Below are 115343 nucleotides of genomic sequence, written 5' to 3'. Positions count from 1 at the left end.
AACATCTGATTAAAACTAGATATTGTTGTGATAATAATATAGAATAAAAAGAGTTATGAGTGAAATAAATAATTAATAATTATTGAAATAGGATATATTAAGGAGATAAAAATGGAAAAAAAGTTATTAAGTCAAAGACACCCAATACTCTATTTTCTTGCTGTTTGGTATAGACGTATAAAAAGGTACAAGCATTGGTATTTTAGTTCAACTAAATTTACTAAAGTTAGAGATTCTAATAAACTACCATATAGGGTTAAAAAGCATCAATCTGTTTTAATCAGAAAATTAGGTGATAGCGATGTACAATTACAACTTAATAAGATTGAAAATTTAAAGATAGCAATAAAGAAGATAGATGGTAGTATCATTAGACCAGGAGAAGTTTTTTCGTTTTGTAAAACAGTAGGACTTCCAACCAAAGCCAAAGGATATCTCCCAGGAATGGAACTTTGTTTTGGTGAAGCAAGGCCGGGAATTGGAGGAGGCCTTTGCCAAATTGCAAATCTTTTAAATTGGCTTACAATACATAGTCCTCTTACAGTAATAGAGCGTCATCATCATAGTTTTGACCCATTTCCAGATGACGGAAGAGTTCTTCCTTTTGGTAGTGGTGCAACTATATTTTATAATTATGGAGATTTTCAAATTAAAAATGACACAAATTATACTTTTCAAATAAATCTTTGGATAACTGAAAAATGTTTAGAAGGTGAGCTTAGAATAGATAAAAATCTTGATTTTGCTTATCACGTTTTTGAAAAGAATCATAAATTTCTTAAAAAAGAGGATAAATTTTATAGAGAGAATGAAATATGGAGAAATAAGATTGCTAAGTTTGAAGGCGGGAAGATTTTAGATACAGAACTTGTTACTAAAAACTTCGCTTTAGTAAAATATATTCCTACAGAATATGAAGAAGTTGCAATTGATAAATAAATTAAAAAAGGAGAAAATATGAATTATTTAGCGCATATATATCTTGCTGAGGATAATAAAGAAAATATGTTAGGAAATTTTCTTGGAGATTTTGTGAATAAATCTTTGGAAAATAAATTTGATGATTCAATAAAGCGTGGGATTTTTATGCATAGGAAACTTGATACTTTTACAGATTCACATGAAGACTTTATAAGGAGTAGAAGTAGAATTTCAAGTGTTAATAGGAGACTTGCTGGTGTATTAATAGATATATTTTATGATCACTATTTAGCTAAAAATTGGAATGAGTATTCTTCCATATCATTAGAAGAATATGCTGATAATTTTTATAGAATATTTAAAGAGTATCCTTACTTTTTGCCCGAAAAATTAACTAAAAGAATGCCTTTTATTATAGAAGAAAATTGGCTTCTTTCATATAGAGAGTTAAGTGGTATTGAAAGAACAGTTGATAGAATTTCTAAAATAGTTTCAAATACAAGGCATCCTTTAGTAAATCCTATGGATGAACTTATTAATAATTATGAAAGTTTTGAAGATGATTTTAAATGCTTTTTCCCTCATGTAATTAAATATGCAAATGAGCTTAAAATTGTACTTTAGGGAGAATAACTTAGCTTAAACATGAAATTAAGGACGGTTTTATATTGGAATGGAGTATATTAATGATGTGAGGTGATATATTATGAGTAAAGAAGTTATGATATTAGTAGTGGAAGATGATAATGATATAAACAACATGGTATCTAGTTTAGTGAAGAAAAATGGCTATGATGTTGTACAAGCTTATTCAGGAACTGAAGCTTTATTATATATCCAGAATAAAGAATTTGATTTAGTGTTACTTGATTTAATGTTGCCTGGAATGAATGGAGAAGAATTATTGCAACATATAAGAAAAACAAAAGAGATGCCTATTATCGTGATTTCAGCTAAGATTGATAAAAATGATAAAGTAAACCTACTTAATTTAGGTGCTGATGATTACATTACTAAGCCTTTTGATATTGATGAGCTATCAGCTAGGATTAATTCAAATATTAGAAGATATACTCGATTTAATAATCATAATGAGGAACAAGAAAATTTAACTTTTAAAGATATTATTTTAAATAAAGATACAAAAGTTGTTCAAGTTAATAACAAAGAAATATCTTTTACAGCAAGAGAGTATAAAATATTAGAACTGCTTTTAAGTAATCCTAAGAAGATTTTTTCAAAAGCGAACTTATTTGAAAGTGTTTGGGGAGATGAGTATTTAAGTGATGAGAATACAATAAATGTTCATATAAGTAATTTGAGAAATAAGCTTCAACATGCTAATCCAGAGGAAGAGTATATTGAAACTATATGGGGAATGGGATATAAATTAAAATCATAAGAGCGTATAAACTTAAGGTTTTCTTAATGAATTCTTTAAGTTTTTTTTTATTTTTAATTATAGGATAATCTTGTCAGATAAATCAATTGAATTTAAAAGGAGATTATTGTATGAATGAAGTTTTAAGAATAAAAGATGTTACCAAAACTTATGGAAAGCAAACAGTACTTAATAAGGTTAATTTATCCTTAGAAGAAGGTGAGATTATGGGTCTTGTAGGTCCTAATGGGGCAGGAAAGACTACACTTATGAAAATTATAACAACCCTTGTGAGAAAGTATGATGGAGAAGTTTATATAAATAATGAAAATATAAAAGAGAAAAGAAATCATATTACTAAGCAAATAGGCTGTGTTATAGAAACACCTGGATTTTATCCAGATTTAACTGGATATGAGAATTTGCAATTTTTTGCTGAGATTTCAGGATTAAAGGATAAAGATGAAATTAATGAGATAGTTAAAGCTTTAGGAATTGAAGATTATGTAGGCAAAAAAGTTAAAAAATATTCTCTAGGAATGAAGCAAAGACTTGGAATTGCACAAGCTGTTTTAACTTATCCACCAATATTAGTATTGGATGAACCAACTAATGGATTAGATCCAGCTATAGTGCCTCAACTTAGAAAATTCATAAAATACTTAGCTGAAAAAGAACACATATCAGTATTTATATCAAGTCATATTCTCTCTGAAATTGAGCAAATGTGTGATAAGGTTGCATTTATACAAAATGGGAAAATAGTTAAAATTGAAGATTTAAACAATAATGAAAAAAAGATGGCTAATATTCAATTTTTAACCAGTAAACTTGAAAAGTTAAAAGACTTTTTTAATGAAAGAAAATTGGATTATAAGGTAGTAGGGAAAGATAAGTTACAGTCTACAATAAATTCTAAGGAGTTGGAAACTCTAGTTTTAGAGATAGCTAAAGGGAATATCCCACTTAGAGGGGTTAATGAGATAAAAGAAAGCTTAGAAGAAAGATATTTAAGGACTATGGGGGATGATAAGAATGTATAAGTTATTTAAAATGTCATGGTTAAATATTAGAAACTCATTAAAATCAAAAGTATTTTTCTTAGGAATTCTTGCAGCTTTCATCTATTCCTCTCTTTGGGCTTTATTTGTTCATCCCAAAATGTATGGACTTCTTGAGTATGATTTTGAGATGGGACGTTTTCTATTTCTAATAATGCTTTATGTAGCTGTTTCTATCTTAAGAGATGATATAAGATTTAACACCAATAAAGCTGTTTTTACAGGAATATTTTCTAGAGTAGAAGTAATGATTTCAAAGGTAATGTCCTTAATTATATGGGGTGGGATATTTTTTGCTATAGTGGAAATAGATAATGTCATCATTGCGTGCATTTTATATAAGAAGATAGGAATTAATGGATTTCTAGCTTTAAATCATTTAGAATTATTCATCATATATCTTGTAATAATGCTAGTTATGGGAAGCTTTATGATGTTAGCAGTTTCAATAGTATTTAAAGAAAATAAAGCTATTCTTTTTCTTATAGTATTTTTAGGTATGATAAATTTTTATACAGCTGGAATAGTAACATTAGTTAATAGGAAACCAGAAATAGCAGCTTCTTTAACAGGATATATGATTACTCCTTTTTATAATATAGGAGTTTTAGCGCAAGGATATTTCAATATGGAATCAATAATTATTAATTTAGCATGGGCAATATTATTTATTATTAGTTCTACTATTATAATTTATAGAAGAGAAATTAGGTGATTTGTCGTGAAAAGAGTTTTTAAGATTATGGCTTTAGAAATAAAAAGAAAAAGGTTCTTGTTAAATTTAATGATTTCTTTCTTCCTTGTGAGTTGTATACTATTTTTAAATTATTTTTTATCAAAAAATTTAAGCGTTATGAATTTAAAAGATATTCCAATAATATATTTACGGCTAATTTCATATGTTATGCTAGTTAATTGTAGCTTTTCTTTAACACAAGAATTTACAAATAAAACAGATAAAATTATATTTACAGGTATATTTACTAGAAATGAAATAATGATTTCAAAGTTAATTAGTTTTTGGATCACAGGCATAATATCATTTGTTTTCTATGAAATTATATCTATAATATGTGGCACATTTAATTTAAATATTATATTTAGTAATTTTATTTCTTTTTTTATTTATAGCTTTACTTTAGGTTCATTCATACTTTTAATTTCAGGGATTACTACTAATTTTATAATTACAGGGATTGTAGGTTATTTATTATACTTTGATTTAATATTAGTACTCTTTAATCAAGCATTAGCATCAAGCACAAATGAAATTCTAAAATATGTTATAGAAAAAATACCTTTTTATATAGCTAATACTGGTTTTTATTTGGGTAATTATACAGGTTTGCAATCTATTATTATGGCTGCTTCTGGAATGTTATTTTTAATAGTGGCTTGTGTTATAATTAATAGAAAAAATATGTAAATAATAAGGAAATTAAAATAATGGATGATTATATATTAAAGATAAATAATGTTACAAAGAAATATAAAAATGTAATAGTTCTTGATAACATTACAATGAAAATAAAAAGAGGTCAGGTGTATGGTCTTATAGGACTTAATGGAGCTGGTAAAAGTACATTACTTAAAGTTATAACAGGGCTTGTTCTTATTAATGATGGAGATATAGAACTATTTGGAGAACATGAAAAAGAAAAAATAGAAAAGAGTAGAAGAAGAATAGGTGCAGTAGTAGAAAAACCAGCACTTTATGATAATAAAACTGTATATGAAAATATGAATATAAATAGAATACAAAAAGGTATACCAGGAGAAGAGTGTATTAAAGAGTTATTAAATACAGTAGGATTAATAGAGCAAATGAATAATAAGGTTAAAACTTTATCTTTAGGGGGAAAGCAAAGGCTGGGAATTGCTATGGCAATGCTTGGAGAACCAGAATTTCTAATTTTAGATGAGCCCATTAATGGTTTAGATCCAATCAAGATTATTGAAATTCGTGATCTATTTAAAAGATTAAATTTAGAATATGGAATTACAATACTTATATCGAGCCATATCCTTGGAGAAATTTATCATGTTGCAAATCAATATGGTATTATACACAAAGGCAAAATAATTGAAGAGATAACTATAGAAGAACTAAATGATAGGTGTAAAAAGTATATTCATATAAAGGTTGATAATGCAGCTAATGCAGCTGTTGTTATGAGTAAAAAATTAGGAACTACAAACTTTAATGTTTTCCCTGATAATATTATAAAGCTTAATGATTATATAGAAGAGCCTTGGAAAGTTACAGAAATTCTTGTTAATGAAGGGATAAAAGTAGAACAGCTTATAACTATGGGTGAAGATTTGGAAGGATATTTTGCTAAAGTAATAGGGGGAACAATAAATGCTTAATTTATTGAAGAATGAATTTTATAAATTGAAAAAATCAAAGATGTTTTATTTCTGCCTATTTTGTATCATAATGCAGGCTGTTGTAGTTTATTGTATTCCAGATAAGACACTATTAAAAAGTGGGAAGGAAATGTTAAGATACATTACGAATGTTCAAAATGGTTTAGGAACAAATATGGTAATTGGAGTATTTGCAGCAGAATGTATTGTGACAGAATTTACTTCAGGGTATATTAAAAATTTAATTGCTTATGGGCATAAAAGAATAACTATTTTTATGTCAAAAGTTATAGTTTATTATACAAGTAGTATAATTATGGGACTGGCTTTACCAATAGGAATGATGATAATAAATACAGCTATTAATGGATATGGGGAAATATTTGATTTAAAAGCTTTTGTGCATTTAATAGGAATGATTTTGATTGTAGTAGTTATTCAAGTTGGAATATGTAGTTTAAATGTTTTTGTTGCTTTTATATCAAGAAGTGTTAATATTACAGTTATTGCAGCTATAGTATTTGATTTTATAAATAGATTGATAAATATAATGGTTGTTCAAAAATCATCTTGTGAATGGGCTATAAATCATTATGTATATTCTCAACCTACAATTGTATTCTCATATAATGTAAGGACAAGAGATTTTATTCAAGCAATAATTGTTTCATTAGTGACCATAACTATAACAACTGTAGTAAGTATCTACTCTTTCAATAAAGCAGATATTAAGTAAAAGTATATTTAATGGAGGATAAATTATAAATGATATATATTATTTTGGCTTTATTGATTATATCTATATATTTAGGATTCCGCTTATTTTATGTGGAAAAGCAAGTGGTAAGCTTAGTAAGACAGCTTAAAAACATTAATAAAAAGAGCATAGATAAAAAAATTACTATAGGATTATTAAATAAAAAAATAGAAGTTTTAGCAGAGAATATAAATGAGGTCATACAAATAAAGAAACAAAGTGAAGCAAATAAGGTGAAAATTGAAAATGAATTGAGACAAACAATAGCAAATATGTCTCATGATTTAAGAACTCCTTTAACATCAATTAAAGGATATATACAATTTTTAAAATTAGAAGATATTACTGAAGAGGAGAAAAGGCAATATTTAAATGTAGCAGAGGAACGGGTAAAAACTTTAGAGATTTTATTAAATGATTTTTATGAATTGTCATTAATAGAATCTTTAGATTATAAAATTGAATTAAAAAAATTAAATATAAATAGAGTTACAGAAGAAATCATTTTAGAAAAATATTCAGATTTTACAAATAGAAATATAATGCCAAAAATCCAAATGCCAAAAGAAAATATATTTATCATAGCAGATAAAAAAGCTTTAGAACGTGTAATTGAAAATTTGTTAAGTAATGCAATTAAATATGCAAAAGATAGGATAAATATTTACTTAGAGGTTGAAGAAGGAATGGTGTTATTTAAAATAAGTAATACAACTCAAAGCTTAACATCACTGGATGTAGAACATATTTTTGATAGATTTTATATGGCAGATAAAATAAGATCAGGAAATGGAACAGGACTTGGACTGGCTATTACAAAAGGGTTAGTGGAAAAAATGAATGGTACTATAAAGGCGGGCTTAAAAGATAATATGTTTATTATATGTTTTAAATTGAATAGAGTAATGTAATGTTTTATATTAAATAGTAAAAGAAATATTGGCATTAAGGAGAGTGTTTATGTTGGTAAAAACAAAGGTAGAAAAAATTCAAACATTAAATAGCTCAGAGATTTTATTTAGTGTGAAAAATGGATTAGCCAAATTAAATAGTGATTTTATTAAGAATGAAAATGAAGAAATAAAGTTAACATATTTTTTAGAAGATACTCCCCTAATTATGATTAATTCAGAATACTGTCCAACATGTTTTTCTATGATTCAATTAGCTGAAGGAAGAGAAAGTGTGGATAATAAAATTATTAGTATTTTAAATAATATAAATGAAATAGAGAATCTAGAGGATGGATTTCATAAAATTAAATCAATATTATCTTTATTGCATGATGGTTATTATATCTTGAAAGAAACAGAATTAATTCCTACAGATGGTGAAGAAAATTATTTTTGGAATTTAAATTCAAAAAGTAAAAATTATAATGCAAGTGCAGATTATTATTATCCTAATTATGGGGTAATTTATGGGCAACCTAAATTTATGGTACCTTCTCAAGGAACAAATTGTTATAACAATGAAAGAGTTGAATATTATAGAGAAAAAATAAAAAATGGAGAAAAGTTATATGGCATTGCTATTGAACTGGGAGGTTTTCTAGCACTCTTGATAGATGGGCATCATAAAGCTACTGCTTCATATTTAGAAGGGAAAACTCTTAGTTGCATTACAATAATAAGACCATACAAATATAATAATTACAATATTGGTGAAGAAGGAATTAATTATTTAGGGAAATACATTCCTTTCAATAAATTAAATAATTCAAAAGATATAAAAGACTATTATAATAAAGATAATAACACTAGTAGTGCAGATAAATATAAAAAATTGATATTGGAAGAAAAACAAACTATACAAATTAATATAGGTAATTCTAGGGTGAATTTTCCTTGTTATGATGATATAGCATTATCATATTTAGCGGAAGATACTTCTGAAGAAAAGGTAACAGAATTGCTAAATTATATTGGAGAATATCCATTAGAAGAACTGAAATATGTATTTTATAATTTTAAAGTTAATAATAAAGCAAAAGCTAGAGAATTATGTTTTAAAATTCTATCCTTAATCTGTTTTCAAGAGATCTGGGATATATGTATTGAGTTTTTATCTAGCTATAGAGACGAAGAAGTAGAAGAGATATTTATAAATATCATTGTTGAGTATGATCAATATAATTGTAGTAACTATGGTAATATTAAAAATATAATTGATTCTTATTTTAAGTTATAATAAGGGTTATCTATTGAATTTAGAGAACTCGTATTAAGGATTCTCTACTTTAAAATGGAAAGTTATTAATTCAAGACTAACTTTAAGTATCTTGGAGAAATTTTATTACTAAGAAACCCACAGAAATCTTGTTATGATTTTTGTGGGTTTCCATTATTACGTTAATTTATAGCTTGCAATTTAATAGTTACAGTAATGTCATTGAAATCATTATCTGTTCCATCTTCAAAGTTATATGAATAGTTCTTTTCATTGATAACATTTGATTTTATATTATTTTCAATAAAATTAGTATTCATAGAAACTCTATGAAAACTAGTTATTAAATAATATTTAGGAACAGAGGAACAATTTTTTATAGTAATCTTTTGTAAGCCATTAGGTCGTTTATTATTAGCTTCATGAATTACATCACCATTGGAAAATTTGGAAACCAATATAATATTCTCATATGCAGCCTCACTAGTAAAGCTAAGAGTTGCAGTAGAGAAAGAAGGAATAATTAATACACCACAGTTGTAACCATTAACATGATGGGTTTTGCAAATATTATTAAAATTCAAAATACATTCCTCCTAATTTTTTAGTTTTCATAATAATATAATATGACAAATAATGTTATATTGTTATTTGTATAATTAAAATTTATAAGCACCAAGATAATAGAGTATGTACTATCTTGGTGCTTTAGTTTAGATAACAAATGTATTATATTAATTTATTAATATTTCCAGATTGAATATGTTCAATATTTTCTTGGATTTTCTTATATGGCCAATCCCACCACCTGATTTTTAGTAATTTTGAAATAACATCTTCATTAAATCTTTTCTTTATAATTTTTGCTGGTACGCCTGCTACAATAGTGTATGGGGGGACATCTTTAGTAACTAGGGCTCTAGTTCCAATAATTGCACCATCTCCGATTTTTACTCCTGACATAATTATAGCATCATAGCCTATCCATACATCATTTCCAATTATGATATCACCTTTGTTATCCCAAGCATCTTTTGGGTGTAAGGATTCATTCCATTCTTCTCCAAAGATAGGAAAAGTATAAGTGGATAGTGATTTCATTGTATGATTTCCACTATTCATAAGAAATTTTGCTTTACATGCTATTGAACAAAACTTGCCAATAATTAATTTATCATGGTTTATTGGGTAATGATAAAGTACATTATTTCTTTCAAAATCTCTTGGATCATTATTAAAATCATTATATATTGTATAATCTCCAACTTCTATATTATCTTTTGTAATTACATTTTTTAGATATACAATTTGGTAATCTTTACTTCTTGGATATATTTTATTTGGGTTTGGAATAGTCATGTTTAATTCACTCCTTGATATTTTATATTGATTTTCTGACTATTCCATTAATACAATGCATCTTTTCATAGAATCACCTCTGAAATATTCTTTTACGGTTTTATTTTACAAACTGTTATTTATATAAGTATATATCAAATGAATAAAAAATTACAAATATCCAATATGAGTTAAATATACTTTTATTTTTTATAAAATTTTTATTTAATATGAAAAATAAAATTGTCGAAATTGGAAACAAATAGTAGGTTGTTTACATATAATATATTAGTTGAGAAATATTATATTTTATTAATTTTCGTAACAAATATTGAGTAAATTGGGGAGGAGCATAAATGGTTACAATACAGCAATTTGAATATTTTCAGCTGGATGATAATGCTTTTGGAAATACTAAAATCTTAGTATCAACTATGCCTTATGTAATTGGCGAAGTATTTATAGATGAAGTCCTTAAGGGGGATGCTATTTGGCTTAATGCAGTAGTTGGTGGTGTGGATAATAATAAAGGATGTATATCTCCATATATTACTTTTAATCTTTATAAAGGAAATGTATTTATACCAGGAAAGGAAATATATTTTGCTCCTCTAGATGCTGATAAGGCTGGAGATGTTACCAATGTGCCAATTTCTTATGTTGATTCTATAGATAAAGGGGCAAGAAATGTAAGGTATGTTTTAGCAGTACAAATAGATGAAGGTATACAAAATGTATTTATAAGAGGACCTATTACTTTCACAGCACTACAATTTAGACCATAAGTAGAATAAATTAATTTTCTTTAATAATAAAATTATTTTCTGAGGAGGAATTTTCATGGCAACAGTACAATCATTTAAGTTTTTTAGTTCAGTAAATACACCTACTGACAATTTAATACCAGTAACAACTACTCCTACCGTAATAGGAGAACTTAATATAACTGATTTAAGGCAAGGGGATCTTATTTGGTTAAATGCAGTAGTTGGAGGAGTTGACAATGATAGTTCAACAACTTTTGCTAGTGTTGAATTAAAAATATTTAAAGGTCAATTAACTTTTCCAGGACAAGAAATTTATAAAGCTGTTCAAGAAGTGGATAGAGAAGGTAATGCAGATATTGTAAATGTACCATTATCTTATGTGGATGTTATAGGAACTGGTATTACAAGTGCTAGGTATTTATTAACTGTACAATTAGCACAAAATGTTAATAGTGTATTTGTTGATGGACCTATTACTTTTACAGCAACACAAATTAGACCAGCATAAATAATATTAATAGTAAATTTAATATAGTTTATATTTTATAATAGGAGGATAAGAGTAGATGCTAATTATAGCTACTTATCCTCTTTTAATTGTATTTTATGAATTTCTCAAAGTTAAAAGAAAATAGATAATGTAATTAGAAAAAATTATCTGTTGGAGATTAAAAGAGAACTTATTTTTAGTGGAATGTATTAGAAAACTTGACTGAAATATGGAAGGCGCTTATTATAATAAATACATGAATAAATAATTGTAATGATTAAGATTATTTTTATTATCTTTACAATTTTGTATGTACTTGTTTATGAATTGATATCTAAAACACATTATAATATCGTACAACAAAAGAATTAGAAATTGGTTAATAAGGATAAATTTACAGGAGGAGAACTGATATGTTAAGTATTAAAGAAATTTTTAATAAAGAGATAGTTTATAAAATTAATAATATGGACAAGATTTGCATACAAAAAAACATAGTTTATAAATCTGTAGGTAAAAAAGAAATGCTAATGGATTTATATACTCCTTTTATTAATAAAAAATTACCTGTAGTAATTTTGATACATGGAGAAGCTTCATCTGTAAATTTTAAAGAGTCAGGTCAACATATTTCATATGGGAAATTAATAGCAGCGTCTGGATTAAATGCAGTAACTTTCAATCATAGAGTTTTATCTGATGGAGATAATATCAAAGAAGTTAATAAAGATATAGAGGAACTTATTAAGTATTTAATAGAAAATGCTGATAGGTTAAATATAGATAAAGATAGAATCGCAATTTGGTGTTTTTCAAGTGGTGTTCCATTTGGGCTGTATGCAGGGATGAATAATAATATTGAATCTATTAAGGCTATTATTGCTTATTATGGTTTTGGAGATTTTAAAGCAGTGGGAAAATTGCTAGAGATAAAGATAGAGGAAGAAGACATAGAGAAATATTCACCAATAAATCTCATAGATGAAAATTCAAATAGAGTTCCACCTTTATTCATTGCTAGGGCAGGACTTTATAATCCTATAGTTAATGAATCAATTGATAACTTTATTACAAAAGGACTTAAACACAATTTAAATTTTGAAATTTATAATCACTATACAGGTGGATATGCATTTGATTTATTTAATGATGAGGAAAGGTCATATGAAATAATTTCAGAGTCATTAAACTTTTTGAGAAAACATTTATAATAATAGGGTATTAAAATAAATTTATCTACTAACTACAAAAAAGAGAATTCATAAATTTGAATTCTCTTTTTTGAGCATAATATCATTGAGAAAATTGAAACAAAAATCTTATAACTATGTACAAAATTGATTTAATAGTAGCAAAGAAATTATTTTGCAAGGAAATGATAAAATAGACTTAGGAGAGATTAAATATGAAAAATATAAAAAGGAAGCTATTATTTTTAGAGAAAATATCTAATACTTATTCAGATATTACTCAAAGAAAACGAGCAACTAGTAGCTATTCATTAGATGAGTATCCAAAAAGCGATGCCAGTGAGGAAAACAAATCAAAAGTATGGTATGCTCCAAATGTAACAGGAAGAGTTGTATATCATAGTTATAATTCTTATGGTGATGGAAGTAGTAGTTTATATGTTCTTAATTTAGAAACTAAACTTCTTGATCGTATAAGCTCGTCGTGGACAAATGTTTCAGATCCTATGAATGCTGTGTGGACTGCAGATGGTAAAAAGATAGTGTTTATGGGGATAGATAATTCAAATTGTACTTGGGATTTGTATTCATATACTATAGGGAAAAATGGAAATCCTATAAATTTGACCAATAATTCTAAAAGTAGGGATGAAGATCCTAAATTTTATCCTGGCAGCAATAATAAGATAGTATTCAAATCAACTTATGGAGAAATGTATTATATAAAAACTATGGATATTAGTGCTAATATAATAACAACTATTTATTCAAGTTCTTCAATGGAGTGTTCAATGCCTTTTTATTCTGATGATGGAGTGTATATTTTTTTCTCAGGATTATTAAGGGATGAAGCTGATATATATGTAATTCCATCTTTAGGAGGCATTCCAGAAAAGGTATCAGGATGTGCTGATGTTGGAATTTCAGAATACTATCCAATAACAAAAGATAGTACAGGATTTTTTTATACAAGACCTGATCCAAATGATATGATATATTTTAAAAATACACAAACAGATGACAAACCAATAAATATGCCATTTAATGTTTCAGATGCTGATAATTCAGATGTTTGTGTTGTAAATTCAAATTATACCATAATTTCCAGTAATAGATTAGGAGGAGTAGGTGGCTATGATTTGTATATATGTGATAATAAGACTGGTGAGTCGTGGTCATTAAATAGTTATAATGATGAAGTTAACACATCTAAGAATGAATTAGGAGCAGCATACACTTCAACAATAAATTAATTATAGAAAATAATCATTGAATTTAACTAGATAAATTCAATGATTATTTTTTTGGGTGAAGCTTAATAGAACTAGATTTTATAGGTAAATAATGTTTATTAGATGCAATGGGAAATTCTGAGTCTTTATATATGGTTTCTTGTATTAAATGAAATTGGTTTTCATGTGAAATAGGATATTCTTTAGCAGCAAAGTTACCAGAGGTAGAATATTTTACCTCAACTAATGTATCACTACATAGTTCATAGATTTCTTTTTCTAAAAATTTTAAAACTTTATCATCATCATTTAAATCTAAATTAAACTTAGAGATAGTTTCTATTGGCAATAAAGTAAAAGTATAAGAAACTACATTTCCCAAAGATTTAAACCATCTGTCTACTAATACTACAGCAGCAGTTTTCTTAACTAAAATTTTATTAAAGTAGTCTGTTGAAGGTTCTATGCGAAGCTGAATTTTAACATCATCAATTTCGTTATTTATACATTTATATAGAGGATGGCCTATTGTTTCTAAGCCAGTATTTTTTTCAGGTGCAGATTTTATTATAAAATTTCCTTTTCCTCTAATATTACGCACTAATCCATCATCTTGTAATAATGCAAGAGCTTGTCTTAGAGTGGTTCTACTTACACCTATTAATTTTGCAAGATTAGGTTCAGATGGTAATCTACTTCCTTCAGGAAAAGTACCTTCAATTATCATTTTAAAAAGCTTATTATATACACTTACATATCTTAATTCTTTCTCTTGTCTAAGTAGATTAAATTTATTCATAAAAATATCACCTTTCCTATATACTTGTTTAGACAAGTGGTTATATTAAATAATGTTTTTTATTTAAATATATTATTTATAAAAATTATAATTTTAATTCTATAATTAAATTAATTTCTTAGTGAGTATACACTATATTTTTGTAAAAACTCTAAAATATATTTTATCATAGGTTAATATTAATGTATAACTTTAAATATAAAATAGAAAAATATATTGACAGGGAAAAATAGACATGCTATTCTCGGTGTATAGATAATTATACAAGTTAATAGACAAGTTAAATAATAAAAAATGTTTTCTAAAATACGTTTGTAATCGTATTCTAATGATAGTTTGAATGGAGGCTTTATATATGATTTATTCACAAGGTTCAGGAAAAGAATATCACATTAATGTTGGAAAAGGAGAAGTAGGGAAATATGTTATACTTCCAGGTGATCCCAAGAGATGTGAAAAGATAGCTGCACATTTTGATAATCCAGTATTAGTTGCAGATAGTAGAGAATATGTTACTTATACAGGATATTTAGATGGTGTAAAGGTAAGTGTTACATCAACAGGAATAGGTGGACCATCAGCAGCAATAGCTCTGGAGGAATTGGTGAAATGTGGAGCTGATACTTTTGTAAGAGTAGGTACATGTGGAGGAATGGACATAGATGTTAAAGGTGGAGAGGTTGTTGTTGCAACAGGTGCAATAAGAGCAGAAGGAACAAGTAAAGAATATGCACCAATAGAATTCCCAGCAGTTGCAAACTTTGAAATTGTAAATGCATTAGCAGATGCTTCTAAGGAGCTTAAAAAGAGCTATCATGTTGGAGTTGTGCAATGCAAGGATTCATTTTATGGTCAACATTCACCAGAAACAAAACCAGTTAGCTATGACTTAATGAATAAATGGGATGCATGGCTAAGATGTGGATGTCTTGCATCTGAAATGGAATCAGCTGCTTTATTTGTAGTAGGTAGTTACTTAAAAGTAAAAGTTGGCTCAGTTTTTTTAGTAGTTGCTAATCAGGAACGCGAAAAGGCAGGACTTGAAAATACACAAGTTCATGATACAGAAGCAGCAATAGAAGTTGCAGTTCAAGCAATTAGAAATTTAATTAAAAATGATAAAGAAAAATAGTTTGAAAAAACATTAATTATTGCTAATATCTTTTAATTAAGACTAATTGGAAGTATAAAACTCTTAATTAGGTAGAAAATAAATTAGCTAATAAATGCAAATTCATACTTAAAAGGAGCTAATTAGAAAGGATAAGTTATGAAGAAATATAATAGAATTTTTACAATTGTAGTTGATTCACTTGGAGTAGGAGAAGATAATGATTCAAAGGATTATGGGGATATAGGTGTAGATACACTAGGACATATAGCAGAATCTGTAGAAAGTTTAAAAATTCCTAATTTACAAAAACTAGGGTTAGGAAATTTACATCCTACTAAACATGTAGAACCAATAGAGAAGCCTTTAGGACATTTTATGAAAATGCAAGAAGCAAGTATAGGGAAGGATACAATGACTGGCCATTGGGAAATGATGGGCATAAAGATAGAAACTCCATTTCAAACATTTACTGATACAGGCTTTCCACAAGAATTATTAGATGAATTAGAAAAGAGAACTGGTCATAAGATTGTAGGGAATAAAAGTGCTAGCGGGACGGAAATATTAGATGAGCTTGGAGAACACCAAATAAAAACAGGAGATATGATTGTATATACTTCAGCAGATTCAGTATTACAAATTTGTGGTCATGAAGAAACATTCGGGTTAGATGAACTGTATAGATGTTGTGAAATTGCAAGAGAATTAACTCTTAAAGATGAATGGAAAGTTGGAAGAGTTATAGCAAGACCATATGTAGGGATGAAAAAAGGTGAATTTAAACGTACAAGTAATAGACATGATTATGCCTTAAAGCCATATGGTTTAACTACACTTAATGTATTAAAAGATAATGGGTTAGATGTAATATCAGTTGGAAAGATAAATGATATATTTGATGGAGAAGGTATAACAGAATCACATAAATCAAAAAGTTCAGTTCATGGAATGGAACAAACTATAGAAATAATGGATAAAGCTTTCAATGGATTGTGTTTTGTCAATTTAGTTGATTTTGATGCTTTATGGGGACATAGAAGAAACCCAATTGGTTATGCAGAAGAACTAGAAAAATTTGATGTTAACTTAGGTTTTGTATTAAGTAAATTAAAAGAAAATGATTTACTAATAATTACAGCAGATCATGGTAATGATCCAACTTATACAGGTACAGATCATACACGTGAATTTGTTCCATTCTTAGCATATTCACCATCCATGACTGGAAATGGATTAATGGAAACAAGTAATGGGTTTGCTGCCATTGGGGCAACAATTGCAGAGAATTTTGAATTGAAAATGCCTAAGAATACAATTGGTGAATCAGTATTGAATAAACTTATTTAATATTAAAAGATATTTAACAGTTAGCTTCAGAATAGTTTTTTGACAAAACACATATTTCCAATTATGTGGTTATTAACTGTTCGTAAGTCAGGGACTTTCTCATTGTTTTTGTGCTACTTTATAAAATTTACTTTAATCAGGAGATATTAAAATTATTAGTTATAGCACAACTTGGACCAGAAGTGAGGAGTATTTTTGTAACAGTAACAAAGTCTGGATGTTTAGAAAGTGATAGAAGAGAATGTTATTATAATGCAGAAGAATAAACTTAATATATGTATATAGAATTGATAAATGATCCCCGCGAAAGTTCAGTATAAATTTTCGTGGGGTTTTTTAATGTGGAAGAAAATATGTTTATATATTAACTAAATGGAAGTTTTATAATTTTTTATGGAAATTAATGAATTAGAGTGAGAAATAAGAAATATGTTTCGTAGTATTATATGAAGAAGTCAAATTATATTTGCAAATATAATAAGGAGGAGTCATGAAAATAGATGAACAGAATTTTATAAAATGTCTTAAAAAAAGAAATGAAGATGCTTTAAGGTATGTAATTAAAGAATATGGATGGCTTGTGAAAATTATAGTTTCAAAACAATTATATAATTTACAACATATTCAGGAAGAGTGTATTAACGATATATTCTTGAGCATATGGGAAAACATAGACAAGTTTGATGCAAAGAGGGGCACATTCAAGAACTGGGTTATAGGCGTTTCAAAATATAGAAGTATTGATTATAAAAGAAAGTATATCAAAGATTTAAATAATACTGAGTATGATTCCTTAGAGATAGGAATTCCAGATAATTCCGATATAAGAATAATAGAAGAAGAGGCTCAAAAAGATATTGAAAGTTTATTAAGCTGTTTGAATGAGAAGGATCGTGATATTTTTATAAAGCATTTTATGCAGGATATGAATGCATCAGAGATTGCAACAAAGCTTGGAGTAACGGCGAATATTATATATAACAGAATATATAGAGGGAAAAAGAAGATTAGAGAAGCAAAGGGGTTTGTTATTAAATAGGAGGTAAATATGAAAAAAGATATATATGATTTGCTAAATAACGGGAATTTTAATGAAGAAGAATATGAGAATAAAGGCAATGAAGAGTTTAATGATTTTGACATAAAAAGGGTTGAAGGGTATATAAAGAAAAAATCAAATGGAAGAAAGAGAAATAATAAAATTAAGGTTGTTGCAGTAGCTGCTGCTTGTGTATTTATGATAGGTATATGTAGCTCAGGTGTTGGAACGAAAGTATTAGCTAGTGTTAGTAATATGATAAGAAAGATTGATCCAAATAAAAATTATAAGTCAGATTATGTTGTTGAACTTGGTGAGTCTTATAGTAAAGATGGTGTTGAGATAAAGCTTGATGAGTGTTATCGTAGTGGGGGAAAATTAAGATTAGTATATACAATGAATTTTGAAAAAGGAGTTCCTGAATCTATAAAGGCAAAAGAGAGATTAAGAACAACTCTAGAACCAGAGAAGGGCCATAGTTATGAATATGTAGATTATGAGAATGATGGTATTGTGGAAAGTAATGAAGTCAGTGTTAATGACTGGAATGTTAATGATAAAGCACATAACATTAAAATTGAAGGAAATACTTTTCAAGTAATTGGAGAAGTATGGGATTGCCAGTCAAAGGATATTGAAATAGGTGAAAAATCTATTAAAAAGGAATTGGTTTTTACAGTAGTAGATTCTATAAAGGATGATTTAAATATAAAAATAAAATATGAGAACATAGTGGATAATTCAGGTGAGAAAATTGAAGGGCCATGGGAAATTAACTATAAAGTAAGTGCAGAACCTGAAGTAAATGATATAAAGAAAACTAATTTAGATAAGGATTATGGACGTAAATTTCAAAATGGATTTACAGTATCTATTAATAGTTATGCAAATACTAATACAGGGATTAAGATTTATGGGAAAATGATCGATGAAAATAAGAACGGTTTTGTAGTGCGTTTACAGGGAATAGACAATTTAGGTAATGAAATATTAATGTATCCGAAAGGAGCTCCAAATAATATGAATGATAAAGATTCAATAGAATTTACTTTATATGATGGACAGACTGGTAATAGACAATCTTTAAAGGAAGGGGTAACAAGTTTGAAGCTTAGGCTATATGCTGATAAAACATTTGAAGATGAGTTTGAACCAGCAGGAGATGAGTTTACTGTAAATATCCAATAAGTTTTTAGAAGTATAATTTTTTAGAATCAATTATTAATAAAACAACTCAAAACTGAAAAATAAAGGTCCTTATTGTTGAAGTTATATCAACAATAAGGACTATTTTAGTTAAAAGTTATTTTTGGATATTTAATTCAGCAACCTTAAGGTCTAGGTTTTCTTTCATAGTATTTTGTATTTCAGTTTCTTTTTGTGCAAGATTTTCAATCTCTTCAATATAACTATTATATTTATTTAGAGTAGCATTAGTTTTAAATAACATTTGATTGTTTTGTATAGTATAATTTCCTTGCATAGTAATCATGAAATCTAATAAGTTAGTAAACTTAGAAAAAACATCCCTTTCAATTGAAAAAAACATGCCTAGAGTATTACGGGTTTCAAGCTGTGAATTTTTAAAACCATCTAGAAAACTGCTTTTAAATGCGTTTGGTAATTCAAGGTCTGAAACATCAGTCTGAAAGTTTATCATAAGATCACTATAGTCAATTTCATATTTATCATAGATTTTTGAAAGGTTTTCTATTTTTTTCTTTGCATCATTAATTTTATCAGTACTACTAAAAGTATCCATTGAAAGTATATTATCAATGTTCATAGAAGAGATATCTTTAGATATATTAGTTGAGAATTCCATAGATTTTGTTCTGTAATCTTTAAGTAAATCTAAAACTGGGGTTAACTTTCCAAATTCTGATTTATTATAAGTTTCTTCACTAATATCTTTTCCAGCAGATATATCATTACAAATACTAATTAACTTATCTCTAGCATTAATTGTTTTTGATAAATCATTAAAGTTTATTACAGTTAATGAAAAAGAACCTATAAGATAAATTATAGAAAATATTAAAAGAATTCCTTTTTTCTTAAATACTCGAGTTGATAATGAAAATAAGATTACTATAATGATTAGATTAATGACAATATTTTTCCAATCATAATAATTTATAAAATTTGATAGACTAATTCTAGATTCTTGGATGAAATGAATAAATGAATTAAGAAATGACGCTAGGAAACCAAGTATAAAGAATACAATAGAAAGTATGAATAAAACACCTTTTTTCTTTTTATTTTTATCCATGTTAAAATTCATATCTTCATTTTCATAAAAATCAATTTTGTTGTAGTTAAAGTTTGACAATTAAGCATTCCCCCTTTTCGATGAGTATTATAACATTTATTTCTATAATATACAATAAGTATGATATATGAGTTGTTGTGATATATAAGATGTTAAATTGCTTGTAGATGATCTTTATAATATAGAAATGAATTTAATTAAGCTGTTATAGAATAGTTATTATGATACAATTACAAATAGAAAAATTAAAAAAAGTATAAATTTTATAAAAAACTAATGAAAAAGGAGATAAATAATGAAAGATATTTATAGTATAAATAATCCAATGGCGCCACTATGGATAAAGTATCCACAAATAAATAGATATAGTCTAGGTTGGAGAATGGGGTTTGGGGAAAGTTATGTTGTGAAATTTGGGGAATGGTATGAATCTTTAAATAATGAGGAAAAGAAAGAATATAAAGAAATGTTTCCAGAACCCAAAGGATGGCTTGGTTGGTATGAAGAGGTTTTTGATAGGGATATTTATGATGAAGATGTACTTTTGTGGGATAAAGATAGAAATATGAAATATTCACTTGAAAATGTACAAGCTGATTTCAAAAAGAGTAAAAAAAATAAATTTTTATTTTTTTGGGGGCATCAGCTGTCAAGGGATGGAAGCATTACAAAAACAGCACTAAGTCAATGGTGGAAATCTGATTTTGTAGTTGATATAGACACGTATTCATGTATGGAACAGTATATGATGGCAGAAAAAGCAAGGCTTTTTGGAGATGAAGAAATTTTAGAAAAGATAATGAATAGTAAATATCCAAAACAAATTAAGGAGCTAGGAAGAAAAATTAAAAATTTTGATGAAGAAATATGGACAAAAAATAAGTATTCTATAATCCTTAATGGGAATTATGCTAAGTTTACTCAAAATGAAGATTTAAGAGAGTTTCTAATAGGAACAAAGAATAGAATTTTAGTAGAAGCAAGTCCATATGATAAGGTTTGGGGAATTGGAATGTCTTCTGATGACATAAACATTGAAAATCCTTTAACTTGGAAAGGATTAAACCTATTAGGATTTGCTTTAATGGAAGTTAGAGATGAGATTATTAAGGTTTATGAAAATTATAATAAATTGAAATAAAAATCAAAATAATGATTAGTAAAGGAAGAGTATAACAATATATTTCAAATAAATAGGGAAGAACTCAAGAAAGTTCAATAAATGTTGTGTTTCTTGAGTTCTTATATTTAGTATTAATTAAATTTTTAAATATAATTTAGAAACTTGGTTTATTATCTAAATTATCACTTTCATCTCCATTAGGGTTACTCCTTAAATATTCTCTACCATTTCTTGATTTTCCAACATTAACTCCATCTATTAAGTGATCTTTTACCATCATTATTGCTTGATCTATTGGATATATATTACCATTTTCAAGCATTATATCAGTTATGTCTCCTTGAGTATTTTTTTTTACTTTTGTTATCTTTGATTTATCACTCATACAAACACCTCATCTTTAATTTTGTAATAGTAATTTTTTATAGTATTTGTAGTAATATTATTTATTATTCTTGATATAGAAAATTAGGTTAAGTTGTGAAGAATATTATACTATAACAGTAGTATATGAAAAGTTAGTAATTATATTGAGATGACATTAAAGAATATTTTCTAAACATCTTTTTGTTTAATTCCCCAACAACACATTGAATCTAATACAGGCATTAGTGATTTGCCCCTTTCAGATAAAAAATATTCTACTTTTGGAGGAACTTGGGGATATTCTTTACGTATAACAATCCCATCACTCTCTAATTCTTTTAATTGAGCACTTAGCATTTTGTGAGTTATGCCTGGGATATTTCGTTTTAATTCATTAAATCTTAGCAGATGTGAATGTGCTAATTGATATAATATTCTCATTTTCCATTTGCCTCCAATTATGCTTAAGGTATATTCAAATGGTGTCTGATTAATTGCATTTTGTATATTCATAATTGTACTCTCCTGATATGAAGTAACCACTAAAAAGAAAATACTCATTTTGGGTTTTAAATTTATTATAATGAAAATTTTATAAAAAATCTACATTATATGCTATTCCTATTTAAGTTATGAAATTAAAAAATAGTACTTACCAATTGGTAAGTATATTACTAAAAAGTGTTTATTAAAATAAGAAATGGCTTAGATACAAGCATATTAAGGTAGGCGTCAAATGAAACGGCAAAAAAATTAAAAAATTTTAGAAATCTTATTGCTTGCATTTTTCATCATGTCATCAGTAACATGAGAATATATTTTTAATGTCATTTCTACAGAATGACCCAGGATCTTAGCAGCAGTTTTAAAGTCTATTCCATTAGATATTAGCAAAGTTGCATAAGTATGTCTTAATTCATGTATAGATATTCCAGCTAGTTTGTTTAGCAAAGGATTTAAATATTTATCTATACTAGATTTAGAAAATGGAACAATACGATTATCTATAGAGATAACATTGTTCTTTTTATATTGTTTTAGAAATTTTAAAATATTATTATTAATAGGTACTTTTCTATTTGAATTTTTACTTTTTAATTTTCCAAAGTTACTTATGCTATTTTTTGAAACTTTCCATTGTTTATTAACTTCAATTACCATGTTTTTTTCATCTATGTTATCCCATGTTAATCCCAATATTTCACCACATCGTAATCCACATTTACCAGCTATATAAGCCACTATGTAAAATTTACTTTCTTTTAGTTCAATATTGTTTAATAAATTATTTAATTCAGATTTGCTTAAAGCTTTTCTTTCTGTAATAGTTGCATCTTTGGGAAACTTTATATTTAAATCTATATTAAATGATACATTATAATTTTCTTTGTAATATTCAAAAATCCGTCTAATTCTCATCAAATGATTTTTTATAGTTGTAGTTTTTAAATTTTCTTCAAGCATTTTATCAACACACTTGATTATATCAGCTTTTTTTATATTTATAATTTCCATATCATCTATAAGTTTAAATCTAGATACGCTACTTTTGTAACATTTTATAGTGTTATGTTCTACATATAATTTTGAGTGTTCTATAAATGCATTAGCAACTTTTTCGAAAGTTATAGAATCATAATCTTCACTAATTGCATTAATTTCATTTTCTAATTGTAATTTTATTTCTTTTAAAGCTCCACTTATAAATGGTTTAGCTTCTTTTTGAGTTTTAAACCCTTGTTTAGATTTTTGCTTCCATTTTCCATCATTAGTTTTATAGCTTATTATAGTTTGAATGCCTTTGTTCTTTTTCCTGTAAGTAATATTATATTCCATAGTTTATTATTCCTTTCTCAAATGTATATTAATATAACTTTCTATTTTCTTTAAATCTAAATTCGACAAGTTCAGTCGGCACCATGTAATGACAAGCTAGTTGATTAATAGAGTAGCCTTGCATATACAAAACATCTATACTTGAAAAATCTATAAGTAATTCAGCAGCAAATAAGTTGGCTTCATATTCTTTTTTTAATTTATTTGTATTTAAAGTATTAACAAAAAAACATGATGATCTAGGATGTAAAATTGCATGACCTAGCTCATGAGCCAAAACAAATCTTTGCTGATGTTCATTTAAATTAGAGTTTAAAAATATTGTTTTTGTTTTATTTATATATTTATACATTCCCCATATTTTACCTAGCGGTTCGATTATTAATTCTATATCTTTGTCTTGTTTAACTATCTCAAAAGGATTATTGGTCCCATGATTTATCTTTAGTTCATTAACTTCCTTTTTGATGTAGTTATTCAATATATCCCCACCTATTTTTTGTATTTTTTTGGTGTGTACTTCTCTTTATTTCTAATTTTTATCTGTTCTAAGGCTATTTTCATTGCAGATTCAACTAAGTCTAAATCACCTTCGGTAAGTTCTTGACCGTTATAAAAAGCAGTTCCATCATTACCATTTCTAAATTCATCCATAAGTATTTTTAAATCTTTTGTTATAGATTTTTTATCATTTATATTCAATCCTGTTTCATCATCAGTCAATAAATAATCAACCGTTACATTGAAGAAATCAGCAATTTTAATTAATGTTTTTTTTCCAGCACTTCGTTTATTACTTTCTATCATGCCTAATGTAGATTGTGCAATACCAATTTTATTACATAGCTGCTCTTGTGTTAGATTCATGCTTTGTCTTAAGTTTTTAATTTTATCACCTAACATAATAATTTCACCTCAATGACAATTTTATCACTAAATGAGATAAAATCAATAGTAATTTTGCGATATTTTGAAAAAAAATAAGCATGAGGAAGATAATCTTTCCAAATATCCTGAAATGTGATATTATAGAAGTTTTAAATTATCGCATTTTAGGATAATATAAAACCATGCTAAGTCAAATAAATCACCTAACAACATCTTTTTAGCACAAGATAATAAATTCATCGGAGAGGAGAAATTATGAAGATAACACCAATAAGATTAAGAAGAATAAACGCAGGATTTGAAAGTGACCAAGCTATAGAGGCACTTGGAATAAGCCAAAGTACATTTTATAAATTAGAAAGAGGATGGAGGAGTCCTTCTGCAAAACTAATAAAAAGGCTTGCAGATACTTACAAATGTAGTACAGATGAAATATTTAGAGATTTAAAAATAACTGGGTAGAGCAGTATGAACAAGCTTAACATAATAATTTAATGGTCAAGTCCTAGTAAATATCATATCCCACTAGGAGCTAAGGGAATGTAATGGAACGAGGAAATAAAAAAATAAGGAGGCATGGGACTAATGAAAAATCCAAAGAAATTAAGGAGGAGACATAAAGAATTTTTATCTACACAAGGCATAATGCATAAAGATTATTTATTTATTAGTGAAGATGCAACTAATTATAAGTTTTTTAATAGAAAGACTGAAAAGATAGTTGATATTAGAAGATAGGAGGATAAAAAATGAGTAGCTTTATAATTTGCTGTAAAACAAAAGATTTAAAGAAAGAGTTGGACAAGATCATAAATAAAAGGAGGTAAAAATAGTGGTTTATGAATTTTATATTACACCAGAAGAGTATGAAATAGCTAAATCTAATGGAATACAAAAGAAAACTCTTGAGATGAGAGTATGGAATCTTGCATGGGATAAACAAAGGGCTATAACTGAAAAAGTTAAACCTCATAAATCATTAAAACATTGGATTGAATTAGCTGAAAGTAATGGAATATGTGAAGGAACTTTTCTTACTAGAATAAGGAAACTTAAATGGTCTGAAGAAAAAGCTGCTACAACTAAAGTCATAGATAATACTGAACTTCTTTTGAGACTAGCTGAAAAAGGAAGAAAATATCCAAAGGAAATTATAGAATTAGCAAAATCAAATGGAATTCCTTACAATACATTTCAATCAAGAGTTGTAAGACAAAAGATGGACTTTTTATCAGCAGCAACAATTCCATTAAGAACTAGATCAGAAGTAAGTGCTATGGGTAGAGTAGCATATAAAAAATATCATAGACACAGCTTTAACTGTTTTGTAAATAAAAAGATGTATAAAAAAGTTACCCAGGTACCGACCAAAGCAACCGAGGTAACATTATAAAATATTCAATTAGATTATAGAAGATTAGGAGGGAAAAAGCAAATGGAAACTGGTTATGTTTTTGAGATAAATGTTGTTGATGGGGAAATGATAATTGATTTTGAATATGAAGTGTCAGAGGGGGAAGAAGTTAATGAGTAATCAAGAATTAGCTGCAAAGCTAAATGAAAAAATTAAGATTAATAAAAGTAAATTTGAAGAGTTAATGTTTTCAACTCATGTTGCAGGCATGGATAAGTTGCTAAATCACTTAGAAGCTAGAGGATTTTATAGAAGTCCTTGTAGTGGTGGACATCACTTAAGCATAGAAGGTGGACTTTTAGAGCATAGTCTTAATGTTATAGATGTGGCCCTTAGATTAGCTGATACCTTGGGGTATGAATACAAAGAAAGTGTAATCTTAGCTGCAGGACTTCACGATATAGGCAAGATAGGACAGTTTGGAAAAGAGGGTTACTTACCTAATTATTTAAAGAGTGGACAAGTTAGTTCTGCAAAGCCATATATGATTAATCCAAGTCTTATGAATGTACCACACGAAATAAGAAGCATTCAAATTGCAAGTGAATATATAGAACTTGATGAAGATGAAAATTTTGCAATACTTTATCACAATGGGTTATACGGACCATTAAAGTATGAAATTACAGGTAAAGAAATACCTCTTTATATGATTATACATTGGGCTGATATGTGGGCCAGTAGAGTAATTGAGAAGGAGGATAAGTAATCATGAATATTAGTGGATGGGCATTCAAAGAGAATGAAGAAAAATTAAGAGATGAAAGATATGCAAGATACAAGGAACTAAATAGAGAGGGTATTGAAATAGAAACAGTTAATACTGGATATGCTCAAAAAACTTATAAAGGAAAAATCATAGATAAAGAATTAAGTGGACTAGATATATTGCTTATTTGTGATTCAGGGAATACTTGTTTTGGTGGAGTGGTTTCAATAGAAAATGGTAATTTTACAGCAATAGTTTATACAGATTAAGAGGTGAGCTTATGGCAACTGCAAATAGTGTTAAGGAAGCAATAGAAAGTATAAGTAATGAACTTGATTTGCTCAGGTCAGAAATTTTCATATTTCGAGAAAATGGGAAATTTGATGATTTAAAACTTACAAAGCAAATATCAAACATTGATGGAGCTGTGGAAGAAGCTAAAAGTGAAATTGATGATTTAGCTTTAGAAATAGACCAGATTCAGAATACAATACAAGAACTAGATTCCAGGATTAAAGAGGTGAATATTTAATGAGTAACGTCCAATGCCTTATAAATTTCAAAGGTAAGAAAGTAGAACCAGTAGTAACACATCACAATGACGAAGTTACAATTGCTTTCTATCAAGAAGAGAATTTAATATTACAAGTTACAGCTGATTCATTTGACTTAAGTAATTTACCTGATGCACTTTTAAAAAATTTACATGAAAAGACTACTGATGAATGGGAAAATGAAAGTTTAGCTTTATCATTTGAAAATCAAGAGCTTAAGGATCAATTAGAAAACTATGAAGAAAAGGCGCAAGCATTAGTAGATAAATATAGATTTGCTTCAGAGCCATTTTAAGGAGGGAAAAGAAATTGAGTAAATTAGTAGGCGTGGTTGAAAAACCTCAATTTGATACAGAAATACTTAAACCTGGAAAAGCAATTCATATAAAGCGATTTGCTATATCAGATGGATATAAAACTCAAGATGTAGATGGATTAATTGGAAGAGCTAATCCATTAGCATTAACATTTTATTATTACAACACAAATGATTATGAGATTAACCAAAAAGAAATATCAATAGATTCAGTAACTAATGGAGAATATGAAATTACTGTGCTGAAGGAGGAAAACTAATGAGTAAACTAATCGGAATTATGGGAGAGAGTGGAGCAGGAAAGACAACAAGTCTTAGAACACTAGACCCAAAGACAACTTATATTATAGATGCAGACAAGAAAGGCCTTAGTTGGAAAGGTTGGAAACAACAATATAGTGTAGAAAATAAAAATTATATTGCAGCTGATGATCCTTTAACAATAAGGGGAATTTGCAAAAATATCAATGATAAAGCAGCACATGTAAAAACTGTAGTAATTGATACCCTTAATGGTGCAATGGTAGCTGATGAAATGAGAAGAAGTAAAGAAAAGGGATATGACAAGTGGATGGATTTAGCAGCTTGTGTATGGAATGTAGTTGATGATGCACTTACCTATAGGGATGATTTAACATTTATATTTATTTGTCACAGTCAAACGGATATGAATGAAAATGGATATATGTGGACTAGGATTAAGACGTCAGGAAAGAAGTTGGACAAGATTGTTTTAGAAAGTAAATTTAATACTGTTCTGTTGGCTAAATGTGTTGATGGAAAACACATATTTGAAACACAAAGCAATTTTAGTACAGCTAAGAGTCCACTAGGAGCATTTGAAAACATGGAAATAGATAATAACATGGCTGATGTTTTAAAAGCCTTGGAAGAGTTTTAGGAGGTTAAAATGGACAAATATAAGATTGAAAAATTAATGGAGCAACGAGGTTTTACTTTATGGGCTACATTGGGAGGAAAGAATTATCAATTCTTATCAAAAGACCATTCAAAACCAATAATTAATTGTTTGATATATCCTGAAACAAAAGAATTTGAATTCAAATATTTAATTGAATTTGACATAGTTCAGCTAATCTTACCAAAATGTTCGCCATATGACAATGAGAAACATTTTGCCAATATGTTAAATAGATTCATGAAACAAGTTGATAAATTACAATAAAAAACTTCAAAAGTGAAAGTGAGGATAAAAATCATGGAGCAACAAATAAGTAAAGAAAGAGCAACCGAAATAATAGGTTGCATCTTAGAAAAGAGAGAGGAAGCTAAGAACATTAAAGCTTATATAACAGGAGCAAAAGAAGAACTTGAAACATTTTTAAATCAAAATGATTTAACTGAATATGAGTGCGAAAAAGGTACTGTAAAGATAGCTGATTCAATGCGTGAAGGACTTGTAAAAGAAAGTGTTGAAAGTGCAGTAACAAAAGTTAATGCAAAAGAAATAGATCATATAGACATGAAAGATTTGTACAAAGAAATTGATGTACATTCTATAAGTATTAAAGCTAAGAAGGGAGAATTTTAATTATGGATATGCCAAAGAATTATAACAACGTACAAGCATTTGAGGGGTTTACACCACTAGAACTTGGAGGACACATTTGTGTTATTAAGAAAGTAGAAGAAGCTAAGGCGAAAAACTCAGGTAAGGATATGCTTAGAATCTACTTAGATACTGATAGAACTGATAATCAACCAGGATATTATGGTGATAGATTCAAGAGCGACACTAGAGAAAATAAGAAATGGGGCTGTATAGTTTATCAAATGGTATTGGATGCTAATGGTGATACTAATAGAGGGTTTAAGACCTTCATAGAGAGCGTAGAAAAGTCCAACAATGGATTTAAGGTTCAATGGGGAGATAACTTCTGTACAAGCCTTACAGGTAAGCTAATAGGTGGAGTATTCGGAAGAGAAGAGTATTTAAATACTTATGGAGAAAGTAAATTTACTACTAAGTGCTTCAATTTCAGAACTGTTGAAGATATTAAAAATGGTGTAGATATTCCAAAGGATAGATTATTAAATCCTAGTGGAAATAGTAGTAATGGAGCTTTTGACGATATTACTCCAGTAGATGACGGGGACATGCCTTTCTAAAAGGGTGGTGAGTATATGAAACATAAAAAAGTTAGTGAAGAAGAAATAAGTAAGATTATAGAAACAAGGAAACCATTAGGTACTTTTTACACTATAGAAAATGATTTTTATGTGGCAGTAGATAATTTAACGGGTGATGCATGGACAGAAGATTTTACTAATAAGAAAGATTGTTTAAATTATTTAGATGAAAGTGGACAATGCCAAACGTGGTCAAATTGTTAAAGGATAACTAAGTATTCAAAAAAAACACAGAGAAATAGGAGCTAATAACGCCATTGTTATAACCTCCTTTTCTCATATGAATATCAAGTGAGAAGGAGCTGAGATTATGAAATGTTTAAATGAAAATTGTAAGTTAAACAAAAACAAAGAATGTGATAATCCAGTTGTTTTAAGTGGCCAGGCACCATGCTATGGCAAAAATAAAGTGCAAAAAAAAGAAAAAATCTTGTATGGCAGCACAGCAATACTATTCGCCGATAGGAGTAGGTAATTATGAGATACAAATTTACAGATAAAGAGCTTAAAAAAGCTTTAGATAACATGGTAGTAATTGTAGATAGTAGAGAACAGGAAAACAAGCATATATTAGATTATTTTGATTCTAAAGGAATTTCATATAAAAGGCTAAAAAATGACTTTGGTGATTATACATGTATGATTCCAAAAGGAACACTAGATATGTTTACAGCTGATATTTACTTTGATAGGGATATTGCTATAGAAAGGAAAGCACATATAGATGAAATTGCAGGAAATCTAAAAGATGATGCAGCAAGATTAAAAAAAGAATTGGCTCATATGAATATGCATGATATTAGATATTTCTTTTTTGTAGAAGATCCTAAGTATCATGAAAATTTGAGACATGGAAATTATAGAAGTCAATATGATCCATTTACTTTGATGCAAAGAATAAAAAAAGGAATTGAAGCTGAATATAACACAGTTATAGTTCCAGTAGATAAAAAATGCATGGGGAGCGAGATATATTATACTTTGCAAGCTTTTGTATATGCATTGTTCAAGCATAAAGGATTTATACTAGAAGATTCAGAGAGTGAAGATGTTGCAACTATGATTGCTAAGGATATTTTATATGGAAGTGAGGAAAGTTAAATGAGTAAAAAGTTAAATATAATTGATGCAATGAAAATGCCAGTAGGGACAATATTTGAGGTTTTTGATGAAGATGGTAATAAGGATATTTACAACGTTAAAGTTATTGAGGTATTTGGAAAGAAGGATAGTAAAAAATTAGTAGTAGACAATAGGGCATATATTGAAATTGTTGTAAGTGATTTTATATCTAATGCAACATTTATACCTATTCAACAGCCAGCAAGCTTTATGGAAGTGGTTGAGAGTGGCAAGAAGTGTAGGGTTGAACATGAATTAGTAAAAGATATGTTGTTAGATACTGATTATGATGATGCAGATTGCTATATCAAAAATGCATTAAAAACTATTAAAAACGGCAGTTATTTGATGTTAGAAGATATGCTGTTAGTTATAGCAAGATTTAGTGGTGTAAATGAGATACAAGATATTATCAAGAATGGTAAATGGTATATAGAAAGTGAGGACAAAGAAAGTGAATAAAGATACTGAGGTTGTTATTTGTAAAAAGGCTATTAATACTTTTGGCCAAGCTATGCAAAAAGTTGTAGTTATGGAAGAGTGTTCAGAACTTATTCAAGCTGTTTCTAAATCCATTAGGGGAGAAAATCACAATGTTGAGGAAGAAATTGCAGACGTTGAAATCATGTGTACTCAATTAAGACTTATGTATAATAATTCAAAAATTGATGAAATAAAGCAAGCCAAACTTGAAAGACTAAAAGGAGTGGTTTGGTAATGAAAGATTATTTAAATACAGAAGAAAGAAAGCAAGTAATATCAGCTTTACATCTTATGACTGATGCAATGATGCTAGTAGATGGAAATACTTTAAACAAGGATGAAAAAGCTAATTTAAAGCGAGGATTTACATTTATTAAGAAGTCAATAGAAAGTATAAAGGATAGATTAAATCCTAGCGCATTAAAGGCATTACAAAAAGATTCTTTGAGATCAAGAATATATTTAGATATTTATAATGCAACTGAAGAGTATGCAAAGAAAAAGGAGTCAGATTGTGAAGCTTCATATGAAGAAAATAAAGATTATTTTAAATTAGTAGAATTAATACTTTTTTATAATTGCCAAAATTGTATTAAGAAATGTACTAGCTGCGCAATATACCATGAGTTTGAAGAACGATGTATCCCAGAATTTTCAGGCGAGGAGGATATGGGTAATTGTAAATATGCCTATAGGAGTAAGGTGGACTAAATGCAAGCAGCAGATGAAATAACTAGACTAAAAGAAAAATACAATCATTTTTTAGAAAGAAATAAAAAAGCTGAAGAATATTTTAAGTATCATACAGTAGAAGAGTGTCTAAAATATCTAAATTTATTCAATGAAGTTACGCAACAACTTAGTAAACTCATGATTGAAATTAAAGCAGCTATAGGCAGAGAAATGACACAAGATGAAATATTAAACGGATTTGATTAACAGGGGGTGAAAGATTGAAAGAACTACAAGATATTGATTTAAAAGAACTAATAGAAGTGGAGACTTTAGAAGTTTTTAATAGAGAAAATAAAATACATTCTCCTTTTTCTAGTAAAGATAAAACACCTTCTTTTAGCGTTTATTATGACAGTAATGCCAATAAGATGAAGTTTAAGGACTTTTCAAGCGGTGAGCAAGGTGATGCAATAGACTTTATTATGAAGTTTAAGAACATGGACCATAAAGCGGCTAGGGAGTATTTAGGACTAGATGTAGAAAAGACAGCAATAGAAATTGAAGAAGATAAAATAAAAAACTTTGTCAAATGGCAACTTGAAAATAACAAAAAAGGGTTCAAGCCTTTAGGCATATTTACTTTTGTAGATAAAAACAATGAACCTTTATATTACAAAGTAAAGTTTATTAAATCTGATGGTAAAAAAGAAACTCCTTATTATCATATAGAAAACGGACAAGTGATAAATAAAAGGGGAGCAGATGAGATTCCATACAATTTATATAACGTGATTCAAGGAATCAACTCCAATAAGGCTATAGTCATTGTAGAAGGCGAGAAAGATGCTAATACTATTAATTCTATATTTAAAAATAGGGACTATATATCAACGTCTATAAAGGGCTGTAAGGACTTAGAAATATTTAAGAATAATGATGTGAGAATCTTAGTTATAGGTGATACAGGGCAAGCAGGCAAGAAATATGTGGACCATATTAAATATGAATTAAAACCAACAGCTAAGGAATTTAGAATTGTAAATTTACCTGGACTTAAGCATTTAGGTGATAATAAAGATATTACAGACTGGATAGAAAGTGGACATGATAAAAATGATTTACTAAATGCCTTTAAGAGAAGTTTAGATCTAAAAAGTAAATCTGAATTGCAGCAAGATTCTACTGGAATTTATAGAACTGTTATTACTGGAAAAGATGATAATATAAGCGAGAAAAAAGTCCAATTTGCTGATTTTCAACTTTTAGAAGCCAGTAGACTGATACTTGTTGATGAAGAAAGAGAAGGTATAAAACTAACTTTTAAGAGCAAAACAGGAAAAGTAATTGAAAAGATAGGTAGATCAGGAATATTTGATGATATAAAGTCATTTAGAAATTTTTTAGGTACCATAGATTTAAATTTCAAAGGTAGTAAGACAGAGAATGTTGTAGATCTTGGAGCATGGATTAATGAATATTGGGCCATAGAAAATGAGGAAATTTATAAAGGAGTTAAATTCTTGCCAGTAGAAGATAAATTACACTTACTAACTCCAGTAGGTTCAATTTCAAAAGATGGAATTAATCCTTTTAAAAAATCTGATAAATCTAATGATATAAATATTATTGATAAAGATGAAATAAGCAAGGAAGAGTTAGAAGAGTTGTGGAATCACATATTTAGATTTATAGGTCCTGACAAATCGCTTACTATTATTGGAACAATAATCAATAACTTAGCAGTACATCAAGCAAAAGAAAACAAAGTTAAGTTACATCATCTTTTGATGGTTGGAGAAAGTGGAAGTGGAAAAAGTACAATCTTAGCTAATGTAATAGCACCTATACTTAATTATCCTATAAAAGACATAAAATCTATTGGATTAATCACACCGTTTGCCTTTACCAATGACCTCAGTATCGGAAATTATTCAGCCTTATATGATGAATTTAAACCAAGTTCACTAGACAGATTTAAAATACAGAAAATCAGCGAAACACTAAGGAACCTATATGATAGAACAACAGTTGTAAGAGGGGATAAATCCTTCAAAACTAGAGAATTTCAGTTTAGTCGTCCAATAGTAATTGCTGGAGAAGAAAGCTATCCCAACTCAGAAAAGGCGCTTGTCGAAAGAAGTGCAATTGTATATCTTTCAAAAAATGAGAGAACTGAGAGCAGCTCAGATGCTATGAAATGGATTATTGACCATGAAGATATATTAAATAAGTTTGGAAGAAGTCTAATAGACATAGTTTTAAATATGACAGTAGAAGAATATAAGTCCATTAGAGAAAAAGTAGGACAATCATTTTCAGGATTAAACAACAGACCACTTACAACAGCAATTAATATAGCTAGTGGAATTGAAATATTTAATGTGTTACTTGAACAAAAAGGACTAGGAAATAAAAAACTTATTGGATATGAAAAATTAATTCAAGCCAATATAAAAGATGAAATTTTGGATGGTGGAGAAGATACAAAGTCAATAATAGAACAAATGATAGTTCTTTATAACAACATGATTGAAGATGGAAGAGCTCATGGATTTGAAAATGTAGTTATGGAGAGAAAAGAAGGATTATTTATAAGAACAACTGAAATGATAAATCAGATTCATATGTTTGTAAAAACTGTAGGATCCGCAGAACTTATTCCACTAAAAGCAAAGGATTTTAAGAAACAGGCAACAAAGGCTGGTTATTTAATAAAAGCATCTGCAAAACAAATAAAGCTAGATGGTGTAAATAAGAAATTTGATGAATATAGCAAAGATAAAATGCAAGAATTGAAAGTTTATGCAATTGTAGAGCCTGAATTGGAAGAAGCAATATTAACGGATGCAGAGAAAAAAGTAATTGATGGGGTATTCAACAAATGAGTGATAATGTAATTTGCATGATATGTCTTACTGTTATGACATGTGTTTATTGGATATGTGAAACAATATCAAGCAAGAAAAAATAAGGAGGAAGAATAATGGAATATATAACAGCAGAGCAATTTTTAGAACAGAACGAAAGAATCCAAAGAATATTTAAAGAGTATTTTGATAGAGAAGAAATGTTATATACATGGAACGAAATTATATATTATGGAACATTTAAAGATGAATTAGATTTTACACCAAATCCAACAGAAGGGCAACTTAGGAAGTTCATAGAGGATAAGATCAAAGGAATTGTAAAAGTGATTCAATGGAATCCTCTTAGAGATAATAAATATGGATATACCATCTATGTACTAGCAAAAGATAGACATGAAATTTTAGTTGAATTTGGATATGAAAAGCTAGAGGCTAATTTATTACAAGTCTATTGGAAAGTAGCTTTAGAAATAGCAAAGGAGAGTGTTAAAAGTGAAAATTAACATAGGAGATTATTTAATAGAAACAGACAACTTACAATTCATAGTAAGAGAAAAGAAAGTTACTGGAAATGATGAATCTGTAAAAGAGGAAAACAGAGGAAAGGAAAGATGGGTTCCAATAGGATATTTTACAACTTTTGGGGGCGCTTTGAGCCACTTGCCCCAGCAAGCAATAAAGGACAATGATGAAATAGCAATCATTAAAGAAAAGCTAGAGCAAATAGATAAGGACATTAAGGCATTAAAAAATTAAAAGGTAACCAAATTCAAAAAAAGTTACCTTTTGGTTACCTTTTGGTTACCTATTCAAACACGCATGGTTAAGCCGTTTATTTATATAAAGTAACTAAGTAACTAAATATTAAATATATATTATATATATATAGTATATATATTTATATATAAATATAAAAAGTTAGGCGTATAGTTTTTAAAATTTGGTTACCTTTTTGTAAAATAGTCTGTAAGCGTTAGTATAACTAAGTTAGAGAGGTAACTAAATTAATAAAAAAATGGTTACCTTTTTGGTTACCTTTTAAATTGTCTGGGAGGATTTGTATATGAGTATTAATTTTAAAGAAGTTTATTCTGATAGAATTTTAGAAATAAATAGACAGATTAGAATAGCAGTTAAAAATAAAAAGTGGACAGAAGTAGCAAAACTTAAATCAGAAAAAGCAGAATTAGAACTTAAGATAAATAAAATGGAGGGCTAGGAATGAATGAACAACAATATTAATTACTATAAAATAGTTGAAGGTATGCTATACAACTATAAAAGTACACAAGCTGAAATTAAGAATATAGATTTAGAAATTGAAGAATTAGAAAATGATTATGTAAGTTGTGGATCAATTGGTTATGAAGAGAAATCAGCATCAACTAATAAATTTAATTCAGCAGTAGAAAATGTACTTACCAATAAAGAAGGTAGAATACCATATTTGAAAAGAGAAAAGAGAAGAAAAGAAATACAAGTTGAGAAAGTTAATAATATGTTATCTGTATTAACTGAGAAGGAAAGAATAATAATAGAACTTAGATATTTTAAAAGGCTACAATTTGAGGATATAGCTGACATAGTAGAAAGAAATGATATATACTTAATATCTTTAAGAAAGAAGATAATTGAGGACAAGTTAGTACCTCTAATAAAAAGATAATTAAAATATAAGAAAAGACTTACATTTATCTTATTGTTTATATTAGTTAATAAGCTATATACTAGTATCATAGAAATAAATCAAAAGGCACTTACATTAAGTTGTGGGTGTCTTTTAGTTTTAGGAGGATAGCTAATATGATTAAGAGTATAGTAATTCATAATATTAAATTAAAGTTGCTTAGAATGAGAACATTAATTGCTCGAATAAAACTTAAAATATTAAAATATGTACCAATGCCAATTAAATTAAAGGATAAACTAAAAAGCAATATACAAATAACAGTATTTAAAATAACTAAAGATACATACACACTTAACGTATTTAGCTTAGAAGAATTAAAAAGAATATGGAGTGGAAAGGAGGTGTAAAATATTATGGGAATAGCTAATAAAGGTGGTAGACCATTAAAGTTTAAAAGTCCTGAAGAACTACAAGAAAAGATAGATGCTTATTATGTATGGGCCAAAGATAATGGTAAGCATATAACTATTACAGGATTAGCATGGTATTTAGATACTAATAGGCTAACATTGTTAAGGTATGAAGAAGATGATTGTGAACTATTAAAGAGTGTTGATGATACTGTGAAGTCCGAGTTTCGTAACACTATAAAGAGAGCCAAGGCTAGAATCGAAATGGAGAGCGAAGAGAGGCTTTATAAGAAGGATAGTGTAGTTGGTAGCATATTTACTATGAAGAACAACTATGGCTATGTAGACAAACAAGAACAGGTAATAGAGAGTAAGACCATTGATGTAACTCTAGAGGATTAAAGTTAAAGTGGCCTAAATTTGTTTAGTTCTTGTAAACTTTAGACTACTTTTTATTGATTTCGTGTAGGTCAACGCGAAATGTTAAGGCTAGTCGTTAATAAGAATGGCTATATTACTGCACTTATAGGATATACATTATGTCTATTTCGCTAAATGTAGACTTCGCGAAATAAATCCAACGCGAAATCTTGAGGGGGTATACTTCTAAATTTCGTTTCAGATTTGGGGACGTGGTTAATAAAAATATTTTTTCAAAACAAAGGGCGATTTTTTATTAATGTAAATAAAGGAATACTACTCTTTCTGTAGAATGTTGTATTTTATGAAAGGAGTGTTGTTAATGAGTAACGAAAATGAATGGGCAAATAATATAGGAAAAATGATTAATACTGACATTATAAAAAATATTGATCCTGCTCAAAATTCAATTAATTTTATGGGTGGTTTTAATAGAGGGGGCATAGATTTTGATAAAGTTTCTCAGGATATAGCAAAGAACAATAGAGAAAAAAGAGAGAGAGAAATTTTAAATACAGAGTTGAATAAAAGAAATACAGAAATAAATGAAGAAAGATTAATGTTAGATCATTTTAAAGTTTTCCTTTTGCAAAGTGTAAATAGAGATCAAAAAGAAGTGCTTGAAAAGATAGATTCACTAATTGATACAATTGAATTAGGAGGCAAAGTTACAGAAGCTAATTTAGCAATTATTGAAAAAGAATTATCAGATATAAAACAAGCTGCTGGTAATTTAAATGAAAATTTCATAAAGTTAATACAAAAGAAAATGATAGAAATGGGAGTAGAAGCTGCCATAAAATACTTTTTTGTTGGAATTAAAATGTTGTTTTTAATTCCATAAAGTAGTTATATAACTATCATAGTGCAATTTGAATTTAATGGAGAACTCTAGAAATAGAGTTCTTTTTATTTGAAAGGAGGTGGATAATATCTCAACAAAAATTAAAATAAGCAAAAAAATATTTAATGAGGTTTATCTACCTCAGCTTGAAAATTATAAGGCTCGTTTTAATGTTTATTATGGTGGAGCTGGTTCTGGAAAATCAGTATTTGTATTTCAAAAAATGATTTATAAGTATTTAAAATTTGAAAATAGAAGGTGTTTAGTTACTAGAAAAGTTAGCAACACTTTAAAAGATTCTGTTTTTGCTTTATGTAAATCTATATTGTCCAGTTGGGGAATGTATGAAGATTGCAAAATTAATAAAACAGATTTAACAATTGAGTTACCAAATGGTAGCTCTTTTTTATTTAAAGGGCTTGATGATCCAGAGCGTATAAAGTCTATTGCTGATATTGATGATATTGTAGTGGAAGAAGCGAGTGAAATCGATGAATTTACATTTGATCAATTATGTTTAAGACTTAGAAGTAAAAAATTATATAACCAGGTACATGTAATGTTTAACCCAGTAAGTAAAGAAAATTGGGTTTATAAAAGATGGTTTAAGGATGGCTATAACAAGTCTAATACAATGGTTCTTAAGACAACCTATAAGGATAATAAGTTCTTGCCGCAGGATTATATTGATAACTTACTGGAAATGAAAAAGACTAATCCAGTTTATTATAGGATTTATGCTTTAGGTGAATTTGCAACACTTTCTAAGTTGATTTATACAAACTGGAGAGAAGAATTGTTTGACTATAGGGAAATATTAAGAACTGTAAAAGGTAGTAAGGCTATTTTTAATCTTGACTTTGGTTTCACCAATGACCCGACAGCATTTGGCTGCGAGGTGCTGGACCAGCTCAACAAGCGAATATGGTGCTTTGATGAATTTCAAGAAAAAGGACTTCTTAATGATGAAATTGCAAAGAAAGTTATAGAAATGGGATATAGAAAAGAGGTCATAACTTGTGATAGTGCTGAACCTAAGAGCATAGAGGAATTAAGAAGAAATGGACTTGATAGAGTTAGAGCAGCAGTAAAAGGAAAAGATTCTATTCTTAATGGAATTAATATATTGCAGCAATATGAAATTATAGTTCATCCTAAGTGTGTTTGGTTAAAAGAGGAATTGAAAAATTATTGCTGGATCAAGGATAGAAGTGGCGAGTATATTAATAGGCCAATAGATAAGTATAACCATGGTTTGGATTCGCTTAGATATGGAATTACTACAGAAATAGGCAGTAAAAGAACTATTTTAAAAATTGCAACACTTAGTGATTTATATAGATAGGAGGTGCTAAGGTGGATATTGAGGAATTAGAGTTAATACAAAGATGTTATTCTGATTATATAACTAAAAGAACACACTATGAAGAAATTAATAGATATTACTATGGTAATACTGATACTCTAGCAAGCTTTACACCAATGGCAGGTAGAAGTAATTTAATATGCAATACAAATTTTGTACAAAAGTTAGTCGATGAAGAAGCTCAATATTCTTTTGGTAATGATATTACTTATACTGCTAAAGATGATAACGCAGAAGTTGTTAAGGATATTAATTATGTTTTAAGTAATAATGTTGAGGATCATGACATTAATCTTGGAATTGAATTAATAAAATATGGACTAGCTTATGAAATTAGTTATTTAGATAAAAATTTGAAGTTTAAAAATAAAATAGTAAATCCGCTTAATGGATATATGTACATTGTGGATGATGAACCAATTTATTTCTTGCATACATATAAAAAACAATTGGATGAAAAAGAGTATATTGATGTTTATACAAATAAGTTTATTTATCATTTTGATTCTACATGGACAGAAATTTCAGCAGCTACAACACATTATTTTGGGATTGTTCCAGTAGGATTTGGTGTTGTTGGAGGTAAAAAATATAGTATAGATAGGGGATATGTTGAGGGTGATAAAACTATCTATAGGACTATAAAAACTCTTCAAGATGCTTTTGAAACTAATCTGTCTGACATGACAAGCGAAATTTCTGATACTAGAAACGCTATTATGAAAATGTTTGGAATAGAGTTAGAAAGTGAAACTGATAAGGATGGAAAGGTTATTGTTGATAAAGATGGAAAACCCGTTAAAAGACAACCTGTAATAAAAGATAATTGTGTCTTATTGTTTGGTGATAAAAAAGAACAGGATGCAGAATGGTTAATTAAAAATATCAATGATACTTTTATAAAAAATACCAGAGATGAATTAAAGGGCCTTATTTATACATTAACATCACATTTAGATACTAATGAGAAGTTGCAAAGTAATCTTAGCGGCGTAGCTTTAAGAAGTAGACTCCAAAATCTTGAAGCAAAGTGTAAGATGAATGAAAAGGCTATGAAAAATATTATAAAAATTAGGCTGACATGCTTATTTAAGTATTTATATTTAACAGCCAGTAAGAGTTATGATGTTAATTTAGTTAAGTCTGAATTTACTCCTAATGTTCCAGTTGATGAAACTTCAATAGCTCAAATGATTACGCAAATACCTCATGAAGTTGTTTCAAATGAAACTAAAAGAAGTTGGCTCCCAAGGGTTGAAAATGTAATAGCTGAAGGTGAAAAAATCAAGAAAGAAGAAAAAGAATCTATGGATGATGTTAATTTGGATAAAGTAGGTGCAGTTAATGAAAATTAGTAAAGAGCAGCAATTTTTTATTGATAAAAGTCTATATTTTGCTAAGGTTTTATATGAAAAAGGGGACCAGGAGTTGATAAAACTCTTACAGGCTCAAAAAATAAGCAGGGATAGAATACTTCAAGAGATTGCTAATATAATTTTAAGATACGAAGTTGCTGACACTAATTTGAACATGCCTAACACCTCCATAGACAAGGAGTACAAGAAACTAGGCATAATTATTCAAGAGATTTTACAAAAGGAATATGGAGCCGAGAAAGGCAATGTACAAGACTTGTTAATTAACATTGGACAAGATAAATATTATTCAAGTTCTTATTTATTAGGTTTAGGTGCTGGTTATGAATTACAAAAAGTTAGAAGTAAACAGATTAATAAAATTGTTAATAAAGCCATCAAGGGTAAAAATTACTCTGATAGAATTTATGACAATAAAAATGATGTTGCAAAGCAGCTAAAAAAAGAACTTAAAGACTTTCTTAAAGGCAATACTAATGTAAATGAGATTGAAAGCATAATAAAGCATAGATTTAATGTTGATGCGTCTTTTACTTCTCGGCTTGTAAATAATGAAGTTGCAAGGGTTCAAAATCAAGTCAATGAACAGTTTTTTGAGGACCATAATGGACAAAATGTTTTGTATTCAGCTACTTTGGATGATAAAACTTGTGAAGAGTGTGCAAGTTATGATGATAAGACATTTAAAGCTGATGAAGATAGGCCAGAATTGCCACTTCATATAGGGTGTAGATGTTGCTATATATTGTTGCCTAATGCTGATTATAGGCCAAATACAAGGCTTGATAATAATACTAAAGAAAATATTGATTATACATCGTATTCAGAATGGAAGAATGAAAAATTAGAGGATTAAAGTCTTAGTAATAAGGCTTATTTTTATTTAAGGAGGAATTTAAGTTATGGAAAAATTATCAACAATTCAAAAAAGAGAAAAGTTAAATGATGTTTATAAAATAGGTGAAGAAGGTCCAGGAGGTGCGTATCATGAATATTTAATAGTTTCCGATAAAGGATTAATGCAGCCTATAGAAACTAAAATTAAACTTCAAGAAGGTCCAAGAAATGAAGAAGGCAGCCAACATGGAGTAATTGATACCGACTTATTGGAAATAGTAAGGGATAGATTAAAAAGTTTTCAAGCTGGACCATTTTCAAGCAGAGAAAATGCAGTCGCATTAACTCACATAGAAGAAGCTTTAATGTGGATGAATAGAAGAGTTGAGGACAGAATTGAAAGAAATGTACTTGGAAGGAATGAAAAGTAGTGGAATATAGAAAGAAACCAGTAGTAATTGAAGCTATACAATGGAAGGGTTATAATTTTAGAGAAGTTGATGATTTTATAATAGTAGAACATGAAACTTTTGTTGCACAAGGATATATAAATATTCCAACTTTAGAGGGGGTTATGCAAGCTAATTTAAATGATTATATCATAAAAGGTGTAAATGGTGAATTTTATCCTTGTAAGCCTGACATATTTGAGAAAACATATGAAAGAGTTTAATTAAGTCTTAGGAAACTAAGGCTTTTTATTATGTCCGAAATGACCATAAACTACTAAAATATTAATACTTTAAGGGACAATGGACTTTAAGGGATTGGAGGAAATTATGAAAAAGGCAGACTTAATAAAACTAATAGAAAATATAACAGATGATGGGGACATTAATGAAACAATTCTAGGAACTGACGAGTTTAAGGATTTGGGGAAATTGGACTTATCAAAGCTTACAGCGGAAGATTTTCAAAAGCTTATAACAGAAAATGAAACTATTAAAGGGTATAACCAAAGTTTAATAGATAGTGCAGTTTCTAAAGGTGTAGATACTTTTCAAAATGGCAAAATGCAAGAAATAATTAAAAAGGCAGTAGATGAAGCTAAGAATGGAAAGAAAACTCCTGAACAGGAGCAGCTTGAACAATTGCAAAAACAATTTGATGATTCTCAAGCGGAATTACAGAAGGAAAGAACAATTGGAAAATATACAAAAGTTCTTAAAGAAAAAAATCTTCCTACAGATCTTGTTAATTTTATTTATGGCGATGGTAAGGAAGAAACAATTGATAAAAATATAGAAACAATAGGAAATATATTTAGTGGTGCGGTAGATGCAGGAGTTAAGGGTAAACTTGGTACAAGTTCTTACACTCCACCAGCAGATGACGCAACTAATACATTAAATGCACAAATAGCAGCAGCTATGGGTGTTAAATAATTTATAAAAAGAGAGGATGATTTTTAATGGCTAATACATTAGCATATGCAACTTTATTTCAACAAAATTTGGACAAGGCAGCAGTACAACAAGCTTTAACAGGATGGATGGAAGCTAATGCTGGACAAGTAATTTACAATGGAGGAGCAGAAGTCAAAATACCTAAGTTATCTATGGATGGACTAGGTAATTATAGTAGAAATGATGGGTTTCCAGGCGGAGATGTGTCATTAGAATATGAAACAAGAAAAATGAAATATGATAGAGGTAGAGGTTTCTCATTAGATTCACAAGATGTAAATGATGCAAACTTTGTTCCTACAGCATCTACAGTTATGGGAGAATTTCAAAGGACTAAAGTTGTTCCAGAAATTGATGCAGTAAGGCTTTCTAGCTTATCAAGTATGGCTATAGGAGTTGATGGAGATACACAAGTTGAATATGGATATATACCAGCTAAAGCAACAATTGTAGGTAAGATAAAAGATGGTATTAAGAAAATAAGAAAAGCTGGATTTGTTGGTGATCTTATTGCTTATGTTACTTATGATGTTCAATCTTTTGTTAGTGAATACTATGGAGAAAAGTTAGTTGCAGCTACATTTGCAATAAATGGTGTTGATACAAGAGTACCAGCGATTGATGGAGTACCTTTAATTCCAGTAATTGATGAATGTATGGTTAGTGATATTACCCTATATGATGGGAAAAGTGAAGGTCAAGTAAAAGGTGGTTTTGTTAAGAAAACAAATGCCTTTGATGTCAATTTTACAATAATAGCTAAGGAAGTTCCTATTGCAATAAGTAGAACTGATAAAATGAGAATATTTGATCCAAATACCAATCAAAAAGCAGATGCATGGGCTATGGATTATAGAAAATATCATGATATTTGGGTACTTGATAATAAGTTAAAAGGCTTATATACAAATATTAAAGATGCTAAACCTGCAGCAAAATAAATGAGGGAGCTTTTGGCTCCTTTGTTTTTATATAGGAGGGATTAATTTGACATTTACAGACGAAGAATATAGTCAAATGGCTTGTTTATCTATAAAAAATTATCTTAAGGTTGATGATGATTTAGAAGAAATTAAAGAAAAATATCCTTTAGCAGTTAAAAAACTTATTAAAAATTCTATAGGAATAGATAAATTAAAACCAGTAGCAGGAATAAAAAGCATGAATCAAGGTTCCAGGAGTGTTACTTTTGATGATAATGTTGAATCTTTAGTAATTACTGAAGATATAAAAATGTTACTTCCTAAACCTCATTTTTATGCATGGTGATGTTATGTTTTATGATAAGGAAATATATAAGACAACCTATGTAAGCAGTAAGAATCCTATAGGGCAGTTAATCCAAGGATATAAAAAGGCTGAATTAATAGAGTGTGATGTGCAGCCAATAGATGAAAAAGCTATTAAATATACCTGGGGCGAAAAAATAGAAAGTAACATACAAGCATTTATGAATGAGGAATTGAATGTTAAGGACATAGTTATCTATAAAAATAAAGCTTATGAAGTAGAAAAAGCTATAGCTTGGGATAATTATAATATTTATGCTCTTAAGAGTGTTGATAAGGTGATTTTATGATATTTAAAGATAATACACAAGAATTAATAAAGTCTATTCAACAAGCTGCAATTGATGCAGGGGAAGAAATTGGGACAACTAAGTTAGCTGATATACAAAGCAATACTCCTGTACTTACTGGAAATTTAAAGCGTTCCATTACATTTGTTAAAAATGTTAATACGGATAATATAAAAGTTACTTGGGGGTCCAACATTGTTTATGCTGCAAAGGTAGAGTTTGAAAATAAATCATACATTAGAGATACTTTAAGAAATGATTCAAGCCAAATCATAGATATTATAGTTAAGCATTTAAAGGGGGTAAGCAAGTAATGACATTAAATGAAATACAGGTAAGTTTATTTACTTTAATACCTGAAGCTTATGATCAGATTACAAGTGATTTTGATTTTGTTAAAAATTCATATGCTATTGAAATGAAAATTGGAGATAGCGTACAAGATAACATAATAAATGATGAAATAACATTACAGATTAGAATTACTGGAATAAAAGAAAATAAGATGCTTATACAAAATAAAGCATTTGAATTAGACAAAAAAATAAATGATATAGACTTTAAAGATTGCTGGATAGTAAGAGATAATGCTTATTATACGTCTTACTATGATACAGATAAATTTAATTCAGTACTGCAATATACAATAAAAAATTATTAGAGAGGGTGATAAATTGAGTACTAATATAAATATGGTAATAGGAAATGCAACTTTATTTTATGGCGATAATTATTTCAATGCAACTAATGTTGATGAATTAATTAAATCATTAACTGATGATAAAAAGTTAGGACTAGGGAAAGATTCTATAAAATTTACTGCAAAACCTAAAATTACTGATTTTGATTTTGCGGGTAAAGAAGATAGAAAAGTTAAAAATATGGAAGAAATAACAGGTTGGGATATTAAAGCAGAAGGTTCTTTATTAGATTTAAATGAGAATGTGTTAAGTGCTTCTCTTATTAAAAAAGATACAAAAACAAGTTCAGAAACTTATGAAGTTTTTATTCCACAACCTAGTTTAAACAATAGCTCTTATCATGATCTTGTTATTTTGGGAAGAGTGAAAAATAATCAATATCCAATAGCTATAATAGTTAAAAATTCTTATAATGCAGAAGGTTTTAGTATGGAATTTAAGGATAAAGAAAATGATGCTATTAAAATGAGTTTTGAAGGTGCTTATGATATGGATAAGTTGGATGAAACTCCATTTAAAATAATAAAACCAAAGGCTGTGGCGGTTGTTGATGATACCAAATAGGAAGTATTAATTTACTTCCTTATTTTTTTTAGAAGGGATTTGATTAAATGAAAATTACAACTGAAGATGGATTTGCAATTATAGGAATTTTAAATAAATTAGGTATGACAGATGAAATTGTTGATAGCATTTCGGAAATAACAGAATTAAAAAGAAGGCAAGACATAGCTATTAATAAAGTTGCTGGATTAGTAAGTGAAAAATATCCTGATTTTGCTGAATTCGATGATAGTAAAAAAGAACGTATAAATAATAAAATAATATTTGAAAATAAAGAGTTGCAAGAAGAGTTTATAAAGGTAGAAAAAGAAATGAATAAGGAAGGTACAAAGCTATTAGCTACAGGTATAACAAGGCTTCCACAAGCAAAGAAAGAGATTTACAAGGTATTATCCAATATTTATGATATCGGTGAAAGTGAAATAAAAAATAAAGGTTTAAACTGGACCATAGCAGCTATTAAAGAAATAGCAATGAGTGAAACAATGCAATCGGTTTTCTCCTTAGCAATCAAGTAAGTGATAATAATTGTTCATTAAGAGCAATATTATTTCAGAACGGTTGCTATTCTTATATTGCAAGCATGGATATTGAAGATTCTCTTGGAATTATGATAGAAATTGTTAATCAAAAAAATGAAGATAGAATTTACAAAGGATATTTAGTTAATTGTATTAGATCTGAAGAACAAATTTCTTATTTTGAATATAAAGAAAGGCTTGGAGTATCTAAAAAACATGAAAAGAAAGTTAATATTGAACATGTTAGAAATGAAGCTAATGATGCATTAGAGGAATTTAAAAAAGCAATGAAAGGAGGAGATAACTAATGTCTGATGTTTTTACGTTAAGTGCTGATGTAAGTGTTAAAATTGGTGAAGCAATAAATAATCTTAATAAACTTAGTTCTGAAGCTAGACAAATAGGTTCTAACCTGCAAGATGCAGAAGGGAAAAGTGGTAATTTTTCCAATAAGCTAAAAGAAGTACAGAATCAAGGAAGCGCTACTGGTAAAGTCTTAGAAGAAACAGGCAATAAAGGCTCTAGCTTTGGAAATAAACTAGGCAATGTAGTTAAATCTATAGCTGGATTTGTTGGAACAACACAAATAATTAGTTTTGGTAAAGCTTGTGTAAGTGCTGCGACAGGTGCTGCAACTGCTAATACTAAGTTAGAAACAGTTTTAAAAGCTGCAAGCCACGCAACAGATGAACAGGTAACAAGTCTTAAAAACTATGCAAGTGAATTAAGTAAAACTGGTGTAATTAGTGGTGGACTTAATAAAGCCGCAATGACACAATTAAGTACTTTTGGATTGCAAACTGATAGTATAAAAAAGTTAATACCACAATTAGATAATTTAGCAGTAAATCAAAAAGGAGTTAATGCAACAAGTGAAGATATGATGGGGTATGCCAATATGGTTGGTAAAGCTATGCAAGGTTCTGCAACCGCTATGACTAGAGTTGGTGTAACAATGACAGATGCTCAAAAGAAGATAATTGAAACTGGTACAGAAGAGCAAAAAGCAGCTACAATAACAGAAGTTTTAAAACAAAATTATGGTAATTTGAATGAAGAAATTGCAAAGACTCCAGAGGGTAAAGCAAAGATTTTAAGCAACAATCTAGGAGCTTTAAAAAGCCAAATAGGTACTATGCTTTTGCCAGTTGTAACATCTCTAACAAATGGATTGCAAAAAGTTGTAGATTGGTTTAATAAATTACCAGCAGGAGCACAACAGTTTATTCTTGGAGCTGTAGCAGTAATAGGAACAATGGGATTAATAACAAGTGCAATAGGTTCTATTACTGGAGCACTTAAAATACTAGGAATAACAGTTAAATTCGCAGGTGCCCCATGGCTTGTGTTAGGTGCTGGTATAGTTGCTGCGCTAGTTCTTGCATATAATAAATGTGAATGGTTTAGAAATGGTGTTAATGCTATTGGAGATTGGTTAAAAAATTTCTTTACAGTTACTTTGCCAGCTGCATTTAATGTGGTTGTAGACTTTTTTAAAAATAATTGGCAAGATATATTGTTGGTATTAGTAAATCCTTTTGCTGGTGGTTTTAAAATCCTGTATGAGCATTGTGATGCTTTTAAATCTAAAGTTGATGGAGTTGTTCAATTTATTAAAGATGTTTGGAATGATATTGAATATGTATTGGAACATCCTTTTCAAGCTGCAGTAGATGAAATAAATAGACAAATTGATAAGTTGAGAGGATATCTAAAATTTGAGTGGAATTTACCAAATATTAAGTTACCGCACTTTAGTATTGACGGAAGCTTTAGTTTGAATCCTCCAAGTATCCCACACATTGGAGTTGATTGGTATAGTAGTGGTGCTATTTTTACACAACCAACCGTATTAGGAAACATAGGCTTAGGTGATGCAAATAATGGTAGAGGAAGTAATGCAGAAGCTATTCTTCCATTAGATAAACTATGGGCAGAAATGCGAGGAGTGGCTAATAGACCAGTAGAGGTTATTATTACTGTAGATGGTAGAGAATTTACTAGACAAGTTGTAGCACCGAACCAGGACCAATTGGAAGGATATAATATAGGGAGGTAATTATGCAAGAGTATACAGGATATTTTAACAATAAATATTTTTATGATGATTTAGGTCTGTTTGTGGCTGATTATTCTTCCTATACACAAATTAATGAAAAAGTTGAGGATGTGGAAGTAGAAGGAAGAAGTGGTACTTTAACAATTAAAAGTGGAGCATATCCCAATAGAAAAAAAGATATTAAATTTAGACTTAGAGATAATGAAAATCTTTGGTTTCAAATAGATAATATATTGGAGTGGTTGGATAATATAGAAGACAATAGACTTATCTATGATAGAGAAGATAGAGCCTATAGGGTTAAGAGAGTTGAAAAAGATGATATAACTAAGAAAATATTGCAATATGGAGAATTTACAGCAACATTTATATGTGAGCCTTTTTTGACTGATTTAGAAAATACTATTTATGAAATAACAAGTAATAATTTTAGTTTTTATTATAATGGTACAGCTCCAGGGGAATCACTTATAAAAGTTTATGGAAGTGGAAATATTCAATTAGCTATAAATGATGAAACAATGCAAATAAATAATGTATCTAACTATGTAGAAGTAGATAGCAAATTAATGCAAATTAGAAATCAAGATTTAACCTCTAAGGATGATGTTTTAGGGGATTTTATTTTATTTGAAAAAGGCAATAATACAATTTCTTATACAGGTAATGTTACAAAAATAATTGTGGAATACACCACTCAATATAAATAGGAGGAAAACAAAATGAAAAAAGAAATAAAAGTAGCATGGTTTTCTTCCAATGCAGCTAGAGATAAAGTCTTAACCACTAATGGAAAATCATTAGATAATTATTGTACTAAGTGCATTGCAACAGAGGATTTTGGTAATTATGTATTAGATGGTACATTTACAATTGATGCTCAGGGACATTTAGAGGAAGAAGATATATTAAAAGTTAGATTAGATTATGGGGACGAAATATTTAGAATTAGTAAAGTAACTAAAGGTACAAGATATATAGATATAGTAGCTAGGCAAGTAACCATAGCAGAATCTTTAACATTGTATTTAGATGATGTTAGGCCAACTAATGTTAGTGGGCAAGGTGCATTGTCTCATTTACTTACTAATGCAGCAGGAACAAAAGAAATAATATTACAATCAGATATAGCTACTTCTAATACAGCTTATTATCAGGATATGAGTCTGTATAAAGCCATTCATGATAGCGATAATAGTTTCTTAACTAGGTGGGGTGGCGAGTGTCTAAGAAGACAATATACGCTTTCTATTAATACTCATATTGGAAGTGATAGAAATGTATCTATAAGAGAAAAAAAGAATCTTACTGGATTTAGTGGAGAAAGTAATATAGATGATTTAGTTACTAGAGCAAGAGGAAAAGGAAATAATGGTATTTTAGGAAGTTGGATAGATAGTCCACTTAAAGGCAATTATGCAAGGGTTTATACAAATACTATAGAGTATTCTGATGTAAAAGTTAAAGGAGAATCTGATACTGATGGGTTTGCAACTGAAGCTTTAGCAAAAGCCGAACTGGATAGACTTGTTAAGTTGGAATTTAGCCAAAATGATATAGATAAGCTTAAAGCTACTTATACTATTAATTTTGTGCAACTCGAAAAAACAGAAGAATATAAAAATTATGTTGCAGCAGAAAGAATTTACTTAGGAGATACCATAAGGGTTTACGTTCCGAAAATAAAAACTGATATAAAAGTAAGGGCAATAGCTAGAAAATACAATGTACTGGCTAAAAAAGTTGATGAAATAACTTTAAGTAATACTGTAACATTGAGTGCTATGAGTATGAATAGTGTTGTTGCAGATCTAAAGAAACAATATGCAAATACAAACAATAATTCCATTGCAAGTTATATAGATTCTATTATTAAAAGTGGTATGAAAGATAGTTACTTGGTTGTAAGAGCTAACGAATTACTAGTAATGGATACTAAAGATATTAATACAGCAATAAAGGTAACTAGATTTAATAAGAATGGTTTGGGGTTTTCTTCTACTGGTTATTACGGAAAATACAATTATGGTTTTACTAGTGATGGAAAGATAAATGCTTCATTAATTGCTACAGGTATATTAAGTACAATTATGATACAAAATGCAGATGGTAGCTTTCAAATAGACTTATCTAAAACGGGCGGAGCGAGTTTCTTTAACAATAATAAAAAAGCTATGGAAATGTCTAATAATGCTTTAAAATTCTTTAACTGGAACCATGATGGTGAAGGAGTTGGTACTATTGGTTCTACGGTATTACATGCAGATAATACAAAACCGGCGATAAGCTTATGGAATGAAAAAAATAGTTGGTTCCAGATTGGATATAGAAATTCTGATGGTTCAATATCTCCTTATCTAGAATTTGATAAATATGGGATATCCAATGAAGGCTGTCCAATACAACTATATGACAATATACAATTGAATGGATACCGTATTTATTTAAATAAAAAAAGTGATAACGCTTTTATGACTATTGCTACAGATGGGCGTGTATATATGAATGGTGGAGTACATGTCAATGGACAATTAACATGTACAGGAGAAAAACCAAGAGTAGTCAATACTAGTGTTGGTCATGTTTGCATAAACGCATACGAAACTCCCAACCCTAAATTTGCAGATTATAGCGAGAATGATGAAGTATTAGATGAAAATGGAATTTGTACAGTTATTTTAGATTCTTTATTTTTAGAGACTGTAAGTCTTGAAGAAGGTTATCAAGTGTTTTTAACTAAATATGGCAAAGGTGATATTTGGGTAGAAGATAGAAATATGGATAGTTTCTTAGTACATGGAGAACCAAATTTAAAATTTAGTTGGAATATAGTAGGGAAACAGAAAGGATATGAACATGTAAGAATGAAAAGAGTTGAAATAGAGCCAAAAGAAACAAAAATGAGAAAGGAGGAGATTAGGATTGGCTAATGAGTTAAGATATACACTAGATACAGCTAGGAAAGAAATAACATATAATTCTTGCAAACAGTTGGATGATAGAACATTAATATTAACATTGTTTGATAATGGACAGACTTTAAACATTAGTGGAGCTACATTAATATTGAATATTAAAAGAGCTGATGGAAGTTGGATAAAACAAACTACTGGAATAACCATAGCTAGTAATATTGTGACAATAGCATTAATACGAGATGCAACAAGAGTAGCAGGTACTGTTGAATTAGAATTATTAATAGTAATAGGTGGAAAAAATACAACAACATTTACATTTGATTTACGGGTAATAGGAAGTGTAATACAAGATGGAGATTTGCAAAGTAAAGATTCCATTACAGCTGTAGAACAATTAAATAATACAATTGCTACTGCACTTAGCACGATAAATAATGCAATAAGCAATGTTAATACTGTAAAGAAACAATTAGATGCATCTGTAAGTAATGGCGATACAAAGCAAATGCGGAGCGATATAGATGATATTAATAGTAGTCGAGTTAATCCTAATTTAATTCCAAATGGTGCGTTTGAGAATTTTACCAAATTTAATTATTGGGCATTTAGTGAATATAGAAATTCTGGAAGTGTAAAATTAGGTTGGAATAATGGCAATGATGCTAAATATATCATAGGTGATTACACACCTTATATGCGAGCGTTAGGGCTTGCCAATACAGAAGTGGGAGGAGTTATTGGTGGAACATTTATAGCAGTAGAACCAAACAAGACATATACATTGAGTTATCTAAGACAACTATTTAGAGGTAAAGTTTCTCATGAACATGCATTTTTTAGTGGTACAGCCAACATAGGTTATATATTAACAGATACAAAAACTATTGTGAGTGACGAAGCAAATAGAATAATTAAAGGTACTGTTTGGGAAGATATTGGGAACACTAATGAAACTACCGTAAATGGTTCTATGTGGAAAAAAGTATCTATAACTTTTACAACTCCACCAACTTGTAATCAAGTAAAATTTGCAGATGTATTGCAATATAGTTATAGTGATGCGTTTTATTTTTGGGACAATGTAAAATTAGAAGAGGGAACAAAAGCAACCAGTTATATAGAGGCTATGCAACCAATTATAGATAATACATTAGCAACAGATAATAAATATATAGTTGGCGCTATAAATGAAATGTTTGCACTTATAAAAACATTAATTTCTCAACTTGGTAATGTTGCAGGGATAAGAACAGCTAATAAGGATATAGCAAATGCAATAAATGAGATGAATAACAAAGTTTCAGTTATGGCTAGTGGTACTAATGGAAATGGAAGTTGGGTTAAACTTCACGATGGGACTATTGTTCAATATGGACGTGGCATTGGTTATAAAGTTGGAGTTGAGTATGACCATACTTTGCCTATCGCTTATTCAGATAAGTGTTATTTTGCAATTGCAGAAATTATTAGTAGAGATAGTTTAGATATAGCATATACCGAATATGCTAATGTCCGTACATCTTCTCCCGATAAAACAAAAATACATTTTAAAGTTGGGAATCCAATAACTGGAGCAGAAAGCATGACATTTAATATCGGATGGATGACGATAGGAAAATAAAAGGGGTGAGTTTGTGTATTATTTAAGAATAGAAAATAGTAGCTTTACGCTAGTTAGAACTGATTGGATGGAAGCGTTAGGAGATAGTGTAAGAGATACAGATATTCCAATTACAGAAGAAGATTATAATAAATTTTATGAGCTAAATAGTCAAGCAAAACAGTTTAAATTAAAAATTAATCCTATAGGTGCAACCTTGTTTGATTATATAGAAGAATATACACCGAACAATGGTAATGTAGAAGCAGAGGCAACAAAAGAAGAAAAATTAAATAACAAAATTTTAAGTTTACAAGCAACAATTATAAAAATGCAATTTAATTCTTGTATTTTTAATTATAAATTTGCAAATAAATAGAAAGAGGGATGAATTATGACAACAGAAACAACAAACACAACAACAACTACTACAGGAGAAGAAGTGCTAAAATCTGATTTATCGCAAATGCTTAGAGATTTAATTGTAGCAAAATATTTTCCAAAAGATGAATTTATAACAAAAATTAATGTTTTTTATACATTCGCACAAATTTCTGAAGCAGAATATAATTATTTAATGTTATTAGTAACAAAGACATTTGGAGCAACAAGTACAACAAAAGATAGTACAGATACTAAAACAACAAATTAAATAGATTAGGCAATAGATAGCACCAATTGGGTGTTTTTTTATTGCCTAAAAACATGAAAATGAGAGGTAAGTTATGGCAGATGAAAAAGAACCAATACAAGAAATAAGAGAAAGGTTGGTAAAGATAGAAACATTGTTAGAGGTTAATAATAAAGATTTATTTGATAGGATAAAAAAATTAGAAGATAATCAATCATGGTTAATTAAGACTTTAGCTGCTGCTATTATTGGCGGAGTTATCGCATTATATTTTAAATAGAAAAGGTGGTATGTAAAAATGATAAAAATATTAAAAACAATGTTGAGTTTAGGAATTAGCATATTAAAGAATAAAACTTATATGACAGCAGCAAAAGAGGTATGGGCAATAGTAGATGAAACATTTAGAATTACTGATAAGGTAGAGAATAAGCTTAAGAGCAAAGCAGAAGAGTTTAACGGATTATTACTTGCTAAGTTTCCGGAATTAACAGCAGATGATTTAACATATTGGAGACAAGCAGTAGCAGGAGAAATAAACAAGGGTAAAGATGCAGTATTGAATAATGATACAGCACTTAAGCAATTACAAGAAGAGAATGAAAAGCTAAAAGTAGAAAATGCAAGTCTTACAGAACAATTAAACACTATAAAGTCTACAGTTGTAGCAAATACACCAGTAGACCAACAAACACCAGTACAAGCTTAAGAGTGGTCTAAAAAGGCTACTCTATTTTATTTATGGGAGGTTTAGATTTATGAGAAAATTAAAAAGAAATATTAGTTTATTGTTAGCAGCCTTTATGGTTGCTTTTTTTATTGGGACTTTTCCAGTACAAGCATACAGTTATAAGGGAATAGACATTTCAGATTGTAATTGGGATAATGGGGGAATTAATTTTAATACAGTTAGAAGTAGCGGTGTAGAGTTTGCATATATTAAAGCTACAGAAGGAACAACTTATCAAGATCCTCACTTATCTGCAAATTATAATGGTGCAACTAGTGTTGGTTTAAAAGTTGGGTTTTATCATTTCTTAGTTGGTAGTAGTGAGCCTGAAACACAAGCAGAAAACTTCTACAATCAAATTAAGAATAGAAGGAATGACTTAAAACCTTGTTTGGATATAGAGTATTCAAGAAATCAGCCCTCTAATTTTATGAATTATGCTATAAGATTTATAGCTAGATTTAAGCAATTAAGTGATTTACCTTTATGCATTTATTCGGGACCATCTTTTATAGATGAACAATTAGATAGTAGATTGGCTCAATATCCTTTATGGGTTGCAAATTATGGAGTTAATACTCCTATGAGTAATAAGGTTTGGGGTTCTAGTTATGTTGGGCATCAATATGCAGCAGAAGCACCATATCCAGGTTATTGTCCTGGAGTAAATGGCTTTTGCGATTTAGATAATTTTAATGAAGGGGTTTTGATTGATAGTAATTACACCCCACAACCAGTACCACAATTAGACTATAGTGATATTAATATATATAGCCAATTACAAGCAGAGTTGAATAGACAAGGCTTTGGAGACTTAGACATAGATGGAATAGCCGGACCATTAACATTAGATGCATGTCCACTTATTCGAAAAGGTGCAGAAGGGAATTTAACTCAATGGATTCAGCTACGTGTGGGAGCTAACGCAGACGGAATCTTTGGACAAGATACTAAGAATGCTGTTAGATGGTTTCAAGAAAGTAGAGGAATTTCAGCAGATGGTGTAGTTGGAAATGATACTTGGAGAGAATTATTGGCCTTGTAAGAAATACTTACAAGTTGAACTATTCGGTTTTTCTGAATAGTTGGAATATAAGATAGTAATCAGGATTAAAGAATGTTGATTACTATCTTTTTATACAGAAGAAAAGGATGTGTTAAAATGTTAAAACCACCAATTACAAGAATGGGCGGAAAAAGCAAATTAAGAAAAACAATTATAGAGATGATACCAGAGCACACTTGCTACGTAGAATTATTCTTTGGCGCAGGTTGGGTATACTTTGGGAAAGAGACTTCAAAAGTAGAGGTAATTAATGATATAGATAAAGAATTAATAAATCTATTCAAAATGATTAAGTACCATGCACCAGAAATTGAACGACAATTAGAATATGAGTTTTCAGGAAGAGACGTTTTTGAGGAATATAAAAATTGTACACTAGAATATCTTACAGAAATACATAGAGCTGTAAGATTTCTATACTTAATAACTCAAAGTTTTGCTGGAAAGGGTGGTACATATGGCTATGGGACAACTAGTAAACCAGCACCACAAATATTCTATAAAAATGTATTAAGAGAATTAAAAGAAAGACTTAGAAATACATATGTAGAAAATTTAAGTTTTGATAAAATAATAGAAAAATATGATAGACAGCATAGTTTTTTCTTTTGTGATCCTCCATATTTTCAAACAGCTGGATACGGAAATGTATTTGGAGAAAAGGAACATTTATTATTAAAAGATAAATTAGAGAACTTAAAAGGTAAGTTTCTTCTTACAATTAATGATACTAAAAAGGTAAGAGAATGGTATAAAGAATTTAATATTAAAGAAGTTGAGGTAAATTATTCAGTTTCAAGAAAAGCAAGTGCAAGAGGGAAATATAAAGAGTTAATTATAACAAATTATTAAAAATGTGATACAATAGCATAGTCAAGTATAATCACCCAGAAGGTAGTAAGTAAGAGTAATCTTATTTACTACCTTCTTTTTTTGTCCATAAATACTAAACATATATTTTATTTGCAATAATTCTATATATTGTATAAAATTAAGTTAATAAGTTGAGAGGATGATTTATATGAGTTTAAATAGAACTGTAAATAATGCAATTAAAGCTACATATTTATTGGACAAGGCTTCTAAGTATGCACCTAAGAGAAAGCCAGTAGAGTTTACTAATCCATTTCATAAAGAAGCTATGTTGTGGGCTTGGGTATATCCTCCAATATCAGTTGTAATAATGTTGTTTGGTATGTTTTTTCCACCTTTGATGCTGGCACCTTTTGTATTAATGGGATTTTTAGCATTCAGCAAAAAAGTTAAATTGTATTTTGCTTTAGAAACTTTAAAAAATGCTTGTGAAGTGGGAGATACTAAAAATATTAATAAATATAGAGCCAAAGCAGAAAAATTGATTAAAGCATTAGGATATGAAGGATTAAATGAATAAAGGTGTACTATGGTTAAGAATAAACTTAAAGAGATTAGAATGAAAGAGTATATGATGGAGAAAAAAGAGTTTGCAATTTTTTTAAATATAGGATTGGCTACATACTATAATTGGGAAAACGGTGATAGTAAACCACCGTTGGAAAAAGCTTTAGAAATTGCAGAAAAACTTAATAAGCATGTAGAAGAAATTTGGTACCTTTGATAAGGTATCTTTTTTTGTTTTAAAATAAATTGATATTTTTCAAAGAATATACGAATTATTCAAATTTTTTTTGAATAGATATATAACAAAGTAATCCGAAAGGAGCAAAAGAGTTGAAAATTAATATATCATTTAAGCAGAATGAAAAAGAGTTGTATGAATATTGCAAGTCTAAATTAAGTCCCAGTATCTACATTAAAACAATTATTATGAAGGATATCGAAAGCAATAAAAAGGATTAGTGATTTTATGTTTAAATATGATCTAGTAGTTATTAATTGGATTTATAACAATTGTAAAATGTTAGGCAATGTATTTGGGTATGGAGCTTTTGAGGGATTCATAATCTATACTGGAATAATAATTGTTGCTGTTACAAGTGTAATTAATAAAAGACTAAAAAATGTTTGTTGAGTTAGCTTTATCTATTGGAATTTATAAAGTTTGGAAACTGTTTACCAATAGAGAAGAAAGAAAATATGTAGAAAAAATTAATAAGTTTGTTGTAGAAAAAAAGATACTAAACAATATAGGACAAAAACCAAAGATTAAAGACATAGAGTCGTTTAGCTGGGGTGCTAAAGTTACTTTAGACATAGCTGGAATATGTGCATTTGAAGATATTGTGAAGCATGAGGACTATTTAAGACAACTATTTAGAGCTAAAGAAATTATTTTATCCAATAGTGAAGGTAAAGTATTTTTTGAGATTATTAATAAGCCTGTATCGGAAAAAGAATACAAGCCTATAATCTTACCACCTATGAGCCTTTTGTTGGGGTTTGATAGCAAAGGTGAACCAATTATAGTAGACATGGATAAAACTCCGCATATAGGTATACAAGGCTTGTCTAATAGTGGTAAAACAAAAATGATTGAGTTAATGCTTAAAAATCTAAAAGGTGCTGATTTTATTCTTTTAAACACCATGAAGGATGATTTTAAAAGGATAAAAGCAAGAAGAATAAATAATAAAGATGAAATAATGGACTTATTAGAAAAATTGATAAAAGAACCATATTACCACCAAAAGCCAACATATTTGATTTTAGATGAAGCAAATGTAATTGGAAAAGATAAAAAATTTAATAGAGCTATTGAAGATATTTTATTTCAAGCAAGGCACTTCAATATTTTTTTAATTGCTATTGGGCAAAGTCTTTTAAAAGAAGATTGTTCATACAAACAAAAGTTTAATATTAAGATTACGTTCAAACAATCTAAGAGCGTTATAGACAGTTTTTTAAACATTAAAGAATCAAACTATAACTTAAAAATGCGAGAGTTTATAGTAGACGATGGCTATGTTAGAAAAGGTAAATCTTATAAATATAATTTTTAAAGTTTTGGCAACTGGAATACTAAAAATGTGTAGCTGTATAGCGAATGAACTTGTTTATTCTAGCGGAGCAAGCGAAACATTTTTATGTATGGAAGGCGGCAGCTATTTGTAAAAATAAAATTTATAAAGAGTAATAATCTTAAAAAATACAGCATATTAGAACTTGATAGTAGGGGGATAATTCAAACAGCAAGGATTTTTAAGGGTTTAAGATGTATAATCTTAAAATTATACAATGTGGAAATAGAATTGAAATATACAAATTTAACAACTATACAGTAAGCGAAGGAGAGTGTTGTGATCCTTATGGAATAGAAACAAATGAAGAAATAGAAAAAGCTAGAGAAAAGCAGAGTTTAAAAGAAAGAAAGAAAACTTTAAATTCCACTAGAAATAATATAATTAGATTGATTAAATGTAATCCAGATATGCAAACTTTCATAACATTAACTTTTAAAGATGAAGTGGACTATAAAAAAAGCAAGTATTATTTAAACATTCTTTTTACTAGACTAAGGAAAGTCTATGCTAAATTAAAGTATATTTGGGTATTAGAATATGGAGATAGAAATAATAGATTACACTATCATTTACTTTGTAATATACCTATAGAAATTAGCTTGAGCACCAGTAAAGAAAAGAAAACAGATGAGCATAAAACATTAGAAAATCAGTTTAGAGAATCATATTGGAAACATGGTTGGGTAGATATAAGACAATTAGATCAAGAAGGTAATACAAATATAGCTTTATATGTGTCTAGTTATATAGTAAAGAATTTAATAGATTTAGATCTAGAAGGATATAGGGTTGTAGGATACAGCAGAAAAACATTAAATAAACCAATAGAAGAAACTTATTTAACTAAAGATAGTATTGAGGATATCTTAAAAAGTTTTATAAGTAATTACAATTTAACTTATAGCAATAGTTATGAAATCGGTCATTTTGATGAAAACAATAGTAGAATTGGTACTGTATCCTATTTTGATTTTATGAAAAAGGAGTGATAATTATGAAAATAAATAATTTAAATGTTTTGGTTGCAAGCATAGAAGAAAAAGTTAATAGCAATACAAATGCTATCTATTGGACTGTTGGAATTTTAGATCTTAGCGATGGAACAAATTTTAATCTAACCGTTAGAGAACAGGATATGATTAGTAAATTAAAAGCTATGTTTAAATATAATGTAAGTTTATCTCTCAAAGATAGCCAGTATGGTATGCGATTATCTTTAGAAAATGTGAATAAAGAGTTGGGTAGTATTTTGGAAGCTAAATAATAAAAGTGGACCAGGATTTAAATATAAATTAGTAAAATTAAAGCAAAATGTGTTAAAATGTTTGTAAAACAGTAAAAAGGTGGGAGTTATATGAAATGGTATGAAAAAAATGTAACAATTATATTATTTTTAGTTTTCTTTTTTCCAGTAGGATTATTCCTTATGTGGAAATATGGTAGATGGAATAAGGTTGCTAAAATAGCAATCTCAATATTCTTTGCATTAGTATTAATAGCTAACATAGGTGGTAATAAAACCAATCAAACTGCAACGACAAAAACTGAAACTGCAACTGTACAAGAACAGCCAAAAGAGAAAACAGAAGAAGAAAAAGCAGCAGAAGTTGCTGATCAAAAAGCAGATGAAGAAGCAAAAGCAAATGCGAAGGCAGATGCAGATGCTAAGAAAGCAAAAGATAATATACCTAAGGAATATCAATCAGCGTTAAAAAAAGCAGATACTTATGCTAACGGAATGAATTTATCTAAAAAAGGTTTATATGAGCAATTAACATCAGATGCGGGAGAAAAATTTCCTAAAGAAGCTGCACAGTATGCTGTAGATAATGTAAAAGCAGATTGGAAGAAGAATGCGTTAGCTAAAGCTAAAATATATCAAGATGAAATGAGTTTGTCTAAGAGTGCTATACATGACCAACTAGTAGCAGATGCAGGAGAAAAATTTACTGAAGAAGAAGCGCAATACGCTATAAATAATTTAGAAAAATAGAAACAATAAAACCACAATTTAAAACAATAAAAAAAAGACTAGGATTTTAATTTTGTTATCCTAGTCTTTATTTGACGTCAAAAAATCGTCAAATAAATTTAATAAAAAGTTTGATTTTATAGTTATTTGTTTTTTCACCTAAAATGCTCATAAAATCAGTTCTCATAACACTTTAGTCACAAATTGAGATAATAAAAGTATATTACTAAAAAGTGCATACTTCTATTTTATTTTCATAATTATTATAATGGTATTACATAAAAAACACCAATAATTAAATGTTTAAAAATGAGGAGAGGTTTATATGAATTTTTTACAACTTGCAAAAGAAAGATACTCAGTTAGAAAATTTAGTGATAAAAAAGTAGAAAGAGAAAAATTAAATTTAATCTTAGAAGCTGGCAGAGTTGCACCAACTGCTGTGAATTATCAACCACAAAGAATACTTGTTATAGAAAATGAAGAGAGTTTAATAAAATTAAAATCTTGTACTCCATATCATTTTAATGCACCAATGGCAATACTAATATGTTATGATTCAACAACTAGTTGGAAGAGACATTATGATAATGAAGATATGGGAGCTGTTGATGCAAGTATTGTAACAACACATATGATGCTTCAAGCTCAGGAATTAGGGTTAGGAACTACCTGGGTTGGGCATTTTGATGCTGATCTTATGAAAAAAACATTTGAATTACCAGAATATCTTGTTCCTGTAGCACTTCTTCCATTAGGTTATCCAAGTAGTGATTCAGTTCCACATCCAAAACTTCATGATAATCGTTTGAAGATTGATGATACAGTTTTCTTTAATTCCTTTGATGGTTTGATTCAAGGACCAAATAATGATGGAAAGCATTAAAAAATATATCTTAAGGTTAATACTTGTTGTATTAGCCTATTTTTTATATTTTATACAATATGTACATTAAAATTATCACTATTTTGGTATAATAGTGATATATAGGGATAAAAATATTTTGAAAAGATATATGTTGAGTTAGAGAGGGGCGTTTAAATGCTTAGTACAATTGAAATTAACCAAATAAAAAAAATAATGAAAGATAGTATAGATAGTCATTTTATAGCTGGTGGGAATCTAATGATAATAAAAGATGATAAAGAAATTTTCTATCATGAAGATGGTTTTGCTGATAGGGAGGCAAAAGTTCTAATAAAAAGAAATTCCATTTTTAGATTATATTCTATGACTAAACCAATTACAGCAGCTGCAGTGATGATACTTTTGGAACGAGGTGTAATCGATTTATATGATCCTGTAAGTAAGTATATTCGTGGTTTTAACAATCAGGTTGTTTGTGAAGGGGATAGCTTAGTTCCAGTAGAAAGGGAAGTAACATTAAAAGATTTACTTTCTATGACATCAGGATTAGTATATGGTGGAAATAATAGGGCAGGTAAGGAAACAGAAGCCTTGTTTCAAGAGATAGATAGTAGGCTTTTTGGTGATTCGCCAATGAGTACTATAGAAATTATGAATAAGTTAGGGGAATGTCCTTTATCCTATCAACCAGGGACTTCCTGGGATTATGGAACTTCCGCAGATGTACTTGGAGCTGTTATTGAAGTAGCCAGTGGAAAAACCTTTGGAGAATTTCTGAAGGAAGAGATATTTATACCACTTGATATGAAAGATACTGGATTTTGGGTATCAGAGGAAAAGAGGGGGAGGTTAGTAAAAACTTATGAAGATAATAAAGAAGGTGGGTTAAAAGTTTATACTGGAAATAATTTAGCTATAATAAATAAAATGGACAGGCATCCAGCCTTTGAATCTGGGGGAGCTGGTTTGGTTTCAACTATAGATGATTATTCAAAATTTGCTAGAATGCTCATGAATAAGGGAAGATTAGGTGAAATTGAAATTTTAAAACCTCATACAGTTAAATATCTAACAGAAGGAACTTTAAATGATAAGCAACAAAAAAGCTTTAGTAACTGGCAAACTCTATGTGGACATAGTTATGGTAATTTAATGCGTGTAATGACAGATTGTAGTAGAGCAGGAGATCTTGGAAGTCTTGGAGAGTATGGATGGGATGGATGGCTTGGACCATATTTTTGCAATTGTCCAAATAATGATTTGACATTTTTACTTATGATTCAAAAGACTGACTCAGGTACTTGTACCCTTACTAGAAAGTTACGAAATATTATATTAAGTTCTTGTTGTGATTAAGTGAGATTTTCAGTTAATATAGAAAAGATGCTTTTAGTGAAAAGAAGAAATCTGCTTATATATTTATAAAAATCAAGTAATATGATAATAAACCTAATAGGAAGCAATTATGCTTTCTATTAGGTTTTATTTTTTGAAATTTAATAAAAAAGTCAAAATATGTAGAATGTGATGGCTTAAATGGTTATATATGGGGCATTAAGGGAAGTTGTGGGTATCGTTTAGTATTGATAAAGAGGAGCGATATATATAATAATGAAGTAATTTTAAAAAATATATATGAATAAGGAGATGAATATGAACTGTTTTTTAAAATAAATTAATTTGAAATCAAAAAAATTTACAAGGGGAAATAAGTATGGCAATGCTTGATGTTTTAAGACAAGAAAAGAAATATCTTATGTCATTATCAGAAACTAGAATCTTGTATGGACTACTTTCAAAAGTTTTACATGAAGATGAGCATAATAAAAGTGGTGGATACCTGGTTCGTTCATTGTATTTTGATACACCTTTTGATCATGATTATTATGAAAAAGAAGATGGCTTGGATAACCGTAAAAAAATTCGAATAAGAGTATATTCTAGTAAAGCAAAGACTGCAAAACTAGAGATGAAGGAGAAGTTTGGAAATGACCAGAGAAAACGGTCATTGACAATTTCACAAGAACAAGCCTTGGATATGATAAATGGAAATTTTGAATTTTTAATATCTATGGAAGAATCTTTTGCAATGGAATTATATTTATTAATGAGTCAAAAACTATATAGGCCAAAATGTGTAGTGGAATATGATCGTACTGCATTTATTGTACCAGAGAATAATACAAGAGTTACATTTGATATGAATATTAGAGCAAGTGAAAGTGATTTTAATATTTTTTCAGATGACTTGATTTTATATCCAGTTACTTCCCCAGATGATGTAACGATTGAAGTAAAATTTAATAATTTTTTACTTGGATATGTGAAAGATTTATTAGACTCTTGTGGAAAAATACAAGTTTCAAATAGTAAGTATGTACTTTCAAGAAGTATGAGTTATTTTTAGGAGGAAAATTATGAAGGAACAATTATTTAATTATTTAAATGGATCAACTAAAGCATTAACTATTAATGATATTCTAATCAACTTTTTAATCGCAGTTATATTAGGAATGGTTATTTATATATCATATAGATTATCTCATTCAGGAGCTGTATATAGCGCACGATTTAATGTGTCATTAGTGATGCTTACACTTATAACAGCTCTAGTAATGAATGTTATAGGTAACAATATTTCTCTTTCATTAGGAATGGTTGGTGCTTTATCAGTTGTAAGATTTCGTACTGCTATTAAGGATCCAAGAGATACAGCTTATGTTTTCTGGGCTATTGCAGTAGGTATTTGTTGTGGTGTTTCTGATTATATGGTGGCTGGAATAGGCTCAGTAGTTATATTCTTTTTCCTACTAATTTTTGGTGCAGTACAAAGTAATGAAAAGTACCTTTTAATTGTTAGAGGAACTTCAGGTAATGAAATAGAGATTGAACAAGTAGTAAGGACTTATTATAAAGAAAAAGCAGTTTTAAGAGTTAAAAATACTTCTAAAAATTCAGTAGAATTTATCTATGAGTTGTCAGCAAAATTAATTAAAAAGGCTGAAAGTAATGTTGAGTCTATAACTGAAAAAATGTATAAACTTGATGGAATCAACAATGTAAATATTGTATGTCAAAATGATGAAATAAACCGATAATGGGTGATTTTAAATGAAAAAAAGAAATAAAATAGGTTTTGTCACAATACTTGCAGGATTAACAATTGCTATTGGTTTTAATATTTATAATAACTATGCTGATTCAATCAAAAGCAAAAGTTCATATGATGAACCTATAGTTGTTAACAATAATCTAGATACAAGTATCCCCTTTGGGAATGATTTTATATTAAATTCAAATTTCTCAACACATTTACCACTTGTAGTAATTAATACAGAAGGAGCTGAAATTCCATCTAATAGTAAATGGAATGAGGAATTGAAAAGATTTGTAAGTATTTCAGGAATAGAGCCATATGTAGATGGTAGTATAAGTGTTATAGATAATGGAGAGATAAATAAACTAAAAGATACGCCAACAAATTATAGCAAAATTAAGATAAAAAGAAGAGGAAATTCTTCAATGCATTACAATAAGGGACAATACTTGGTAAAACTAGTAACTGAAAGTGGACAAGAAAATGGTTTATCTTTACTTGGTATGGGTGAAGATAATGAGTGGGTACTAAATGGAAGCATGGCAGATAAGAGTATGATGAGAAATTATTTGGGATATAGAATTGCTTCTCAAATAATGCCATATACACCAGATGCAAAATATTGTGAAGTGGTTACTGAAGAAAATGGAAAGTATAAGTATGAAGGGGTTTATCTATTAATTGAGAACATTAAGCAAGGAACTGATAGGGTAAATATTGCAAGTTATCAAAAGTCTAAATCATATAGTAGTTACATACTTCGTAGAGATAGATTTGATGAAGAAAATATAATGATAGACACATATGAATCAAATAGTAAATTAAGTGATGGATATTTAGGAGTAGTTTATCCTAGCAAAAATAATGTTACTGATGAAACTGTAGATTATATAAAAAATGATATTGAAAAGTTAGAAGAAGTTTTATATTCAGATTCTTATAATATATTTTCTACTTATTCGGATTATATAGATGTGGATTCATTTATAAATTATGCTTTGATTAATGAATATTTTGGAAATTACGATGCTGGGTATCATTCAACATATATGTATAAAGATATTAAAGGCAAGTTAAAAATGGGACCAGTTTGGGATTATGATCAATCTATAGATAATTCTAGACCAGACCCTATGGAAATAGATAAAATAGCATTTATTGAAGCACCGTGGTTTAAGCAATTAATGAGAGATCCTAAGTTTGTAGAAAAACTTGCTTCTAGATATGCTGAACTTAGGAGAAATCAGCTTTCTGATAAAAATATACTAAAAACAATTGATGAGGTTCAAGGATATTTAGGGGCAGCACAGCGAAGAGAATGGAGTCGGTGGGAAAAGGCATATTATTTAGGAAAGACTGCATTGCCTACATATATAGATAGTGATGGAGATACTATTCATAGAGAAAGTAAAGAGTATGAGCAAGAAATATATAAATTAAAGACTGTTCTTTCTAAGCATGGACAAGCAATATCAGAAGAACTTCCTAAATATAAAAGTGATGATATAGTTAAAGCTGAGGATAAAAGTATTAAAAATGGTTTATTAATAATATTATTTTTAGGATCATTTTTTACAGCAATAATTTATGCCCGCAGACGATAGAAAAGTCTGGATATCAGTATAAATAACAAAGGAGAAACTATAGATGAAGGATGTCAAAGAAAAGAAAGAAACTTTGAAAAATAAGATAACAGTATTTTTAGCAGTATTAACTGGAATAATATATTTTTCTTGGCGTATATTTTTCACACTTCCGTTTGAGTATGGAATAGTTTCGATGATAGCAGGGGTAATATTATTAATTTCTGAAATTGTTGCTATTTTTGAAGCTATTGAATTATATCGTAATGCTCAAAAAAGAGTTTTACCAGAAAAACCTACAATACCAGATGAATGGTATCCGGAAGTAGATGTTTTTATCGCAACTCACAATGAGTCAAGAGATCTTCTATTTAAAACAATAAATGGATGTATGAATATGGATTATCCAGATAAGAGTAAAGTACATATAGCCATATGTGATGATAGTGATCGTCCTGAAATCAAGGAATTAGCAGATCAAATGGGTGTTGGATACTTTGGATTAAGTAATAATAAACATGCTAAGGCAGGTAACTTAAACAATGCCATATCAAAAACATCTGCACCATTAATTACAACTCTAGATGCAGATATGATACCAACTCATAGATTTTTAATGGAAGCTGTACCTTATTTTTTCCTACCAAGATTGAAAAAGGTAGGAGATAAGTGGGTTGAACGCACAAAGGATGAAATAGATAAAGATTATAGAATTGGATTTATTCAAACACCTCAAAGTTTTTATAATCCAGACCTTTTTCAATATAATTTATATTCTGAAGGGCGTATTCCAAATGAACAAGATTATTTCTTTAGAGAAATTAATGTAATGAGAAATAGTAATAATGCACCTATATATGCAGGATCAAATACTGTGATATCAAGACAGGCTTTGGTTGAAGTAGGTGGAATTGCAACTGGAACAATAACAGAAGATTTTGAAACAGGATTAAGTATACAAAATAAAGGTTACACTACTTATGCTATTCCTACAGTTGTAGCACATGGACTATCCCCAGATACAATAACTAGCTTGATTAACCAACGTGAACGTTGGGGAAGAGGATGTGTTCAGAGTCTTAAAAAGATGAAGATATTAACAAGAAAAGATATACCTTGGAGTTTGAAAATTAGTTATATAGCAAGTTTAATATATTGGTGGTCATTTGTAAGACGCTTTGTTTATATTATATCACCTCTTTTATTTGTATTATTTGATTTACATATAGTAGAGTGTTCATTCTGGCAAATAATATGTATTTGGCTTCCATCTTATGTGCTATATAACAAAGTTTTAAATCAGATATCTGGGAATATACGAAATAATAGGTGGAGTAATATCATGGATACTGTTATTTTTCCATATATGATTTTACCAATTTTGTTAGAAACAGTTGGTGTTTCACAAAAAAAATTCGTTGTCACTAGAAAAGACCGTATTTTAAGTGAAACAAAAACTAACTTTAACTTAGCAGTTCCACATATGATTTTAGCAGGAGCTTCAATTTTAGCACTTTTCATTATGATGAAAGATTTAATACTATACCAAACAATACAAGGTACAATTATTATTTATTGGTTAATTGTCAATTTATATAATCTTATTATGTCAGTGTTCTTTATGATTGGGCGTACCAACTATAGAGAATCTGAAAGATATATTGCAGAGTTAGATGCTGAAGTAACAATAAGAGGTAAAATGTATAAAGGTGTAACAAAAGACATATCAGAAGGTGGGCTTGCGATAACTTTAAGCAAACCATATTATTTCTCTAAAGACGAGAGAATTATGATTAATGTTAGTAGTGACAGATATAAAGCTAGTTTTGTTGCGAATGTTACTCATGTTAGAAATGATAAAAACAATTGGATATATAGTTTTAATATTATAGAATTGGATTTTGAAAATAAAAAGCAGTATTTCCAATTAATTTATGATAGAGACCACAGTTTACCAAAGTATATAGATGATACATTAAGTGTATTTGATGATTTATATTTGAATCTTCAAAAGAGAATTAATATATCTGAACAATCACAACGTTCTTATCCTCGTATTGAATTAAATATAGAGATGATGACTAAGGATAAGATTCCTGTTTTTGCAATAGACTTTAACTATGAATATATATTGTTAAAAAATATGAGAAGAGGTGAGAAATTACCAAATGAAATCATATTGATGTGTGGTTCAAATATAGAAATGAAGTGTAAAAAAATAAGGCAGTTAAGTAGACACAAAGAGTGTTATTTGTATCAAGTTGAAAATAGTTTTGAAATTTATGATAGTGAAGAGTTTCAAGCATTGTTAGGATAATTATTGCTTTGATACAAAAGTAAAGAACTTGTTAGGAGGAAATATGAAAAACAATATTAAGTTCGTAAGAATAATTTTTATTGTAAATCTTATCTTTGGAGTATTACTATCTCCTGATTATGCTAGTGCTGAAACTATGCTAGAAAATGGAGCAATACCAGAAAGTGTACCAGATGTACATTTTTTTCTTGAAAGTTTAAATTCTGAAAGCTTTATATGGTTTTTTAGATGTATTTTCATAATAGGTGTATTAATTGCATTAATCAATTATTTATATTTTCTTAATTATAAAAATAAGCAAGAAGAAAATGAACTTTTTAATACTTTAGGAATAGATTTTACCATTAAAGATGAAGGGAGAAAAGAATAATGTTATTTGCAAGTAATACATTTTTGTTCTACTTCCTACCAATAGTATTATTGGGATACTATTTGTTTAAATTCTCCAGAGGATTGCAAAATATGTGGCTTTTCTTAGTAAGTGTCATTTTTTATGCTTGGGGAGAGCCTGTTTTTGTATTAATCTTACTTGCTTCAATACTGCTTAATACATTTTTTGGTATTATTATTAGCAAACTTAGAAGCAATCTAAAAGCTTCAAAAATTGCATTAGCTATTATATGTGCTATAAATATCAGTTTATTGGCTGTATTTAAGTATACAGGATTTATAATAACTAATATAAATAGTGTGGTTGGAAGAGAGATATTTGAAGAAGTGAAAATTGCACTACCTATAGGAATTTCATTTTTTACATTTCATGCATTATCATATGTAATTGATGTTTATAGAGGAACAGTAGATGCAGAAAAAAATCCTTTAAATGTTGGGTTATACATATTCTTTTTTCCTCAATTAGTAGCAGGTCCAGTTCTCCAGTATCATGGAATTCAGGATCAAATAAAAAATCGTAAATCAAGTTGGGCTAAATTCTCTAAAGGTTGTGCTAGATTTACATTTGGGTTAGGGAAAAAACTTTTGTTTGCAAATAGTTTTGCAATTGTAGCAGATAGAATATTTGATTTGTCTGCAATAGGAACAGAATTATATAATGTTCCAGTTATGCTTGCATGGATAGGAAGTATAGCATATACATTACAAATATATTATGATTTTTCAGGATATTCTGATATGGCAATTGGACTTGGATTAATGTTTGGATTTGAAATAGATGAAAATTTTGATTATCCATATGTTTCTTCATCTGTTACTGAATTTTGGAGAAGATGGCATATTTCAATGACAAATTGGTTTAGAGAATATGTGTATTTTCCTTTAGGTGGTTCCCGTGTAAGTAATGCCGATAAAATGGTTAGGAATATGTTTATAGTATGGCTTCTTACAGGAATATGGCATGGAGCAGCATGGACATTTATTGTTTGGGGAATGTGGAATTTCTTGTTCCTTCTATTGGAAAGATTCACTAACCTACATAGAAAAGATGGGAAATCTGTATTTAGGCATATATATACATTGCTTGTTGTGAATTTTGGATGGGTATTGTTCAGGTCAACAAATTTACATAATGCAGGAAAATATTTTTTAAATATGTTTGGATTAAATAATAATGGGTTTTATAGTGATTTAGCTATTACATTCTTAAGAGAATATGGTGTGTTCTTTGTAGTTGGAATTATATTCTGTTTACAAATTTCACGTGGATTAGCTAAATTTATGGAAGAAAATAAACAATCTATTGTTAGTAAAGTTTATGGAATGACATATCCATTTATATTAACTTCACTATTGGTAGTTTGTATATTATATTTAGCAAGGGGAAGTTACAGCACTTTCATTTACTTTAATTTCTAGAAAGGGGGTATAGTAGGTGAAACGTTATTTAAATAGACATAGTATTTTTGCAGTATTATTTATAGTTATGTTGTTTACTTTTGCAATAAAGAATATTAATCAGGAGTATCCAATATTAAGTCAAACATTACAAGGATTTAAAAACTTTAAAGATACTGAAAATTTAAAAGCAACTATTAAAGATGTAGATAAAACTATTAATGATCAACTATTATGGAAAAAACAATTTATGGAAGGATATGGCTACATACAAGTTCTCATTGGGAAAAATGAATTTAATAATTTTGACTATGTTAAAGATAATAATGGTTTTTTAAATTACGCAAGTTTATATGATGAAAAAGATCCATTGATTGGAGAATATGCTAAGCGTATAGTTAGACTTAAGAATAGTGTAGAAAAAAAGGGGACTAAGGTTATATTTATTAGTCCACCATCTAAATCAATAGCACAAACTTCTGAGAATTCTGAAGAGTTAAATATAAAAGATCATAATTTACTACAAAATGAATTTTTATTAGATTTACATAATAATGAAGTAGATTATTTGGATTTAAGAAAACCATTGTTAAATTCAAATATACCTAAGGAAGAGTTGTTTTTTAAAACAGATCACCATTGGACATCCCAATCAGCTTTTGTATCTTTTTCTGCTATAGTAGAAAAAATGAAAAGTTTGTACGGTGTAGATTTAGATCCTAATAAGTTTTATACTAACTTAGATAATTATAATCAGAGAACTTATAAAAATAATTTACTTGGATCTCAAGGTAGGGATACAGGAATTAATTATAGTGGACTTGATGATTTTACACTAATATGGCCTAAGTTCCCAACTAATTTTACATATGATAGTACAGATAATTATGGTGAAAAGGTGCATAAAGAAGGTAGTTTCGAACAATCATTACTAAAATCTGAAGCGCTTTACCATGAATCTGATATATATGAGGTTTCAAGTTATGAATCTTATATAGATGGAATAAGAGCCTTTAATAAAATTGTAAATCTTAATAATCCTAAGGGGCCTAAAATTTTAATGATTCGTGATTCCTTTAGTAATCCAGTAGAATCTTTTTTAGCACCAGTGTGTAGCGAAATACATGCTATTTGGCCATTAGCAAAAGAAGGAAAGGTAGATGTAGAAGAATATTTAAAGGATAATAAGTTTGACTATGTTTTCGTAATGTTATATCCAGGTAATATTAATGAAAGTGGAATTAACTTTTTTAAGAAAAAGTAATAGGACTATTCATACTTTGAAAGGAAGAAAATCATATGGGAAGAACAATATTTCGGATATGTGGCCTTATAGCACTTATATTCTTATTACTTGGAGCAATTTATATTGTAAAAGGACAAAATAAAGTGAGTGATTATAATGCTGATAAAATTGAAGTAAGTTTTTTAAAATTAAAGAATGATGCAGATAGTATTCTTATGCAAAATGGAAATCAAAATGTTCTGATTGATACTGGTGAAAAAGAAGATGCTGAAGATGTTATAGCTTATTTAAAAAGTAAAGAGGTGTCAGAAATTCAATGTTTAATATTAACTCATTATGATAAAGACCATATTGGTGGAGCAGAAGCAATAATTAACAATTTTACAGTGAAAAATATTATTAGGCCATACTACAACAAAGATGGAAAAGAATATACTGATTTAATAAATAAAATAGAAGAAAAAAATATTATTACAACTATTCCAACAAAGATATCTAATTATACAGTAGGTGATATTAATTTACGTGTATATCCACCTTTGAAGAAGGAATATGCTGATGATAATAATTACTCTTTAGTTACACTGGCAAACTACAAAGATATTAATATATTGTTTGCAGGAGATGCAGTTAAAAAGAGAAGTGAAGAATTATTAAATATAGATTGGCCTAAAATTAATATATATAAGGTTCCTCATCATGGGAGAGCAAATAGTAATTCTAAGGAGTTAATTAATTCTATTAAACCAGATTATGCTGTAGTAACATCTAAAGATGCAGATGCTACAATTAAAGACGCCTGTGAAGAAGAGGATACTAAATTAATATTTACAGGAGCAGGTACAATAACATTTTCTAGTGATGGATCAAAGGTTGTTTTAGATAAATAATATAATAGTGGTATTTATTAATTTAAGTGATTTAAGAAGAATAAAAACTAAAATTTTTATGGATTAGTATTTTTAATGCTAATCCATTTTTATTATAAGTTGAAAATACTTGACAAAAATCTTTGATGGAGCAATAATTTAGTAAATAAAATATTTATTTGATAAATAGTTTACTTAATAAATTAAATTTGTAAATACCTATGAAACAATAAAATTAAAAGGGGATGTAAAATATGAAAAAGATATTATTTTTTGGGATACCAGCATTTGGACATATTAATCCAACATTAGGTATGATATCTGAGCTAGTTAAACAAGGGGATGAGGTAGTATATTTTTGTACTGAAGAATTTAGAAAAAGGATAGAGAAAACAGGTGCTAAGTTTAGAGCCTATAAGGAATGGGAAGGATTTAGTAAAAACAAACCATCTATCCAAAATAAGATGGATATACAATTCATGATTAGAATATTGAAAACAACTTTGGAATCATGTGAAAAAGTAATAGATAATATTTTAGAAGAAATAGGAAATGAAAAATTTGATTATGTTGGATATTCAGCTAATTTTCCCTTTGGTAATATAATAGCTAAAATATTAAACATACCTTCATTTTCTTCTTTTGCAATATTCGCAACTCCAGAAGAAATGATGCCAAAAGAATTTGGAGAAGCTAGAAAAGCATTTGCTAATGATTCTATAATACAAGATTATAAAGAGATTTCAGATAAATTAAGCAAAAAGTATGATATAGAAATGCCAAAATTACAAGAATTATTCTTTAATAGAGGGGATATTAATTTTGCATATACATCTAAATATTTTGTTGCAAATATTGAAAAGTATGATGATACATATAAGTTTATAGGACCTCCTATATATGATAGAAAAGAGGATATATCGGATTTTCCATACAAGGAGATTAAAGGAAGAAAGGTTGTATATATTTCATTAGGAACAGTATATAGTAATTATGATATAAAACTTTATGATATATTCTTTAAGGCATTTAAAGATGTTAATGTAGCAGTTGTTATGACAGCATACAAGACAGATTTATCAGAATTTGATGTGCCAAAAAATTTCATAGTTAAAAATTATATTTCACAAACTGAGATTTTAAAATATGCAGATGTAGCAGTAACTCATTCTGGTATGAATAGTACAAATGATCTATTATTTAATAATGTTCCGTTTGTAGCTATACCATTAGGTGCAGATCAACCCTATATGGCAAATAGAGCAGCTCAATTAGGTGCATGTATATCATTGGAGAAAGACAAGCTTACTCCTGAAATCTTAAGAGATTCTGTGAGAGAGGTGTTAGAAAATCCTAAATATATTGAGAATATCAAAAAAATAAATGAATCTTTTAGAGAATGTGGTGGATATAAAAAGGCAGCAGAAGAAATATCAAAGCTAAAAGATATGGTTCTAGTATAAGATGCTAAAAGAATATGTAATGTATTAGTATATAAAAATTAATCTTTATCAAAATACTAAAACGAACTTTTGATAAAGATTTTTTATTTTTTAGAGAACTTTGTGATTTGTATTAGTTTTATAATAAAGGTTTATTTAACTGTTTTTATCTTTTTTAAATTATGAAAATCACTAATTAAGTTTATGATTCTAAGTAATTCTTTACTATCTTTTTCACCAAGAAAATCAAATAATTCATTAAGATTATTAAAGAACTTTTGCTTCATAGATTCAATAGCTTTAATCCCTTTTTCGGTTGCTCGAACAAGAACTATTCGCCTATCTTTTTCATTTGATAACCTTTCTAAGTATTCCTTTTTTTCTAAGGAATTAATCATATGAGTAACAGCAGCTGGAGTTATATTTAGAATTGTACTTAGTTCAGAAACTTTAACGCCTTTAATTTCTGGAGTTATACTATCAATTAGTAGCATCAATAATGTGAATTCATTTGGTTTAATATCATTTGATTGAGGCGCTTGCATAATCGTTTTTCTTAGTTGTATATATTTCTTAGCAAAATCCTTTGCAAGAACTATCTTTTCATTATCATCCATTTTCATTCCTCCACCATAAATTCTTTTGTAAAACGTTTACTGATACAAGTAGTTTACTAAAAAAATTATCATTCTAATAAATGTTTTTGTCAAGTTTTTTATTATATTGAAAATAAGTTTAGTAGTTCCAGTATTTAAAGTAAATCAATATATAATAGTGTAATATATCAAAGAAATTGAAATTAATTCTGTATAAATATAGCAATGGAAAATATATTAAATTAGCTCATGAATGGAAAAAATATAGGTATAAATAAAATCAGCATTTTATCGAATAATTAAATGAGCACTCAATTACTCATTAAAGGACAAAACTAATAAATTTATTTTCTAATGCATCTTGGTGGACAATGTTACTTGTCCACCTTTTTTATGATCAATTTTATAGAACAAATATAGTAACATTTTTGATATTCCTCTAATTATATTTTTTTATTTGATGAATATACATAATATCGTCTTTAGATCTTCCATGTAGATAATTTAGAAGATTCTTATCGTTATAAAAACCTGGCATATTATCTGAATGTTGAGCTATATAAACAGATGAATCTTTTGATGAATAAGAAGTTACAATTTGTGAATGTGTTGTGTTGTAAGGGGAAGTTCCATACTGAATTACATCGCCAGGATGTATCTGAAAGTAAATAATATCCCAATTATCAATCGCATCACCAACAGTGTATTCTCTATAATGATAGTCAAAACTCATAAGGTAATATCTAAAAAGAATAGCAGTTCTCCAAGTATCACTTGTAGGGGACCATGTTTCTGTGTAGCCTAAACCTCCAGCATATAAGCACTGAGAGATAAAATTTGTACAATCGCCACCTTCATCAATATAATTATAATATTGAGAATTTGGATTTTTAGCATACTTATTCGCATAAATTATTGCATCATCACTATTATAACAAGCTGAAGCAAAAACATTGCTTGTACATAAATAGAATATAATTATACATATGGATATTTTTAATATTGATTTTATGATTGTTCATCTCCTTTTAAAAAAAGTATTGTATAAATATGTGAATAAGTAAATTGTAATCAGTTTTATAATATATAATATGGATAAATATAATTTAATGTACAGTTAAATTATATGTAGAATAAAAAAAGTGAATTGTATAAATTTAATATTATAATACAAATCACCTTAATTAATATCTACTTGCCTGAAATATGAGTTCTAATTAACTCAGTTGGAGATAAAATTTTATCTATAGTTTCAATGGACAGGAGCTGCTCTTCTAATAAAATTTCTTTTATAGTCTTTCCAGTAGATAATGCTTTTTTTGATATTAAACTAGCTTTATCATAGCCTATATATGGAACTAAAGCAGTTGCAACAACCAATGAATTCTCCAAATTTTCTAAACACCTATTTTTATTTATTTTTAAGTTCTCAATACATCTCTCTTTAAAAATAGTAACACTCCTATCAAGAAGTTCTAAAGACTCTAATAAACATTCTGCTATAAGTGGTACAAATGCATTTAGTTCTAATTGTCCCATTGAGCTTGCCATAGTTATAGCACTATCATTAGAAATTACCCGTATACTAACTTGTGCCACCATTTCAGGAATAACAGGATTAACTTTACCAGGCATAATAGTTGAACCAGCTTGCATTTGAGGTAGAAGAACTTCTCCAATTCCACCATGAGGCCCAGAGTTAAGTAGTCTTAAATCATTTGAAATCTTAAGAAGATTTACACTACAAGATTTTAATAATCCAGAGGTTTCTACAAAGATATCACAGTTTTGTGTAATATCCATAGGGTAGTCAGATCTTGCTAGGCCAAGACCAGTTAGACTTTGAATAGTATCAGTCATCATAAAGACATATCTATTTGTGGCATTTAGTCCAGTACCTATGGCTGTACCTCCAAGATTAATTTGTCGTAATCTTTCTTCTACTTTATATATTCTCCAACGATCTCTTTCTATAGCTTTTGCATATGATCCAAAACTTTGACCAGCTGTCATTGGAAGTGCATCCATTAACTGAGTTCTACCAAGCTTTATTATATCTGCAAATTCATTTTCTTTAATTTGTAAGGATTCCTGCAAACTAGATAAAGAATTACTAAGCTTTCTAATCAATTTGATTGCAGCGATTCTAAGAGCAGAAGGGTAAACATCATTAGTGGATTGAGACATATTAACATGGTTAAGTGGATGAACTAAATCATAATCCCCTTTAACACCACCTAAGTGTTCAATTGCTCTATTAGCTACAACTTCATTTACATTCATATTAGCAGAGGTACCAGCTCCGCCTTGAAATGCACTGATTTTAAATTCATCATCAAATTTTCCATCTATAACTTCTTCACATGCTTTTATTATTACATCAGCCTTATCAGCTTCAAGGAATTTTAGTTTCCCATTTGTCATGGCTGCAGCTTTTTTTATAAGAGCAATTTCTTTTATAAGATTCAAATTTATAGTTTTACTGTTTAAGTCAAAGTTTTCTAAAGCTCTAATTGTATTTATTCCACTGTATGTAGAATTATCTATATTTTTATCACCTAACAAATCTTGTTCTATTCTATAATTCAAAGTGAACACTCTCCCTTAAATGTTTTATAATACTTATATTTTATATTATAATAGAAAATATAAATATTAAAATAATTCAAGAGGAGTAATAAGATATGAGTTTAAATACAACACCATCTGGAGAAAGAGTACATATTGCTCTATTTGGAATGACTAATGCTGGAAAGTCCAGTATTATAAATGCACTTACAAATCAAGAGATTTCTATTGTTTCTGATGTTAAGGGGACAACTACTGATCCTGTTTATAAAGCTATTGAAATTTTACCTATAGGACCATGTATGATTATTGATACAGCAGGTCTTGATGATGAAAGTGAACTAGGAGAGTCAAGAAAGAAGAAAACTCTTGAAGTTTTAACAAAGACAAATGTTGCATTAGTGGTAATAGACAGTTCTATTGGAATTACTAAAAATGATACAGATATGATAAATCAACTGAAAGGTAAGAAAATACCTATGGTTTGTATCTTTAATAAGGCAGACCAAAAGAGTATGACAAAAGAAGAACTAAGTAATATAGAAAAGGAAATTGGTATCTCAGTTGTTTCTGTTTCTGCACTTAATAAAATTGGGATAGAAGAGTTAAAGAGAAAAATTATAGAGCTAATACCAGATAATGAAGATAAGTTTAAATTAGTAGGAGATCTTTTAAGTCCAGGAGATATAGTCATTCTTGTTACACCTATAGATAAGGCTGCCCCTAAAGGAAGACTTATATTGCCACAACAACAAACTATTAGAGATATAATAGAAAGTGATGCTATAGCTATTGTTACAAAGGAACATGAATTAAGAGAAACTCTTGAAAATTTAAAGAAAAAACCTAAGTTAGTTATAACTGACTCCCAGGTGTTTTTAAAAGCATCAGCAGATACACCTAAAGATATAATGCTTACTTCATTTTCTATATTACAAGCAAGATATAAAGGAGACCTTATTGAGCTTGTAAAAGGTGTAAAAGTATTAGAATCTTTAGAAGATGGAGATAATGTACTTATTTCAGAAGGATGTACACATCATAGACAATGTGATGATATTGGATCAGTTAAAATTCCAAGATGGGTACGTCAAATGACTGGAAAGCAGATAAACTTTGAATATTCTTCAGGAAACACATTTACTGATGATGTTAAGAAATATAAGCTTATTATCCATTGTGGAGGATGTATGCTAAATAGGGCAGCTATGCTTTCAAGAATTAGTAGTGCAGTTGAACATGAGATTCCAATAGTTAATTATGGAGTACTTATAGGATATGTTCAAGGAATTTTAGAAAGAGCTTTAGAGCCATTTCCATTAGCGAAAGAAATTTATGATAATGGTGATTTTATTTAAAAATATTTAACACTATAATTAAAAATAAACATAAAAAAGCAGGTTTTTCTTGCTTTTTTATGTTTAGGTTAATGATTTTCTATATTTCTGTGGTGATATTTTGTAATAATTCTTAAAAGCTCTTGAAAAATGATTACTAGAGTTATAGCCTATATACTCAGATATCTCTTCTATAGATAAATTAGTATTTATAAGGTAGTCTTTAGCATCAGACATCTTTAATTTTTTAACAAGTGCAATAAAATTCAAACCAATATTCTTTTTTATTAAAGTACTTAAATGAGCTTCACTATAATGAAAATGTTCAGCAAGGTCCTTTAAGGTAAGAGTTCTATAGTTATGTTGAATATATTGCAAAATAGATGAAAAGTCACGTTCTGAATCATTATTATAAAATTGTGCTGACTTACCATAATCCCTTAATATTTTAGAAAAAAGTATATTAGCCCAACTTATACTACAATTATTGAAATACTCATCACCTTTAAAAGTTTCTATGACTAAGTTCTTTAATATCATTTTAATATCTTTAGAGTTATCTGTAGAGAACAATAAATAATTAGGTTCTGCCTTTTTATAAAGTATTGTTCTAAAAAAGTAAGAAAGTAAATCCTTTTGAGAAAGGAGCGAAAAGAAAGCAATATCAAATGTACTTTTCTTAATAGCTATGGTAATAACAATAGAATCATTATCATTAATTATAGAGGTATGTATGGAATTAGGTGCTACTATACATATATCTCCATCCTTAAGTGTTCGATTTTCTTTCTCAAATAAAAAATCACAACTACCTTTAAAAACATAATAAATTTCTAAAAAATCATGGGAATGTATCTTGTAACTTTCATAGGTATATTGCCTTGTAACGTAAATGTCAGTATTTCCAGGCATCACATCAGATTCTCCAAGTTCATAATTAGAGTTATATTTAATAATATCATTTATTTGAAGAGGATATGTAGATAAAAATTCCTCAAATTCATTATCAGATAATGTGTTAGATAAAAGTTCTTTAGTCAGATTATCTTTAGAGGTTATATAGTTACCTTTTTCATATAGTTCTAATACAGTCTCTAAAAAACTTTTCCTTTTTCTCTTTACTAAATAAGATTCTGTTAAAGCTGATTGTATCATTTCAGGGGTTACATACATATTTGTCATTTATTCTCCCACCTTTTTAATTATGTAAATAGTATATCAAAATATAATCTAAAAAAAAGCCTGATTTTAATAAAATAGTGGTATGGAGTAAGAAAATATATGGTGTTAAAATGTTTACATGAATACAGAATTAAAGCTTTGTAAGGAGGAAGTAATTATGAAAAAAATATTTCCAGAGGATTTCTTATGGGGAACAGCAACATCAGCTCATCAAGTAGAGGGGAATAATATAAATTCAGACATGTGGGAAGAGGAATATGCTGAAGGTTCACCTTATGCAGATAAATCAGGTGATGCAGTAGATCACTATAGACTTTATAGAGAAGATATTAAATTAATGGCGAGCTTAGGCTTAAAAACATATAGATTTTCCATTGAGTGGGCAAGGATAGAGCCAAAAGCAGGTTATTATTCAAAATCAGAAATAGAGCATTATAGAGATGTTTTAAAAGCATGTCATGAAAATGGAATAACTCCAATGGTAACTATGCACCATTTTACGTCACCAAGATGGCTTATGAGATTTGGAGGTTGGTCAAGTCCTAATACTGCAGATAGATTTGCAAAATACTGTGAAGTTGTATTTGAAGAGCTTGGAGATCTAATTCCATATGCTTTAACTATGAACGAAGCAAACCTTCCAGTAATGCTTCAAGAGTTATTTGTTAATTTCAACTTTATTCCTCCAGTAGGAATAGAAGCTAAATCTTGGACAGCACCAGAGTGGAGAGAATCTGCTGCAAAGTCATGTAGTACAACTATAGATAAATATTTTACATTCCATATGGCATCAGATGAAGCATCTATAAATATTATTAAGGATGCACATCGTAAGGCTTATGTAGCAATTAAGAAGATTAATCCAAATACAAAGGTCGGTTTATCATTAGCTCTTCCAGATATACAGTCTATAGAAGGTGGAGAAGAACTAGCAGAAAAAACATGGCATAAGTATTTCAAACAATTTATAGATACAGTTAAAGATGATGATTTCTTTGGTATTCAAAATTATACTAGGGAAGTATATGGACCAAGTGGACAGGTTCCATTAGCTGAAGAAACTGAAGTTACAGAGTGTGGGTATGAGTATTATCCAGAAGGATTAGCTGGAGCGATAAGAAGAGTATCGAGGGATTTAAATATACCAATTATAGTAACTGAAAATGGAATTGCAACTAAAGATGATTCAAGACGAATAGAGTTTATAAAAAGAGCTATAGATGGTGTACATTCTTGCATTGAAGAGGGAATAGATGTGAAGGGGTATCTTTACTGGAGTACTTTTGATAACTTTGAGTGGACTTTTGGATATAACATGCATTTTGGGGTTATTGATGTAGATAGAACTACTCAAGAAAGAATAGTAAAGGAAAGTGCACATCTATTAGGAAAAATAACTAAAGCAAATGGGCTTATATTAGGAGATGAGTAAATATGGAGAAGAAAACTTTCAATAATCCTATTTTACCAGGATTTTATCCAGATCCATCTATATGTTCTGTGGGAGAAGAATACTATATGATTACTTCTAGCTTTGCATTTTTCCCAGGGATACCAATATTTAAAAGCACTGATCTTGTTAATTGGGAACAAATAGGCCATGTTCTAGATAGGGAGCCTCAATTAAATTTAAGTGGAGCAGGCTATTCAGATGGGATATTTGCTCCTACCATAAGGTACCATAATGGAGTGTTTTATGTTATAACTACCAATATGGGTAATGGAGGAAACTTTATTGTAATAGCAGAAGATGCTAAAGGGCCTTGGTCAGATCCATATTGGATTAAGAATGCAGACGGTATTGATCCATCACTATTTTTTGATGATGATGATAAAGTCTACTATATAGGAACTAGAACTTCCAAAAATCCAGCGTATATGGGGGATCATGAAATTTGGGCTCAAGAGATTGATTTAAACAAAATGGAACTTAAAGGTGAAAGCTATATCCTTTGGAAGGGAGCTTTAAAAAATGCAAGCTTTGTTGAAGGGCCTCACATATATAAGATAAATGATTTTTATTATTTGCTTATTTCAGAAGGGGGCACACAGCACTATCATTCAGTTACAATTGCAAGAAGCAAAAATATATTTGGGATTTATGAAGGAAATCCAGGTAATCCAATATTAACTCACCGTCACCTTGGAAAAAGTTATCCTATTTCAAATCCTGGGCATGCAGATTTAGTTGAAACTAAAAATGGTGAATGGTACATGGTAGCACTTGCTTCTAGACCGTATGGAGGATATTACAAAAACTTAGGAAGGGAAACCTATTTAATTCCAGTAGAGTGGGAAAATGAATGGCCAATAGTAAGTCCTGGAACTGGAAAAATTGAGGCTACTTATCCAATGCCAAAATTACCAACTACTTATGTGAATAAAATGGGAACATTTGATGATTTTAGTGAAGAAGATTTAAGTTACAAATGGAACACTATACGTACACCAAAGAAAAAGTTTTGGAATTTAAGTGAAAGAAAAGGGCACCTTACATTAAAGCTTAGACCAATAAGGATGAAGGATACTCTTAAGCCACCACCATTTGGACCATTTCAGAATTATAAAGTAGAAGGAAATATGGATAGTCCAAGCTTTGTAGGAAGAAGACAGCAGCATATAAATTTTGAAGCTACAACTAAAATGGAATTTAATCCTGAAAATCAAAATGAGGCAGCAGGAATTGCATTAGTTCAAAATGATAATCACCAATATAGACTAGAGTATTCTATAGAGGAAAATCAGAAGTTTATCAGACTTGTTAGATGCATAGCTAAAGTAAATTTAGATTTTCAAAAGGGAACTTTTAGTTATGAGAATATAGAAAGTAAACTTGCTGAAAAAAGTTTTGAATCAGAGGTAATTTATTTAAAGGTAACTGCAAAAGGACAGGATTATAATTTTTACTATGGTTCATCTAAAGAAAAAATGGAGTTATTAGCAGAAAAGGTTGATGGAAGAATATTAAGTTCGGAAGTAGCAGGTGGATTTGTAGGGGTGTATATAGGTTTATTTGCCAGCAGCAATGGTAAGAAAAGTAATAATAGAGCAGAATTTGATTGGTTTGAATACAAAGGTGAAGATTAATTGCAATGGTTGAATATGTTTATCTTGACAATATCTATATTGCCTTTATATACTGATATCTGAGATAATTGGAAAATTTTAATTATGAATAAAGGATGGGGAATAAATATTTGAAAAAATTTATATCAAAAAAACAAATGATTAAAAGAAATCAATTAAGAAAAAAAGCCATTTCAATATTAGGATATCTAATATGTTTAATCTTTATCATACCTAATTTATCAAATTTAGTAAATACCAAGACACATTCAAATGAATATATCTTAGCAAAAAAGCATAATGAAAATTATACACCGAAGTTGAGAATGGAAGAGGTTTCTAAGGCTTTAGCTAAAAAAATCAGTAAGGATATTATTACAGAAATTAATAAAAAGAACTCTAATATTCAAAAAATAATTATTCGAGATAGTAAAGCAACTATAGCAAAAAGTAATGAAACAGAGAAAAACAATTCAGAAAAAAGTAATACCTATCCACCTTCTAGTGTAAATGGTGAAGTTATAAAACAAACAGCTCCGATTCAGGTAGAGGAGCAGCAAGGAGCACCAATTCCAGCAAAGTGGGATAAAGTAACAGCTTCTTCTGAGCTAAATTCAGGTGGCACTACATATAAAGCAAGTTATGTTAATGATATGTATCCTGATACAGCATGGGCAGAAGGTAAGGATGGAGATGGAATTGGTGAGTGGATTAAGTTAGAAAGAAGTACTCCTTTTGTAATAGATGGAGTTGGATTTAGTAATGGGTATCAAAAATCTGAGTATACATATTACGCAAATAATCGTGTTAAAAAAGTTCGTGTAGAACTTTCAGATGGAACAAGTGTAACACAAGAGTTAATAGATAGAATTGGGGGAAATGAAGTTTATTTGGGGAGAGAAATTTCAACTACCTATGTTAAGATTACAATACTTGAAGTATATAAAGGAAACAAATATCAAGATACATGTATATCAAGAATTGAGGCTTATCATTAAATATTTTTATAGTATTAAAGTTTTAGAGGTTGATAAAAGAACTGCATCTTATAATTAGAATATGGTATAATTATAAATGTTTAATTGCAATAAGTAATAAATATTCAAAATAATAAAGGGAGTGATTACATGTACAAGATAACATTAATACCGGGGGATGGAATTGGGCCAGAAGTTGCAAATGCAACCAAAAGATTAATAGAGGCTTCAGGGGTTAAAATTGATTGGGATATACAAGAGGCAGGAGAAAATATGATTAAAGAATATGGAACTCCTCTTCCAGAAGCTGTAAAGGAATCAATAAGAAATAATAAAATTGCAATAAAGGGACCAATCACAACACCAGTTGGTACTGGTTTTAGAAGTGTTAATGTTGCACTTAGAAAAGAATTTGATTTATATGCTAATGTTAGACCAGCTAAAACATATAAAGGAATACCATCAAGATATGAAAATGTAGATATTATTATTGTTAGAGAAAATACAGAAGATCTATATGCTGGTGTAGAGCATATGATTGGAGAAGATGCAGCTGAAAGTATAAAGATATTTACTAGAAAAGGTTGCGAAAGAATAATAAGATATGCTTTTGATTTTGCAAGAAGAGAAGGTAGGAAAAAAGTTACTGCTGTACATAAGGCTAATATCATGAAATGCACCGATGGGATGTATCTTAATATAGCTAGAGAGATTTCAAAAGAATATCCTGATATAGAATTTGAAGATATGATAGTAGATGCAATGTGTATGAATTTAGTTCAAACACCAGAAAATTATGATGTTCTTGTATTACCTAATCTTTATGGTGATATAGTATCTGATTTATGTGCTGGCCTTGTTGGCGGGTTAGGAGTTGCACCAGGTGTAAATATGGGGAAAGACATAGCCATATTTGAAGCTGTACATGGAAGCGCTCCAACTATAGCAGGTAAGAATTTAGCAAACCCAACAGCTATGATGCTTTCAGGAGTACAAATGTTAAGATATCTAGGTGAAACAGAAGCTGCAGATAAAATTGAAAAAGCTATTTCAAAAGTTCTTGCAGAAGGGATATCAGTTACTCATGATTTAGGAGGAAAACTTGGAACATCTGAATATACAGATAAAATCATAGAAACACTTTCTCAAATCTAAGAAAATTAAAATATAAAGATATGTTTTTAGATAAAATTTATGTAAGGGGAAACTCAACTTATAGGAGTTTCTTCTTTTTTATTTATAAGTAAAAAATTATGTTGAGAGAGTACTGTAGTTTATCTATAATATATGAGGGGGGTGATAGATGGTGCCACAAATAAAAATACACATCTCTAATGTAATGAGTATTGAAAGCAAAAATAAAATAGTACAAGCTGTTAGAGAAATAATACCAATTGCTTTAGATTTAGATGAGAAAATTGGACAAGTAATGTTATATGAATCAGAATATAGATCAATTCATGAAAGTAGAGATAAGAACTTTGTGTTTGTAGAAGTTACAATGTTTTCGGGTAGAAGTAATAAGTTTAAAGAAAAACTAGCTGATTTAATAATTTCTGAAATTGCGAAATATGTTGAAGTTAATATAGAAGATATCAATCTTGTTTATTATGAGATGAATTCAAGCAATTATTTCTGGGGAACTACTAAGAAATATATTGAAGAATTATAAAGTTACCCCAATAAATTATAGATAATAAGTTATTTAAATTAGAATTAATATTAAAAAGTCCCAACAGATAGATAGTTAATTAATTATCTGTTGGAATTTTTTTTTGTAAAATAATTATTTCTAAAAACATTTTTTCGATTACTTGGTTTTGATAATTCACATCAATTAAAAATTAGCTAGAGTTTCTTCTAGAATATCTACACCTATAAATTCTTCAATGGCATGATACATTTCTTCATTTTCTCTTTTAAGGGAAACAGGTCTGCCATTTTTATTTAAGAAGCAGTGAGTGCTTAATCCAGTAGTTCTAATTTCCTTAGTAGTAGAATCTATTACTCTGTATGAAATAATGAGTTTAACCCCAGTAAAAGTTTCAATCTTTGGGACAATAATAACTTTATCATCAAAGTGAACCATAGATTTATATTGGCAACTTACACTCATTACAGGACTTATTATTCCACTATCTTCCATGATTTTATAACCAAAGCCTATCTGATCTAAAAAATCAATTCTAGATTCCTCAAACCAACGAATATAATTTGAATGGTGTATAATGCCCATCTGGTCTGTTTCATAATATAGAGCTTTCCTATTATAAAGATTAATATTTTTATTCAATTCTTTTTCCTCCATATTCCCCAAATTAAATAAACTAATTTGATTCTATTCTTCTTCTATTTATAATGTCAAGTGAGTAATGACATTTAGTTATATTTCTTTATTTATTATGAAAGATATATATATTATTAGAAATAAATAAAAGCAATTTATTTGTGAATTATATTCGTAGAAATACATATTTTTTAATATTAAACAGGTAACATAACATGAATTGCTTTCATATTATATTAATATAAGGAAGCTTATAAACGGCTTAAAAAAACAAAAGAGGGGTATAAATTATGGGGTTTTATGTAAATCAATCATGTAAAGGGCATAATCATTATAAAGTGAAGAAATCTAAAAGTAGCGCAAGCAACTCATTTAGTAGTATAAGTAGTGCAAGTAATTCAAGTAGCTCAAGAAGTTCAAGCAATTCAAGAAGTTCAAGTAGCTCAAATAGTTCAAGCAGATCATTTAGTAGTTCAAATAGTTCAAGTAAATCACAAAGCAGCTCAAACAGTAACTCATACAGTAGTTCAAGTAAATCACAAAGCAGCTCAAACAGTAACTCATATAGTAGTTCAAGTAAATCACAAAGTAGCTCAAACAGTAACTCATATAGTAGTTCAGATAGCTCATATAGTAGCTCAGACAGCTCATATAGCAAATATAGCAAACCATATAGTCAATCATATAGCAGATAGAAATATTTTTTGTAAATGTATGAATAGAGATTATTACTATGGATAAATATTATAAAATCAAAGAAATAGTAGAGGGATATTCTATTCTTAAGATATTAGGGGAAGGAAGATATGGAATTGCATATCTGGCTATTAATGATAAAGGTGAAAAATGTATAGTGAAACAATTAAAAAAAGACATGCTTGAAAGAACTAGAGAAAAATTGTTTTATGAGGAGAATTTATTAAAAAGTTTAGACCATGACAACTTCCCTAAGTTTATATCAAAATTTAAAGACAAATACAGAGAAGGCTATATATTAGGATATATAGAAGGAAAAGTATTTGAAGATATATTAGCTAGAGATGGACATGAATTTAGCAAAAATGAAATTTATCAGATTGGGAGTCAACTTTTAGAAATGATAGAGATATTGCATAATAAAAATATAGTACACCGAGATATTAGACTTCCTAATGTAATCTTAAAAGAAAATAAAGAACTAGCTCTAATAGATTTTGGACTAGCTAGAATTATAGACAATCAGAAATATGAACGAGAAATAGACTACTGGTTTATAGGAGATTTTTTAATTCATTTATATTATTCATCTTACAAAGAAACTGACTCAGAAGAAAAACCTTGGTATGAAGAACTAGATTTAAATTCAGAAGAAAAGATTTTCCTAAAAAAGCTCATGAATATTGATGGGAACTATAAAAGCATTGAAGAGATAAAACAGCAACTAGAAAAAATTAAAAATATGAATTGACATTAAAAAGAAACCATGTGATTTGATATCTTAGTATTTACATCACATGGTTTTTCCAAATAATAATTGGATTGAATAGAGGAGTTGTATATTGTGTCAAATTCAATTGAAATAATAAAAATATACCCTGAAAGTTTTAGAGCAAATGTATATTCAAAAAAGCCTTTTAGAATGATTGGATTAATAGATGTTAATATTAAATATGTTTATGGAATAGAAAGAGTAACATTAGCTTATTTTAGGTCATCAGGAACTAATAGTGGGAAAATAAAAGGATTATGGTATCCTATATTGGGGATAAAGACATTTTCAGGAAGATTCAGAGAGTTTACTGATTATATTAATTTTGTTTTAGCAAACTCTACTAGAGGGAGAAAAGCTGATGATGGTTGGTTAGCTAAATCATTATTTTTTTCTAAGGGAAATGAAGATAAATATAAAATTAGAGGATTCTCAAATGGAATGCATTATGAAAGTCTTTTAGAAATAGGAAAAAGGTTAAGAGATTTATATGAAAAAGATAAATTTTATCAAATGGACTCATTGGGCGCTTTGGAATTAAATAGTATATTAACTTCGAAAGAAATATATCTGAATAATGGACATACTCAAAGAGAAAATTTTGAGAAATTTATTCAAGATATATTTAATGGGGATTGATATTTAAATAGATTTTATAAAAGTTTGTTGGAGAAAACTCTGATGAACTTTTTTGCATTTGAAAAAGATAAATCAATTAAAACTTTTTTATATAAGTGTTTTTATATATTAAGTTTTAAAATATAAAATTCAATCATATTATAAATTAATTATTATGTTAAAAATTTATTTAGAATAAGGGATAAAAATCAATATGGGAATTAGAATAAAAGAATTTTTTAAAAGTAAGCTTATAGGAAAATATATTATAATAATAGCCTCAATTTTATTAGTATATCTAATTATTTCATTATATTTTGCAAATCATTATTTTTTCAATACAGTAATAAATGGAGTAAATGTATCACTAAAATCACATAATGAAGCAAATGATATATTTAAATCGTATACTAATGATTATAAAATACAGTTAATTGAAAGGAATGGAGAAATTGAAGAAATACTAGGACAAGATATAGGCATTAAATATAATGAAAATAGTGATATTTCAAAGATTTATAACTCACAGAATTCATTTAAATGGATAAGTGCTATATTAAATAAACAAGAATATTATGTAGAGGATTTTTTTACTTACAATAATGATAACTTAGAAAATAAAATAAATAAATTAAATTGTTTAAACAATGAGGTCATAGAATCTCAAAATGTAGGCTTTAAGTATATAAATGGAACTTATGAAGAGGTTAAAGAGGTATATGGGAATAAGATATATAAAGATAAATTAAATGAAGCTATTAAAGCAAGTATATTAAAAGGAAAAACAAAATTGGATTTAGATGAAAATCTTTGTTATGATGATCCCAAATATACTTTAAGTTCAGAAAAAACTAGTGAAACTAAGGATTTGTTAAATAAGTATGTATCAGCGAAAATAACTTATTTATTTGGAAATAAAAGTGAAGTAGTAGATAAGGAGATAATAAATAAGTGGCTTAGTGTTAATGATAATTTAGATATAGTAATAAATGAAAAATTGGCATTTGAATATATGCAAGGATTAAGTAAAAAATATGACACTGTTGGTATAACAAGAAAATTTAAATCATCTGCAAATAAAATTTTGGATGTCAAAGGTGGTTTTTATGGCTGGAAAATTGATTGTTATGCTGAGAGAAAAGCTTTATTAGAAAATATAAAAATTGGTGAATCAATTGAAAAAGAACCTATATATGTTCAAAAGGCCTTGTATAGAGATGAAAATGATATTGGAAATACTTATGTAGAAATAAATATAACAAGACAATATTTATGGTTTTATAAGAATGGAAAACTTATAACTCAAGGAGATGTGGTAACAGGAAATCCTAATAAAGGGAACTCTACAAAGTTAGGAGTTTATATGCTTAATTATAAACAAAAAGGATCAACTTTAAGAGGAGAGAATTATGAGACAAATGTAACTTATTGGATGCCTTTTAATGGCAATATAGGGATACATGATGCAAGTTGGAGAAATTCTTTTGGAGGTACAATATATAAGGGAAACGGAACTCATGGATGTGTAAATGCTCCATTATATTTAGCTAAAACAATTTTTGAAAATATAGAAGGTGGAACTCCTATTATTTGCTATGAAGAATAGAATGTAAAAAAATTTGAATAAAAATTTTCCTATTTATTGTTATATTTATTATGATACAACAGTTGATAGGAAATTTTTTTGTTTTCAAGATATGAATAGATAATATACAAAGATGAAAAAATACTAAGAAAGCTATAAAAATCTTTAATAGGTAAGATTATCTAGATTGATAAACTTGTAAATTCATTTATAGAGGGGAAAAATTATGATAAAAAAAGAAGAAAAGTTTGTTCCACAAATAAAAGGTACATTAAGAAATTATGTGGTTGAGGTGCCTAAGGTCATTAAAAATTGTGGAGGTATTGAGATTTTTGGTAAAAGGATAAAGTCTCTACTATATAGTACTGATGTTGCATTAATAAGAAATAGTAATGCAGATGCCATAATTGCAGTATACCCATTTACTCCACAACCACTGATAACACAGGCTCTTGTTATGGCAGCAGATGTTCCAGTATTTTGTGGTGTAGGAGGTGGAATAACTCAAGGGAAAAGAGTTATAAATATAGCCATGGATGCAGAATTTAAAGGAGCAATAGGAGTTGTTGTAAATGCACCAACAAGCAATGAAGTAGTTAAAAAACTTAGGGCAACTATAGATATACCTATTATAGTAACAGTTGTATCTGAAAATGAGGATTTCGCTAAAAGAATAAAATCTGGAGCAACAATTTTAAATGTATCTGGAGGTAAGAATACATCAAAAATAGTTAACACAATTAGAAAAAATTTTCAGGATATACCAATAATAGCAACGGGAGGGCCTACAGATGAATCTATAAATGAAACCATACAAGCAGGAGCCAATGCAATTATCTTTTCTCCAAAGGTCTCATCATCTGGTATTTTGTGTGAAATAATGAATGAATATAGAAAAGAGTTATAAGTAAAATTTTTTATATAGAAAATAATATAAATTTAGAATGTTGTAATATCAGAAAAAGTAGTCATAGGACTACTTTTCTGTTTAATAGTATTAGTGATAATTAAACTGATTTTACTTGATTGTTACCTTTATCATTATTATTTTTACCTTTCATTTTATCAACATTACTCTTATCATTTTTGTTTCTATTGTATTGGGAACTGCCCATTAACATCACCACCTTATTTTATTTTTATTATTTACAGAAAAAAGTTATGCTATTCATAGCTATCTAATATAAAGAAATAAATTATTGACTGTGAATAGAGTCTAAGTGTTATAATGTCAGGGAAGAGGTGATTTCATATGACAATTACAGAAGTAAGTAAAAAATATAAACTTTCAGCAGATACACTTAGATACTATGAACGTGTTGGACTGATTCCAGAAGTGAATCGTAGTAAGAGTGGAATTAGAGACTATACTGAGGAAGATTGTAGATGGGTAGAATTTATAAAATGCATGAGAAGTGCAGGTCTTCCAATTGAAATATTAATTGAGTATGTTACACTTTTTCAAAAAGGTGATGAAACTGTTTTGGCAAGAAAAGAGTTGTTAGTAGAACAACGTAAACAGTTAATAGAGAAAATGGAAAATATGAAAAAAACACTAGAACGTTTAGACTACAAGATAAAAGTATATGAAGAAATAGTGACTAAAAAAGAAAAGGAATTAAAAAGAACAGATAATTAGCATTGTGATATTTAAAATATGGAAATTTAAATTGAAGTACTCTTTACACTTACTTTTAAATTAGAAAGTGTAAAGAGTTTTTTTATAAAGTTTTTCAGTTAAGTTTTCATTTTACAAGTTTTTTTATAAAGGTTACTTGACTTAGAGTTAACTCTAAGTGATATGCTTGAGTAGGGTGATTTTATTATGGAATATAGAATTTTGGGAAGAACAGGAATAAAGGTAAATGCTATAGGTATTGGTGGAGAAGGATTTGATGGAGGTGAAGTTATATGACCATTACAGAGGTAAGTAAAAAATTTGATCTTTCTCAAGATACTCTTCGATATTATGAACGAATTGGATTAATTCCTAGTGTTAATCGCAATAAAAGTGGGATTAGAGATTATACAGAAGAAGATTGTAATTGGGTTAATTTTGTTAAATGTATGCGTAATTCAGGGCTTAAAATTGAAGTGTTGATTGAGTATATACAATTGTTTCAACAAGGTGATGAAACAATTGAGACAAGAAAAGAGCTTCTAAAGGAGCAACATAAACAACTTGAAACAAGAATAGAGGATATGAAAAAAACTCTTGAAAGGCTAGAGTTTAAAATTTCAAAATATGAAGATAAAATAATTGAAAAGGAAAAAATGTTACTGTAAGGTGATTTATAACCAAAGAATAACAAATAGATTTTCAAGCTATATGTTTTCAATTGAGCATATAGCTTGGAATTAAAATTCAAAAAGGAGTTTTCAAAAGATGAGTAAGAAAGGAACTTTGATTGTAACACTAGCACTGTTATTATCAAATGCAATGGCAGGGTTAGATGGGACAATTGTTAACACTGCTTTACCAGCAATCATAAGTGATTTACATGCACTTCAATACATGGGATGGATAGTAGCTGTTTTTTTATTAGGAATGGCGGTAGTAACTCCACTCTGGAGTAAATTAGGAGAACGTATCGGTAACAGAAGAACTTATCAGATAGCTACATTATTATTTGCAACTGGTTCGGTATTTCAAGCATTATCAAGCAATATTATCATTTTCTTGATTGCAAGAGCTGTTATGGGAATAGGTGCAGGTGGAATGAATACTATTCCATTTATTATTTATGCAGACTTATATACTGATTTAAAGAAGAGGGCAAAGGTTATTGGGTATGCTACAGCAAGCTTTAGTGCAGCTTCAATTATTGGACCACTAATTGGTGGTTGGATAGTAGACACGTTTAGTTGGCATTGGGTATTCTATATTAATATTCCAATTGCATTAATTTCAATAGTAAGTGTTCAAATTTTCTTTAAAGAACCTAAAAGAATTTCTTCAGGTGAAAAAGTTGATTATTTAGGTGCTGGCATAATGGTAATCAGTTTAGTAACACTTTTAACAGGAATTCAAATGATAGAGACAGGTTCATTAAGTTTAGTTAGCATATTAATTATTTTTGGTTTAATTTTATTAGGTGTATTATTTAAAGTCGAAGAAAAGGCTATTGATCCTATAATTCCTAATAGACTTTTTAAAAATAAACCACTAGTGATTGATTTTATACTATTTTCTATTTTATGGGGAGCTTTTGTTGCTTTTAATATCTACATACCAATGTGGGCACAAGGATTAATGGGTGTAAGTGCATTAATTGGAGGAGCAACTCAGATTCCAGGCTCTATTACAAATTTTGTTGGTTCAGTGGTTGGATCATCTATGCAAGCACAAGTTGGTAAATACCGTATGATAGCCTTTGGAACTTTATCTTTTATAATTGCCTTTGGTATTATGGTGTTATCTGGAATGAGTGTGCCATTATGGTTTCTATTAGTAGCAGGAGCATTTCAAGGTTTTGGTCTAGGATTAAGTTTTAATGTTTTACAAATTAGTGTACAAGAAGATGCAGAAAAAAGAGATATTCCAATTGCAACATCATTTGCATACCTTTTACGTATTTTGAGTCAAACATTTATGTCATCAATATATGGGGTAATTCTAAATCATGCCTTGATTAAAGGTGTATCTGAATCTAATGGAATAATTTCTATTGATATGTTAAATAAATTAAGCGATTCTCAAAGTGCAGGGGATTTGCCTAAAAATTTATTACCACTTATGAAACAGGTTATGTATGGTGGGTTACATAATATAGTATTAATTGCACTAGTGCTATTAGTACTAGCTTTACTTTTTAATATTGTAATACAATTAAAAATACAAAAAAGAAAATTTTTAAATAATTCTATTTTAGAAGAGTTATAGAATTTAATCATAGGTAAAAAATTTGTAAGTGTTACTTGGCTTGGAGTTAACTCAAAGTGATAAGCTTAATTTTGAAAAGAAAAGTTATTTAATTATACTCAAACAAAAGAAAAGTATAAAGCTACCTAAATTTTAATAGTAAAGTTTTGGTGGCTTTATTAGATAATACAGGATATATGGAAAATTTCAAAGCATTTAGGCAGAACAACTACATATAGATTTGTTTCTCTAGTTCATAAAAACAACATATCAATTGGTTTAAATTTCTTCTGAAATAGTTTATTCTATGATCAACTACCACTTTAATATTTTCTAACCATCACCAACACTTTTTGAATACACATTACTATAAAGAAATTTAATATATATTGTGGCTATAATAGTAAATTTGTTTCAAATTTGATATATAATTAAAAGTAATTTAGCAGAATAGGAGAAATACTGATGAATCTAAATCATTTAATTATATATAAAAAAACAATACCAAAGAGAGAAGGAAAGTATTCAAATTTTCCAAACAAATTATCTAAGGAATTATGTGGATATCTTTTTCAAAAAGGAATTACAAAATTATATTCTCATCAAGCAGAGATGTTTGAGAAAGCAGTAGAAAATAATAATATTGTTATAACAACCTCTACAGCCAGTGGAAAAACTCTGGGTTTTTTACTACCAGTTCTTAATGAAATTTTATCAAATCCACTGGCAAGAGCAATTTTTATATATCCTACAAAAGCACTGGCAAGTGATCAATACCGTGCTATACAGCCTTATCTAGAATATTTCGGAGAAAATAGAATTTCAGCAGGAGTATATGATGGAGATACACCTGTAAATGAAAGAAGTAGAATTAGAAAAAGTGCAAATATTATTTTAACAAATCCAGAAATGATAAACTCTGCATTTTTACCTAACCATAGCAAGTTTGGATTTGATTTTATATTTTCTAATTTAAAATATATAGTAATTGATGAATTACATACTTATAGAGGAGCATTTGGTTCACATCTTGCAAATGTATTTAGAAGAGTAAAAAGAATATGCAAATATTATAATTCTTCACCACAATATTTATGCAGTTCAGCAACTATAGCAAATCCCGTTGAATTAGCAGAAGAAATCTGTGGACAGAAATTTATTAAAGTGGATAAAGATGGTTCACCTGCATCCAAAAGAAAATATAATCTTATCCAGCCTCCAAAGATTATGGGAAAGGATAAAAAATATTATGGGCAAGTACATACAACAGCTGTTGCAGCAGATTTATTACCTAAGTTAGTAGAAAATGATGTTAACTTTATTGCTTTTGCAAAATCACGAAGAAATGTTGAAGTAGTGTTAAAAGAAGCTAGAGATAAATTGGAAACGGAAAACTATTTGAGAGAGTCTTTAGGAGATAAAATATCTGGGTATAGGGGAGGTTATACCCCAGTTGAACGTAAAGAAATTGAAAATAAAATGATTACAGGAGCCTTATGTGGATTAGTATCAACAAATGCTTTAGAACTTGGAATAGATATTGGAAAAATAGATACAACAGTATTAGTTGGATATCCAGGAACTAGGGCTTCTTTCTGGCAGCAAACAGGAAGAGCAGGTAGAAGTGGAAATGGATGTAGCAATTATTTGATTTTAGACAGTTTGCCTTTTGATCAGTATATAGCAATTAACCCAGATTGGCTTTTTGAAAATGGCAGTGAGAATGCAGTAATAGATAAAAATAATCTTTTAATACAACTTGCACATATACGTGCTGCAGCAGCTGAAATACCGTTGACATTAGATGATACTTCTCTTTTTCCAGACTTAGGAGAAACTATTCCTGTTTTAATTAAAGCAAAGGAGTTAAACAGTCAAAGTGGTAAATTTACATGGTGTGGAAATTCCTTTCCAGCAGGAGATTTTAGTTTAAGAAATATAGATAAATCTAGATACAAACTGATTAATAAGGAAAATAATAAAGAGATTACAGAAATGGATGAAATGCAAGCTTTTCGTGAGATTCATAATGGAGCAATTTATATGCATGATGGTTTTCAGTATCAGGTTATAAATCTTGATTTGGAAAGTAAAACTGCATTTGCAATCCCTTTTACAGGAAACTATTATACAATGCCAGGAAGTAATACGAATATTAGAATAATTCAAGGAAGTAAGGAACTTGATTATAAAAGAATAAAAGTTGAATTTGGTGATGTAAATGTGGATGAAATTGTTTATATGTTTAAAAAATTGCAATTTCATAATCATCAAAATTTAGGCTTTCAACAGTTAGAAAGACCTTTATCTAAAGATTATGATACAGAAAGTATTTGGATAAGTATTCCTCATAATGTTGTTAAAACTTATAGAAGACTTTTAAAAGAAAGTGAGAATGGAAAATTAATAAGAAACAATCACTTTGAAGGGCTATGCTATGCAATTAAAACTGCTACTAGAATGGTTACTATGACAGAAGAAGAGGATATAGGGGTTACTATGTCTAATGATGCAGTAGGAATTGAAGAAGTATTTGGTGATTCTGTGTCTATGTTTATCTATGATAAGTATATAGGTGGTTTAGGTTATGCAGAAAAGTCATTTGATTTAATTGGACAGATTATAGAAAATGCAATTAAGATGGTCAATGGATGTACATGTGAAAATGGTTGTGTAGCATGTATTGGAGATTATAAATTAGATAAGAATATGGTTTTATGGGGATTAAAGAATCTATTAGAAGAAATAGAACCACCTAAAGATATTAAACTAGTGGAATATGCTCCTTCAACCTTTATTAAAAAACAATTTCAATTTAGTGAATTAGAAGTTAGATGGAAAGAATTTTGTGAATACTTATTAGAAAATAGAGATACATTTGCAACATTTTTAAGCACTATTCCTAAAATAGAGATAGCTGGTAATATTCTAACTTTAGTGCTGAATAGCACTTTTTATAAAGAATGGGTAATGGAAGAAAGTAATAAAAAAAGCTTAATAAATATTTTTTCTTTTTATACAGATGCTCCAGTAAGAATAGAGATAAGAGTAAGAGTTGAAGCTGAAGAAGATAGAAGAGATGTAAAAAGTAAATTGCAAAGAAGATATGAAAATCTTTTGGAATAGGAGGATATAATGCATTATAAAAAAGAATTAGAGAGATTAAATCAATATCAAAAAGAAGCAGTTTTAGATGAAAGTGATACATGTGTGATAAATGCAAATGTTGGAAGTGGAAAAACAACAGTTTTAATCTCAAAGATACTCTATCTTCATTATGAAAAAAATATTAATTATAATGATATGATTGTTTTAACATTTACAAATAAAGCTGCCAATGAAATTAAGGAAAGATTAATATCTTCTGATAAGAGTGTAAATTGGGATGATTTAGAAAGTTTTGGAACATTTCATAGTGTAGCTCTTCATTTGCTGAAAAACAAATTATATATAGAAGAAATGGGATATACAAAGGATTTTATAGTTATAAATCCAGAAGAAGAGATAAATATGGCTATGGAAAGCATAGAAGAAAAAAAACTCACTATTAAATATAAAAATAGATTAAAGAAAAGGTTAGAACAAGCTATGTCAATTGATAAAGAAGAAGAAAAAGTCTCAAGGTATAATGATGATATTTTTAAGCTTGTTCAGGTATTAAAAGAAGAAAAGATTAAACAAAATAAGATGACTTTTTCAGATCTTTTGAAAAATGCAAATTATTTATTAGAGGATTACAATATAGGAGCAAAATGGATTATTATTGATGAGATTCAAGATAGCGATAAATTGCAGCTTGATTTTATGGATAAATTAAAAAGTAATGATACTAAATTATTTGCAGTAGGTGATCCAAATCAAGTTATTTACAGTTGGCGTGGAAGTGCATTTAATGTGTTTTATATATTAAGGAATAAATATGGAGCAAAGGAATTATCTCTCCCAATTAATTATCGTTCTAGTAGTTCAATTTTAGAAGTGGCAAAATATTTTTGGGAGGGAGGAGAAAGCCTTGAAGGAATGCGTGAGTTAGGAAATAAAATTACAGTAAAAAGTCATTATAATGCATTTAATGAAGCTTCATATATAGCAGATAAAATTAAAGAAATACATGAATTGGGTGTTGACTATAATGAAATTGCTATCTTTTATAGATTACAAGATCAGTCTAGAGTTTTAGAAGATGTATTTTTGAAAAATCATATTCCATATGAAGTTTCTCTAAGAAAAACCATAGGGGATATTCCAGTGCTAAATTGGGTAATCAAATTATTAAGATTTTCTTTAAATCCTAAAGATTTCACATCAGGAATTTATGTTCTTAGTAATAAGGATTATGGAGAAAGAATAAAGGAAGAAGAAGCAAGAAAAATATTAAAAGAACCAAATTTATTTATACCTAACTTACTTGAAAAAATGAATGAGTTTATGAGTAAATGTTCTAATATTACAAAATCAGATGAGATTTATAATTATTTTGAATTTGATAAATATATAAGACCAACATCTTCTACATATAAAGAAGATAAGAAATTTATTTGTAATTTATTAGATATTATTATGGAATATATTAAGGAAAAGAAAATGATATTTTTAAATGGTCTTAGAGATTTTATAAATTCTTCTGCATTGTATGGAATAAATTTTTTGAAGAAAGATATAAAAAGTGATATAGATTCTGTTAGACTTATGACTTTACATGCTTCAAAAGGATTAGAATTTTCTTATGTCTTTATTACAGGAGTTAATTATGGATTAATACCACTAAATACTAAGGATAAAGATGAGGATGAAGAACGAAGATTATTTTTTGTTGGGATTACTAGAGCAAAAGATTACCTAGAACTTTCTTATTATACAAATCCAGATACTTATGGAACAATTCCAGGGGCAAGTAGATATATCACTGTAATACCAGATAAATTAATTGAGGAAGATACAAATAAAAATGAAAATGTAAATTTGCAAGAACTTAAAAAACAGATTCAACAAGCAAAAAATGAAAAAATAGAAGAAGTATCAGAAGAACTGCCAGTAAATGAAGCACCAGAAAAGCAGGTAAGACATAAGAAATATGGAGATGGGAAAGTATTAAAAGAAGATGATATGATGATTGAAGTTGAATTTGAGAATTATGGGGTAAAAGAATTTATAAAGGCATTTAGTGAATTAGAATTTTTATAATCTATTAAGAAAATACTATCAACAACATATAAAAATGGTAGTATTTTTTTATTTTAGGATTAAATAATAATTTTATGAACTTTTTAGAGGCTTATGCGTTTAATAAATGAGAGGTGAAAATAATGAATGCTATAAATATAGAAAATCTTAAGAAGTCCTATGATGGTAAGAATGATGTTTTGAAAAATATAAGCCTAAGCATACCAAAAGGTGAGATATTTGGTTTCCTTGGACCTAATGGTTCAGGAAAAACCACCACTGTTAGAATTCTTAATGGAATTTTATCTGTAACATCAGGACATGCAGAAATTTTAGGAATACCTGTAGGAGGACGTAATCTTGAGATTCATAAATTGTGTGGAGTTATGACAGAAAGTTCTTTTTGTTATGAAAATCTTACAGCTGAACAAAATTTAATGTTTTTTGGAAAAATGCATGAGATGGAGGAAAAGTTACTTAAGGAACGTACTAATTCTATATTGAAAAGACTAGAACTTATAGATGTTAAAGATAAAAAGGTAAAGTCATTTAGTACAGGAATGAAAAAGAGAGTTTCCTTAGGGTTAGCATTAGTTCATAATCCTCAAATTTTATTTTTAGATGAACCAACCTCTGGTTTAGATCCAGAAAACGCTCTAAATGTTACAAGGCTTATAAAAGAACTTGCTGAAGAAAATGAAGTTACAATTTTTCTGTGTACTCATCAGTTAAAGTATGCTGAAGATATTTGTACATTATATAGTTTTATAAATGATGGAAATATCCTTGGAATAGGTACTTTTGATGAACTAGCTTTAAAGAAAAATGCTTCTGTTAGATTAAAAATTAGAGGAAAAAATATTTCAGAGAAGTTTGGGTTTACATATGAAGAGAATGATATATATAGTAAATCTATTTTAGGAGATAAAGAGGTAAATGATTTAATACAAGGAATAGTTACAACTGGTGGAGAAATTTATGAAGCCAAGCAACAAAAATGGTCTTTAGAAGAATTATACTTTAAATATATTAAAGGCATATCTGATGATATAAAATTATAAGGGGGCTATTATAAAATGAATAGAAATGAAAAAGCATTAATAAACAAAGATATAAATGAAATAGTAAGTTCAAAACGTGTTATTATGCCTATGATTATAGTTCCTATTATTTTGATTGTAGTCATACCAATAGGAATGTTTATAAGTACAATATTTATTGGAAATGATTCAAGTATGCTCATAAAAATGGCTCCACTTTTAAAAAAGTTGCCTTCTGAATATGCTGCATATACTTCATCTCAACTTTTAATAAAAGTAACTGTAAATTATATGTTTCCTTCATATTTTCTTATAATTCCAATAATGTGTTCAGGAATTATTGGAGCAAGTAGCTTTGTAGGAGAAAGGGAACATAAAACTCTAGAGTCATTGCTTTATACACCAATATCTATGGAACAACTGCTTAGAGCAAAGATTTTAGGAGTTTTTTTACCATCTTATGCGGTTACTTTAATTTCATTTATAGTATTTGGAATCATAGTTAATATAGGTGGATTTGTTTATTTCGGAGGTCTTATTTTCCCAGACATAAAATGGCTGATAATAATACTTTGGATTGCACCTGCCATGAATCTAGTATCTTTAATATTTACTGTGATGGTATCAGCAAAGTCAGAAAGTTTCCAGGAAGCGCAGCAAGTAAGTGGACTTCTTGTGATTCCGGTAGCTCTTATATTAGTGGGGCAAGTAACAGGAGTACTTTTATTGAGCAACTTTGTAATGTTTATGGGGGGAATTGGACTGTTTTTTATTGATTATATTCTAATAAAAAAATTTTCTTCTAAGTTCATTCCTGAAAAACTAATTTAGAATTTAAATTTGCTTTATGAATTTTTGTAAAATATATTTTTAGAAATGTGTATATTATCATATAAAATAAGTTATAACTAGTGTTAAAATATAATTTAAAGAAAGGAGCTGAAAAATATGGATTGGAAATATGAAAATGGACGTATATATAGTGAAAATGAAAAAGGTGAACTAATGGCAGAGGCTACTTTTGATGATAGAAAAAATGGAGAAATAAATATAAATCATGTTTATGTTAATCCAGTATTAAGAGGAAAAGGTGTAGCTAATAAAATAATGGAAGTTGTGGTTGAAAGTTTAAGAGAAAGAGGAATTAAAGCAACAGCAACTTGTTCATATGCTAATAGTTGGTTCAAAAAGAATGAGAAGTTATATTCAGATGTAATTTCAGAAGATATGTGGAATCAATCAGTTTCATGCAAAATAGGTGGAAATCATTAGTTGAGTGATTTAAATTTCTAATATTAGAATTAACCCTATATATATAGTGGGGAAAAATAGATATAGCATAAAGGATGTAAAAGTGAAAAGAAATTCAGAGGGAGAAACAGGTAAGGAAAATCTCCTTCTTTTTTGTTATAATAAAAGGAAGAAACGTGATTTTAAAGCTATTACTGGAAAGTTAAATAAGATATTAATATTATAAAATTAATGAATACATATTATTATATGGAGGTTAAGTTATGAGTACATTTAAGGAAATTTCAGCAGAATCATTTGATTTCAGCCCATTTAGCATGATAAGTAAAGGTATGCTTATTACAGCAGAGAAGGATGGAAAAGTAAATAGTATGACTGCATCTTGGGGTGGACTAGGAGTTATGTGGAGAAAAAATGTTGCATATATAGTAGTTAGAGATAGTCGTTATACTAAAGAATTTATCGATAATTCAGATTCATTTTCTCTTTCTTTCTTAGAAAATGAGAAATATGGAGAAGTTCTTAAGTATATGGGAACAGTATCTGGAAGAGATGAAGATAAAATAAAAGGAGCAAAAGTAACAGTAGGATATCATAAAGAAATTCCTTATATTGATGAGGCTTCAATTGTTTTAGTATGCAAGAAAATGTGTTGTCAACCAATCTTACCAGAAAGTTTTGCTATGGATGAAATTGATGAGCAGTTTTATAAGGATAAAGATTATCACAATCTTTATATTGGAGAAATTTTAGAGATCTTAGCACGTTAAGTGGTATAAAATTATTTTATAATTAGAAAGGGATGCTTAGAAGAATAAAGCTTTTTAAGTATTCCTTTTTTATAATAAATCTAATAATTCAATATCAGTTATATAAGATAAATAAAAGGAGGGAGAATATTTATGTATAAAGAAATGAGAAGAAAAGATCGAGAAATTCAAATAGAAGAGGTTAAAGAAATTTTAATTAAAGAGCAGTACGGAGTTTTATCAACTATAAGCAAAGATGAATATCCATATGGAGTTCCAATAAGTTATGTTTATTTAGATAATGCTATATATTTTCATAGTGCTAATGAAGGACATAAATTAGATAATATATTTAATAATGATAAAGTATCTTTTTGTGTAGTTGGAAAAACATGTGTTTTACCAGATAAATTTAGTACAAATTATGAAAGTGTAGTTATATTTGGAGATGCTAATGAAGTTTTTGATAAAGAAAAAAACAAAGTTCTTATAGAAATATTAAAAAAATATTCACCAGAGCATTTAGAAAAAGGGAAAGTCTATATTAAGAATGCAGGATCAAAAACTAAGGTGATAAAAATAAATATTAATCATATTTCAGGAAAAGCTAGAAAATAAATTGTCATCTATTTAAAATTCATTGGAGCCAAAGTATGATGAATTATCTAAATTAAGCAGTATAATTGGCTGTAATGGATATTATGTATTTACTAATGAGTCTAATGAAAGTGATATTTTGATACATGGAAGGATGTTTGCACCAGCTATAGGAATTAATGAAGATCCTGTCACTGGAAATGCAGTAATAGCATTTAAGTCACAATTAACAGTATAAGATTAATTAAAATTAGAGGCAGAGAGATTTTATATAACTAATCTCACTGCCTTTAGTTATTAAAAAACTTAAGTAGTAGTAAGTTAATTTGAAAAAGTTGGCATAATGTTAGATAACAACTGATTTACTGCAATTGAGTTAAGCTTATGTTTATTTATTAGCATATAACTATCCATAGTTGGTGCTGAACTTTCTAATAAATCTACTTTTACTAGAGAGCCATCATTAAGAGCATTGGTTACAGCTGGTTCTAAAATAAAGCTATAACCAATACCTGCTTTCAAAAAAGGAATTACATTACTGCTAATATTTATGTCAAGTGGATAAACATAATTTCGTGGGAATATGGAATAAAACCATTCTTCAAAGGATTCGGTAAGAATTGATGAAGATAGTAATTGCAGATTTCTAAGTTCATCATTTGTAATGGGATAAGAAGAATTATAATTTTGTGGACTAGTAACTAATATTATTTCATCATTAAAAAAAGGTGTTGATATGAATTTTGGAGATTTCATGTTGAAGTATGTGAATGCTATATCTAATTTATCTTCATGAAGCATTTGTAATAGCTTTTCACTATGTTCAATAGTAACTTGTACTGAGATGTTTTTATTTTGTTGCATATATTTAATAATCATTCCTTCTACATGGCAATCATAAATAGAATGAACAACACCTATATTAATTGAATCCTTAAATAGTTCTAAAGATTTTAGTCTAGATATAGCTGACTCATGAATGCTTAATAATTGTTTAGCGTAGGGAAGAAAGACTTCTCCAGCATTTGATAGAACAACATTTTTATTTGTTCTTATAAACAATGATTCTCCTAAAGAGTGTTCAAGATGTTTAATTCGGCTTGTTACTGTAGATTGAACAACATGAAGTTGTTCAGCTGTTTTTGTAAAATTTTTCAGATTAGCTAGAAGAATGAAAGTTTTCAAAAGTTCATAATCCATATTGTAATAGCTCCTTATAATCAATATTTTTGATAATTGCTATTTGATTTATTCGTTATACAAAGAGAAAAACCTCTTTTATAATTTAAAATATAAATAGTTGTGAAGAAATATAAGAAAAATTTCATGTGGATTTTGTATAATAGCATATCCTATTGGAACAAAATGAAAGGAAGAGATTATGAGCAAATTTGTTTTATTAGTTGTAGATGTTCAAAATGCATTAATTGGAGGGAATCCTTATAACAAGAAAAAAGTAATAGATAATATAAAAAAAATAATTTCAGTAGCTAGAGAAAATAATACAGAGGTTATATATGTAAGACATGATGATGGAGAGGGAAGTGAACTTGAAAAAGGATCAGATGGATGGCAAATCTATCATGAAATAGCTCCAAATAGTAATGAAGTAATCATCGAAAAGCAATATAATAGTGCTTTCTTTAAAACTGGATTAAGGAAGTATTTAGAAAGTAAAAGTGTAGATACTATTGTACTAGCTGGACTTCAGACAGAATATTGTATTGATGCAACTTGTAAAAGTGCCTTTGATCTTGGTTATAAAATAATTTTTCCAGAAGAAACAAATACAACTTTTGGGAATGAGTATTTATCTGGAGAAAAACTTTATGAATTTTATAATTATAAGATTTGGAATAATAGATTTGCAAAAGTATGTAAGATGGATGAGATAATAGAGAAAATGTTATAGAAAAGTAATTTGTTTAAATAATACACTAAAATGGTAATATGTTATAATATTTACAAATAAATAATCTAAGATTAGAGAGGTGTAAATATGCTTAAAGGGAAAAAAATTGTAGTTGCTATTACTGGTTGTAGTCCTGCAATAAAGGCTTTAGATATTATAGCAGAATTGAAAAAATTAAATGCAGATGTTCATGTTGTTATGACTAAAAATTCTACAAATTTTCTAACTCCACTTATGGTTCAAAGAAGTATTAAACATCCAGTTCAAATTGATGCATTTGAATTACCTAAAACATGGGATGAAAATCATGAATCTTTATCAAAAAATACAGATTTGTTACTGATTGCTCCAGCTTCAGCTAACATTTTAGGAAAGGCAGCTAATGGAATTGCAGATGATTTATTATCTGTTACTATTATGTCATTTAGAGGACCTAAGTTAATAGCAACACATATTAATGATATGATGTATAATAGTCCAAGCGTAAAGAGAAATGTAAAAACATTAATAGGTGATGGATTTGTTTTTGTTAATAATGAAAATAATGAGCATCCATCCATATTTCCTAGTAAGGAACAAATAATAAATATGGTTTTTAAAGTATTAGAAGGAAAATAATTATGAGAGAGAAAGATTTTTATGTAGTTAATAGTTTTGGAAAAGAAGCTTTTCAAGGAAATCCAGCAGCAGTATTTGTAGATGCTAGTGATATTAATAGTTCCAATAAAGTCATTAGATGCTTTAATGAATATTAAGAGAAATATTCAGCCTCTTAAAGAATTTTGCAATAGTTTAAAGGTGAATGAGATTCAAGCTTTTACCTTTGAAACTTACAATAAGAAATATACTTTACATACAAGAAATATATGTCCAAGAAAAGGCATCGAGGACCCAGGATGTGGTGTGGGGAATGCCGCATTAGGAGCTTATCTATTAAAAAATAGATATTGTGGACAAGATGAACTTAAAATAAGTGCAGAGCAAGGTGCAATTGTAAACATGCCTTGTTTTATTGAAACTCATTCTTATAGAGACAATGATACTATAAAAGTTGAGGTAGGAGGAATAGGTAAAACAATGATTAAGGGAAGTTTGTTTTTATAATATATATCTAAATAAATAGGGAACGCTTATGAGAAAAGTGCTCTCTATTTATTTAAAGATATTAATTTTTACTATTTTTCTACAGAATAAAAACATCTTTTTGGAGATATTATTTTTTCCTCATCCTTAAGCTTTTTTATTGCTTTATCAACTTCTTTTTTATCTACACCAAGAGCTTCAGCAATTTCTCCAGCTTTCATAGCATCTTCTTTAGCAAGTAAATCTAATATTTGTTCTTGTAAATCCATTTTAAACACAACCTTTCTATATTTATTTTATTATTATGACAAAATTTTATTTCTAGTTCAAGTGTTTTGTAAATTTTTATTAATAAATAATTATTATTGAAAAAGAAGTTTTTGAGTATGTCTTTAGAAGCTACTATGAATGAAATTTATGATAGTTTTCAAATATAAATTTGTTGAAAATTTCTATACAATAATTATGAAAGAAGGAAGAAACTTTATGGAGAAAAATAAAAATGTTAATAGAAATAATCCACAATGGCTACTTATTCAAGGGTGTGAAAGACCATGGGAAGTAGCTATAGAGCCATTTAAAGTTGCACCACATGTATATTATGTAGGAAATAGTTGGGTAGGAGCATATTTAATTGAGACTGTTGAAGGATTGATTCTTATTGATGCTACTATGCATAATCAAGTATATCTTCTGTTAGAGAATATTAGAAAATTGGGATTTGATCCTAAAGATATAAAAATTATTCTGTTAAGTCATGTACATTATGATCATTGTGGAGGTATTTATCCCATAAAAGAATATACTGGAGCAAAGTTATATATTGGGAAAGAAGATGAATATTTTTTAACAGAAAGACCTGATTTAATATATACAGAAGGATATCCTTTTGGAATATTTAAGGCAGATGAATATTATGATGATAATAAAGTAATAATTCTTGGAAATATGATAATTCATACACTTCACACACCAGGGCACACGCCAGGAACTACATCATTCTTTTTTGATGATAAGGATCAAAAAGGAAATGTGTATCACTGTGGAATGCATGGTGGAATTGGGTTAAACACATTAGATGATGAAAATATTAAAAAGAGTGGATGGCCTGTTTCTATAAGAGAAGAGTTTTTAAACAGTCTTTTAAAGGTTAGAAATATGAAAATTGATATTGTACTTGGTTCACATCCCAGTCAAGTTAATATGCTTGAAAAAATAGAAGAAATTACTGATACATTCAACCCATATCTTGATGAATCTTTATGGGCAAAATTTATAGATAGAAGAATAGAGATGATAAAAAAAATAATGGAAACATCTAAGTTAACTGTTGGAAGCAGATAATTAGAAAAGAAAACATCAATAATATAAATAAGAATTATTGATGTTTTTCTATTATTTATAAATATTGATATATAGTTAAAGGTATGTAAATTAGCTATTAGTTTTAAATATAGTAATAAGTAATGAAATATACTTATGTATAGCATCTACAACATTATATGTATCATCATTTAGACACCAATCATAAACAAGTCCCCTAGCTGAAATAAATAGATAATCGCATATTTCTTCAGATGACATGTCAGATTTTATTTCGTTTTTATTTTGACCTTCAATTATAATTTCTTGAAGTAAGGTCTGCATAGCTCTTCCTTTTTGAGGAAATATTTTATTGTTAGAATTGTATAATTGCTTCATTATATCAATACCAACTATATCGTTATATTTTCCATAATGGTTAAAGAATTCAATTATTTTATCTAAACTATTAGTATTTTTAAGATTATTTTTTACTTCATTTTCAAAATAATTATCAGCTCGTTTATACACTTCTAAAAGTATATCGTTTTTTGAATTAAAATAATTATAAAAAGAACCTACAGATACACCTGCCTGTTTGCATATATCTTCAATTTTTAACTTTTCATATCCTTGTTTCTCTAGCAATTCCATTGAAATTTTATAAAGTTTATTTTTAGTTTTTAATGCTTGTTGTTGACGACTGGTTAATGATTGATTTTTCATATATTGTTCTCCTCAAAATGTTCTAAAACTAATTATATTTTATTTAAAAAATTTGTCAAATAAGATGACTGGTTAATATAATTTCGACAAAAAAGATTGACAAATATGTAACGAAGAAATTATAATGAGGTTATTCAGTGAATTGATTCAGTGAATTTATTCGTAAGAAAGTTAATTATGAGTGGAGGGTTTTAAAATGAAAGCAAAATATCAAAATCTTTTTGAACCAATAAAAATTGGGAAACTAGAAATTAAAAACAGATTTGTAATGGCACCTATGGGTCCAGGGGGACTATGTGATGCAGATGGAACTTATAATGAACGTGGAGTAGAATATTATGTTGAAAGAGCAAAGGGTGGAACTGGGCTTATTATGACTGGTGTTACCATGGTTGAAAACGATATAGAAAAATGTGCTCTACCATCAATGCCATGCCCTACATTAAATCCTCTTAACTTTGTTAAGACTGGTAAGTTAATGACTGAAAGAATACATGCTCATGGTGCTAAAATATTTCTTCAATTATCAGCTGGTTTTGGAAGAGTTAGTATACCTTCAATAGTAGGAAAAACAGCTGTAGCTCCATCTCCAATCCCACATAGATGGATTGAAGGTGTTACTTGTAGAGAATTAACAGTTGAAGAAATTAAAACATATGTGAGAAAATTTGCTGAGTCAGCTGCCATTGCAAAAAAAGCAGGCTTTGATGGAGTTGAAATACATGCAGTTCATGAAGGATATCTTTTAGATCAATTTGCAATTTCTTTCTTTAATAATAGAACAGATGAATATGGTGGAAGTTTAAGAAATAGATTAAGATTTGCTATAGAAATAGTACAAGCTATTAAAGAAGCATGTGGACAAGATTTTCCAGTTTCTTTACGTTATAGTATAAAGAGTTTTATAAAAGATTGGAAACAAGGAGCTCTACCAGGAGAAGAATTTGAAGAAAAGGGTAGAGATATAGAAGAAGGTATAGAAGCAGCTAAGATACTTGAAGAAGCAGGATATGATGCTTTTAATGGAGATGTTGGTTCATATGATTCATGGTATTGGAGTCATCCACCAATGTATCAGGAAAAGGGCTTATATTTACCGTATAACGAAATCTTGAAGAATGTTCTTAAGGTTCCAGTTATAACTGCAGGAAGAATGGAAGACCCAGAACTAGCTAGTAGTGCAATAGAAGATGGAAAAACAGATATGATAGCTCTTGGAAGACCACTACTTGCAGATGCAGAAATACCAAATAAGATACTAGCTGATGAATATGATAAAGTAAGACCATGTCTTTCTTGTCAAGAAGGATGTATGGGAAGATTAGCGTCATATGCAACAATCTCTTGTGCCGTTAACCCTGCTTGTGGAAGAGAAAATGAATATGGAGTAAAACCTGCTGAAGTTAAAAAGTCAGTAGTAATAGTAGGTGGAGGAGTAGCTGGTCTTGAATCAGCAAGAGTCTGTGCAATTAAAGGGCATAAAGTTACATTGCTTGAAAAAACAGATAGACTTGGTGGAAATATAATACCAGGTGGAGTTCCTGATTTTAAAGATGATGATAGAGCTTTAGCTAAATGGTATACTAATGAATTAAAGAGTTTAAATATAGAAGTTCATTATAATACAACAGTTACAAAAGAAATGATTAAAGAATTAAAAGCAGATGAAATTATTTTAGCTACAGGATCTACTCCAAGAATTCTTAATATAGATGATTCTAAAAAAGTATTTACTGCAGAAGATGTACTTTTAGGAAGAAAAGATGCTGGAGAATCAACAGTTATTATAGGAGCAGGACTTGTTGGATGTGAAACAGCTTTATGGTTAGCTGACCAAGGTAAAAAAGTTACTCTTGTAGAATTACAAGATGGTATATTAAAAGTTGGTGGACCATTATGTCATGCTAATGAGGATATGCTTAAGGACTTAGTTAATTTTAAGGATATTGACCTTAGATTAAATACTTCTGTAATTGGAGCAACAGATAATGGATTTATATTAAAATCAGGAGATAAAGAAGAAGTTATAGAAGCTGATTCTGCTATAGTTTGTATTGGATATGTTTCAGAAAAAAGTTTATATAATGAAATAAAATTTGAAAGACCAAAAGTTCATTTAGTTGGAGATGCAAGTCAAGTACAAAATATTATGTATGCTATATGGAATGCATATGAGGTTGCAAGAAATATATAGATTAAAATAAATATGATAAGAGCCATTTTCTTTATGAAAATGGCTCTTATCATATTTGAAATTATTGTTATAAATATACTTAAACTATATAATGTTAATAAGGATTATAAAGGTATGGAGGCAATTTGATAAAAGAGGAGAGAATTATGGTTATAAAACAAAATTTGAAAATAGAAAATATCCCTGCAATTTTATGGGGAGATAACTCGGACAAACTATTTATAGCAGTACACGGGAATATGTCAAATAAATCTGATAATGTAATTGTTAAGTTTGCAGAAGAGGCAGTAGGAAAAGGGTATCAAGTACTTAGTTTCGATTTACCAGAACATGGTGAGCGTAAATATGAAGTATATCCATGTAAAGTTCAAAATTGTGTTCATGATTTAAAAATAATAATGCATTATGTAAAAACATTAACAAATAATATAAGCATATTTGCTTGTAGTATGGGTGTATATTTTAGTTTACTATCATATAAGGATGAGTTCATAAATGAAGCACTATTTCTTTCTCCAGTTGTAGATATGGAACGTATAATAAATAATATGATGAAATGGATTAATGTAACTAAAGAGCAATTAAAAGTGGAAAAGGAGATTTTAACACCTATTGGACAAACATTATATTGGGATTATTATTGTTATGTTAAAGAGAATCCTATAAATAAATGGGATGTTAATACATCTATACTTTATGGAGGTAAAGATGATTTGTGTGAAGCAGATGCTATATTGAATTTTTCTGAAAAGTTTAATTGCAAATTAGATATAATGGAAGAGGGAGAACACTATTTTCATACTGAAGAACAAATAGAAATGTTTGGAGGCTGGTTGAAAAATACATTGTTTAGATAAATGTAATGTGGAGGATAGATATGCTGTTATTACAATTTATGAAAATAGCAGAATTGAGATACAAGGTATAAAAGGAAGTTATCAAAATATCTCACCTAAAGAGTTAGATGTTGGATAAATTTAGAATGGATGTTCTATATTACCGAAAATATCTTCATTAAAAGAGGAAGATTGAAATATGAATTGACTTTTTAGTAAAAAAAAATTAAAATTTTACTAAAGATAAGAGAGAGATAAAACAAGTGGAGGTTAAACATGGCAACAATTAAAGATATAGCAGAAAGAGCTGGAGTATCAATTTCTACTGTTTCAAGGGTACTTAACTATGATCCAACCATATCAACAAGTAATGAGACTAAAAAAAGAATTTTTGAAATTGCATCAGAGCTTTCATATGATAAACATATTAATAAAAAGAAAAGTAATAATAGAGTTGCCATAGTTAAGTGGTATACAGAAGAAGAAGAATTAAATGATTTATATTATTTATCTATAAGACTTGGAATAGAAAAAAAATGTAAGGAACTGAATTTTGGAGTTGTAATGTATACTCAAGATAATATTTCTCAAATAAAAGATGAAAATATACAAAATATTATAGCTGTTGGAAAGTTTAGCAAAGATGAAATAAATAGATTTACTAACGGCGATTCTAATATTATATTTGTAGATTATTCGCCAAATGAAAATATTTATGATTCTGTTGTAACAAATTTTGAATTAGCAACTAAAAATGTAGTAGATCATTATATTGAAAAAGGACATAAAAACATAGGATATATTGGTGGGATTGAATTTTTTAAAGATAAGAGTGATTATGTAGATGATATTAGAGGAATAACATTAAAGACTTATTTAAAAAAGCTTAAGTTATATAGTGATAAAAATATTTTTATAGGTAAGTTTACAGTTGATGATGGATATAGCTTAATGAAACAAGCAATTGTAGAGTTAAAAGAAGAGTTACCAACAGCCTTTTTTGTAGCTAATGATACCATGGCAATTGGTGCATTAAGAGCGCTTACAGAACATGGGATAGAAGTTCCTAATAGAGTTAATATAATTGGGGCCAATGATATAAGTGTAGCTCAGTATTTAAATCCACCATTAAGTTCAGTAAAAGTTCATACTGAAAATATGGGAGAAACTGCTGTAGAACTACTGTTAGAAAGAATAAATGGGAGAACTATAGCTAAAAAGGTTAGTTTATCAACAGAGTTAATTATAAGAAGCAGTTCTTTTTAAGAATATTTAATAGATTAAATTTAAGGAAAGTCATTATGGCTTTCCTTAAATTTATGAAAAATTAGGTTTATTTACATATTTATCGTAAGGAAGCGTAAATATAACAACTCCATTTTTAAAGCTGTAAGGCGTATTTGCCACAGGACTTAAATTGTTAGTTAGGTTTATTCCCAATGTATATAGTATTTCAGCAATATCTTTTGTATCTTGAATAATTGTGCCAAGCATAAATCCTTGGTCTATTAAAGTTTTTGCTTCTTGTATTCCATCTACACCAACAACAGCTATATATTTGGATTTATCACCTTTGTTATATCCATATTTCTGTAGTATTTCTATAGCACCTATGGCCATTGGATCATTGTTTGAAATTATTGCTTCAATTTTACCTCCATATCTAAGAAATAAATTATCAATAGCCTCTTTTGCGATTTCTTTGGACCAATTAGCAGTTACCTTTGCAATTTCTTCTGTTTTTATTCCAGCTTTATTAATTGTCTGAATAGAGTGTTTTGATCTTTCCATTGATACTACATTATTAACTTGACCAGTTAACATAATATATTGAATAGTATCATCATGATTTTTATCTATTAGATTTTTATTAGTATTCCATAAATCAATAATAATATTAGCTTCATTAATACCAGATTGTTCTGCATTTATTGATGCAAAAACAACTTTATTATAAATTTTAGAAATTTTTGTTGCTATTTCTGGGTTAACTTCAAATAGAATTAATGGTATGTTTTTTTGTTTTACTCTTTCAACAATTTCTGTCACTGAATGTTCATCAGTTTCTGCTAAAGTTGCTATAATAAAATCAGTATTAGGTAAAGAATCTATTGCTAAAACTTGATTATGTATATTATTTATTCCATCATAAAAAGTAAAATGTACTTTGTCTTTATTTTCTTTTTCAATAGCTTCAAAACTATTTTTTAATCTCAATGTAAATGAATCACTAAAGTTATATAATAATACAGCAACATTGGCTATTGCTTTTGAGTTTGAATTAGGCAATACACCAGTTGGAGTAGTATCTATTAATAAAAATGAAATTAGTATAACTATAATAAATGTAATTGTTTTCTTTAACATTTATTTTATCCTCCGTATTAATATGCTATTTATAGTGTGTCATATTATGTTATGTATAAAAGTAAAGTTTATTCAAAATTATTGTAATAACTAGTATAGGTATTATGGTTAAATTAAAATAGATTTTCTAAATTGTTGTGGTGATTTTTCATAGTATTTTTTAAAGGTTCTAGAAAAATGATCAACTGAATTATACCCAACATATTCAGAAACTTTTTCTATAGATAAATTAGTATTAATAAGATAATCTTTAGCATCAGCCATTTTTAACTTTGTTATAAGTGAAGTGAATTTTAAACCAATATTTTTTTTTATTAATGTGCTTAAATGAGCTTCACTGTAATGAAAATGTTCAGCCAGGTTTTTTAATGTAAGATTTCTATAATTATGTTGGATATATTGTAAGATTTCTGAAAAATCATTTTCAGAATTGTCATTAAAAAATTGTATTGTTTTAACATGATTTCTTAAGATGTTGGCAAAAAGTATATTAACCCAACTAATACTACAGTTATTAAAGTAAATATCACCTTTATAATTTTCCATAACTAGATTCTTTATAGTAAGTTTAATATCAGCAGAATTATTAGTAGAGAATAAAAGGTAATTAGGAGATGTTTGCTTATAAAGTATTTGTCTAAAAAAATAAGAAAGCAAGTCTTTTTGTGAAAGTAGGGAAAAGAATGAACTATCAAAAGTACTTTTTTTTATTGCAATGATTATTATAATAGAATCACTATCATTCACAATAATATTATGCAAAGAATTTGGGGCCACAATGCATAGTTCTCCTTCAACAAGCATACACCTTTCTTTTTCAAATAGAAATTCACAACTACCTTTAAACACATAGGAAATTTCAAAGTAATTATGAGAGTGAAATTTATCACTTAAATAATTGAAATGTCTAATTATGAGAATGTCACTATTTTCAGAAAGTATATCTGATTCACCTATTTCAGTACTAGAACTAAGTTTAATTATATTATTTATGTTAATAGGTAATTTATATAAAAATTCTTCAAATTTTTTATCAGATAAGGTATATGTTAATAACTCATAAGGAATGGTAGGTTTAGTAGTAATATATTTTTCTTCTTTGTACATTTCCATAACAACTTCTATGAAACTTTTCTTTTTTCCGCAATATAAATAAGATTCTGTTAGAACTTTTTGGAGCATTCCAGAGGTTATGTACATGTTATTCATTAAATTTCACTGTCCTTTCATTTTGTAACTAGTATATCAAAATTGAAAATTAGGAACAATGTTATATTTTATAAATTGAAAGAATTTTAAACTTCACTAAAAATGAATCTAAAAAAAAGTCGGATTCTTATAAAATGATTACATGGAGTGTAGTAGTAACAGGTGTTAAAATGTTTACATAGAGATAAGAGGAGTGATGGATTTGTTAGATATATTTCAATATCCTGAAATAAAGTTCCCTAAAGGATTTTTATGGGGAGCATCTACAGCAGGAGCTCAAATAGAAGGGAATAATTGTTCTTACCACGATGACAAAGAGTTAGCATCAAAATTTGCTTTTGGAGGAATTCCATATGAATTTCCTAAGATGGCCTGTAATAGTTATGAATTTTACGAAGAAGATATTAAATTAATAAAAAGTATGAATCTAAATTTGTATCGTATGTCATTAGAATGGTGCAGAATAGAACCTGAAAAAGGGCAATTTAATCAGGAAGCAATGAAACATTATTTGAAAGTATTATCAAGATTAAAAGAAGAAGGAATCAATATATGTTTAACATTACATCATGTTTCACATCCAGTATGGTTTCATAAAAAAGGAGCCTTTTCAACACTTGATAATATGAAGAATTGGGAAGAATATTTGCAATATGTAGTACCAAAAGTAGCCCAGTATGTAGATTATTGGCTTGTTTTAAATGAACTTAATCTTCCATTTGAATATTCACTAGGAGAAAGACTTAATATGGTACAATATCATGCTAGGGGATATCATATTGTTAAAAAATATTCCTCTAAACCAGTAAGTTCTGCACATTCTTACTCAGAGAAGCAACCAAAAAGAGGTTATAATGACAGGCTCGACAAACTTGTTGCAGAATATACTGACTATGTTGAAAATGAATTCTTTTTTCATGCTATACGTACAGGTGAAATTACAGCCCCCTTTACAGATATGAAATTTGTACCAGAAGTAAAAGGAACTTGTGACTATTGGGCACTTAATACTTATATAAGACAGATGATGGATGGACATAGAGAAAATTTTCGTAGTGATCCTTACAATGCTACAAGATTTAAAGCAATTGAAACACCATTTTATACAGAAGAAATATGTCCAGATGTTATGATTCAAATGCTTATGAGAATGAATGATAAGCCAGTGTTTATTACAGAAAATGGAATTGCTACAAATGATGATAGATATAGAATTGTTTATCTAGCATCAATGCTTCAAGCATTAAATGAAGCTATAGGAATGGGAGCAGATGTAATTGGATATTCTCATTGGTCATTGCTTGATAACTGGGAATGGGGAAGTTATAATCCAACATTTGGGCTTGCTACGGTAAATAGAGAAACTTTTGAAAGAACTATAAAAACAAGTGGAAAGTTTTATGGAGACTTAGCAAAAAATAATGGATATGATCAATCAATTATAAGGAAATATTTAAATGAACTACCATCCATAATTAATTTTAAATAACCAAAACTAATAAGAAGAAAAAGTAATATTTATATTATGTTAAAGACTTAACTAAAAAAATTTAATGAAATTATAAATTATTACTTTATCTTTTTATATTTAAATGATGAAAAAATATTCTGAAATATTTTTTGGAATGAATGATAACGTTTAAATAAAAAGTGAAAATGGAGGAGAAATTTATGAAAAATCAAGAATTTCAAAAAACACCTTTTGCAAGACTTCTAGTTGGGGCAGTTCTTGGATTAGGGACATCAATAGCACCTCTAGTACTTTTAGGATTTGGTCTTGCAACATTTAATATCATTAGAATCGTTGG

The 115343-nt window shown here is 28.4% G+C and carries 139 protein-coding genes and 1 pseudogene; 121 read left to right on the top strand and 19 right to left on the bottom strand.

Translation table 11 applies throughout. From position 1 onward, the window contains the following. The first annotated feature begins 111 nt into the window (after nucleotides 1–111). The 10 genes from NNC19_RS07565 (at nucleotide 112) to NNC19_RS07520 (ending at nucleotide 8680) form a co-directional block, all read left to right on the top strand. Nucleotides 112–939 carry a VanW family protein gene (locus NNC19_RS07565; protein WP_310938024.1) on the top strand — a complete coding sequence of 276 codons (828 nt, stop codon included), beginning with the start codon at nucleotides 112–114 and terminating at the stop codon, nucleotides 937–939. A gap of 18 nt (nucleotides 940–957) precedes the next feature. After that, complete coding sequence (locus NNC19_RS07560) at nucleotides 958–1545, top strand: ACP phosphodiesterase (RefSeq protein ID WP_310938023.1); 588 nt, start codon at nucleotides 958–960, stop codon at nucleotides 1543–1545. 82 nt (nucleotides 1546–1627) lie between these two features. Further along, a complete protein-coding gene (locus NNC19_RS07555; RefSeq protein ID WP_310938022.1) occupies nucleotides 1628–2323 on the top strand; it encodes a response regulator transcription factor in 696 nt (231 codons plus the stop codon). A gap of 110 nt (nucleotides 2324–2433) precedes the next feature. Next, nucleotides 2434–3345 (top strand): ABC transporter ATP-binding protein, encoded by a 912-nt coding sequence (locus tag NNC19_RS07550; protein WP_310938021.1) that lies wholly within the window; start codon nucleotides 2434–2436, stop codon nucleotides 3343–3345. Next, on the top strand, nucleotides 3338–4078 hold the full coding sequence (locus NNC19_RS07545) for a hypothetical protein (RefSeq protein WP_310938020.1): 741 nt from the start codon (nucleotides 3338–3340) through the stop codon (nucleotides 4076–4078). Before NNC19_RS07550 ends, NNC19_RS07545 begins: the two co-directional genes overlap by 8 nt. Nucleotides 4079–4084: 6 nt before the next feature. Continuing rightward, nucleotides 4085–4789 (top strand): ABC transporter permease, encoded by a 705-nt coding sequence (locus NNC19_RS07540; RefSeq protein WP_310938019.1) that lies wholly within the window; start codon nucleotides 4085–4087, stop codon nucleotides 4787–4789. Nucleotides 4790–4809: 20 nt separating this feature from the next. Further along, nucleotides 4810–5733, top strand: a complete 924-nt coding sequence (locus NNC19_RS07535) for an ATP-binding cassette domain-containing protein (RefSeq protein ID WP_310938018.1) — start codon at nucleotides 4810–4812, stop codon at nucleotides 5731–5733. Further along, nucleotides 5726–6469: an ABC transporter permease gene (locus NNC19_RS07530; protein WP_310938017.1), complete on the top strand. Its 744-nt coding sequence runs from the start codon at nucleotides 5726–5728 to the stop codon at nucleotides 6467–6469. Before NNC19_RS07535 ends, NNC19_RS07530 begins: the two co-directional genes overlap by 8 nt. Nucleotides 6470–6498: 29 nt before the next feature. Continuing rightward, entirely contained in the window at nucleotides 6499–7401 is a 903-nt protein-coding gene (locus NNC19_RS07525; protein WP_310938016.1) for a HAMP domain-containing sensor histidine kinase, read from the top strand. 49 nt (nucleotides 7402–7450) lie between these two features. After that, nucleotides 7451–8680 (top strand): cytoplasmic protein, encoded by a 1230-nt coding sequence (locus tag NNC19_RS07520; RefSeq protein WP_310938015.1) that lies wholly within the window; start codon nucleotides 7451–7453, stop codon nucleotides 8678–8680. A gap of 161 nt (nucleotides 8681–8841) precedes the next feature. On the opposite strand, the gene NNC19_RS07515 is transcribed toward NNC19_RS07520, so the two are convergent. Then, nucleotides 8842–9243 (bottom strand): hypothetical protein, encoded by a 402-nt coding sequence (locus NNC19_RS07515; RefSeq protein WP_310938014.1) that lies wholly within the window; start codon nucleotides 9241–9243, stop codon nucleotides 8842–8844. 145 nt (nucleotides 9244–9388) lie between these two features. Beyond that, nucleotides 9389–10018, bottom strand: a complete 630-nt coding sequence (locus NNC19_RS07510; RefSeq protein ID WP_310938013.1) for a CatB-related O-acetyltransferase — start codon at nucleotides 10016–10018, stop codon at nucleotides 9389–9391. A gap of 335 nt (nucleotides 10019–10353) precedes the next feature. Between NNC19_RS07510 and NNC19_RS07505 the strand changes: the two genes are divergently transcribed. The 4 genes from NNC19_RS07505 to NNC19_RS07490 all read left to right on the top strand — a co-directional run bounded on the left by NNC19_RS07505 (nucleotide 10354) and on the right by NNC19_RS07490 (nucleotide 13697). Beyond that, nucleotides 10354–10782: a hypothetical protein gene (locus NNC19_RS07505; RefSeq protein WP_310938012.1), complete on the top strand. Its 429-nt coding sequence runs from the start codon at nucleotides 10354–10356 to the stop codon at nucleotides 10780–10782. A 55-nt stretch (nucleotides 10783–10837) separates the two neighbouring features. Beyond that, nucleotides 10838–11272 (top strand): hypothetical protein, encoded by a 435-nt coding sequence (locus tag NNC19_RS07500; protein WP_310938011.1) that lies wholly within the window; start codon nucleotides 10838–10840, stop codon nucleotides 11270–11272. A gap of 395 nt (nucleotides 11273–11667) precedes the next feature. Beyond that, a complete protein-coding gene (locus tag NNC19_RS07495) occupies nucleotides 11668–12465 on the top strand; it encodes an esterase (protein ID WP_310938010.1) in 798 nt (265 codons plus the stop codon). A gap of 194 nt (nucleotides 12466–12659) precedes the next feature. Then, on the top strand, nucleotides 12660–13697 hold the full coding sequence (locus tag NNC19_RS07490; protein WP_310938009.1) for a hypothetical protein: 1038 nt from the start codon (nucleotides 12660–12662) through the stop codon (nucleotides 13695–13697). A gap of 43 nt (nucleotides 13698–13740) precedes the next feature. Here the strand turns inward: NNC19_RS07490 and NNC19_RS07485 are convergent, their stop codons facing one another. Then, nucleotides 13741–14511 carry a GntR family transcriptional regulator gene (locus NNC19_RS07485; protein WP_310938008.1) on the bottom strand — a complete coding sequence of 257 codons (771 nt, stop codon included), beginning with the start codon at nucleotides 14509–14511 and terminating at the stop codon, nucleotides 13741–13743. A gap of 319 nt (nucleotides 14512–14830) precedes the next feature. Between NNC19_RS07485 and udp the strand changes: the two genes are divergently transcribed. The 5 genes from udp (at nucleotide 14831) to NNC19_RS07460 (ending at nucleotide 19163) form a co-directional block, all read left to right on the top strand. After that, nucleotides 14831–15607 (top strand): uridine phosphorylase, encoded by a 777-nt coding sequence (gene udp, locus NNC19_RS07480; protein WP_310938007.1) that lies wholly within the window; start codon nucleotides 14831–14833, stop codon nucleotides 15605–15607. 138 nt (nucleotides 15608–15745) lie between these two features. Continuing rightward, on the top strand, nucleotides 15746–16936 hold the full coding sequence (locus NNC19_RS07475; protein ID WP_310938006.1) for a phosphopentomutase: 1191 nt from the start codon (nucleotides 15746–15748) through the stop codon (nucleotides 16934–16936). A 110-nt stretch (nucleotides 16937–17046) separates the two neighbouring features. Next, on the top strand, nucleotides 17047–17202 hold the full coding sequence (locus tag NNC19_RS07470) for a hypothetical protein (protein ID WP_310938005.1): 156 nt from the start codon (nucleotides 17047–17049) through the stop codon (nucleotides 17200–17202). 224 nt (nucleotides 17203–17426) lie between these two features. Next, nucleotides 17427–17975, top strand: a complete 549-nt coding sequence (locus NNC19_RS07465; protein ID WP_310938004.1) for a sigma-70 family RNA polymerase sigma factor — start codon at nucleotides 17427–17429, stop codon at nucleotides 17973–17975. A 9-nt stretch (nucleotides 17976–17984) separates the two neighbouring features. Beyond that, entirely contained in the window at nucleotides 17985–19163 is a 1179-nt protein-coding gene (locus NNC19_RS07460; RefSeq protein ID WP_310938003.1) for a DUF4179 domain-containing protein, read from the top strand. 115 nt (nucleotides 19164–19278) lie between these two features. Here NNC19_RS07460 and NNC19_RS07455 read toward each other — a convergent pair whose 3' ends face one another. After that, nucleotides 19279–20310 (bottom strand): DUF3053 family protein, encoded by a 1032-nt coding sequence (locus NNC19_RS07455; RefSeq protein ID WP_310938002.1) that lies wholly within the window; start codon nucleotides 20308–20310, stop codon nucleotides 19279–19281. A 235-nt stretch (nucleotides 20311–20545) separates the two neighbouring features. Here NNC19_RS07455 and NNC19_RS07450 point away from each other — a divergent pair, with 235 nt between their 5' ends. Next, nucleotides 20546–21391, top strand: a complete 846-nt coding sequence (locus NNC19_RS07450; RefSeq protein WP_310938001.1) for an NADAR family protein — start codon at nucleotides 20546–20548, stop codon at nucleotides 21389–21391. A 136-nt stretch (nucleotides 21392–21527) separates the two neighbouring features. On the opposite strand, the gene NNC19_RS07445 is transcribed toward NNC19_RS07450, so the two are convergent. The 5 genes from NNC19_RS07445 to NNC19_RS07425 all read right to left on the bottom strand — a co-directional run bounded on the left by NNC19_RS07445 (nucleotide 21528) and on the right by NNC19_RS07425 (nucleotide 24478). Next, on the bottom strand, nucleotides 21528–21758 hold the full coding sequence (locus NNC19_RS07445; protein ID WP_310938000.1) for a DUF3892 domain-containing protein: 231 nt from the start codon (nucleotides 21756–21758) through the stop codon (nucleotides 21528–21530). Nucleotides 21759–21928: 170 nt separating this feature from the next. Continuing rightward, on the bottom strand, nucleotides 21929–22252 hold the full coding sequence (locus tag NNC19_RS07440) for a helix-turn-helix domain-containing protein (RefSeq protein WP_310937999.1): 324 nt from the start codon (nucleotides 22250–22252) through the stop codon (nucleotides 21929–21931). Between the two features lie 240 nt (nucleotides 22253–22492). Beyond that, nucleotides 22493–23575, bottom strand: a complete 1083-nt coding sequence (locus tag NNC19_RS07435; protein ID WP_310937998.1) for a site-specific integrase — start codon at nucleotides 23573–23575, stop codon at nucleotides 22493–22495. A 28-nt stretch (nucleotides 23576–23603) separates the two neighbouring features. Beyond that, on the bottom strand, nucleotides 23604–24056 hold the full coding sequence (locus tag NNC19_RS07430) for an ImmA/IrrE family metallo-endopeptidase (protein ID WP_310937997.1): 453 nt from the start codon (nucleotides 24054–24056) through the stop codon (nucleotides 23604–23606). An 11-nt stretch (nucleotides 24057–24067) separates the two neighbouring features. Continuing rightward, entirely contained in the window at nucleotides 24068–24478 is a 411-nt protein-coding gene (locus tag NNC19_RS07425; RefSeq protein ID WP_310937996.1) for a helix-turn-helix transcriptional regulator, read from the bottom strand. Nucleotides 24479–24718: 240 nt separating this feature from the next. On the opposite strand from NNC19_RS07425, the gene NNC19_RS07420 reads away from it, so the two are divergent. The 69 genes from NNC19_RS07420 to NNC19_RS07080 all read left to right on the top strand — a co-directional run bounded on the left by NNC19_RS07420 (nucleotide 24719) and on the right by NNC19_RS07080 (nucleotide 73581). Further along, a complete protein-coding gene (locus NNC19_RS07420) occupies nucleotides 24719–24925 on the top strand; it encodes a helix-turn-helix transcriptional regulator (RefSeq protein WP_310937995.1) in 207 nt (68 codons plus the stop codon). Between the two features lie 123 nt (nucleotides 24926–25048). Further along, nucleotides 25049–25201, top strand: coding sequence for a DUF6906 family protein (locus tag NNC19_RS07415; protein WP_310937994.1), 153 nt, complete (start codon nucleotides 25049–25051; stop codon nucleotides 25199–25201). 94 nt (nucleotides 25202–25295) lie between these two features. Beyond that, the gene (locus tag NNC19_RS07410; protein ID WP_310937993.1) at nucleotides 25296–25856 is read left to right on the top strand and encodes a hypothetical protein; all 561 of its coding nucleotides are present in this window, start codon (nucleotides 25296–25298) and stop codon (nucleotides 25854–25856) included. A 133-nt stretch (nucleotides 25857–25989) separates the two neighbouring features. Beyond that, a complete protein-coding gene (locus NNC19_RS07405; RefSeq protein ID WP_310937992.1) occupies nucleotides 25990–26586 on the top strand; it encodes an HD domain-containing protein in 597 nt (198 codons plus the stop codon). Nucleotides 26587–26588: 2 nt separating this feature from the next. Next, nucleotides 26589–26855, top strand: coding sequence for a hypothetical protein (locus NNC19_RS07400; RefSeq protein WP_310937991.1), 267 nt, complete (start codon nucleotides 26589–26591; stop codon nucleotides 26853–26855). A gap of 11 nt (nucleotides 26856–26866) precedes the next feature. Further along, a complete protein-coding gene (locus NNC19_RS07395; RefSeq protein WP_310937990.1) occupies nucleotides 26867–27118 on the top strand; it encodes a hypothetical protein in 252 nt (83 codons plus the stop codon). After that, nucleotides 27118–27435: a hypothetical protein gene (locus tag NNC19_RS07390; RefSeq protein ID WP_310937989.1), complete on the top strand. Its 318-nt coding sequence runs from the start codon at nucleotides 27118–27120 to the stop codon at nucleotides 27433–27435. The genes NNC19_RS07395 and NNC19_RS07390 overlap by 1 nt, the downstream gene beginning before the upstream one ends. Nucleotides 27436–27449: 14 nt before the next feature. After that, complete coding sequence (locus NNC19_RS07385; protein ID WP_310937988.1) at nucleotides 27450–27716, top strand: hypothetical protein; 267 nt, start codon at nucleotides 27450–27452, stop codon at nucleotides 27714–27716. Then, complete coding sequence (locus tag NNC19_RS07380) at nucleotides 27716–28357, top strand: AAA family ATPase (RefSeq protein ID WP_310937987.1); 642 nt, start codon at nucleotides 27716–27718, stop codon at nucleotides 28355–28357. The genes NNC19_RS07385 and NNC19_RS07380 overlap by 1 nt, the downstream gene beginning before the upstream one ends. A 9-nt stretch (nucleotides 28358–28366) precedes the next feature. Continuing rightward, nucleotides 28367–28642, top strand: coding sequence for a hypothetical protein (locus NNC19_RS07375; protein WP_310937986.1), 276 nt, complete (start codon nucleotides 28367–28369; stop codon nucleotides 28640–28642). A gap of 33 nt (nucleotides 28643–28675) precedes the next feature. Further along, on the top strand, nucleotides 28676–29008 hold the full coding sequence (locus tag NNC19_RS07370; protein ID WP_310937985.1) for a hypothetical protein: 333 nt from the start codon (nucleotides 28676–28678) through the stop codon (nucleotides 29006–29008). Between the two features lie 2 nt (nucleotides 29009–29010). Then, on the top strand, nucleotides 29011–29586 hold the full coding sequence (locus NNC19_RS07365) for a hypothetical protein (RefSeq protein WP_310937984.1): 576 nt from the start codon (nucleotides 29011–29013) through the stop codon (nucleotides 29584–29586). A gap of 15 nt (nucleotides 29587–29601) precedes the next feature. Then, entirely contained in the window at nucleotides 29602–29811 is a 210-nt protein-coding gene (locus tag NNC19_RS07360; RefSeq protein WP_310937983.1) for a hypothetical protein, read from the top strand. Between the two features lie 106 nt (nucleotides 29812–29917). After that, entirely contained in the window at nucleotides 29918–30082 is a 165-nt protein-coding gene (locus NNC19_RS07355) for a hypothetical protein (RefSeq protein ID WP_310937982.1), read from the top strand. A gap of 2 nt (nucleotides 30083–30084) precedes the next feature. Beyond that, nucleotides 30085–30708, top strand: coding sequence for an ERCC4 domain-containing protein (locus NNC19_RS07350; RefSeq protein ID WP_310937981.1), 624 nt, complete (start codon nucleotides 30085–30087; stop codon nucleotides 30706–30708). Then, entirely contained in the window at nucleotides 30709–31191 is a 483-nt protein-coding gene (locus tag NNC19_RS07345; protein ID WP_310937980.1) for a hypothetical protein, read from the top strand. It abuts the gene before it with no gap. Continuing rightward, complete coding sequence (locus NNC19_RS07340) at nucleotides 31184–31447, top strand: hypothetical protein (protein WP_310937979.1); 264 nt, start codon at nucleotides 31184–31186, stop codon at nucleotides 31445–31447. Before NNC19_RS07345 ends, NNC19_RS07340 begins: the two co-directional genes overlap by 8 nt. Further along, nucleotides 31447–31923, top strand: coding sequence for a DUF5651 domain-containing protein (locus NNC19_RS07335; protein WP_310937978.1), 477 nt, complete (start codon nucleotides 31447–31449; stop codon nucleotides 31921–31923). Before NNC19_RS07340 ends, NNC19_RS07335 begins: the two co-directional genes overlap by 1 nt. Next, nucleotides 31924–32151, top strand: a complete 228-nt coding sequence (locus tag NNC19_RS07330; protein WP_310937977.1) for a hypothetical protein — start codon at nucleotides 31924–31926, stop codon at nucleotides 32149–32151. 14 nt (nucleotides 32152–32165) lie between these two features. Then, on the top strand, nucleotides 32166–34772 hold the full coding sequence (locus NNC19_RS07325; protein ID WP_310937976.1) for a CHC2 zinc finger domain-containing protein: 2607 nt from the start codon (nucleotides 32166–32168) through the stop codon (nucleotides 34770–34772). Nucleotides 34773–34870: 98 nt separating this feature from the next. Next, on the top strand, nucleotides 34871–35260 hold the full coding sequence (locus NNC19_RS07320; RefSeq protein ID WP_310937975.1) for a hypothetical protein: 390 nt from the start codon (nucleotides 34871–34873) through the stop codon (nucleotides 35258–35260). Next, nucleotides 35250–35513 carry a hypothetical protein gene (locus tag NNC19_RS07315; protein WP_310937974.1) on the top strand — a complete coding sequence of 88 codons (264 nt, stop codon included), beginning with the start codon at nucleotides 35250–35252 and terminating at the stop codon, nucleotides 35511–35513. Before NNC19_RS07320 ends, NNC19_RS07315 begins: the two co-directional genes overlap by 11 nt. Nucleotides 35514–35820: 307 nt before the next feature. Further along, complete coding sequence (locus NNC19_RS07310; protein WP_310937973.1) at nucleotides 35821–35976, top strand: hypothetical protein; 156 nt, start codon at nucleotides 35821–35823, stop codon at nucleotides 35974–35976. Between the two features lie 6 nt (nucleotides 35977–35982). Next, complete coding sequence (locus tag NNC19_RS07305) at nucleotides 35983–36423, top strand: RNA polymerase subunit sigma (protein WP_310937972.1); 441 nt, start codon at nucleotides 35983–35985, stop codon at nucleotides 36421–36423. 137 nt (nucleotides 36424–36560) lie between these two features. Next, nucleotides 36561–36794 carry a hypothetical protein gene (locus NNC19_RS07300; RefSeq protein ID WP_310937971.1) on the top strand — a complete coding sequence of 78 codons (234 nt, stop codon included), beginning with the start codon at nucleotides 36561–36563 and terminating at the stop codon, nucleotides 36792–36794. A 6-nt stretch (nucleotides 36795–36800) separates the two neighbouring features. Then, complete coding sequence (locus NNC19_RS07295; protein WP_310937970.1) at nucleotides 36801–37199, top strand: terminase small subunit; 399 nt, start codon at nucleotides 36801–36803, stop codon at nucleotides 37197–37199. Between the two features lie 340 nt (nucleotides 37200–37539). Beyond that, entirely contained in the window at nucleotides 37540–38061 is a 522-nt protein-coding gene (locus tag NNC19_RS07290; RefSeq protein WP_310937969.1) for a hypothetical protein, read from the top strand. Between the two features lie 79 nt (nucleotides 38062–38140). Beyond that, nucleotides 38141–39406: a PBSX family phage terminase large subunit gene (locus tag NNC19_RS07285; RefSeq protein ID WP_310937968.1), complete on the top strand. Its 1266-nt coding sequence runs from the start codon at nucleotides 38141–38143 to the stop codon at nucleotides 39404–39406. A gap of 11 nt (nucleotides 39407–39417) precedes the next feature. Continuing rightward, nucleotides 39418–40782 (top strand): phage portal protein, encoded by a 1365-nt coding sequence (locus tag NNC19_RS07280; protein WP_310937967.1) that lies wholly within the window; start codon nucleotides 39418–39420, stop codon nucleotides 40780–40782. Continuing rightward, nucleotides 40772–41659: a minor capsid protein gene (locus NNC19_RS07275; RefSeq protein ID WP_310937966.1), complete on the top strand. Its 888-nt coding sequence runs from the start codon at nucleotides 40772–40774 to the stop codon at nucleotides 41657–41659. The genes NNC19_RS07280 and NNC19_RS07275 overlap by 11 nt, the downstream gene beginning before the upstream one ends. Before the next feature lie 46 nt (nucleotides 41660–41705). Continuing rightward, nucleotides 41706–42071, top strand: a complete 366-nt coding sequence (locus NNC19_RS07270) for an ABC transporter ATPase (protein ID WP_310937965.1) — start codon at nucleotides 41706–41708, stop codon at nucleotides 42069–42071. Next, nucleotides 42071–42313, top strand: coding sequence for a hypothetical protein (locus NNC19_RS07265; RefSeq protein ID WP_310937964.1), 243 nt, complete (start codon nucleotides 42071–42073; stop codon nucleotides 42311–42313). The genes NNC19_RS07270 and NNC19_RS07265 overlap by 1 nt, the downstream gene beginning before the upstream one ends. A 106-nt stretch (nucleotides 42314–42419) precedes the next feature. Continuing rightward, on the top strand, nucleotides 42420–43025 hold the full coding sequence (locus NNC19_RS07260; RefSeq protein ID WP_310937963.1) for a DUF4355 domain-containing protein: 606 nt from the start codon (nucleotides 42420–42422) through the stop codon (nucleotides 43023–43025). Between the two features lie 26 nt (nucleotides 43026–43051). Further along, the gene (locus NNC19_RS07255; RefSeq protein ID WP_310937962.1) at nucleotides 43052–43987 is read left to right on the top strand and encodes a hypothetical protein; all 936 of its coding nucleotides are present in this window, start codon (nucleotides 43052–43054) and stop codon (nucleotides 43985–43987) included. 46 nt (nucleotides 43988–44033) lie between these two features. Then, on the top strand, nucleotides 44034–44315 hold the full coding sequence (locus tag NNC19_RS07250) for a hypothetical protein (RefSeq protein WP_310937961.1): 282 nt from the start codon (nucleotides 44034–44036) through the stop codon (nucleotides 44313–44315). Between the two features lie 4 nt (nucleotides 44316–44319). Further along, the gene (locus tag NNC19_RS07245; protein ID WP_310937960.1) at nucleotides 44320–44625 is read left to right on the top strand and encodes a hypothetical protein; all 306 of its coding nucleotides are present in this window, start codon (nucleotides 44320–44322) and stop codon (nucleotides 44623–44625) included. Next, nucleotides 44622–44939, top strand: coding sequence for an HK97 gp10 family phage protein (locus NNC19_RS07240; RefSeq protein ID WP_310937959.1), 318 nt, complete (start codon nucleotides 44622–44624; stop codon nucleotides 44937–44939). The genes NNC19_RS07245 and NNC19_RS07240 overlap by 4 nt, the downstream gene beginning before the upstream one ends. Further along, nucleotides 44939–45286, top strand: coding sequence for a hypothetical protein (locus NNC19_RS07235; RefSeq protein WP_310937958.1), 348 nt, complete (start codon nucleotides 44939–44941; stop codon nucleotides 45284–45286). Before NNC19_RS07240 ends, NNC19_RS07235 begins: the two co-directional genes overlap by 1 nt. Before the next feature lie 13 nt (nucleotides 45287–45299). Beyond that, the gene (locus NNC19_RS07230) at nucleotides 45300–45890 is read left to right on the top strand and encodes a hypothetical protein (RefSeq protein ID WP_310937957.1); all 591 of its coding nucleotides are present in this window, start codon (nucleotides 45300–45302) and stop codon (nucleotides 45888–45890) included. A 47-nt stretch (nucleotides 45891–45937) separates the two neighbouring features. After that, the gene (locus NNC19_RS07225; RefSeq protein ID WP_310937956.1) at nucleotides 45938–46408 is read left to right on the top strand and encodes a hypothetical protein; all 471 of its coding nucleotides are present in this window, start codon (nucleotides 45938–45940) and stop codon (nucleotides 46406–46408) included. Nucleotides 46409–46473: 65 nt separating this feature from the next. Then, nucleotides 46474–46719 (top strand): hypothetical protein, encoded by a 246-nt coding sequence (locus NNC19_RS07220; RefSeq protein ID WP_310937955.1) that lies wholly within the window; start codon nucleotides 46474–46476, stop codon nucleotides 46717–46719. Next, on the top strand, nucleotides 46719–48470 hold the full coding sequence (locus tag NNC19_RS07215) for a hypothetical protein (protein WP_310937954.1): 1752 nt from the start codon (nucleotides 46719–46721) through the stop codon (nucleotides 48468–48470). Before NNC19_RS07220 ends, NNC19_RS07215 begins: the two co-directional genes overlap by 1 nt. Before the next feature lie 2 nt (nucleotides 48471–48472). Then, on the top strand, nucleotides 48473–49180 hold the full coding sequence (locus tag NNC19_RS07210) for a distal tail protein Dit (RefSeq protein ID WP_310937953.1): 708 nt from the start codon (nucleotides 48473–48475) through the stop codon (nucleotides 49178–49180). A gap of 12 nt (nucleotides 49181–49192) precedes the next feature. Further along, nucleotides 49193–51400: a phage tail spike protein gene (locus NNC19_RS07205; RefSeq protein WP_310937952.1), complete on the top strand. Its 2208-nt coding sequence runs from the start codon at nucleotides 49193–49195 to the stop codon at nucleotides 51398–51400. Then, nucleotides 51393–53009, top strand: a complete 1617-nt coding sequence (locus NNC19_RS07200) for a hypothetical protein (protein WP_310937951.1) — start codon at nucleotides 51393–51395, stop codon at nucleotides 53007–53009. Before NNC19_RS07205 ends, NNC19_RS07200 begins: the two co-directional genes overlap by 8 nt. Nucleotides 53010–53022: 13 nt before the next feature. Then, nucleotides 53023–53367 (top strand): hypothetical protein, encoded by a 345-nt coding sequence (locus tag NNC19_RS07195; RefSeq protein ID WP_310937950.1) that lies wholly within the window; start codon nucleotides 53023–53025, stop codon nucleotides 53365–53367. A 15-nt stretch (nucleotides 53368–53382) separates the two neighbouring features. Further along, the gene (locus tag NNC19_RS07190; RefSeq protein WP_310937949.1) at nucleotides 53383–53640 is read left to right on the top strand and encodes a hypothetical protein; all 258 of its coding nucleotides are present in this window, start codon (nucleotides 53383–53385) and stop codon (nucleotides 53638–53640) included. A 73-nt stretch (nucleotides 53641–53713) separates the two neighbouring features. Further along, nucleotides 53714–53899, top strand: a complete 186-nt coding sequence (locus tag NNC19_RS07185; RefSeq protein ID WP_310937948.1) for a hemolysin XhlA — start codon at nucleotides 53714–53716, stop codon at nucleotides 53897–53899. 18 nt (nucleotides 53900–53917) lie between these two features. Then, on the top strand, nucleotides 53918–54328 hold the full coding sequence (locus tag NNC19_RS07180) for a hypothetical protein (protein ID WP_310937947.1): 411 nt from the start codon (nucleotides 53918–53920) through the stop codon (nucleotides 54326–54328). A gap of 49 nt (nucleotides 54329–54377) precedes the next feature. Next, on the top strand, nucleotides 54378–55394 hold the full coding sequence (locus NNC19_RS07175; RefSeq protein WP_310937946.1) for a GH25 family lysozyme: 1017 nt from the start codon (nucleotides 54378–54380) through the stop codon (nucleotides 55392–55394). 117 nt (nucleotides 55395–55511) lie between these two features. Continuing rightward, on the top strand, nucleotides 55512–56267 hold the full coding sequence (locus tag NNC19_RS07170) for a DNA adenine methylase (protein ID WP_310937945.1): 756 nt from the start codon (nucleotides 55512–55514) through the stop codon (nucleotides 56265–56267). A 169-nt stretch (nucleotides 56268–56436) separates the two neighbouring features. Next, nucleotides 56437–56808 (top strand): hypothetical protein, encoded by a 372-nt coding sequence (locus tag NNC19_RS07165; RefSeq protein ID WP_310937944.1) that lies wholly within the window; start codon nucleotides 56437–56439, stop codon nucleotides 56806–56808. 9 nt (nucleotides 56809–56817) lie between these two features. Then, complete coding sequence (locus NNC19_RS07160) at nucleotides 56818–57012, top strand: helix-turn-helix domain-containing protein (RefSeq protein ID WP_310937943.1); 195 nt, start codon at nucleotides 56818–56820, stop codon at nucleotides 57010–57012. Nucleotides 57013–57261: 249 nt separating this feature from the next. Further along, nucleotides 57262–57426, top strand: a complete 165-nt coding sequence (locus NNC19_RS07155; protein WP_310937942.1) for a hypothetical protein — start codon at nucleotides 57262–57264, stop codon at nucleotides 57424–57426. Next, on the top strand, nucleotides 57416–58354 hold the full coding sequence (locus NNC19_RS07150; protein WP_310937941.1) for a hypothetical protein: 939 nt from the start codon (nucleotides 57416–57418) through the stop codon (nucleotides 58352–58354). Before NNC19_RS07155 ends, NNC19_RS07150 begins: the two co-directional genes overlap by 11 nt. A gap of 212 nt (nucleotides 58355–58566) precedes the next feature. Continuing rightward, the gene (locus NNC19_RS07145) at nucleotides 58567–59364 is read left to right on the top strand and encodes a hypothetical protein (protein ID WP_310937940.1); all 798 of its coding nucleotides are present in this window, start codon (nucleotides 58567–58569) and stop codon (nucleotides 59362–59364) included. Between the two features lie 5 nt (nucleotides 59365–59369). Beyond that, nucleotides 59370–59639 carry a hypothetical protein gene (locus NNC19_RS07140; RefSeq protein WP_310937939.1) on the top strand — a complete coding sequence of 90 codons (270 nt, stop codon included), beginning with the start codon at nucleotides 59370–59372 and terminating at the stop codon, nucleotides 59637–59639. Between the two features lie 90 nt (nucleotides 59640–59729). Then, complete coding sequence (locus NNC19_RS07135; protein WP_310937938.1) at nucleotides 59730–60368, top strand: Ltp family lipoprotein; 639 nt, start codon at nucleotides 59730–59732, stop codon at nucleotides 60366–60368. A 304-nt stretch (nucleotides 60369–60672) separates the two neighbouring features. After that, the gene (locus NNC19_RS07130) at nucleotides 60673–61233 is read left to right on the top strand and encodes a nitroreductase family protein (RefSeq protein WP_310937937.1); all 561 of its coding nucleotides are present in this window, start codon (nucleotides 60673–60675) and stop codon (nucleotides 61231–61233) included. 156 nt (nucleotides 61234–61389) lie between these two features. Next, entirely contained in the window at nucleotides 61390–62571 is a 1182-nt protein-coding gene (locus tag NNC19_RS07125) for a serine hydrolase domain-containing protein (RefSeq protein ID WP_310937936.1), read from the top strand. A 358-nt stretch (nucleotides 62572–62929) separates the two neighbouring features. Then, nucleotides 62930–63622, top strand: a complete 693-nt coding sequence (locus NNC19_RS07120; RefSeq protein ID WP_310937935.1) for a polyphosphate polymerase domain-containing protein — start codon at nucleotides 62930–62932, stop codon at nucleotides 63620–63622. A 10-nt stretch (nucleotides 63623–63632) separates the two neighbouring features. Further along, nucleotides 63633–64313, top strand: a complete 681-nt coding sequence (locus NNC19_RS07115) for a DUF4956 domain-containing protein (RefSeq protein WP_310937934.1) — start codon at nucleotides 63633–63635, stop codon at nucleotides 64311–64313. A 13-nt stretch (nucleotides 64314–64326) separates the two neighbouring features. Then, nucleotides 64327–65916 carry a CotH kinase family protein gene (locus NNC19_RS07110; protein WP_310937933.1) on the top strand — a complete coding sequence of 530 codons (1590 nt, stop codon included), beginning with the start codon at nucleotides 64327–64329 and terminating at the stop codon, nucleotides 65914–65916. Nucleotides 65917–65959: 43 nt separating this feature from the next. Continuing rightward, nucleotides 65960–68212 (top strand): glycosyltransferase family 2 protein, encoded by a 2253-nt coding sequence (locus tag NNC19_RS07105; RefSeq protein WP_310937932.1) that lies wholly within the window; start codon nucleotides 65960–65962, stop codon nucleotides 68210–68212. A 43-nt stretch (nucleotides 68213–68255) separates the two neighbouring features. Next, nucleotides 68256–68582 carry a hypothetical protein gene (locus tag NNC19_RS07100; protein ID WP_310937931.1) on the top strand — a complete coding sequence of 109 codons (327 nt, stop codon included), beginning with the start codon at nucleotides 68256–68258 and terminating at the stop codon, nucleotides 68580–68582. After that, nucleotides 68582–70024: an MBOAT family protein gene (locus NNC19_RS07095; RefSeq protein ID WP_310937930.1), complete on the top strand. Its 1443-nt coding sequence runs from the start codon at nucleotides 68582–68584 to the stop codon at nucleotides 70022–70024. Before NNC19_RS07100 ends, NNC19_RS07095 begins: the two co-directional genes overlap by 1 nt. Nucleotides 70025–70040: 16 nt before the next feature. Further along, the gene (locus NNC19_RS07090; protein ID WP_310937929.1) at nucleotides 70041–71267 is read left to right on the top strand and encodes a DHHW family protein; all 1227 of its coding nucleotides are present in this window, start codon (nucleotides 70041–70043) and stop codon (nucleotides 71265–71267) included. A gap of 35 nt (nucleotides 71268–71302) precedes the next feature. Then, entirely contained in the window at nucleotides 71303–72139 is an 837-nt protein-coding gene (locus tag NNC19_RS07085) for an MBL fold metallo-hydrolase (RefSeq protein ID WP_310937928.1), read from the top strand. A 233-nt stretch (nucleotides 72140–72372) separates the two neighbouring features. Then, the gene (locus tag NNC19_RS07080; RefSeq protein WP_310937927.1) at nucleotides 72373–73581 is read left to right on the top strand and encodes a macrolide family glycosyltransferase; all 1209 of its coding nucleotides are present in this window, start codon (nucleotides 72373–72375) and stop codon (nucleotides 73579–73581) included. A gap of 131 nt (nucleotides 73582–73712) precedes the next feature. On the opposite strand, the gene NNC19_RS07075 is transcribed toward NNC19_RS07080, so the two are convergent. The 3 genes from NNC19_RS07075 to NNC19_RS07065 form a co-directional block, all read right to left on the bottom strand. Beyond that, entirely contained in the window at nucleotides 73713–74177 is a 465-nt protein-coding gene (locus NNC19_RS07075; protein WP_310937926.1) for a MarR family transcriptional regulator, read from the bottom strand. Nucleotides 74178–74595: 418 nt separating this feature from the next. Further along, a complete protein-coding gene (locus tag NNC19_RS07070; RefSeq protein ID WP_310938029.1) occupies nucleotides 74596–75132 on the bottom strand; it encodes an amidase domain-containing protein in 537 nt (178 codons plus the stop codon). A gap of 215 nt (nucleotides 75133–75347) precedes the next feature. Beyond that, the gene (locus tag NNC19_RS07065; RefSeq protein ID WP_310937925.1) at nucleotides 75348–76745 is read right to left on the bottom strand and encodes an aspartate ammonia-lyase; all 1398 of its coding nucleotides are present in this window, start codon (nucleotides 76743–76745) and stop codon (nucleotides 75348–75350) included. Between the two features lie 95 nt (nucleotides 76746–76840). Here NNC19_RS07065 and hydF point away from each other — a divergent pair, with 95 nt between their 5' ends. Further along, nucleotides 76841–78082, top strand: coding sequence for a [FeFe] hydrogenase H-cluster maturation GTPase HydF (hydF, locus tag NNC19_RS07060; protein ID WP_310937924.1), 1242 nt, complete (start codon nucleotides 76841–76843; stop codon nucleotides 78080–78082). Between the two features lie 63 nt (nucleotides 78083–78145). Here hydF and NNC19_RS07055 read toward each other — a convergent pair whose 3' ends face one another. Then, nucleotides 78146–79243: an AraC family transcriptional regulator gene (locus NNC19_RS07055; protein ID WP_310937923.1), complete on the bottom strand. Its 1098-nt coding sequence runs from the start codon at nucleotides 79241–79243 to the stop codon at nucleotides 78146–78148. Between the two features lie 157 nt (nucleotides 79244–79400). Here NNC19_RS07055 and NNC19_RS07050 point away from each other — a divergent pair, with 157 nt between their 5' ends. The 5 genes from NNC19_RS07050 (at nucleotide 79401) to NNC19_RS07030 (ending at nucleotide 84958) form a co-directional block, all read left to right on the top strand. After that, nucleotides 79401–80675, top strand: coding sequence for a family 1 glycosylhydrolase (locus NNC19_RS07050; protein WP_310937922.1), 1275 nt, complete (start codon nucleotides 79401–79403; stop codon nucleotides 80673–80675). A 2-nt stretch (nucleotides 80676–80677) separates the two neighbouring features. Next, nucleotides 80678–82330, top strand: a complete 1653-nt coding sequence (locus NNC19_RS07045; RefSeq protein WP_310937921.1) for a glycoside hydrolase family 43 protein — start codon at nucleotides 80678–80680, stop codon at nucleotides 82328–82330. 110 nt (nucleotides 82331–82440) lie between these two features. After that, nucleotides 82441–83307, top strand: a complete 867-nt coding sequence (locus NNC19_RS07040; protein ID WP_310937920.1) for a discoidin domain-containing protein — start codon at nucleotides 82441–82443, stop codon at nucleotides 83305–83307. 129 nt (nucleotides 83308–83436) lie between these two features. Further along, nucleotides 83437–84441, top strand: a complete 1005-nt coding sequence (locus NNC19_RS07035; RefSeq protein WP_310937919.1) for an isocitrate/isopropylmalate family dehydrogenase — start codon at nucleotides 83437–83439, stop codon at nucleotides 84439–84441. Nucleotides 84442–84589: 148 nt separating this feature from the next. Next, the gene (locus tag NNC19_RS07030) at nucleotides 84590–84958 is read left to right on the top strand and encodes a tautomerase family protein (protein WP_310937918.1); all 369 of its coding nucleotides are present in this window, start codon (nucleotides 84590–84592) and stop codon (nucleotides 84956–84958) included. 165 nt (nucleotides 84959–85123) lie between these two features. Here NNC19_RS07030 and NNC19_RS07025 read toward each other — a convergent pair whose 3' ends face one another. Continuing rightward, nucleotides 85124–85579 (bottom strand): acyl-CoA thioesterase, encoded by a 456-nt coding sequence (locus NNC19_RS07025; protein WP_396136401.1) that lies wholly within the window; start codon nucleotides 85577–85579, stop codon nucleotides 85124–85126. A gap of 381 nt (nucleotides 85580–85960) precedes the next feature. Between NNC19_RS07025 and NNC19_RS07020 the strand changes: the two genes are divergently transcribed. The 17 genes and pseudogenes from NNC19_RS07020 to NNC19_RS06940 all read left to right on the top strand — a co-directional run. Beyond that, nucleotides 85961–86314 carry a hypothetical protein gene (locus tag NNC19_RS07020; RefSeq protein ID WP_310937916.1) on the top strand — a complete coding sequence of 118 codons (354 nt, stop codon included), beginning with the start codon at nucleotides 85961–85963 and terminating at the stop codon, nucleotides 86312–86314. Next, on the top strand, nucleotides 86307–87020 hold the full coding sequence (locus NNC19_RS07015) for a protein kinase family protein (protein WP_310937915.1): 714 nt from the start codon (nucleotides 86307–86309) through the stop codon (nucleotides 87018–87020). Before NNC19_RS07020 ends, NNC19_RS07015 begins: the two co-directional genes overlap by 8 nt. Before the next feature lie 93 nt (nucleotides 87021–87113). Continuing rightward, the gene (locus NNC19_RS07010) at nucleotides 87114–87680 is read left to right on the top strand and encodes a hypothetical protein (protein WP_310937914.1); all 567 of its coding nucleotides are present in this window, start codon (nucleotides 87114–87116) and stop codon (nucleotides 87678–87680) included. Between the two features lie 193 nt (nucleotides 87681–87873). Then, nucleotides 87874–89265 carry a L,D-transpeptidase family protein gene (locus tag NNC19_RS07005; protein ID WP_310937913.1) on the top strand — a complete coding sequence of 464 codons (1392 nt, stop codon included), beginning with the start codon at nucleotides 87874–87876 and terminating at the stop codon, nucleotides 89263–89265. Nucleotides 89266–89470: 205 nt separating this feature from the next. Beyond that, nucleotides 89471–90151 (top strand): hydrolase, encoded by a 681-nt coding sequence (locus NNC19_RS07000; protein ID WP_310937912.1) that lies wholly within the window; start codon nucleotides 89471–89473, stop codon nucleotides 90149–90151. Nucleotides 90152–90496: 345 nt separating this feature from the next. Further along, complete coding sequence (locus NNC19_RS06995; RefSeq protein WP_310937911.1) at nucleotides 90497–90883, top strand: MerR family transcriptional regulator; 387 nt, start codon at nucleotides 90497–90499, stop codon at nucleotides 90881–90883. A gap of 272 nt (nucleotides 90884–91155) precedes the next feature. Continuing rightward, nucleotides 91156–91530 carry a MerR family transcriptional regulator gene (locus NNC19_RS06990; protein ID WP_310937910.1) on the top strand — a complete coding sequence of 125 codons (375 nt, stop codon included), beginning with the start codon at nucleotides 91156–91158 and terminating at the stop codon, nucleotides 91528–91530. A gap of 100 nt (nucleotides 91531–91630) precedes the next feature. Beyond that, a complete protein-coding gene (locus NNC19_RS06985) occupies nucleotides 91631–93127 on the top strand; it encodes an MFS transporter (protein WP_310937909.1) in 1497 nt (498 codons plus the stop codon). A 444-nt stretch (nucleotides 93128–93571) separates the two neighbouring features. Then, a complete protein-coding gene (locus tag NNC19_RS06980) occupies nucleotides 93572–96232 on the top strand; it encodes a DEAD/DEAH box helicase (RefSeq protein ID WP_310937908.1) in 2661 nt (886 codons plus the stop codon). A gap of 9 nt (nucleotides 96233–96241) precedes the next feature. After that, the gene (locus NNC19_RS06975) at nucleotides 96242–98290 is read left to right on the top strand and encodes an ATP-dependent helicase (RefSeq protein WP_310937907.1); all 2049 of its coding nucleotides are present in this window, start codon (nucleotides 96242–96244) and stop codon (nucleotides 98288–98290) included. Nucleotides 98291–98412: 122 nt separating this feature from the next. Beyond that, a complete protein-coding gene (locus tag NNC19_RS06970; protein ID WP_310937906.1) occupies nucleotides 98413–99330 on the top strand; it encodes an ABC transporter ATP-binding protein in 918 nt (305 codons plus the stop codon). 15 nt (nucleotides 99331–99345) lie between these two features. Next, on the top strand, nucleotides 99346–100140 hold the full coding sequence (locus NNC19_RS06965) for an ABC transporter permease subunit (protein WP_310937905.1): 795 nt from the start codon (nucleotides 99346–99348) through the stop codon (nucleotides 100138–100140). Between the two features lie 117 nt (nucleotides 100141–100257). Then, a complete protein-coding gene (locus tag NNC19_RS06960; RefSeq protein WP_310937904.1) occupies nucleotides 100258–100581 on the top strand; it encodes a GNAT family N-acetyltransferase in 324 nt (107 codons plus the stop codon). A gap of 82 nt (nucleotides 100582–100663) precedes the next feature. Then, nucleotides 100664–100786, top strand: a complete 123-nt coding sequence (locus NNC19_RS06955; RefSeq protein WP_310937903.1) for a hypothetical protein — start codon at nucleotides 100664–100666, stop codon at nucleotides 100784–100786. 37 nt (nucleotides 100787–100823) lie between these two features. After that, nucleotides 100824–101330, top strand: coding sequence for a flavin reductase (locus NNC19_RS06950; protein ID WP_310937902.1), 507 nt, complete (start codon nucleotides 100824–100826; stop codon nucleotides 101328–101330). A gap of 132 nt (nucleotides 101331–101462) precedes the next feature. Further along, complete coding sequence (locus NNC19_RS06945; protein WP_310937901.1) at nucleotides 101463–101927, top strand: pyridoxamine 5'-phosphate oxidase family protein; 465 nt, start codon at nucleotides 101463–101465, stop codon at nucleotides 101925–101927. A 16-nt stretch (nucleotides 101928–101943) separates the two neighbouring features. After that, nucleotides 101944–102144, top strand: a pseudogene (locus NNC19_RS06940) (PhzF family phenazine biosynthesis protein); the annotation flags it as partial. Between the two features lie 83 nt (nucleotides 102145–102227). On the opposite strand, the gene NNC19_RS06935 reads toward NNC19_RS06940, so the two are convergent. Beyond that, a complete protein-coding gene (locus NNC19_RS06935; protein ID WP_310937900.1) occupies nucleotides 102228–103106 on the bottom strand; it encodes a LysR family transcriptional regulator in 879 nt (292 codons plus the stop codon). A gap of 181 nt (nucleotides 103107–103287) precedes the next feature. Here NNC19_RS06935 and NNC19_RS06930 point away from each other — a divergent pair, with 181 nt between their 5' ends. The 4 genes from NNC19_RS06930 (at nucleotide 103288) to NNC19_RS06915 (ending at nucleotide 104922) form a co-directional block, all read left to right on the top strand. Further along, a complete protein-coding gene (locus NNC19_RS06930; protein WP_310937899.1) occupies nucleotides 103288–103818 on the top strand; it encodes a cysteine hydrolase family protein in 531 nt (176 codons plus the stop codon). A gap of 87 nt (nucleotides 103819–103905) precedes the next feature. Next, nucleotides 103906–104436 carry a flavoprotein gene (locus tag NNC19_RS06925; RefSeq protein ID WP_310937898.1) on the top strand — a complete coding sequence of 177 codons (531 nt, stop codon included), beginning with the start codon at nucleotides 103906–103908 and terminating at the stop codon, nucleotides 104434–104436. Nucleotides 104437–104438: 2 nt separating this feature from the next. Further along, entirely contained in the window at nucleotides 104439–104573 is a 135-nt protein-coding gene (locus tag NNC19_RS06920; RefSeq protein ID WP_310937897.1) for a hypothetical protein, read from the top strand. Next, nucleotides 104518–104922, top strand: coding sequence for a PhzF family phenazine biosynthesis protein (locus NNC19_RS06915; RefSeq protein WP_310937896.1), 405 nt, complete (start codon nucleotides 104518–104520; stop codon nucleotides 104920–104922). The genes NNC19_RS06920 and NNC19_RS06915 overlap by 56 nt, the downstream gene beginning before the upstream one ends. A gap of 71 nt (nucleotides 104923–104993) precedes the next feature. Here the strand turns inward: NNC19_RS06915 and NNC19_RS06910 are convergent, their stop codons facing one another. Then, nucleotides 104994–105170 carry an HTH domain-containing protein gene (locus tag NNC19_RS06910; RefSeq protein WP_310937895.1) on the bottom strand — a complete coding sequence of 59 codons (177 nt, stop codon included), beginning with the start codon at nucleotides 105168–105170 and terminating at the stop codon, nucleotides 104994–104996. Nucleotides 105171–105387: 217 nt separating this feature from the next. On the opposite strand from NNC19_RS06910, the gene NNC19_RS06905 reads away from it, so the two are divergent. Next, nucleotides 105388–106245: an MBL fold metallo-hydrolase gene (locus tag NNC19_RS06905; protein ID WP_310937894.1), complete on the top strand. Its 858-nt coding sequence runs from the start codon at nucleotides 105388–105390 to the stop codon at nucleotides 106243–106245. 90 nt (nucleotides 106246–106335) lie between these two features. Here NNC19_RS06905 and NNC19_RS06900 read toward each other — a convergent pair whose 3' ends face one another. Beyond that, nucleotides 106336–106929 (bottom strand): TetR/AcrR family transcriptional regulator, encoded by a 594-nt coding sequence (locus NNC19_RS06900; RefSeq protein WP_310937893.1) that lies wholly within the window; start codon nucleotides 106927–106929, stop codon nucleotides 106336–106338. A gap of 196 nt (nucleotides 106930–107125) precedes the next feature. Here NNC19_RS06900 and NNC19_RS06895 point away from each other — a divergent pair, with 196 nt between their 5' ends. The 3 genes from NNC19_RS06895 (at nucleotide 107126) to NNC19_RS06885 (ending at nucleotide 111225) form a co-directional block, all read left to right on the top strand. After that, entirely contained in the window at nucleotides 107126–109123 is a 1998-nt protein-coding gene (locus NNC19_RS06895) for an FAD-dependent oxidoreductase (protein WP_310937892.1), read from the top strand. 146 nt (nucleotides 109124–109269) lie between these two features. Then, on the top strand, nucleotides 109270–109980 hold the full coding sequence (locus NNC19_RS06890; RefSeq protein ID WP_310937891.1) for an alpha/beta hydrolase: 711 nt from the start codon (nucleotides 109270–109272) through the stop codon (nucleotides 109978–109980). Between the two features lie 255 nt (nucleotides 109981–110235). Further along, nucleotides 110236–111225 carry a LacI family DNA-binding transcriptional regulator gene (locus NNC19_RS06885; protein WP_310937890.1) on the top strand — a complete coding sequence of 330 codons (990 nt, stop codon included), beginning with the start codon at nucleotides 110236–110238 and terminating at the stop codon, nucleotides 111223–111225. 51 nt (nucleotides 111226–111276) lie between these two features. On the opposite strand, the gene NNC19_RS06880 is transcribed toward NNC19_RS06885, so the two are convergent. Together NNC19_RS06880 and NNC19_RS06875 are read right to left on the bottom strand one after the other, a co-directional pair. Continuing rightward, entirely contained in the window at nucleotides 111277–112326 is a 1050-nt protein-coding gene (locus tag NNC19_RS06880) for a galactose ABC transporter substrate-binding protein (protein ID WP_310937889.1), read from the bottom strand. 108 nt (nucleotides 112327–112434) lie between these two features. Further along, complete coding sequence (locus NNC19_RS06875; RefSeq protein WP_310937888.1) at nucleotides 112435–113535, bottom strand: AraC family transcriptional regulator; 1101 nt, start codon at nucleotides 113533–113535, stop codon at nucleotides 112435–112437. A 202-nt stretch (nucleotides 113536–113737) separates the two neighbouring features. Between NNC19_RS06875 and NNC19_RS06870 the strand changes: the two genes are divergently transcribed. Further along, nucleotides 113738–115024 (top strand): family 1 glycosylhydrolase, encoded by a 1287-nt coding sequence (locus NNC19_RS06870; RefSeq protein ID WP_310937887.1) that lies wholly within the window; start codon nucleotides 113738–113740, stop codon nucleotides 115022–115024. Nucleotides 115025–115343 lie beyond the last annotated feature (319 nt).

Origin of the sequence: Clostridium sp. SHJSY1, from assembly GCF_031626875.1 — a bacterium.
GTDB lineage: Bacteria > Bacillota > Clostridia > Clostridiales > Clostridiaceae > Clostridium.
Note: the sequence above shows the minus strand (reverse complement) of the source record. Positions and strands in the feature narration are given on the sequence as shown.

Bases quoted from the DNA above. Each gene is read 5' to 3' on its own strand.
- NNC19_RS07565 (WP_310938024.1), top strand. From the start codon at position 112: ATGGAAAAAAAGTTATTAAGTCAAAGACACCCAATACTCTATTTTCTT.
- NNC19_RS07560 (WP_310938023.1), top strand. From the start codon at position 958: ATGAATTATTTAGCGCATATATATCTTGCTGAGGATAATAAAGAAAAT.
- NNC19_RS07555 (WP_310938022.1), top strand. From the start codon at position 1,628: ATGAGTAAAGAAGTTATGATATTAGTAGTGGAAGATGATAATGATATA.
- NNC19_RS07550 (WP_310938021.1), top strand. From the start codon at position 2,434: ATGAATGAAGTTTTAAGAATAAAAGATGTTACCAAAACTTATGGAAAG.
- NNC19_RS07545 (WP_310938020.1), top strand. From the start codon at position 3,338: ATGTATAAGTTATTTAAAATGTCATGGTTAAATATTAGAAACTCATTA.
- NNC19_RS07535 (WP_310938018.1), top strand. From the start codon at position 4,810: ATGGATGATTATATATTAAAGATAAATAATGTTACAAAGAAATATAAA.
- NNC19_RS07530 (WP_310938017.1), top strand. From the start codon at position 5,726: ATGCTTAATTTATTGAAGAATGAATTTTATAAATTGAAAAAATCAAAG.
- NNC19_RS07525 (WP_310938016.1), top strand. From the start codon at position 6,499: ATGATATATATTATTTTGGCTTTATTGATTATATCTATATATTTAGGA.
- NNC19_RS07520 (WP_310938015.1), top strand. From the start codon at position 7,451: ATGTTGGTAAAAACAAAGGTAGAAAAAATTCAAACATTAAATAGCTCA.
- NNC19_RS07510 (WP_310938013.1), bottom strand. From the start codon at position 10,018: ATGACTATTCCAAACCCAAATAAAATATATCCAAGAAGTAAAGATTAC.
- NNC19_RS07505 (WP_310938012.1), top strand. From the start codon at position 10,354: ATGGTTACAATACAGCAATTTGAATATTTTCAGCTGGATGATAATGCT.
- NNC19_RS07500 (WP_310938011.1), top strand. From the start codon at position 10,838: ATGGCAACAGTACAATCATTTAAGTTTTTTAGTTCAGTAAATACACCT.
- NNC19_RS07495 (WP_310938010.1), top strand. From the start codon at position 11,668: ATGTTAAGTATTAAAGAAATTTTTAATAAAGAGATAGTTTATAAAATT.
- NNC19_RS07490 (WP_310938009.1), top strand. From the start codon at position 12,660: ATGAAAAATATAAAAAGGAAGCTATTATTTTTAGAGAAAATATCTAAT.
- udp (WP_310938007.1), top strand. From the start codon at position 14,831: ATGATTTATTCACAAGGTTCAGGAAAAGAATATCACATTAATGTTGGA.
- NNC19_RS07475 (WP_310938006.1), top strand. From the start codon at position 15,746: ATGAAGAAATATAATAGAATTTTTACAATTGTAGTTGATTCACTTGGA.
- NNC19_RS07465 (WP_310938004.1), top strand. From the start codon at position 17,427: ATGAAAATAGATGAACAGAATTTTATAAAATGTCTTAAAAAAAGAAAT.
- NNC19_RS07460 (WP_310938003.1), top strand. From the start codon at position 17,985: ATGAAAAAAGATATATATGATTTGCTAAATAACGGGAATTTTAATGAA.
- NNC19_RS07450 (WP_310938001.1), top strand. From the start codon at position 20,546: ATGAAAGATATTTATAGTATAAATAATCCAATGGCGCCACTATGGATA.
- NNC19_RS07445 (WP_310938000.1), bottom strand. From the start codon at position 21,758: ATGAGTGATAAATCAAAGATAACAAAAGTAAAAAAAAATACTCAAGGA.
- NNC19_RS07440 (WP_310937999.1), bottom strand. From the start codon at position 22,252: ATGAATATACAAAATGCAATTAATCAGACACCATTTGAATATACCTTA.
- NNC19_RS07435 (WP_310937998.1), bottom strand. From the start codon at position 23,575: ATGGAATATAATATTACTTACAGGAAAAAGAACAAAGGCATTCAAACT.
- NNC19_RS07425 (WP_310937996.1), bottom strand. From the start codon at position 24,478: ATGTTAGGTGATAAAATTAAAAACTTAAGACAAAGCATGAATCTAACA.
- NNC19_RS07420 (WP_310937995.1), top strand. From the start codon at position 24,719: ATGAAGATAACACCAATAAGATTAAGAAGAATAAACGCAGGATTTGAA.
- NNC19_RS07415 (WP_310937994.1), top strand. From the start codon at position 25,049: ATGAAAAATCCAAAGAAATTAAGGAGGAGACATAAAGAATTTTTATCT.
- NNC19_RS07405 (WP_310937992.1), top strand. From the start codon at position 25,990: ATGAGTAATCAAGAATTAGCTGCAAAGCTAAATGAAAAAATTAAGATT.
- NNC19_RS07400 (WP_310937991.1), top strand. From the start codon at position 26,589: ATGAATATTAGTGGATGGGCATTCAAAGAGAATGAAGAAAAATTAAGA.
- NNC19_RS07395 (WP_310937990.1), top strand. From the start codon at position 26,867: ATGGCAACTGCAAATAGTGTTAAGGAAGCAATAGAAAGTATAAGTAAT.
- NNC19_RS07390 (WP_310937989.1), top strand. From the start codon at position 27,118: ATGAGTAACGTCCAATGCCTTATAAATTTCAAAGGTAAGAAAGTAGAA.
- NNC19_RS07380 (WP_310937987.1), top strand. From the start codon at position 27,716: ATGAGTAAACTAATCGGAATTATGGGAGAGAGTGGAGCAGGAAAGACA.
- NNC19_RS07375 (WP_310937986.1), top strand. From the start codon at position 28,367: ATGGACAAATATAAGATTGAAAAATTAATGGAGCAACGAGGTTTTACT.
- NNC19_RS07370 (WP_310937985.1), top strand. From the start codon at position 28,676: ATGGAGCAACAAATAAGTAAAGAAAGAGCAACCGAAATAATAGGTTGC.
- NNC19_RS07365 (WP_310937984.1), top strand. From the start codon at position 29,011: ATGGATATGCCAAAGAATTATAACAACGTACAAGCATTTGAGGGGTTT.
- NNC19_RS07360 (WP_310937983.1), top strand. From the start codon at position 29,602: ATGAAACATAAAAAAGTTAGTGAAGAAGAAATAAGTAAGATTATAGAA.
- NNC19_RS07355 (WP_310937982.1), top strand. From the start codon at position 29,918: ATGAAATGTTTAAATGAAAATTGTAAGTTAAACAAAAACAAAGAATGT.
- NNC19_RS07350 (WP_310937981.1), top strand. From the start codon at position 30,085: ATGAGATACAAATTTACAGATAAAGAGCTTAAAAAAGCTTTAGATAAC.
- NNC19_RS07345 (WP_310937980.1), top strand. From the start codon at position 30,709: ATGAGTAAAAAGTTAAATATAATTGATGCAATGAAAATGCCAGTAGGG.
- NNC19_RS07335 (WP_310937978.1), top strand. From the start codon at position 31,447: ATGAAAGATTATTTAAATACAGAAGAAAGAAAGCAAGTAATATCAGCT.
- NNC19_RS07330 (WP_310937977.1), top strand. From the start codon at position 31,924: ATGCAAGCAGCAGATGAAATAACTAGACTAAAAGAAAAATACAATCAT.
- NNC19_RS07320 (WP_310937975.1), top strand. From the start codon at position 34,871: ATGGAATATATAACAGCAGAGCAATTTTTAGAACAGAACGAAAGAATC.
- NNC19_RS07310 (WP_310937973.1), top strand. From the start codon at position 35,821: ATGAGTATTAATTTTAAAGAAGTTTATTCTGATAGAATTTTAGAAATA.
- NNC19_RS07305 (WP_310937972.1), top strand. From the start codon at position 35,983: ATGAACAACAATATTAATTACTATAAAATAGTTGAAGGTATGCTATAC.
- NNC19_RS07300 (WP_310937971.1), top strand. From the start codon at position 36,561: ATGATTAAGAGTATAGTAATTCATAATATTAAATTAAAGTTGCTTAGA.
- NNC19_RS07295 (WP_310937970.1), top strand. From the start codon at position 36,801: ATGGGAATAGCTAATAAAGGTGGTAGACCATTAAAGTTTAAAAGTCCT.
- NNC19_RS07290 (WP_310937969.1), top strand. From the start codon at position 37,540: ATGAGTAACGAAAATGAATGGGCAAATAATATAGGAAAAATGATTAAT.
- NNC19_RS07275 (WP_310937966.1), top strand. From the start codon at position 40,772: ATGAAAATTAGTAAAGAGCAGCAATTTTTTATTGATAAAAGTCTATAT.
- NNC19_RS07270 (WP_310937965.1), top strand. From the start codon at position 41,706: ATGGAAAAATTATCAACAATTCAAAAAAGAGAAAAGTTAAATGATGTT.
- NNC19_RS07260 (WP_310937963.1), top strand. From the start codon at position 42,420: ATGAAAAAGGCAGACTTAATAAAACTAATAGAAAATATAACAGATGAT.
- NNC19_RS07255 (WP_310937962.1), top strand. From the start codon at position 43,052: ATGGCTAATACATTAGCATATGCAACTTTATTTCAACAAAATTTGGAC.
- NNC19_RS07245 (WP_310937960.1), top strand. From the start codon at position 44,320: ATGTTTTATGATAAGGAAATATATAAGACAACCTATGTAAGCAGTAAG.
- NNC19_RS07240 (WP_310937959.1), top strand. From the start codon at position 44,622: ATGATATTTAAAGATAATACACAAGAATTAATAAAGTCTATTCAACAA.
- NNC19_RS07235 (WP_310937958.1), top strand. From the start codon at position 44,939: ATGACATTAAATGAAATACAGGTAAGTTTATTTACTTTAATACCTGAA.
- NNC19_RS07225 (WP_310937956.1), top strand. From the start codon at position 45,938: ATGAAAATTACAACTGAAGATGGATTTGCAATTATAGGAATTTTAAAT.
- NNC19_RS07220 (WP_310937955.1), top strand. From the start codon at position 46,474: ATGGATATTGAAGATTCTCTTGGAATTATGATAGAAATTGTTAATCAA.
- NNC19_RS07215 (WP_310937954.1), top strand. From the start codon at position 46,719: ATGTCTGATGTTTTTACGTTAAGTGCTGATGTAAGTGTTAAAATTGGT.
- NNC19_RS07210 (WP_310937953.1), top strand. From the start codon at position 48,473: ATGCAAGAGTATACAGGATATTTTAACAATAAATATTTTTATGATGAT.
- NNC19_RS07205 (WP_310937952.1), top strand. From the start codon at position 49,193: ATGAAAAAAGAAATAAAAGTAGCATGGTTTTCTTCCAATGCAGCTAGA.
- NNC19_RS07190 (WP_310937949.1), top strand. From the start codon at position 53,383: ATGACAACAGAAACAACAAACACAACAACAACTACTACAGGAGAAGAA.
- NNC19_RS07185 (WP_310937948.1), top strand. From the start codon at position 53,714: ATGGCAGATGAAAAAGAACCAATACAAGAAATAAGAGAAAGGTTGGTA.
- NNC19_RS07180 (WP_310937947.1), top strand. From the start codon at position 53,918: ATGATAAAAATATTAAAAACAATGTTGAGTTTAGGAATTAGCATATTA.
- NNC19_RS07175 (WP_310937946.1), top strand. From the start codon at position 54,378: ATGAGAAAATTAAAAAGAAATATTAGTTTATTGTTAGCAGCCTTTATG.
- NNC19_RS07170 (WP_310937945.1), top strand. From the start codon at position 55,512: ATGTTAAAACCACCAATTACAAGAATGGGCGGAAAAAGCAAATTAAGA.
- NNC19_RS07165 (WP_310937944.1), top strand. From the start codon at position 56,437: ATGAGTTTAAATAGAACTGTAAATAATGCAATTAAAGCTACATATTTA.
- NNC19_RS07160 (WP_310937943.1), top strand. From the start codon at position 56,818: ATGGTTAAGAATAAACTTAAAGAGATTAGAATGAAAGAGTATATGATG.
- NNC19_RS07155 (WP_310937942.1), top strand. From the start codon at position 57,262: ATGTTTAAATATGATCTAGTAGTTATTAATTGGATTTATAACAATTGT.
- NNC19_RS07150 (WP_310937941.1), top strand. From the start codon at position 57,416: ATGTTTGTTGAGTTAGCTTTATCTATTGGAATTTATAAAGTTTGGAAA.
- NNC19_RS07145 (WP_310937940.1), top strand. From the start codon at position 58,567: ATGTATAATCTTAAAATTATACAATGTGGAAATAGAATTGAAATATAC.
- NNC19_RS07140 (WP_310937939.1), top strand. From the start codon at position 59,370: ATGAAAATAAATAATTTAAATGTTTTGGTTGCAAGCATAGAAGAAAAA.
- NNC19_RS07135 (WP_310937938.1), top strand. From the start codon at position 59,730: ATGAAATGGTATGAAAAAAATGTAACAATTATATTATTTTTAGTTTTC.
- NNC19_RS07130 (WP_310937937.1), top strand. From the start codon at position 60,673: ATGAATTTTTTACAACTTGCAAAAGAAAGATACTCAGTTAGAAAATTT.
- NNC19_RS07125 (WP_310937936.1), top strand. From the start codon at position 61,390: ATGCTTAGTACAATTGAAATTAACCAAATAAAAAAAATAATGAAAGAT.
- NNC19_RS07120 (WP_310937935.1), top strand. From the start codon at position 62,930: ATGGCAATGCTTGATGTTTTAAGACAAGAAAAGAAATATCTTATGTCA.
- NNC19_RS07115 (WP_310937934.1), top strand. From the start codon at position 63,633: ATGAAGGAACAATTATTTAATTATTTAAATGGATCAACTAAAGCATTA.
- NNC19_RS07110 (WP_310937933.1), top strand. From the start codon at position 64,327: ATGAAAAAAAGAAATAAAATAGGTTTTGTCACAATACTTGCAGGATTA.
- NNC19_RS07105 (WP_310937932.1), top strand. From the start codon at position 65,960: ATGAAGGATGTCAAAGAAAAGAAAGAAACTTTGAAAAATAAGATAACA.
- NNC19_RS07100 (WP_310937931.1), top strand. From the start codon at position 68,256: ATGAAAAACAATATTAAGTTCGTAAGAATAATTTTTATTGTAAATCTT.
- NNC19_RS07095 (WP_310937930.1), top strand. From the start codon at position 68,582: ATGTTATTTGCAAGTAATACATTTTTGTTCTACTTCCTACCAATAGTA.
- NNC19_RS07085 (WP_310937928.1), top strand. From the start codon at position 71,303: ATGGGAAGAACAATATTTCGGATATGTGGCCTTATAGCACTTATATTC.
- NNC19_RS07080 (WP_310937927.1), top strand. From the start codon at position 72,373: ATGAAAAAGATATTATTTTTTGGGATACCAGCATTTGGACATATTAAT.
- NNC19_RS07075 (WP_310937926.1), bottom strand. From the start codon at position 74,177: ATGGATGATAATGAAAAGATAGTTCTTGCAAAGGATTTTGCTAAGAAA.
- hydF (WP_310937924.1), top strand. From the start codon at position 76,841: ATGAGTTTAAATACAACACCATCTGGAGAAAGAGTACATATTGCTCTA.
- NNC19_RS07055 (WP_310937923.1), bottom strand. From the start codon at position 79,243: ATGACAAATATGTATGTAACCCCTGAAATGATACAATCAGCTTTAACA.
- NNC19_RS07050 (WP_310937922.1), top strand. From the start codon at position 79,401: ATGAAAAAAATATTTCCAGAGGATTTCTTATGGGGAACAGCAACATCA.
- NNC19_RS07045 (WP_310937921.1), top strand. From the start codon at position 80,678: ATGGAGAAGAAAACTTTCAATAATCCTATTTTACCAGGATTTTATCCA.
- NNC19_RS07035 (WP_310937919.1), top strand. From the start codon at position 83,437: ATGTACAAGATAACATTAATACCGGGGGATGGAATTGGGCCAGAAGTT.
- NNC19_RS07030 (WP_310937918.1), top strand. From the start codon at position 84,590: ATGGTGCCACAAATAAAAATACACATCTCTAATGTAATGAGTATTGAA.
- NNC19_RS07015 (WP_310937915.1), top strand. From the start codon at position 86,307: ATGGATAAATATTATAAAATCAAAGAAATAGTAGAGGGATATTCTATT.
- NNC19_RS07005 (WP_310937913.1), top strand. From the start codon at position 87,874: ATGGGAATTAGAATAAAAGAATTTTTTAAAAGTAAGCTTATAGGAAAA.
- NNC19_RS07000 (WP_310937912.1), top strand. From the start codon at position 89,471: ATGATAAAAAAAGAAGAAAAGTTTGTTCCACAAATAAAAGGTACATTA.
- NNC19_RS06995 (WP_310937911.1), top strand. From the start codon at position 90,497: ATGACAATTACAGAAGTAAGTAAAAAATATAAACTTTCAGCAGATACA.
- NNC19_RS06990 (WP_310937910.1), top strand. From the start codon at position 91,156: ATGACCATTACAGAGGTAAGTAAAAAATTTGATCTTTCTCAAGATACT.
- NNC19_RS06985 (WP_310937909.1), top strand. From the start codon at position 91,631: ATGAGTAAGAAAGGAACTTTGATTGTAACACTAGCACTGTTATTATCA.
- NNC19_RS06980 (WP_310937908.1), top strand. From the start codon at position 93,572: ATGAATCTAAATCATTTAATTATATATAAAAAAACAATACCAAAGAGA.
- NNC19_RS06975 (WP_310937907.1), top strand. From the start codon at position 96,242: ATGCATTATAAAAAAGAATTAGAGAGATTAAATCAATATCAAAAAGAA.
- NNC19_RS06970 (WP_310937906.1), top strand. From the start codon at position 98,413: ATGAATGCTATAAATATAGAAAATCTTAAGAAGTCCTATGATGGTAAG.
- NNC19_RS06965 (WP_310937905.1), top strand. From the start codon at position 99,346: ATGAATAGAAATGAAAAAGCATTAATAAACAAAGATATAAATGAAATA.
- NNC19_RS06960 (WP_310937904.1), top strand. From the start codon at position 100,258: ATGGATTGGAAATATGAAAATGGACGTATATATAGTGAAAATGAAAAA.
- NNC19_RS06950 (WP_310937902.1), top strand. From the start codon at position 100,824: ATGAGTACATTTAAGGAAATTTCAGCAGAATCATTTGATTTCAGCCCA.
- NNC19_RS06945 (WP_310937901.1), top strand. From the start codon at position 101,463: ATGTATAAAGAAATGAGAAGAAAAGATCGAGAAATTCAAATAGAAGAG.
- NNC19_RS06935 (WP_310937900.1), bottom strand. From the start codon at position 103,106: ATGGATTATGAACTTTTGAAAACTTTCATTCTTCTAGCTAATCTGAAA.
- NNC19_RS06930 (WP_310937899.1), top strand. From the start codon at position 103,288: ATGAGCAAATTTGTTTTATTAGTTGTAGATGTTCAAAATGCATTAATT.
- NNC19_RS06925 (WP_310937898.1), top strand. From the start codon at position 103,906: ATGCTTAAAGGGAAAAAAATTGTAGTTGCTATTACTGGTTGTAGTCCT.
- NNC19_RS06920 (WP_310937897.1), top strand. From the start codon at position 104,439: ATGAGAGAGAAAGATTTTTATGTAGTTAATAGTTTTGGAAAAGAAGCT.
- NNC19_RS06915 (WP_310937896.1), top strand. From the start codon at position 104,518: ATGCTAGTGATATTAATAGTTCCAATAAAGTCATTAGATGCTTTAATG.
- NNC19_RS06910 (WP_310937895.1), bottom strand. From the start codon at position 105,170: ATGGATTTACAAGAACAAATATTAGATTTACTTGCTAAAGAAGATGCT.
- NNC19_RS06905 (WP_310937894.1), top strand. From the start codon at position 105,388: ATGGAGAAAAATAAAAATGTTAATAGAAATAATCCACAATGGCTACTT.
- NNC19_RS06900 (WP_310937893.1), bottom strand. From the start codon at position 106,929: ATGAAAAATCAATCATTAACCAGTCGTCAACAACAAGCATTAAAAACT.
- NNC19_RS06895 (WP_310937892.1), top strand. From the start codon at position 107,126: ATGAAAGCAAAATATCAAAATCTTTTTGAACCAATAAAAATTGGGAAA.
- NNC19_RS06890 (WP_310937891.1), top strand. From the start codon at position 109,270: ATGGTTATAAAACAAAATTTGAAAATAGAAAATATCCCTGCAATTTTA.
- NNC19_RS06885 (WP_310937890.1), top strand. From the start codon at position 110,236: ATGGCAACAATTAAAGATATAGCAGAAAGAGCTGGAGTATCAATTTCT.
- NNC19_RS06880 (WP_310937889.1), bottom strand. From the start codon at position 112,326: ATGTTAAAGAAAACAATTACATTTATTATAGTTATACTAATTTCATTT.
- NNC19_RS06875 (WP_310937888.1), bottom strand. From the start codon at position 113,535: ATGAATAACATGTACATAACCTCTGGAATGCTCCAAAAAGTTCTAACA.